Genomic DNA, 97,614 nt, shown 5'->3' with positions numbered 1-97,614 from the left:
ACTGGGGGGCCGGGCCCCCCCCCGCCTGGGGCGCGGGGGGTCCCCCCGGCCTGCGGCGGGGGGTACCCCCGGCCGAAGGCCGGGGGAGGAACTGCGCGACCAGCCATGGTGGCGCCGCAGTCGACCGACGGCCTGTTGCGCGCTTGTTCGGCCGCGGGTCGTCCGTGGTTGCTCGCGCCTCCCCGCGCCCCCGAGGGGGCTCGTCAGCGCAGGCCCGTCGACCGGTTGAGCGCGGCCTGGATCAGGCGGTCGATCAGCTCGGGGTAGGCGACGCCGGTGGCCTGCCACATCTGGGGGTACATCGAGATCGGCGTGAAGCCCGGCATCGTGTTGATCTCGTTGATGACGAAGCGGCCGTCCTCCGTGAGGAAGAAGTCGGCGCGGACCAGGCCCTCGCAGGAGGCGGCCTCGAAGGCGTCCACCGCGAGCCTCTGGACCTCGGCGGTCTCCTCGGGGGTGAGGGGGGCCGGGACGATGCCGGGGGTGGAGTCGATGTACTTGGCCTCGAAGTCGTAGTACGCGTGCTCCGAGGGCGGCGGGATCTCCGCCGGGACCGAGGCGCGCGGACCGTCCGCGAACTCCAGGACGCCGACCTCGATCTCGCGGCCGCGGACGGCCGCCTCGATCAGGATCTTCGGGTCGTGGGACTGGGCCCCGGCGATCGCCTCGTCCAGCCCGGACAGGTCGTCGACCTTGGTGATGCCGATCGACGAACCCGCGCGCGCGGGCTTCACGAAGAGCGGCCAGCCGTGTTCGCCGGCGAAGTCGACGATCCGCTTGCGGGCGGCGGACTCGTCCTGCTGCCACTCGCGGGGCCGGACCACCAGGTACGGGCCGACGGCGAGCCCGAAGGAGGCGAACACCCGCTTCATGTACTCCTTGTCCTGGCCGACGGCCGAGGCGAGTACGCCCGAGCCGACGTACGGGACGCCGGACAGCTCCAGGAGGCCCTGCAGGGTGCCGTCCTCGCCGTACGGGCCGTGCAGCACCGGGAAGACCACGTCGACCTCGCCGAGCGCCTTGGGCACGGAACCGGGCTCGCTGTAGACGACCTCGCGGCTGGCCGGGTCGACGGGGAGCACCACGCCGCCCTCGGTGGACTCGGCCAGGTCCCCGACCTCGGGGGTGCGGCGCTCGGTGATGGCCATGCGATCGGGCTCGTCGGCCGTGAGCACCCAGCGGCCTTCCCGGGTGATACCGATCGGCAGGACGTCGTACTTCGTCCGGTCGATGGAGTTCAGGACGGCTCCGGCGGTGACCGTGGAGATCCCGTGCTCGGAGCTGCGGCCGCCGAAGACGACGGCCACGCGCGGCTTGCGAGCGGGCTGCTCAGGGCTCTGGGGGAGGTTCTCGGTGCTCATATCGCGTTGAGAGTACCCGTTGGTAGGGCCCCGAGACAGCGTCGGCAAGGCGGGGTCGCTCAGCGTCGCTCGGGCTTCGCGCTGCGCGACATCAGCTCCTTGAGGGCGACCACCGGAGGCTTGCCTTCGTGCACGATGTCGACGACCGTCTCCGTGATCGGCATCTCCACGCCGTGCCTGCGGGCCAGATCGGCCACGGACTCGCAGGACTTGACGCCCTCGGCGGTCTGCTTGGTGACCGCGATGGTCTCCTCCAGGGTCATGCCCTTGCCGAGGTTGGTGCCGAAGGTGTGGTTGCGGGAGAGCGGGGAGGAGCAGGTGGCCACCAGGTCGCCGAGCCCGGCGAGCCCCGAGAAGGTCAGCGGGTCGGCGCCGAGGGCGGTGCCCAGCCGCGCGGTCTCCGCGAGACCGCGTGTGATGAGCGAACCCTTGGCGTTGTCGCCGAGGCCCATGCCGTCGGCGATGCCCACGGCGAGGCCGATGACGTTCTTGACCGCACCGCCCAGCTCGCAGCCGACCACGTCGGTCTCGGTGTACGGCCGGAAGTACGGCGTGTGGCAGGCCGCCTGCAGCCGCCGGGCGACCGTCTCGTCGGTGCAGGCGACCACGGCGGCGGCCGGCATGCGGGCCGCGATCTCCCGGGCGAGGTTGGGGCCCGTGACGACGGCGACACGGTCCGCACCGACCTTGGCGACGTCGTCGATGACCTCGCTCATCCGCATGGCGGTGCCGAGTTCGACCCCCTTCATGAGGGAGACGAGGACCGTCCCGGGCGCGAGCAGCGGTGCCCATTCGGCGAGGTTGGCCCGCATGGTCTGGGACGGCACCGAGAGGAACGTGAAGTCGGCGCCGGCTGCCGCCTCGGCGGGGTCGGTGGTGGCCCGCAGGTTCCCGGGGAGTTCCACACCCGGCAGGTAGTCGGGGTTGGTACGGCCGGAGTTGACGGCCTCCGCCACCTCCGGGCGCCGCGCCCACAGGGTGACCTCGCACCCCGCGTCGGCGAGCACCATCCCGAAGGCCGTACCCCACGAACCCGCACTGAAGACCGCCGCCTTGGCAGGCATGCTCACTTGCCGCTCTCCTCTTCCAGACCACTCTGCGCACGCGTGCGGCGTCGCTGCTCGATCCGCACCTGGCGTGGATCGTAGGGGGTCTCGGGAGCCTTCTCGCCGCGGATCTCCTCCAGTAGGCGGGTGACGGCCGCCATGATGACCTCGGTCGCCTCCTTGAGGACGTCCTGGGTCATCTCCCTGCCGTAGAAGCGCGTGAGGTCGACGGGCGGGCCGGCGAGGACGTGGTGCGTCTTTCGCGGCAGCAGATGCGGTTTCTTCGCGTACGGCGGGAGGAGTTCGTTGGCGCCCCACTGGGCGACCGGGATCACCGGGCACTTGGTCTGCAGGGCGACCCTGGCGGCACCGGTCTTGGCGGCCATGGGCCACTGGTCCGGGTCGCGGGTGATCGTTCCCTCGGGGTAGAAGGCGACGCACTCGCCGCGCTCCACGGCGTCGATCGCGGCCCGGAAGGCGCTGAGCGCGTCGGTGGACTCGCGGTAGACGGGGATCTGGCCGGTGCCCCGCATGGCGGCGCCGACGAATCCCTTCTTGAAAAGCCCGCTCTTCGCGAGGAATCGCGGAACACGGCCGGTGTTGTACTGATAGTGGGCGTAGGCGAAGGGATCGATGTGGGAATTGTGGTTCACCGCGGTGATAAAACCGCCCTCGGCCGGAATGTTCTCCATTCCGCGCCAGTCCCGCTTGATCAGAACCACCAGCGGAGGTTTGCAGAGCACCGCAGCGAAGCGGTACCAGAAGCCGATTCTCCGGCGGGGCACGCGGACACCTTCCTCTAGGACTTCTTCCCGGCCTGGGATCGGGAAGAAGTGTGGCCCCGGCCCGCCGGCCTGTCGAGAACACCGTACGCCTCGGTGTCGCGACCACCCCGTGGGCCCGGGTGACAATGAGGCAACAAGGGAGGGACGGTACGACCGTGCAGTGGACCCTGGTCATCCCGCTCAAGCCGCTGGCCCGTGCCAAGAGCAGGCTCGCGGACACCGCGGCGGACGGTGTGCGCCCGTCCCTGGCCCTCGCCTTCGCCCAGGACACGGTGGCGGCCGCCCTGGCCTGCGAGTCGGTGAAGGATGTGGCGGTCGTCACGGACGACACGCTGGCCGGGCGGGAGCTGTCGGCGCTGGGCGCGCGGATCGTCCCGGACACGCCGGCCGGCGGTTTGAACGCGGCACTGCGACACGGGGCCGCGGCCGTCCGGGCGTCGCGTCCGGAAAGCCCCGTGGCGGCCCTGAACGCCGATCTCCCGGCCGTTCGCCCACTGGAATTGGCCCGGGTCCTCGACGCGGCGGCGGAATTCCCGCGCGCTTTCCTCCCGGACGCCGCGGCAATCGGCACCACCCTGCTGGCGGCGGCCCCCGGCCAGGAATTGGCGCCCGCATTCGGCCCGGGTTCCCGGGCCCGGCACACCGCCTCGGGCGCCGCGGAACTGCGCCTGGTGGGCGTGGACTCGGTACGCCAGGACGTGGACACCGGCGCCGACCTGCGCGCGGCCCTCGCCCTGGGCGTGGGTCCCCGCACGGCCGCGGTGGCGGCCCGCCTGCTGATCCCGGACCAGTAGGCTGCGCTCATGCAGGCGACCGCATACACGTACGACCCCGAGACCCGCAGCGGTCAGGTGCTCCTCGACGACGGCACCCCGGTGCCCTTCGACGGCAAGGCCTTCGAGGCGGGCGGCCTGCGACTGCTCAGGCCTGGGCAACGGGTACGGATCGAGACCGAGGGGACCGGAGACGAGCTTCGGATCACCCTGGTGACGTTGCAGACGCTCTGAGATCGGAGACTCAGGGGCGCGGGGACCTGCGCGGCGGGCCCCCACCGGCCGGCCCCCGAATGTCAACGCGTCCTCCAAAACACACCGCGGGCCGGACTCCCCGAGGGAATCCGGCCCGTCGCGTGAGTGACCCAGCCCTGCCCTGAAGCGGGCCCCGGCTCAGCGAGCCGCGGCCTTCTTGGCGACAGCCTTCCGCGCCGTCGACTTCTTGGCCGGCGCCTTCTTCGCGGTGACCTTCTTCGCCGGCGCCTTCTTCGCGGCCGTCTTCTTCGCCGTCGCCGTGGTCTTCTTGGCGGTGGTCTTGGCCGTGGTCTTCTTCGCGGCCGCGGCGGTGGTCTTCTTCGCCGTCGTGGTCTTCTTCGCCGCGGCCGTGGTCTTCTTCGCCGCCGCCGTCGCCTTCTTGGCGGTGGTCTTCTTCGCCGCAGCCTTCTTGACCGTTGCCGAAGCGCCGCCGGACAGGCTGCCCTTGGGTGCCTTCTTGACCGCGACCTCACCGCCGCGCGGGAGCTTCTTGGAGCCGCTCACCAGGTCCTTGAAGCCCTGACCGGCACGGAAGCGCGGCACGGAGGTCTTCTTGACCCGAACCCGCTCGCCCGTCTGGGGGTTACGGGCGTAGCGGGCGGGGCGGTCCACCTTCTCGAAGGACCCGAAGCCGGTGACCGAGACCCGCTCACCCGCGACGACCGCGCGGACGATGGCGTCCAGGACATGGTCGACAGCCTCGGCGGCCTGCTGACGGCCGCCCATCTTGTCGGCAATCGCTTCTACGAGCTGCGCCTTGTTCACGTCTTCCCCTTCGGAGACATCGCCAGAACGAATGTGTTCAAGCTTTTTCGCACGTTAGGCAGATATATACCGCAAATCAAACACGAAACGGGCTTATCACCCTTGTGCCGCAACGGACTCGGCCGGTTCGTACGGTTCGGTCAGCGGTCCTCTTCGGGGATTCGACCCGCGTCGAGGTCCGCGTTGAACCGTTCGAGCCGCCGCGCCGCGTCGGCGACGTCGTGTTTGGCCGCGGCCGTAATGACCAGCAGCTTCCGGGCCAGCGCCATCCGTACGCCCTCCGGGACTTGCAGTGCGCGCACTTTTGTGTGCGCTTCCTTGAGTTGGTCCGCGACCGCCGCATAGAGCTGGAGTTGGCCGTCGTGTTCCATGCACAGATTGTGCCATCTGGGGCGAGTTGTCGCCTGCGCAGGGTGCAACTGGCGCCTCAAATGGCCTTCCGGGCACTTGCGGAAGCCGCGGGCACAGCACTCACGTACCCCGACAACATCCGCCCAACCGTGGGAAGTTGGCAAGACCTGCGACAACGCGAGCGCCCGTTCGGGTGCAGACATGGCTGTACCCCCAATCGTGGCGATCGGGGGTACAGGCGGGGTGTTCCGGTGGCTGAAACCAGCCGTATTCAGATGTGGCGGATCCCGCCGAAGCGGGTCCCGGGTCAGACCTGGAGCGTCCGCGGCTTGTACGACGGCCGCTTGGCCTCGTAGGCAGCGATGTCGGCCTCGTTCCGGAGGGTGATGGAGATGTCGTCCAGGCCGTTCAGCAGCCGCCAGCGGGAGTTCTCGTCCAGCTCGAAGGAGGCGGTGATGCCCTCGGCACGGACCTCGCGGCTCTCCAGGTCGACGGTGATCTCGGCCTGCGGGTCGTTCTCCGAGAGCTCCTGCAGCGCCTCCACGATCTTCTGGTCCAGGACCACCGTGAGCAGGCCGTTCTTCAGCGAGTTGCCCCGGAAGATGTCGGCGAAGCGGGAGGAGATCACGGCCTTGAAGCCGTAGTTCTGCAGCGCCCAGACGGCGTGCTCACGGGAGGAGCCGGTGCCGAAGTCGGGGCCGGCGACCAGCACCGTGGCCCCCTGTCGCTCGGGGCGGTTGAGGACGAAGTTCTCGTCCTTGCGCCAGGCCTCGAAGAGCCCGTCCTCGAAACCGTCCCGGGTCACCTTCTTGAGCCAGTGAGCAGGGATGATCTGGTCGGTGTCGACGTTGGAGCGGCGCAGCGGGACGGCCCGGCCGGTGTGCGTGGTGAATGCTTCCATGGCTGATCAGACTCCAGCGGGCGTACGAGCGTCGGACAGGTCGGCCGGGGAGGCCAGGTGGCCCAGGACGGCGGTCGCGGCCGCGACCTGCGGCGACACCAGGTGGGTACGGCCGCCCTTGCCCTGCCGCCCCTCGAAGTTGCGGTTGGAGGTGGACGCGGAGCGCTCGCCGGGGGCCAGCTGGTCGGGGTTCATGCCGAGGCACATCGAGCAGCCCGCGTGCCGCCATTCGGCGCCGGCGTCCTTGAAGACCACGTCGAGGCCCTCGGAGACGGCCTGCAGCCCGACCCGCGCGGAGCCGGGGACGACCAGCATCCGTACGCCGTCGGCGACTTTGCGGTCCTTGAGGATCTCGGCGGCGGCGCGCAGGTCCTCGATCCGGCCGTTGGTGCAGGAGCCTACGAAGACGGTGTCCACGTTGATCGAGCGCAGCGGCTGGCCGGCCTCCAACCCCATGTACTCCAGGGCCTTTTCGGCGGCGAAGCGCTCCGAGGCGTCTTCGTACGAAGCCGGGTCGGGGACGTCCGCCGAAAGCGGTGCGCCCTGCCCCGGGTTGGTGCCCCAGGTGACGAACGGGGAGAGCGCGGCGGCGTCGATGTACACCTCGGCGTCGAATTCGGCGTCCGCGTCCGTCCTCAGGGTCTTCCAGTACGCGACCGCCGCGTCCCAGTCCTCGCCCTCGGGGGCGTGGGCCCGGCCCTTGAGGTAGGCGAAGGTGGTCTCGTCGGGGGCGATCATGCCCGCGCGGGCGCCGGCCTCGATCGACATGTTGCAGATGGTCATGCGGGCCTCCATCGAGAGCTTCTCGATGGCGGAGCCGCGGTACTCCAGGATGTAGCCCTGGCCGCCGCCGGTACCGATCCTGGCGATGATCGCGAGGATCAGGTCCTTGGCGGTGACGCCCTCGGGCAGCTCGCCGTCGACCGTGATGGCCATGGTCTTCGGGCGGGCCAGCGGCAGCGTCTGGGTGGCCAGCACGTGCTCCACCTGGGAGGTGCCGATGCCGAAGGCGAGCGCGCCGAACGCGCCGTGCGTGGAGGTGTGCGAGTCGCCGCAGACCACGGTCGTGCCCGGCTGGGTCAGGCCCAGCTGGGGGCCGACGACGTGCACGACGCCCTGCTCGACGTCGCCCAGCGGGTGCAGGCGCACCCCGAACTCGGCGCAGTTCTTGCGCAGCGTCTCCAGCTGGGCACGGGAGACCGGGTCCGCGATGGGCTTGTCGATGTCGAGGGTCGGGGTGTTGTGGTCCTCGGTCGCGATGGTGAGGTCGAGGCGGCGCACCTGCCGGCCGTTCTGGCGCAGGCCGTCGAAGGCCTGCGGGCTGGTCACCTCGTGCAGCAGGTGCAGATCGATGAAGAGGAGGTCGGGCTCGCCCTCGGCGCGCCGGACGACGTGGTCGTCCCAGACCTTCTCCGCGAGTGTCCTACCCATCGCTTTCCCTCCGGCCGGCAAGCGTGCACCGGCCCAACTAGAGATCTTGAGGAGGCGGCTGCCCGTGTTCCGGGCCCCTGAAGTCGTGGTTCCGGGCGTCCGCCGCCGGGCCCGTTGGTCTGCGGGCCACTGTGTGATTCCAGGGTGGCGCGTTCCACGGAAAATTGAACTTGCGTTTCACAGAGTGAGACGTGAGTATCGTTTCATGGACAACAGTAGCGGCGTCGGGGTGCTGGACAAGGCGGCCCTTGTCCTGAGCGCCCTGGAGTCCGGTCCGGCCACCCTCGCGGGTCTGGTCGGGGCCACCGGACTGGCACGACCCACGGCCCACCGGCTGGCCGTGGCCCTGGAACACCACCGCATGGTGGCACGCGACATGCAAGGCCGTTTCATTCTCGGCCCGCGACTCGCGGAACTGGCCGCGGCGGCCGGCGAGGACCGCCTGCTCGCGACGGCGGGCCCGGTGCTGACGCACCTCCGTGACATCACCGGAGAGAGTGCGCAGCTGTATCGCCGCCAGGGCGACATGCGCATCTGCGTGGCCGCGGCGGAACGGCTGTCCGGCCTTCGGGACACGGTGCCGGTCGGCTCGACGCTGACGATGAAGGCCGGTTCCTCGGCGCAGATCCTGATGGCCTGGGAGGAGCCGGAGCGGCTGCACCGTGGTCTCCAGGGCGCCCGCTTCACGGCGACGGCCCTGTCGGGGGTGCGCCGCCGCGGCTGGGCGCAGTCCATCGGCGAGCGGGAGCCGGGCGTCGCGTCGGTGTCTGCGCCGGTGCGGGGCCCTTCGAACCGGGTGGTGGCCGCCGTCTCCGTCTCCGGCCCGATCGAGCGCCTGACCCGCCACCCGGGCCGCATGCACGCCCAGGCCGTGATCGACGCAGCGGGCCGCCTCTCCGAGGCGCTGCGCCGTTCCGGCTGACCTCACGCCGAGGAGAGGCCGGCCTCAACGCCGCGGCAGGCCTCTCCCGACGGGAGCGGACCCACCTGGGGGCGCTGGGGGTACCCCCGGCCGGAGGCTGGGGGAGGAACTGCGCGACCGCCCGCACGCTGCCCGCACCCGCTCAGTGAGCGAAGCCCCTACGGCGCAGAATGTGCCACCACAGGCCGTCAACCGTCCGCGACGCCGTCGTGGCTGGCCGCGCAGTTCCCCGCGTCCCTTACCGGGCGCTGTTGCCGGCGCCCCTGTGCGCGAACCGGTCCTTCGCGTAGCGACCCCGGCGCTCCACGGGAACCGTCCCGCTCGCCGCGCCCAGGCCGAACTCCGGCATGTCGAAGTAGATCGACTCGTACCCGCCCTCGGGGGCCACGTACGTCTCGTGCCACAGGCCGACATGGCCGCGCAGCTTCCCCTCGCGCTCCTTGCGGTTCACGATGCTCCACATCCCGTGGTGGACCATGTCCGGCGAACTCGCGTACGCGTACAGCTTCTCCTTCGACTCCCAGTACTGGACGACGTAGTACGTCCGCGGCGACGCCGTCAGCAGCACACGGCCGAGCAGCCCCCGGCCGGGGTCCCGCGCCAGCTCCTTCAGCATGCGGAACATCGACAGCATGACCGGGAGCCACTGGTGGACCGCCCGGAAGTGGTTGATGCGCATGCCGATGAGCAGAACCACCGCGTCGCCCTCGCGGGCAGCGGTCGTACGGCCCCGAATCGGTTTGGCGAACATGGGAACGGCACCCCCGGAGACCTATGGGATAGCGGCACTATCCTTGTGTCGATGCTTGGATAGTGGCACTTACCAAGGAGGCACGCAAGACATGCGGCTTGCCCGGTTGAGCGAGCGCAGCGGGGTGTCCGCCGCGACGATCAAGTACTACCTGCGCGAGGGACTGCTGCCGCCCGGCCGCCAGGTCAACGCCACGACCTCCGAGTACGACGAGGAGCACCTGCGGCGGCTGCGGCTGGTGCGGGCGATGATCCAGGTGGGCCGGGTCCCGGTGGCGACGGTCCGCGAGGTGCTCGGGCATGTCGACGACGACTCGCTGGGCCGCACGATCCGGGTGGGCGCCGCGTTGTGGGCGCTGCCGCAGCTGCCGGAGCCGGACGAGGACGACGAGTACGTGCGGGGCGCGCACCGGGAGGCCGACACCCTGCTGGACGTCCTCGGCTGGGACAACGCCAGGCAGCTGACGACGATCTCGCCGGCGTACCGGCAGCTGGTGGTCGCGCTGGCCGCGTTCCGCCGGCTCGGCTACGACTGGGACGCCGAACTCCTCGTGACACGCGCGAGGTTGATGCACCAGGCGGCCGTCGCCGATCTGGACTTCCTGGAGACGCAGCCGTCGGAGGCGGAGAAGGCGGAGGCCGCGGTGGCCAGCGCGGTACTGATCGAGCCGATGCTCCAGGCGCTGCACCGGCTGGCCCAGGAGGAGGAGTCGGCCCGCCGCTACGGCTTCGAGTAGGGCACCGTGACCACGCGCAGAAGGCCCCCCGCCGAAGCGGAGGGCCTTCCTCGTGTACCCCCGACCGGATTCGAACCGGCGCTACCGCCTTGAGAGGGCGGCGTGCTAGGCCGCTACACAACGGGGGCGTGGATCTTACGAGCGTTCACAACTGCACCGCCGCAGATCCGAGCTGGTCTACCTGGACTCGAACCAAGACTAACTGAACCAGAATCAGTCGTGCTGCCAATTACACCATAGACCAATGATGGTTTAGACCAGTTCGTACCCCCGACCGGATTCGAACCGGCGCTACCGCCTTGAGAGGGCGGCGTGCTAGGCCGCTACACAACGGGGGCCCTAGCGATCATCCGTGGAAGATCTCCGTACCCCCGACCGGATTCGAACCGGCGCTACTGCCTTGAGAGGGCAGCGTGCTAGGCCGCTACACAACGGGGGCTTTGCAGATGAGCTCTGCGAGCTGGCCTACCTGGACTCGAACCAAGACTAACTGAACCAGAATCAGTCGTGCTGCCAATTACACCATAGGCCACTGGAACGCAAGCCCCGGAGGGGATCTTGTTCTAGTTTTGCGCTTTCGGTTCCGGCCTTTCGGCCCGCTCCCCGGCGGCGCAGGAAGAACATTACCTGAAGGTGGACGGGGCTCCAAAACGGGTATCGGCGCGGAGGATCGCGGGCAGTTCGGCGAGGGAGGCGATCCGGTGCGGGCCGCCGGGAGTGTCGGCCCCGGCGGCCGGGCCGGTGGCCGGTCCGTGGCGGTCGATCCACACCGACAGCAGCCCGGCGTCGGCGGCACCGCGCCCGTCGATCTCCGGATGGTCTCCGACGTACGCCACCTCGTGGGGGGCGAGTTCCAGGGCCTCGCAGGCCGCCAGGAAGGCCCCGGCGGCGGGCTTGGACACGCCCAGTTCGGCGGCGCAGAGGACGGCCTCGAAGCGGTCGTGCACCCCGAGCGTGCGCAGCTTGCGGTCCTGGACGTGCAGGCTGGAGTTGGACAGCACGGCGTGCCGGTAGCCGGCCGCGAGGGCGTCCAGGGCGGGCAGGACGTCCGGGAAGAGGGCCCAGACGGACTCGTAGTGCGTCAGGTAGCGGCGGAACCAGCCGTCGGCCTGCGCGTCGGTCAGCTCCGCGCCGAGGAAGACCCGCACCCGGTCGCGGCGCTGGTCCTCGAAGGAGAGCTCGCCCGCCGAGAACCGCGCCCACTGCTGGTCGGTGATCTCCCGCCACCGCACCAGCGCCGCCTCCGCACTCCCCCACCCCGCGAGCAGCCCCTCCGCCGCCAGGTGCGCCCGCATCCCCTCGCGGTCGGCGCTCGTGTAGTCGAAGAGGGTGTCGTCGACGTCCCAGACCACGGCTCTGATGCTCATGGCTCCGACGGTAGCGCGGGCCGGCACCTGATCGACAAGACCGCAACCGTCCCGCCGGGACGTGCGTGAGGGGCGGCCCCCGGTGACTCCGGGTGCCGCCCCTCACGCAGGTCGGGAACGTCAGGCGCTCAGCTTCGCCAGTGCCGCGTCGATCCGTGCCAGGGTCTTCTCCTTGCCCAGGATCTCCAGGGACTCGAAGAGGGGCAGGCCGACCGTGCGGCCGGTGACGGCGACGCGGACCGGGGCCTGGGCCTTGCCGAGCTTGAGGCCGTGGGCCTCGCCGGCGGCCAGGACGGCCTCCTTCAGGGACTCGGGAGAGGACCAGTCGGCCGCCTCCAGCTTCTCGCGGGCCGTGCCGAGGAGCGCGTCGCTGCCCTCCTTCATCGCCTTGGCCCAGGACGCCTCGTCCTCGACCGGCTCCGCCAGGAACAGGAAGTCGACGTTCTCGGTGATCTCCGAGAGGACCTTCAGGCGGGTCTGGGCGTGCGGGGCGATCGCCTGCCACTTCGCCTCGTCGAAGTCCTCCGGCGCCCAGGGGGCGAAGGGGGCCTGCAGCCAGGGGGCGCAGCGCTCCGTGAAGTCCTTCACGTCGAGCATGCGGATGTGGTCGGCGTTGATCGCCTCGCACTTCTTCAGGTCGAAGCGGGCCGGGTTGGGGTTCACGTCGGAGACGTCGAAGGCCGCGACCATCTCCTGGACCGAGAAGATGTCCTGGTCCGCGGAGAGCGACCAACCCAGCAGGGAGAGGTAGTTGAGCAGGCCCTCGGGCAGGAAGCCGCGCTCCCGGTAGAGGTTGAGGGAGGACTGCGGGTCGCGCTTCGACAGCTTCTTGTTCCCCTCGCCCATGACGTAGGGAAGGTGGCCGAAGGCCGGGATCCGCTGGGCGAGGCCCAGCTCGATCAAGGCCTTGTAGAGGGCGATCTGGCGCGGGGTGGAGGAGAGCAGGTCCTCGCCGCGCAGGACGTGGGTGATCTCCATCAGGGCGTCGTCGACCGGGTTGACCAGCGTGTACAGCGGGGCGCCGTTGGCGCGGACGATGCCGTAGTCCGGGACGTTCTCCGGGGTGAAGGTCAGCTCGCCGCGGACCAGGTCGGTGAAGGTGATCGTCTCGTCGGGCATCCGGAAGCGGACGATGGGCGTACGGCCCTGGGCCTTGTACTCCGCCACCTGCTCCCCGGTCAGGTCGCGGCAGTGGCCGTCGTAGCCGGACGGCTTGCCGGCGGCGCGGGCGGCCTCGCGGCGGCTGTCCAGCTCCTCCTGGGAGCAGTAGCAGTGGTAGGCGTGGCCGGCGTCGAGGAGCTTGGCGGCGACGTCGGCGTAGATGTCCATGCGCTGCGACTGGCGGTACGGCGCGTGCGGGCCGCCGACCTCGGGGCCCTCGTCCCAGTCGAAGCCCAGCCAGCGCATCGCGTCGAGCAGCTGGGTGTAGGACTCCTCGGAGTCACGGGCCGCGTCGGTGTCCTCGATGCGGAAGACCAGCGTGCCCTGGTGGTGCCGGGCGAACGCCCAGTTGAACAAGGCGGTGCGGACCAGGCCCACGTGGGGGTTACCGGTGGGGGACGGACAGAAACGAACGCGAACGGGAGTGCCGGGTGCGCTAGCCACGCTTGACAACCTTGTTGGTGAGAGTGCCGATGCCTTCGATGGTGACGGCGACCTCGTCGCCGACGCTGAGGGGGCCGACCCCTGCCGGGGTGCCGGTGAGGATGACGTCGCCGGGGAGCAGCGTCATGGCCTCGGTGATGTTGACGATCAGGTCCGCGATGGAGTGGATCATCTCGCTCGTACGGCCGAGCTGGCGCTGTTCGCCGTTGACCGTGAGCTGGATCGTCAGGTCGGACGCGGTGGCCAGGTCCAGGTCCGTCTCCACCCAGGGGCCCAGCGGGCAGGAGGTGTCGAAGCCCTTGGCGCGGGCCCACTGCTTCTCGCGCTTCTGGACGTCGCGGGCGGTGACGTCGTTGGCGCAGGTGTAGCCGAGGATGACGTCGGCCACGCGCTCGCGCGGGACCTCGCGGCACATGCGGCCGATGACCACGGCCAGTTCGGCCTCGTGGTGGAGGTCCTGGGAGAAGGACGGGTACTGGATGTCGTCGCCGGGGCCGATCACCGAGGTGGACGGCTTGAAGAAGGCGAAGGGAACGTCCGGGACCTCGTTGCCCAGCTCCTTCGCGTGCTCCGCGTAGTTGCGGCCGTAGGCGACGACCTTGTTCGGGAGCACCGGCGGCAGCAGGCGGACCTTGCTCAGCGGGACCTTCGTACCGGAGAGCTCGAAGTCCGCGAACGGAATGCCCTTGATGATGTCGAGGACGAGTTCGTCCTGCTTGTCGCCCTGGACGGCGCCGAAGGCGACGTTCCCGTCGATGGAGAACCTGGCGATGCGCACGGGATCCTGGCGCCCCTCACTGAACCGGCTGGAGTCTGACGCCCCAGGCTAACGCGGTGAGGGGTGACCGCCGCGGAATAACCCGGTCACCGGGTGGGTGAGTGATCGACGGCCGGGTCCCGTACTACTCGGCGACCGAGGTCCCGGCCGGGATCTCCATGAGGATCGTGCGCCGGGGGTTGGCGGTCTGGGAGGGGAGATCGAGGGAGTGCTCGGGCAGCTCGGGGGTCTGCAGTTCCTCGGCGTCCTTGAGGTGGGCGAGGGTGGTGCGCCGGGGGTTGGCTATGTTGCGGAACATCATCGTCGTCTTCACGGTTGTACGAGACTCCGTCATGTGTGGGTTGGCAGAGACTTCCCTCTTGTAAAGCGCCAGGCTAAACATCGAATTCCCGGCCGAAGTCGTGAAGAGGCCTTGATCTGGGTGTGAGTTTGCTCACGACCCGAGGCTCAAAGCGGTCATATGCGACTCACAAGTCACCGCAACGAAACGGACATTGGCGAACTGAACCTGTCATTCCGCTCCTGATCATGGCGACTGGGACACGGTCCGCACACCGGCGACTGACAGGGATACGCCCTTTATGTACGCGATCGGCTTCCACATCTCGTAACGTGTCACTCACACGCTGTCACAGAGGTCACAGCTCGGTCCACGGCCCTTGTTGGAGATCCGGCACTGTGCTGGAATTCCACGGACCGCCGCAGGATCGAGCCGGCGCGCAGGGGGCGCAACGCAGCGCCGAGTGGCGGCGAGACAGGGGGAGCCAGCGCCGGTCACACTCACGACCAACAGGGTGCGTATTCAGGGCGCTCCCCGTTCAACGCCGACACCGTGTCCTTCCCTTCCCGGGAGGGCGCCTGGTCCAGAGGTTGCGACGCTAGTGCAGGGACGTTTCAAGAGGGATGGCAGCGCTTCGGCGGAGCCGGAGGCGCACGGCGGGACCGACCGCGGTTCCTCGCCCCAGCACGCCCAGAACCCGGCCGCGGCCGGCGGAGGCGGTGACGGCGGTGAGCGCTCCGGGCGCCCCGCCGCGTCTGCGTCTTCAGGGTCCTCGGGCCCCCAGCCGACCGCGGCTCCGACTCCGACGATCAAGCCCGCGCAGGGTCCCGGCAACGCGGGCTCGCGCATAGCCCTGCGCAACTGGCGTATCTCCACGCGCCTCGTGTCGCTGCTCGCCCTCCCCGTGGTGGCGGCGACGACGCTGGGCGCGGTGCGCATCAACGACTCGCTCGACGACATCCAGCAGCTCGACAACATGCAGCTGCTGACCGACATGACCACGCAGGCGACCGAGCTGGCCACCGCGCTCCAGACCGAGCGCGACAAGACCGCCGGTCCGCTGGCCCACGGCGGGTCGATCTCGAGCGTGGCGGTCAAGGGTTACGAGGACCAGACCGACCGCGCCCGCGAGAACTTCCTCAACGCCTCCGAGGAAATCGACACCGCGAGCAAGAACGGTCAGCTGCAGGGCGTCCGTGACAGCCTCGTCGGTCTGGCCGGACAGCTCGACGACCTGGCGAAGATCCGCAAGGACGCCTATCAGCAGAAGGAGAACTCGACCCAGACGGTCGAGGCCTACCACCGGCTGATCACCCAGCTGATCGACCTCTCCCAGGACATGGCGCAGGCCTCCAGCAACCCGGAGATGATCCAGCGCACCCGCGCCCTGGCGGCGTTCTCCACCGCCAAGGAGTACGCGTCGGTGCAGCGCGCCGTCATCGCCGCGGCCCTGCCCGCCAACGGCACCAGCGCCGGCGACCTCTCCGAGAACGACCGCCTGTACGGCGAGTCCGCCCAGGAGAGCGAGACCTCCGAGCTGACGATCTTCCGGAAGATCTACTCCGGCAACGCGGCCGACCTGCTCAGCCCGATCGACGGCAACAACCCGACGATCGAGGCCGCCGACACCTACGCCAAGCGTGCGCTCGGTGCCGAGAACGGTCTGAACGAGCTCAGCAAGCGCTCGTACCTCGACTGGGTCGACGACAGCTCGACCAAGATCGACCAGATGAAGAAGATCGAGCACACGCTGCTCGAGGACATGGAGCAGAAGGCGCGCGAGCTGCGGGCCTCCTCCGAGCAGTCGGCGATCATCTCCGGTGCGCTGATCCTGCTCGTCCTCGGCGTGTCGCTGGTCGGCGCCTTCATCGTGGCCCGGTCCATGATCCGCTCGCTGCGCCGCCTCCAGGAGACCGCCACCAAGGTCGCCCAGGACCGCCTGCCCGAGCTGGTCAAGCAGCTCTCCGAGTCCGACCCGCAGGACGTCGACACGTCCGTGGAGTCGGTCGGTGTGCACTCCCGGGACGAGATCGGCCAGGTGGCCGCGGCCTTCGACGACGTGCACCGCGAGGCGGTCCGCCTCGCCGCCGAGCAGGCCCTCCTGCGGGGCAACGTCAACGCGATGTTCACGAACCTCTCGCGCCGCTCCCAGGGCCTCATCCAGCGTCAGCTCTCGCTCATCTCCGAACTGGAGTCCCGCGAGGCCGACCCGGACCAGCTGTCCTCCCTCTTCAAGCTCGACCACCTCGCGACGCGTATGCGCCGTAACGGTGAGAACCTCCTGGTCCTCGCGGGTGAAGAGCCCGGCCGCCGCTGGACCCGCCCGGTCCCGCTGGTCGACGTGCTCCGCGCCGCCGCCTCCGAGGTGGAGCAGTACGAGCGCATCGAGCTGGCCGCGGTGCCGACCACCGAAGTGGCCGGCCGTGTGGTCAACGACCTCGTGCACCTCCTCGCAGAGCTGCTCGAGAACGCCACCTCGTTCTCCTCGCCGCAGACCAAGGTCAAGGTCACCGGTCACGCGCTGCCCGACGGCCGGGTGCTGATCGAGATCCACGACACCGGCATCGGCCTCTCCCCCGAGGACCTCGCCGCGATCAACGAGCGGCTCGCCTCGCCGCCCACCGTGGACGTCTCGGTCTCCCGCCGCATGGGCCTCTTCGTGGTCGGTCGTCTGTCGCAGCGGCACGGCATCCGCATCCAGCTGCGCCCGTCCGACTCCGGTGGCACGACCGCGCTGGTCATGCTCCCGGTCGACGTCGCCCAGGGCGGCAAGAAGCCCGCTCCCGGCAAGCCCGGCGCCCCGGCGCAGTCCGGTGGTCCGGCCGCCGCGCAGGCCGCGGCCGGTGCGGCCGCCGCCCGCCGCGGCAACGGCCAGGGTGGTGCCGGTGGTTCGCTCGGCGCGGGTGCTCCGGCCCCGGCGCTCGGCGGCGGTGCCGGCACGGCCGGCGGACGCGGCGGTGCCCTCGGCTCCGGCGCTCCCTCCGGCGGCGGGCTGCTCGGCGCCGGTGCGGCTCCGCGCGGCCAGGTCGGTGCCGGCCAGGGTCCCCGGGCCGCGCTGCCCGGCGCCGGCCCGAACGGCGGCCGTCCCGGTGCGCAGGGCGGCGGACGCGGCTCGCAGGGCCGGTCGAACGCGGGTGCCGGTGCCTTCGGCAACCAGGACGCGTTCGGCAACCCGCAGGACTCCTTCGGCGGCCAGGACGCATTCGGCAACCGCGCCCCGGTCCCGCCGCAGCGCTCCGCGAACTCCGCGGACCAGGGCCGTCAGCCCCAGCTGCCGCCGCGCGGCGGTCCGCGGGCCGAACTGCCCGGTGCCAATCCCCCGGCGGGCCGGCCCAGCTGGAGCGACGACAACGCCCAGCCGCCGCTGTCCCGTGCCTCGATGGACACCCCGCGCGGCCACGACGAGCAGGACCCGGCCCACACCGCGCCGATGCCCCGCATCGACGACCGGCAGGACCTCGGCGCGACCTCGCAGATGCCGGCGATCCCGCAGGCTCCGTCGACCGGCGAGTACCCGCGCCCGGACTTCAACGCGCCGAACGGCTCGCAGAACACGGGCTCGTTCCCGCGGCCGGGCACGACCGGCCCGCAGGACACCGGTTCGTTCCCACGGCCGAACGTCAACGGCCAGCAGGACACCGGCTCGTTCCCACGGCCGAACGTCAACGGCCAGCACGACACAGGCTCGTTCCCGCGCCCGAACGTCAACGGCCAGCAGGACTCCGGCCAGTTCGTACGCTCCGACGTCTTCGGCACACCGGCCGCCCCGCAGAACGGCGCCCGGAACACGGGTCAGTTCGCGGCCCCGCAGGCCTACGACAACGGCTCCACCGGCCAGTTCGCCACGCCGTCCTACGACGGCAGCTCCACCGGTCAGCACTCCCTGCCCGGTCGGCAGAACGGCTACCCGGGCAACGGCCAGAACGGCAACGGGCAGTACGGCAACGGCCAGTACGAGCGTCCGGGGACCAACGGCCGCGGCCTCGACTACGGTGCGCCGCAGCGCCCGCCCGTGCCGCCGGCCCACCAGGAGCCGGAGGCGCTGCCGCCGGCCACCGGTCCCGGTGACGGTCGTACCCCGCTGTACGACACGCTGGAGACCAACTGGTTCCACGGCGGCCAGCAGGAGCAGCAGTACCCGCAGGGCAACGGCAACGGCCAGGCGGCGGTTCCGCCGGTCCCGCCGGTGCCCGCCCAGCCGCCGGCCCCCGCGGCCGCGGCCCCCCAGCGTCCCGCCCAGGCAGCCTGGCGCACCTCCCCGAACGACGACCTCGTCCGGCAGGCGGAGCGTGTACGGCAGCCGGCGGCGGGCGGTGTCACCACCTCCGGTCTGCCGCGCCGGGTCCCCCGTGCGAACCTCGTACCGGGCACGGCACAGCAGCAACAGCACCAAGCGGGTCCGCAGGTCTCGCGTTCGCCTGATGACGTTCGCGGCCGGCTGACCAATCTCCGTCGGGGTATCGCACAGGGTCGGCAGGCCGGCACCGGCCCGCAGACCGGCACCTTCCCGAGCCCCACTCACCAGCAGGAGCGTTAGTTGAGTCCGATGAGCCAGGCGGCACAGAACCTCAACTGGTTGATCACCAACTTCGTGGACAACACCCCAGGGGTGTCCCACACCGTCGTCGTGTCCGCCGACGGCCTCCTTCTGGCGATGTCCGAAGGCTTCCCACGCGACCGCGCCGACCAGCTGGCGGCCGTCGCGTCCGGGCTCACCTCGCTGACGGCCGGGGCCTCCCGGATCTTCGAGGGCGGCAACGTGGCGCAGACGGTCGTCGAGATGGAACGCGGCTTCCTCTTCCTGATGTCCATCTCCGACGGCTCGTCCCTCGCGGTGCTGGCCCACCCGGAGTGCGACATCGGCCTCGTCGGCTACGAGATGGCGCTCCTGGTCGACCGCGCGGGCGCGGTCCTCACGCCCGACCTGCGCGCCGAACTGCAAGGCAGTCTGCTCCACTGACAGCCCGGATCCAACCCGCCTCACCAAATCACCGTCCGGCCGCCACAATCCCCCCACCGGCCACGTCCGACGGCTAGCCCGACCGACTTGCTGTCCCGCCCGGAGGAACGATGACCCCGCCCACCGCCTCTCATGATCCGTACGCGGAGCCGTACGGGGACGAGGGCGACCAGCCGCTGGTACGTCCTTACGCGATGACCGGCGGCCGGACCCGGCCGCGCTACCAGCTCGCCATCGAGGCGCTGATCAGCACGACGGCCGACCCGGCAGCGCTCATGGGGCTGCTCCCGGAGCACCAGCGCATCTGCCACCTGTGCCGCGAGGTGAAGTCGGTGGCCGAGGTCTCGGCGCTGCTCGCCATGCCGCTCGGTGTGGCCCGGATCCTGGTGGCCGACCTCGCCGAGGCCGGCCTGGTCGCCATCCACCAGCCGGGCGGCGACGAGAACAACGGCGGCGCTCCTGACGTGACGCTGCTCGAAAGGGTGCTCAGTGGACTTCGCAAGCTCTGACGGAGGGCGGGCCACCACCTCCGCGAAGATCGTGGTGGCGGGCGGCTTCGGCGTCGGCAAAACCACTTTCGTGGGAGCGGTCTCCGAGATCAACCCGCTGCGTACGGAGGCCGTGATGACGTCCGCCTCGGCGGGCATCGACGACCTGACGCACACCGGGGACAAGACCACCACCACGGTGGCGATGGACTTCGGCCGTATCACGCTCGACCAGGACCTGATCCTGTACCTGTTCGGCACCCCCGGGCAGGACCGCTTCTGGTTCATGTGGGACGACCTGGTACGCGGTGCGATCGGCGCGGTGGTGCTCGTGGACACCCGGCGTCTGGCCGACTGCTTCCCGGCCGTGGACTACTTCGAGAACAGTGGTCTGCCGTTCGTCATAGCCCTCAACGGCTTCGACGGACACCAGCCCTACACACCCGAAGAGGTGCGCGAGGCGCTGCAGATCGGACCGGACGCACCGATCATCACGACGGACGCCCGGCACCGCGCCGACGCGAAGAGTGCGCTGATCACGCTGGTCGAGCACGCCCTCATGGCGCGCCTGCGGTAGCACCGCCGCGGTACCCAAGTCCGTCGTCGTGTACGGCAGTTGTCGTACGGAAACCGGAGCCGGCTGTGGCCTTTGACACGGTCGGCTCCGGTGTTCATAACGTTTCGGCAGAGGAATCCAGTGGTATCGCCACGCGTCGCGATCGCGCGGTGCCGCTGCGCTCACAATGGCCCCGCCTTTTGGCGGGGCTCGCTCTTTATGACCGTTTTATCTGGGGCTTACATCCGTGCGCTCTGCCCCAATGGACTGTTTGGAAGTGCACCGGCCCCCGTGCTGGAATGCCTGAACTGCCCATTAGTCAAAGACGTACTGAGTAGTGGTCTATGACACACCGGGCTCTGAGAGACTGCGGCACGACGACAGGTGCCCGCCGCCGAGAGGTTGTTGGTCGAGTGAGGCGAAGCAAGAACGGTCCCGAGCCGTCGGCACGGGGCAACTTCACCCCGCCGCCGCGCGCTGCGGCGCCCACCCCTGTGCCAGCCGCGGAACCACCGGCCGCGCCCGCGAAGAGCGGCGGCCGTTTCTCCCCGCGGAACTGGCGCGTGCCGACCAGGCTGAACGCGATCCTGCTCATACCTGTGGTCGTCGGCCTGGTGATGGGCGGCTTCCAGGTGAAGAGCTCCATCGACACCTGGCAGGACGCCCGCGACGCGGAGAACACCGCGCGCCTGGTCCGCGCCGCCCTGACCTACGCCGACGCGCTCTACAACGAGCGGGACGTCAGCGCGGCACCGCTGCTCCTGGACAAGAACAAGGCTACGGTCACGCAGGCCCGCGCCGCGACCGACAAAGCCGCCGACGCCTTCGACGCGGCCGCGCAGAACATGCCGCAGAAGCCCGGCCTGGAGCGCCGCCTGAAGCTGTTCCGCGAGGCCGAGCCGCAGCTCACGAACCTACGTGCCGCCTCGTACACCAGCAAACTCCCCGGCGTGAAGACCGAGGAGGGCTACGTCGCGGTGGCCCACCCGCTGATGGAGTTCGCCAACGAACTCGGTCTGGGCACCGGAAACATCACCTCCTACGGCCGTACGGTCTACGCCATCTCGCTCACCAAGGCGGCCCTGTCGCTGGAGCGGTCGATCGGCATGCACCTGCTGGTCAAGCCCGGCCCGGACGCCGGCAACCTGGCCAGCCAGCGGGTCGCCCTCTCCTCGTACGCCTACCTGGAGGGCATCGCCGTCGAGGAGTACATCGGCGGTGGCACCGAGGCGGACGCGCAGAAGCTGACCGACCTCTCGAAGAAGATCAAGACGGACGGTGCGGCACTGGCCCAGCAGGCCAAGGCCAAGGACCCGAACTACGTGCCCCCGCCGTCCAAGGACAACGCGATGGTCAGCGCGCTGGCCACGCTGCCGGACACCAACGCGAGCACCCGCCAGGCGCTGGCCTCCCAGGGCGTCACCGCCGAGAACTGGTGGACGGTCAACACCCTCAAGTACAACGCCTACCGCACGATCGAGTCGGACATGGCCGACAAGGCGGTGAGCGAGGCCTCCGACATCGCGGACAACGCGAAGACGGACGCGTTCATCACGGGTGCCGCGGTCATGGTCGCGCTGCTCGCCGCGTTCATCCTGGCCGGCATGGTGGCCCGCCAGATGTCCCGCTCGATGCGCCAGCTGCGCAACGCCGCCTTCGGCATCGCCGAGCAGCGCCTGCCGATGCTGGTCGACCAGCTCTCGCGCACCGACCCGGGCCGGGTCGACACCCGGGTGGCGCCGATCCCGATCACCTCGACCGACGAGATCGGCGAAGTCGCCCGCGCGTTCGACCAGGTCCACCGCGAGGCCGTGCGGCTCGCCGCCGAGCAGGCCCTGCTGCGGGGCAACATCAACGCGATCTTCACCAACCTGTCGCGCCGCAACCAGTCGCTGATCGAGGGCCAGCTGACCCTGATCACCGACCTGGAGAACAACGAGGCCGACCCGGACCAGCTGGAGAACCTCTTCAAGCTGGACCACCTCGCGACCCGTATGCGCCGCAACGGCGAGAACCTCCTGGTCCTCGCGGGCGAGGAGCCCGGCCGCCGCTGGGACCAGCCGGTCCCGCTGGTCGACGTGCTGCGCGCCGCCTCCTCCGAGGTGGAGCAGTACGAGCGCATCGAGCTCTCCGGCGTCCCGGAGGCCGAGATCCACGGCCGCGCGGTCACCGACCTCGTGCACCTGCTCGCCGAGCTGCTGGAGAACGCCACCACGTTCTCCTCGCCGCAGACCAAGGTCCGGGTCACCGCGACCCGGCTCCCCGACGGCCGCATCATGATCGAGATCCACGACAAGGGCATCGGTCTCACCGCCGAGGACTTCGCGGACATCAACCACAAGCTGGCCAACCCGCCGACCGTGGACGCCGCGATCTCCCAGCGCATGGGCCTGTTCGTGGTCGGCCGGCTCTCCGACCGGCACGGCATCCGGGTCCAGCTGCGCCCCTCGGGCGAGCAGGCCGGCACCACCTCGCTGGTCATGCTGCCGGACGCGATCACGCACGGCGGTGGCGGCGAACAGCCCCTGGAGCGCGACGAGTTCACGGTCTCGCAGATCATCCCGGAGCAGCAGTTCCAGGCCGAGAACTTCGCCCAGCCGCAGCTCCAGCCGATGCGTACCGCGGCCGAGCTCGGCTTCGACGACAGCCGCTACATCGAGGTCCCCGACGACATCCGCGACCTCGACCCCGTGGGCCGCTCGCTGATGCGCGAGGAGCGCCGTGCGGCCCTGGAGGCCCAGGCGCAGCCTCCGCAGGCGGCACAGGCCCCGCAGGAGACCTCCGAGATCCCGGCGTACGCCGACGAGTTCGACACCGGCCGGGCGGACTACGACCCGAACGGTACGGGCTTCCAGGAGCAGCCCACGGGCTACGACGGGCAGCCTGCGTACCAGGAGCAGCCGCAGGGCACGTACGACGAGCAGTACTACGCGCCGAACGGCGGCCTGCCGCAGGGCGACCCGTTCTCCCCCGACGCGTTCTCCGTCAACGGCGGCTACCCGGAGCCGAGTTATCCGGAACCGGCCCAGGAGGAGCCCGCGGCCGCGCAGGCCACCGCCCCGGAGGCGTTCCCCGCCTTCGGCGAGCAGCCCTACCAGGACGACTGGCCGCAGCAGGACGGCTACCAGAACGGCTACCCGGCCCAGTACGCTCCACAGGCGGAATCGGCGCAGGCCGGTGACGTGGCCGAGCGGAACCACGTAGGCTTCGACCGTCCGGGAACGGCCCCCTCCAACGGCCACCGGCTGACCGACGCCGGGCTGCCCCGCCGGGGCTCCGCAGGCGGCGGTACGGGCGGCCCGAGCGGCGCGGGTTCCGTGCAGCAGGCTCCGGCCGCGGCTCCGGCGCAGGCCGCACCGGCGGCCCCGGCCACCGAGCCGGCCGGCGACAACTCCTGGCGTTCGCAGAACGACGAGCGCTGGCAGCAGGCCTCCGCGCTGCGCAAGCCCAAGGCGGGCGGAGTCACCTCCTCCGGTCTGCCCAGGCGGGTACCCAAGGCCAACCTGGTCGAGGGAGCCGCCGCGAGCACCCCCCAGGGAGGCCCACAGGTCTCCCGCGCCCCGGAGGACGTCCGGGGCAGGCTGAGCAACCTGCGTCGAGGCGTCCAGCGCGGACGCAGCGCAGGCAGTGAAACGAACGGCCAGGGCTTCGGTCCTGACAGCACCTACAACCAGGAGCGTTAGTGTGAGCCCGATGAGCCAGGCGGCACAGAACCTGAACTGGTTGATCACCAACTTCGTGGACAACACCCCGGGGGTGTCCCACACGGTGGTGGTCTCCGCCGACGGACTCCTTCTGGCGATGTCCGAAGGCTTCCCCCGCGACCGCGCCGACCAGCTCGCGGCCGTCGCCTCCGGTCTGACGTCTCTGACGGCAGGCGCCTCCCGCATCTTCGAGGGCGGCAGCGTGAATCAGACGGTTGTGGAGATGGAGCGGGGGTTCCTGTTCATCATGTCCATTTCCGATGGTTCCTCGCTCGCGGTCCTCGCCCACCCGGAGGCCGACATCGGTCTGGTTGGGTACGAGATGGCCCTTTTGGTGGACCGTGCGGGCACGGTTCTTACCCCGGATCTGCGTGCGGAACTCCAGGGAAGCCTTCTCAACTAATAGTCAGACGGTGCGGTTTCACGTCCCGGGGCCGTAAGGTTTCGGGACGCGGCTCCACAAGGATGGGTGCCCGGCACGGTCGGAGGAGGAGAGAAAGTGGCAACACCCCCAGGCGGTTCTAATAACGGCAACTGGTCGTACGGTCCTGCACAGGGCCAGGGCGACGGTTCCGGGAACCGGTACAACTTCCCCTCCACGCCCAGCCACCGGCAGCCGTACGCCCCGCAGGGCCCCGGCCCCTCGCCGTACGACCAGCCGCCCGCGCCGCGCATCCAGCCGGTGCAGCCGCAGCGCCGCCCCGAGCCGGCGCCGGCCTCGGGGTCCAGTAATCCCCTGGTGCGTCCGTACGCCATGACCGGTGGCCGGACCCGCCCGCGGTACCAGCTCGCCATCGAGGCGCTGGTGCACACCACCGCGCAGCCGCACCAGATGCAGGGCCAGTTGCCCGAGCATCAGCGGATCTGCAACCTCTGCCGGGAGATCAAGTCGGTGGCCGAAGTCTCGGCCCTGCTGTCGATCCCTCTCGGCGTGGCCAGGATCCTCGTCGCCGACTTGGCGGAGGCGGGCCTGGTCGCCATCCATCAGCCCGGCGGCGACGAGAACGCCGGTGGCCAGCCAGACGTGACACTGCTCGAAAGGGTGCTCAGTGGACTTCGCAAGCTCTAGCGGCGGTCCTTCCCGCTCCACCACCTCCGCGAAGATCGTGGTGGCGGGCGGCTTCGGCGTGGGCAAGACCACGTTCGTCGGCGCCGTCTCGGAGATCAACCCGCTGCGCACAGAGGCCGTGATGACGTCCGCGTCTGCCGGCATCGACGACCTCACCCACACCGGGGACAAGACGACCACGACGGTCGCCATGGATTTCGGCCGCATCACCCTGGACCAGGACCTGATCCTGTACCTGTTCGGCACCCCCGGGCAGGACCGCTTCTGGTTCATGTGGGACGACCTGGTGCGCGGCGCGATCGGCGCCATCGTCCTCGTGGACACCCGCCGTCTCGCCGACTGCTTCCCCGCGGTCGACTACTTCGAGAACTCGGGTCTCCCCTTCGTCATCGCCCTCAACGGCTTCGACGGCAACCAGCCGTACAACCCCGAAGAGGTCCGCGAGGCGCTCCAGATCGGCCCCGACACCCCGATCATCACGACCGACGCGCGGCACCGTGCCGACGCGAAGTCGGCGCTGATCACTCTCGTGGAGCACGCTCTGATGGCGCGGCTGCGGTAGTTCCGGCTACCGGGCTGCCACGGCCGGTCGCACGCCAGCCGCGGGTGAATGGTGGCTTGTCGCGCAGTTCCTCCCCCAGCCTTCGGCCGGGGGTACCCCCGGCGCCCCTGAAGGGGGCGCTTCTCTGGGCCCCTTCTGCGAAGGGGCCCGAACTTTTGCCGCAACGCCCCGTCTTTCTCCCTTCGCTTCCTCACCTTCTCCCCTGAGTGCCCCGACTCACACCCGCCGGCAGCTCAGTTCTTTTCCCGCCGCAACGGCGCTGAGCCCGACGGCGGTGTCCGGCGGCGCCGAACCGGCCCGGCAGCCCCTGGTGCACGCGGAAAAGGGCCCCTCTTCGCAGAGGGGCCCTTCTCCTGTGTACTTTCGGCCGGGCGGCGCAGCCTAGCCGTGCCAGCTGTGCGGGGCGCGGAAGCCGTTCTCGCGCTCCAGGCGGCGCCAGCCTGCCTTGGCGCGGCCGCGGTGGGTCTGCTCGGTGTCGGCGGTCGGCCGGGCGGCCGCGCGGGCCAGGAGGACCGCCGTTATGGCGGCGACTTCCTCCGGGTCGGCGTTGCCCTTCTCGACGCGGATGTCAGGCACGTTCATGGGTGTCAGTCTCCGTGAGAGAGGTTTCCGCAGGATTACTGCGGGGGGTTGCCGTGCTTACGGGACGGCAGGTCGGCGTGCTTGGTGTGCAGCATCGCCAGCGACTTGGCGAGCACCTCGCGGGTCTGGGCCGGGTCGATGACGTCGTCGACCAGGCCGCGCTCGGCCGCGTAGTAGGGGTGCATGAGCTCGGCCTTGTACTCCTTGACCATCTTCTGCCGCATGGCCTCGGGGTCCTCGGCGGAGGCGATCTGCCGGCGGAAGATCACGTTGGCGGCACCCTCGGCGCCCATGACCGCGATCTCGTTCGTCGGCCAGGCGTAGGTCAGGTCGGCACCGATCGACTGGGAGTCCATGACGATGTAGGCACCTCCGTACGCCTTGCGCAGGATCAGGGAGATCCGGGGCACGGTCGCGTTGCAGTAGGCGTAGAGGAGCTTCGCGCCGTGACGGATGATCCCGCCGTGCTCCTGGTCGACACCGGGAAGGAAACCCGGAACGTCCAGGAAAGTGACGATCGGAACATTGAAAGCGTCACACATCTGGACAAAGCGCGCAGCTTTTTCACTCGCCTCGATGTCCAGGACGCCCGCGAGGACCTGCGGTTGGTTGGCGATGATGCCGACCACCTGGCCGTCGATCCGGGCCAGCGCGCAGATGATGTTCCGCGCCCAGCGCTCGTGGACCTCCAGGTACTCGCCGTCGTCGACGATCTCCTCGATGACCTTGGTCATGTCGTACGGCCGGTTGCCGTCGGCCGGGACCAGGTCGAGGAGGACGTCGCTGCGCCGGTCGACCGGGTCGGTGGACTCGGCGCGCGGCGGGTTCTCGCGGTTGTTCTGCGGGAGGAGCGAGAGGAGGTAGCGGACCTCCGCGATGCAGGTCTCCTCGTCGTCGTAGGCGAAGTGGCAGACGCCGGAGGTCTCCGCGTGGACGTCGGCGCCGCCGAGCCCGTTCTGGGTGATCTCCTCGCCGGTGACCGCCTTGACGACGTCAGGGCCCGTGATGAACATCTGCGAGGTCTCGCGGACCATGAAGACGAAGTCGGTGAGGGCGGGGCTGTAGGCCGCGCCGCCCGCGCACGGGCCGAGCATCACGCTGATCTGCGGGATGACGCCGGAGGCCTTGGTGTTGCGCTGGAAGATGCCGCCGTAGCCGGCGAGGGCGGAGACGCCCTCCTGGATCCGGGCGCCGGCGCCGTCGTTCAGCGAGACCAGCGGGGCGCCGGCCGCGATGGCCATGTCCATGATCTTGTGGATCTTGGTGGCGTGGGCCTCGCCCAGCGCACCGCCGAAGATCCGGAAGTCGTGGGCGTAGACGAAGATCGTACGGCCCTCGACCGTACCCCAGCCGGTGATGACACCGTCGGTGTACGGCTTCTTGGCCTCCAGGCCGAAGCCGACCGCGCGGTGCCGGCGCAGCTGCTCGACCTCCTGGAAGGAACCCGGGTCCAGGAGCAGCTCGATGCGCTCCCGGGCCGTCAGCTTGCCCTTGGCGTGCTGCGCCTCGGTCGCCTTCTCGCCGGGGCCCGCCACGGCCGCCGCACGGATCTCGTGCAGTTCGGCGACCCGCCCGCGCGCGTCCGTCGGCTCACCGGTGGGCTCACCCGTCGTCTCTTCCAAAACGGTCATGTAGCGACCTTACGAAGGACACCAAGGAATGCGAGACGTCGACTCCGTACAGTCTCCGGCGCGTTTTCCTGGAAGCACTGAACAGAACCAGAACCCCATGCAGCCGTTCCGACTGCTCAGAGGGCTCCGCCGTTGTAGGGGTGCCACAAGGCCGGGGCCGAGACGCGTCTCACATTCATGGGCGGTCCGTACCACCCGCGGAGTAACACAGGCCTCCGGACGGCGGTTCACCCACACAGAGCCTAGCCCTTCCCCAGCGGGTCCCGTCACGACATCGGGTCACACGACGTTACGGTGAGTGAGGAACGCGACACGCAAGCCGATGATGTTGAAGGTTGAAGGGAATGGGTCTACGGTGTCTCTCGTTGAGTTCGTTGAACGTTAAACATCAAGGCCGCGGCTTCCTCACGCACCGCTTCACGCACCGCTTCGAAGTCGCGACCCGTCCCCCCTCAAGGAGCACCTCATGGGCATCTTCGGCCGCAAGAACGACGAGACCCCCGCCGCCGGCACGACCGCCGACACGGCCGCGCTGACCGGCGACTACACGATCGACCCGGCGCACAGCACGCTCGGCTTCGTGGCCCGCCACGCGATGGTCACCAACGTCAAGGGCAGCTTCCAGGAGTTCGAGGGCACCCTGCACCTGGACGGTACGGACCCGTCCAAGTCCACGGCCTCCCTCGACATCAAGATGGACAGCATCACCACCGGCAGCCCGGACCGCGACGGTCACCTGAAGTCGGCCGACTTCTTCAAGATCGACGAGTTCCCGACGATGACCTTCCGCTCCACCGAGGCGGAGGCCCTCGGCGGCGAGGACTACCGCATCACCGGCGACCTCACGATCCTCGGTGTCACCCGGCCGGTCACCATCGACCTGGAGTTCAACGGCGCAGCCAAGGACCCGTTCGGCAACGAGCGCGTCGGCTTCGAGGGCAAGGCCGAGATCAAGCGCTCCGACTGGGGCGTCACCTGGAACGCGGCACTCGAGACCGGTGGCGTCCTCGTCTCCGACAAGATCAAGCTGAACTTCGACATCTCGGCGATCAAGAACGCGTGAGCCCGCGGCGCCGGACCGCCGGCCCCGGCCCCGAGCACGCCCGCTGAGCGCCGCCCTCCACTCCCCTGAGGGCGGCGCTCGGCCATGTCCGGACGCCCGCGTGGTCCCACTGGTCGAACGTCGGGTAGCGGGCGGCGGGCGCCGGTCCGGAAGCGGCCGGTCAGGACGCGGCCACCTTGGCGAGGTTGTCCATCTCGTCCGTCCGCCCGGCGGCCAGCCGCCCGGTCCATTCCTCGTCGTGCATGGCGTCGGCCGTCATGGTCACGTGCGTTCCACCGTCGGGGGCCGGACGCATGGGGCTGCAGCCAGGGCAGCCGCTCCGGCGGCTCGCCGCTGCCGGACTCGATGCCGGGCACCGGCTCGTAGCGCCGGGGACGGCGGCCGGTGCGGCGCAGGTGGTCGATGCAGGTGTCGGTGGCGATCCGGTACAGCCAGGTCCGGGGCGCCGCTCGGCCCTCGAAACCGGCTCGGTCGCGCCAGGCCTTGAGCAGGGTCTCCTGCACCAGGTCCTCGGCGTCGTCGTAGGAGCCGACCATGCGGTAGCAGTGCAGGTGCAGCCATCTGTGGTGGGGTTCGACGCGTGCGGCGAAGCCGGTCTCGCCGAACGAATCCGGCGGCCGTTCCACGGTTTTCGTCACGGCGACCTGCGTGACGTTACGGTCCGCCAGCCGCCGCAGCCTGCGGACCGCCGCGGCCAGGGCCACGGCGTCCGAGCGGAAGGCGTCGGGCGGCTGCAGGGACTGGGTCCGCACCCGCCGCTCGATGTCCGAGGACGTCGGCCGCCGGCTGGTCGATCGCGGTGCGCCGACGGCGGTAGGCGCGCTGGCGGCAGGTCGCCGAGCAGTAGACGGACGTCCGGCCACGGCCGCCGTCCGGTAGCGGGGCGGCGCAGACCCGACAGCTCCGTCCGCTCATGGGCGGCTCCAGTCATTCGTCACGGGGACGCGGCGTCACGAAAGAGCTTGGGGTTGCGCACTCCCGAAGGCTCCTGGATCCCCCTGACCGCGAACTCGCACCACACCGCCTTCCCCGGCTCCCGCTCCCCCACCCCCCACTTGTCCGCGAGCAGGCTGACCAGCAGCAGGCCGCGGCCGTGTTCCGACTCCGGGGACATGTCGCCGTAGCGGAGTTCGCCCGGGCCACTGTCGTGGACCTCGACGCGCAGGACCCCGTCGGGGTGCAGGACCAGCCGGAGCCGGAAGCCACGGCCCGGGGGTACGCCGTGCAGCACGGCGTTGGTGGTCAGCTCGCTCACGCAGAGCAGTACGTCGTCGGCACGCGGGCCGATCTCCCAGCCGGCGAGGGCGTCGCGGGTGAAGTCCCTGGCCAGGCGTACGGATCTGCGGTCACGGCGGTAGAAGGCCTCGCGGGTGTGGGGGTGTTGGGGTTCCGGGTTCATGAGGCGAGTGTCACTGTGGGTGACTAGCATGGACGAGTGAGTCAGGTCGTAGTTCTGGCTTCTACGAGTCCGCTACGTACGGGCGCGCACGGGGGAAAGGGACACGCATGCAGGTGGCGAGGAAGCCCAAGAGGGTCGGTTCATGGCACGCGGTCGGAGCGCTCGTCGCCCACTACCGGAAACAGGCACGGCTCACCCAGGAACAGTTCGCCGAGCTTGCGAACCTGCATGTCGACACAGTGGGCTCCATCGAGCAGGGGCGGCTCGCCCTTCAGCCGGACCGGGCCGAGCAGTTCGACGAACTGCTGGGGACCGGCGAGGCGTTGGCCGTGCTGGTGGCGAGGATGCCGGTGCGCGAGCGGATTGTCCAGTTCGCGCAGGGGCTGGTCGACCATGAGCAGGAGGCGGTCAGCGTTCTCTCGTACCAGAGTCAGGTGGTTCCGGGGCTCCTGCAGACCAGGGACTACTGCCGTGCAGTCTTCGGCTACCGATATCCGGCGATCGGCAGCGAGACCGCCGAGCAGTGGGTGAACGCGCGCATGGAGCGGCAGTTGATCTGGCAGCGCGAACGGCCGCCCGTGGGGCACTTCGTCATCGAAGAGAGTGCCCTGCGGCGCATGGTCGGTGGTCCCGAAGTGATGCGCGAACAGATCCAACAGATTCTGCAGTACACCGAGCCGGTGCACATGAGCTTTCAGATCATGCCTGAGGCACGAACGCCGCACGCCTGTCTGGACGGCCCGATGGTGCTTCTGGAGACACCCGAGTTCGAGCGTCTGGTCTACCTGGAAGTGCAGCGCGCCAGCTTCCTGGTCGCGGACCCCGACGAGGTCAGCGACTACCACCTCCAATATGGAATGCTGCGGTCACAGGCCCTCTCTCCCGACGAGAGCGTGTGTCTATTGAACGGACTGCTTGGAGGGTCATGAAGACCGCAGCACTGACATGGTTCAAGTCCAGCTACAGCGGCAGCCAGGGCGGCGACTGCGTCGAGGTCGCCGCCACGCCCGCCACCGTCCACGTCCGTGACTCCAAGACGCCCGGCGGGCCGATACTCACCGTCTCCCCTTCCATCTGGAGCGAGTTCCTCGACCGCGTCACCCGCGGCTGAGCAGAGCGACCGGGTCTTCATCACCTCGTAGGAGAACGTACCGGGGCGTCCTCGCGCCTTCGTCGTGCTCTGCGCCTGACTGCGTGCGCGGGGCATCGACCGGATGCCGCTCGCGGCAGACGAACTCCGGTGGGCCCTCTGACGGTTCGGTCCGCACCCGGAGCAGCCGACGTCCGTGGTCAACGGCCTGCGGTCTGGTCTGAGCAGCCTGACGCCTCCGGCGGGCCTAGCCGGAAACGCGGTGTCGCTGGAGGAAACCCCGCGTCTAGGCTGGGGCGCATGCATCAGCCCAGGAGGCGCGACCGGCGACCGGGGCGCCCTGTGCCGTCGGCGCCGGTTCGGCGCCGGGCGTTCCGGCTCCCGGCCGCGGGCGCCGACGTGGTGCTGGTCGGCTACTTCTCCGCGAAACAGAAGGACTTCGAAACGGTCATGGCGTCGGCCGCGGCCGAGCTGGCGGCGCACGGCGCTCGGGTCGTCGCGCGGATCGTGCAACGGCGAGGCGTCTCGGACGGCGGGGTCCGGAAGATGGGTCTGCCCTTCTCCTCGCGGACTCTGCTCAGCGACGGGAAGGTGCGCGAGGTGGCTCAGGTGTGCGACCGGGCCGCCGCCGACGCGGTGGTCTTCGTCGCCGAGTTGACCGAGCACCAGCGGCGCGTGCTGACGGAGACCCTCGGCCGACCCGTGGTGAGTCTCTCCGAGGCCTTCGCGGCGGTGGACCGCCGGCACCCCTAGGTCAGCGCCGGCCGTGTCGCGGCGGGCTCGCGGCGTTTCGGTACCGGTAGCAGCCACCAGGCCGACGCCACCGACAGGACCGCGCCCACCGCGATGCCCTCCAGGCGGGTCGGCAGCAGGGACCCCGCGTGCTGGCCGAAGTAGCCGAGCAGGAGGGAGAGGGTGCAGGTCATGCCGGCGGCCCAGTAGGCGTAGTTGAGGGGGCGCAGCCACAGGGCGATCGCGAGGGTCGTGAACATCAGGGCCACGGCGGTGTGGCCGGTGATGTCCGCCGCCGCCACGCCCGTCGCCAGCAGGGTGCCCGCGCAGGCTCCGGCCAGGCGCTCGATCCCCTTGCGCAGGACGTCCGTCCGGCCGCGGTTGCCGCTCGCGGCGACGTAGGCGGTCAGTACGACCCAGGGCCAGTGGTCGTCGAAGAACAGGTGGCCGAGGGCGAAGGCGGTGGCGATCCCGGCGGCCATCTGGAGTGCCATGCGGGTGCTGGGGCGGGGGTGCAGGCGGGAGCGGCGCGAGGGCGTGTCGGGGGCCGGGGCCGGGGGCCAGGGGGCGAATCGGTCGCCGAGGGACTGCACCAGCCAGACCGAGCCGCACGCCAGCGCCCCGATCAGCGCCGACCAGCCCCAGGTCACCAGCCCGCTCTGGGCCCTTGCCGGCAGCGCGGGCCCGGGGACCACGAGCAGGGCCACCAGGGGGAGGGCGATCAGGGTGCCCGCCTTGGTGGCGGCCGGGCCGAAGCGGCGGATCCAGATCGCCAGTGCCATCCCGGCCGTGTAGACGGCGGCGCCCGCCGCGTAGTGGGAGGCGAGCAGGCGGCCGACGAAGATCGAGGCGGCGGCCGTCACGGGCAGCAGCACCAGTGACGTCAGCCGTCGGCGGGTGTCGGCGGTGCGCTGGGTCGAGGAGAGGGTCAGGGTGAGGGCGACCGCGAGCACCAGCACGTCGGTGTGCAGCCCGGCCATCCCCTCCAGCGCCAGCGCGACTCCCCAGGAGAGCAGCACGGCCGTCATCGTCAGCCCGGCTTCGTACGCGTTGCGTATGAGTTTGGCGGTCACGGAGCCGATAATACGGTTACTGTCTCATGGTAGTAGTAAGCAGTCGCGTACTATTTTCCGTCATGGAGCATCTCGCCGAGGCCGCCCGTATCCGCCGTGCCGTCCTGCGGTTCAACCGCCGGCTGCGGCAGGAACGCGGGGACGGGAGCCTCAGTCCCAATCAGCTCTCGGTGCTCGGCCATCTGTACCGGCACGGGCCGTCCACGCCCGGCGAGGTCGCCGCGGCCGAGCGGCAGCGGCCGCAGTCGCTGACCCGGGTCTTCGCGGAACTGGAGGCGGAGGGGCTGATCGGGCGGGCGCCGGACCCGTCGGACCGGCGGCAGTCCGTGCTGAGCCTGACCACGGCGGGGCGGCGGGCGCTGGAGGACGACATGGCACAGCGCGACGCCTGGCTGGCCGGTGCGCTCGGGTCGCTGGGCGAGACCGAGCGCGGGGTCCTGCTGCTCGCGGCCGGCGTGCTGGAGCGGCTGAAGGACGTCCAGTAGGTCAGAAACCGCCGCCGAAGTCCCCGCTGTCGCCGCCCCCGCCCCCGAAGTCCCCGCCGCCACCGAAGGAGCCGAAGTCCCCGGGGTCGAAGTCCGCGCCCGACACGTCGCCGCCCTGGTAACCACCGGAGTCGAAGCCGCCGAAGTCGCCGTACCCGGTGCCGTAGTCGGCCGCGTAGGCGGGGGCGGACATCCAGCCGCCCAGGGCGGTGCCGATGAGGAGGCCGGGGAGGATACCGCCGCCGAAGTAGCCGCCCGCCCAGGGGCCGTAGGCCGGGCCCGCGTCCCAGTAGGGGCGGCGGCCGTGGTCGGTGTCGACCTCGCGGACCGCCGGGTCGTGGCCGTCGGCGAGGCGGGCGGCGTCGGCCGCGCAGACCGGGACCTCGCGGGGCGCGCCGCCGGGCGGGGTCCAGGTGGCGTCGGTGACCGAGGGGCCGTGCCGGGGGTCGAAGAAGCAGGGCGGGCGGCGCTCCGGGAGCGGGCGGCCCTCGCGGCGGGCGGCCAGCAGGGCGAGCGAGAAGCGGCCGTCCTCCAGGGCCTGGGTGACCGCGCGGACCTCCTCCGGTCTGCGGGCGCCGGCCATCGCGGACTTCGCCTGGTCGTAGGCGTTCAGCGCGTGCTCGTAGTCGGTGCGCATCGCGTCGTCGGCGCCCGGCTCGGCCGGGTGGAAGTCGAGCCGGTCGAGTTCCTCGCCGAACGCCGTGATGTCCTCGTCCACGACCACCCGGAGCCGCTCCAGGGCGGCCCGCTGCTCCTCCTCGCGGCGCCGGCGATTGCGGCGGACCAGCGCGTACGCGCCCGCGCCGCCGGCCACGACCACGGCGCCGAGCGCGATCAGCGCCGTACTGGAGACCCCTGAACCGCCCGTGCTGCCGCCGCCCCAGGACACGGGGGCCTTGCCGCCCATGTTCGCCAGGGCGCGGTCGGTGAAGTCGGTCAGCTGGGTCCTGGCGCTCTCGCCCTGGACGCTGGTGACCAGGTTCTGCACGGCCGTCCGGGGCAGGACCGAGGAGTCGGCGCGGGCGTCGAAGCGGTCGCCGAGACGGACCGCGTAGAGGCCGGTGACGCCGGTGGCGGTCCGCAGGTTCGTGAAGAGGTCCTTGGTGGGGTAGTCGGCCGGCAGCACGGCGACGAACAGGGGCTTGTCCGCGTCCCTGATCTGCCGGGCGAGGGTGTCGGCGTCGGCCGTGGACAGCTGGGCGGCGGCTGCCGGATCGACGTACACCGGGTTCTTCCGCAGGGCGTCGGCGACCGCCGAGACGCCGGTGGCCGCGCTCGCCCGCGGGGCGGGCGCGGCCAGCGCGACCAGCGCCAGCGCGAGCGCCAGGAACAGCAGCCCCGGGAGGCTTCGGGTGGTCCGTCGCACCGCGTTCATGCTTCGAAACTACCCCGAAGCCTCCTGGGGAGCGCTGTCCTCCTACGCTGCCCGGTAGGCCTGCGTCAGCTTCTCCACCGCCGCCGCGTACCTGCCGGTCAGCAGCAGGTGGTCCGCGTCGGCGAAGGGCTTCGAGACGGCCGCGGTGACCGACTGCCCGATCTTCGCCTGGACCAGCAGCCGGGCCTGGGTGACCGCCTTCCGGCCGGCCCGGTCGGAGCCCGCCCGTTCGGCCGCCCTCGCCGCCGCGCCGAGCGCCTTCAGGGTGGCCTCACCGCCCTTGGGTGCCTTGGTCAGCGTGGTCAGACCCCAGCCGTAGGGGTACTGCGGGTCGTACGACGCGTCGCCGACGTTGATCGGCAGCTGCGCCTCGGACTTCGGCCAGGTGACCGGGAGCTGACCGGTGAAGGCCTTCTTGCCGTAGAGCACGTCGGCCACGCCGTCGCCCTCCGTGCCCGGCAGCCAGGACGCCACCAGGGCGTCGATCTCGCCGAGCCGGTCCCCGATGAGCTGCGGGCGCCCGGAGACGACCAGCACCGCGCACTTCATGGCCGCGCACACCTTGTCCACGGCGGCCTGGTCGGCGGCCGACAGCACGAGGTCGTTGCCGTTGCCGACGTCTCCGACACCCTCGGCGTACGGGGTCTCACCGACCACGACCACACCCACGTCGTAGCCGCTCGTCGGCGCGGAGGCGTCCTCGGAGTAGGTGACGTCTCCCCCGGCGTTCCTCATGCCCTGGAGGATGGTGGTGCCGGTGGTGTGGGTGCCGGACTGGCCCTGCCAGGTGATGGTCCAGCCACCGGTCTGGTTGCCGAGGTCGTCGGCGTTGGACCCGGCGACGTACACCTTCTGCGACTTCTTCAGGGGCAGCACGTCGCCGTCGTTCTTCAGCAGCACCTGCGACTCGGCGGCCGCCTGCCGGGCGACGGCCCGGTGCCCGACGGAGCCGATCTTCGAGGCGTTGCCCGTCTCGGCGTACGGGTGCTCGAAGAGGCCCAGCTTGAACTTCTGGGTGAGGATGCGGGACACCGCGTCGTCGATGCGCCGCTCGCTGACGCTGCCCGCCTTCACCTGGTCGATCAGGGTCTTCGTGAAGTCCTGGTAGCTGTACGGCACCATCATCATGTCGACGCCCGCGTTGACGGCCGTGCCGACGTGGGAGGCGTAGTCACCCGGGAGCTGGTCGATGGCGTTCCAGTCGCTGATCACGAAGCCCTGGAAGCCCATCCGGCCCTTGAGCACCCCGGTGATCATGTCGGCGCGGGCGTGCATCTTCACCGGGCCCCGGCCGTCGCCGACGATCTCCAGCGAGGAGTACGACGGCATGACCGTGCCGACGCCCCGGTCCACGGCCGTCTGGAACGGCGCCAGGTGGATGGCCTCCAGCTGCTGCCGGGTGACCGTGGTGACGCCCTGGTCGATGGTGTACGTGCCGGTCGTGGACGAGCCGTAGGCGGTGCCGCCGTCGCCGACGAAGTGCTTGGCGGTGGCCAGGACCTTGTCGTCGTCCTTCAGGTCCCGTCCGTCGGCGCGCCCCTGGAGGCCCTGGATGACGGTCTCCATGGACTTCACGAGGGCCGGGTCCTCGCCGAAGGACTCGTAGGAACGGCCCCAGCGTTCGTCACGGCTGACGCAGAGGCAGGGGGCGAAGTCCCAGGAGACGCCGGTGGCCCGGACCTCGGAGGCGGTCACCGCACCGGCCTGCTCGGCGAGCCCGGGGTCGCGGGTGGCGCCGATGCCGATGTTGTGCGGGAAGATGGTGGCGCCGGCCAGGTTGTTGTGGCCGTGGACGGCGTCGGCGCCGTAGATGAGCGGGATCTGGAACCGGGTGGCCTGCGCCCGGAGCTGGAAGTCGTCGATCATCTGTGCCCAGGCCGCGGCCGTGTTGGGCGTGGGGGTCGAGCCGCCGCCGGAGAGCAGCGAGCCGAGGTCGTACGCGGCGACGTCACCACCGGTGCCCACGGCACCCCGCTCGGCCTGGGTCATCTGGCCGACCTTCTCCTCCAGGGACATCCGGGACAGGAGATCGGCGACCCGCTTCTTCACGGGCAGCTTGCTGTCGAGGTACGGCAGTCCGTGCGCGTCGATGACGACCTGCGGAGTCTCCGCGGGGGCCTTGGCGCCGGTGACCGTGAGTTTCAGCGGGATGGTCTCGGCCGACTCGGCCGACCGGTCCTTCAGCGTCGGCACCTTGATGGTCTGCGTGGTCCCGGAGGCCGTACCCGCCGGGAAGGTGACCGTGCCGGAGACCGCCTTGTAGTCCTTGCCGGCCTCGGCGGTCCCGCCCTGCGTCGTGTACGCGACGGTGACCGGGTCGTCGATCGGGGCCGAGCCGGTGGTGGCGACGGTGACCTTCACGCTCGCCGTGGAGCCCTCCTTCACCGGGTAGACGGCCGCGTCCGTGGTGACCGACGCGCGCAGCGACTGGTCCGCCTTGCCGTACAACTCCACGTCGTCCATGGCGAACCGGCCCTTGACCCCGACGGGGAGGGTGACCGCGTAGCCCCACATCTGGGTCAGGCCGAGGACGTGGTCGATGCCGCCGACCGGCTGGTAGTCGGTCCGGTAGACGAAGTCGGTGAACGGGATCTCGATCTGCTTCCAGCCGGTGAAGTCGTCGGTGAAGGACGTCGTCCACAGCTCGGAGGCCTCGCCGTTGGCGCCGCCGTCCTTGATCTCGAAGGCGGTCTTCTTGCCGTTGTCCTGGCCGTCCCACCAGAAGCGGATGCCCTTGTGGGCGGACCAGTCGTGGGCGGGCTCGGTCGCGGCGAAGTCGTGGGTGAAGCCGCCGTAGCCGCTGATGTCGTAGGTCCCGGAGAGGACCTTGGCACCCTCGGGGGCGTCGGCGCGGTCGGCGAACTGGAGGGCGGGCGGGTCGTCGCTGTCGCCTCCCCAGGTGAAGATGCCCTCGGCGGGCTGGGAGGCGAAGGGGACCTCACCCTCGAAGCGGTCGACGGGGGTGGGCGCGGGGTCGTCGGCGGCGCTGGCGGCGGACAGCGGGATCAGGGCTGCGAGCAGTGCGGTGGAGACGAGCAGGGCGGCTCTTGGCATGGACCTTCCCTCGACTCTCTGGTTCACTCGGGGCTCTCACAGTTCACTCATGGCTTAGATCACGTCGTGAGTTAACTAACGGCTCGCACCCCCGTCAAGACGTCCCGTCAGGAAGGGCGATGTGCCCATGAGAAGAACCCCCCACACCCTGCGTCTGCTGCTGGCCGGGCTGCTCACCGCGGCCGGCTTCAGCGCCGTCGTGCCGCCGGCGCACGCGGCCGGTGAGCAGGTCACCGCGTACCTCACCACCACCGACGACTCCGCCGGGCGCCATGTCACCCGCGGGCTCCAGGCGCAGACGCCGTTCGCCTTCTCCGCGGGGACCGGGGGCGGCGGCACGAACATCACGGTCGACGAGAACACCCGGTACCAGACCTTCACCGGCGGCGGCGCGTCCTTCACGGACACCGCGGCCTGGCTGATGAACAGCAGCGGGGCGCTGTCCCAGGCCACCCGGGACGCCACCATGCAGAAGCTGTTCTCGCCGACGAACGGCATCGGTCTTTCGTTCCTGCGCAATCCGATGGGCGCCTCGGACCTGGCACGGTACGGGTACACCTACGACGACGTGCCCGCCGGACAGACCGACCCGAACCTCAACAGCTTCTCGATCGCGCACGACCTCGCGGACGTCGTGCCGCTCACCAGGCAGGCGCTGCAGCTGAATCCCTCCCTGACTGTCATGGCCTCGCCATGGACGGCACCGGCGTGGATGAAGGACAGCGGCTCGCTCAACGGGGGCTGGCTCAAGTCGGAGGACTACGCCGCCTACGCGGCGTACTTCGTGAAGTACATACAGGCGTACCAGGCACAGGGCGTCAAGGTCTCCTACGTGACCCCGCAGAACGAGCCCACCTGCTGTTCCGGCTACCCGTCGATGAGCTGGAACGCCTCCGGGCTGCAGTATTTCCTCGAGAACGACCTGCTGCCGCAGCTCCAGTCGGCCGGCCTGTCCACCAAGGTCCTCGCGCACGACTGGAACTGGGACGTGTACGACTCCTACGCGGCTGCCCTCGTCAACGACGCGACGATCCGCAACCACCCGAACTTCGGCGGGATCGCCTGGCACGGCTACGGCGGTGACGTCTCCGAGCAGACCACCGTGCACAACCAGTACCCGACGCTGGACGCCTTCGGCACCGAGCACTCCGGCGGCACCTGGGTCGCCAACCAGCAGAAGGAGGACATGTCCAACATCATCGACTACACCCGCAACTGGGCGAAGTCGGTGACCAAGTGGTCGCTGGCCGTGGACCAGAACATGGGCCCGCACAACGGCGGTTGCGGCACCTGCACCGGCCTGGTCACCGTGCACAACGGGGACGGCGCGAGCGGGACGGTCGACTACACCGTCGAGTACTACGACATGGGCCACCTGACCAAGTTCGTCCGGCCCGGCGCGCAGCGGATCGCCTCCACCGCGTCCACCACCGTGCCGAACGTGGCCTGGCGCAACCCCGACGGCTCGAAGGCGCTGATCGCCTACAACGACTCGTCGAGCGCGCAGACGGTGACCATCGACTGGGGCTCGCAGCACGCCACCTACTCGCTCCCCGGCAAGACCTCGGCCACCTTCACCTGGTCCGGCACCCAGTCGGGCGGCGGCGGCCAGACCGGCGCGTTCGTGGGGCTGGCGAACAAGTGCCTCGACGTGGCGGGCGGTTCGACCGCGAACGGCACCGCCGTCCAGCTCTACGACTGCAACGGCTCCACCGCGCAGCAGTGGACCGTGGGAACCGACGGGACCGTCCAGGCGCTCGGCAAGTGTCTGGACGTGACGTCCGGTTCGACGGCGGACGGGGCGAAGGTGCAGTTGTACGACTGCAACGGGACCGGTGCTCAACAGTGGTCGTACAACTCGTCCACCGGTGATGTCGTGAACACGGCGGCGAACAAGTGCCTGGACGTCACCGACAACTCGTCGGCGAACGGGGCCCGGGCGCAGATCTGGTCCTGCACGGGCGCCGCCAACCAGAAGTGGCACCTGCAGTAGGCGAACCCACCCAGGGGGCTCCGCCCCCTGGACCCCCAGGCCTTCGCCCACCCACCACCCGACTCGGTCGGGAGAGAGGTGAGGCCCACCCGGCGCCGGCCGAACCGGCGCCGGGCGGTCCGCCCGGCGTCCGGCACGGCGGGCGCAAGCAACCGGCCGCGGGTACACGGCAGGCACGTGCACCCGGCCGCCGGCACCACGGGCGCAAGCAACCGGCCGCCGGCACGGCGGGCGCGAGCAACCGGCCGCCGGCACCACGGGGGCGAGCAACCGGCCGCCGGCACCACGGGGCGGCAGCAGGCTCCGGCTTCCGTCTACTCGGCGGGCTCCACGCCCGCGCGCAGCAGGCCGTACGTGTACGCGTCCTCCAGGGCCTGCCAGGAGGCGGCGATGACGTTCTCCGCCACGCCGACCGTCGACCACTCGCCGGTGCCGTCGGAGGTGGAGATCAGGACCCTGGTCGTGGACTGGGTGCCGTGCTTGCCCTCCAGGATGCGGACCTTGTAGTCGACGAGGTCCAGCTTGGCGAGCTGCGGGTAGATCTTCTCGAGGCCCACGCGCAGGGCGCGGTCGAGGGCGTTGACCGGGCCGTTGCCCTCGGCGGTGGCGACGATGCGCTCGCTCTTGGCCCAGAGCTTGACGGTGGCCTCGTTGGCGTGGGTGCCGTCGGGGCGGTCCTCGACGATGGCCCGCCAGGACTCGACGCGGAAGTAGGTGCGGGGTTTGCCCTCGACCTCGGCGCGCAGGAGCAGTTCGAAGGAGGCGTCGGCGGCTTCGTAGGTGTAGCCCTGCAGCTCGCGTTCCTTGACGCGCTCCACCACCCGGCCGACCAGTTCGCGGTCGCCGCCGAGGTCGACGCCGAGTTCCTTGCCCTTGAGCTCCACCGAGGCGCGGCCGGCCATGTCGGAGACCAGCATGCGCATGGTGTTGCCGACCAGGGCCGGGTCGGTGTGCTGGTAGAGGTCGGGGTCGACCTTGATCGCGGAGGCGTGCAGCCCCGCCTTGTGGGCGAAGGCGGAGACCCCCACGTAGGGCTGGTGGGTGGAGGGGGTGAGGTTGACGACCTCGGCGATGGCGTGCGAGATCCGGGTCATCTCGCGGAGCCGGCCCTCGGGCAGCACCTGCTTGCCGTACTTGAGCTCCAGGGCGGCGACCACCGGGAACAGGTTGGCGTTGCCGACCCGCTCGCCGTAACCGTTCGCCGTGCACTGGACGTGGGTGGCGCCCGCGTCGACCGCGGCAAGGGTGTTGGCGACCGCGCAGCCGGTGTCGTCCTGGGCGTGGATGCCGAGCCGGGCGCCGGTGTCCGCGAGGACGGTGGAGACGACGGCGTTGACCTGGGCGGGGAGCATGCCGCCGTTGGTGTCGCAGAGCACGACCACGTCGGCGCCGGCCTCGGCGGCGGCCCGTACGACGGCCTTCGCGTACTCGGGGTTGGCGCGGTAGCCGTCGAAGAAGTGCTCGCAGTCGACGAAGACCCGGCGGCCCTGGTCCTTGAGGAAGGACACCGTGTCGCGGACCATCTCCAGGTTCTCGTCGAGGGTGGTGCGCAGGGCCAGCTCGACGTGCCGGTCGTGGGACTTGGCGACCAGTGTGATCACCGGGGCGCCGGAGTCCAGCAGCGCCTTGACCTGGGGGTCGTCGGCGGCCTTGGCGTTCGCCCGGCGGGTGGCGCCGAAGGCGACCAGCTGGGCACTCCTGAAGTCGATCTCCTGCTGGGCGCGGGCGAAGAACTCGGTGTCCCGCGGGTTGGCGCCCGGCCAGCCGCCCTCGATGAAGCCCACGCCGAAGTCGTCCAGGTGCCGGGCGATGGCCAGCTTGTCCGCGACGGTGAGGTTGATGCCCTCGCGCTGCGCGCCGTCGCGCAGCGTGGTGTCGAAGACGTGGAACGAGTCGTCCAGCTCGTTGGTTGCCGTCTCGGTCATGGTCTCAAGGCTCCTGATGTCGAATCTCGGTCGTACCGGAATGACCGGCTCCACCGTCCCTCCATGGTCCCTCGCGCCCGTCCTCCGGCTGAAGGTGGGCCGGAAAACGAAAAAACCCCTCGCGGGTGCGAGAGGTCTGCGCGCGGGTCGAGGACGACGATGGCCACCCGTACCTGGTCGTACGTGGTGGTCACTGCGGACCGGCGCGCCTGCTGCCAATAATCATGGCGAACGAGAGCACGGAGGCAGTCTGGCACAGACCGCCCCCGTGCTCACCGTCCGTCTCATGATGCGAACAGTGTGCAGTCCGTCACGCGTCCGTGAGGAGCTCCGCCGCCAGGAAGTCGCGCACATGGCCGAGCACCTGCGCCCGGTCCGTGCCGCGCAGGCCGATCGCCACGTGGATGGAGAAGCCGTCGAGCAGGGCGCGCAGCCGGGCGGCGAACCGGTCGGGGTCGACGGGCCGGAACTCGCCGCGCGAGATGCCCTCGGCGACCAGCGCGACCAGGTCGCGGTGCCAGGCGCCCTCGATGGCGGCCTGCCGGTCGCGGGCCGCCTCGTCGGCGTTCTGCGAGCGGTTCCAGACCTCCAGCCAGAGCGTCCAGTGCGGGTCCCGGTGCCCGTCGGGGACGTACAGGTCGACGTAGGCGTCGAGGCGCTCGCGGGCTGTGCCGCGCCGGGTGAGCAGCCGGCCGCGCTCGGCGCCGAGCCGGCCCTCGCTCCACTCCAGGGTCTGGAGCAGCAGTTCGTCCTTGGAGTGGAAGTAGTAGAGGAGATGGCCGCTGCTCATCCCGACCTCACGGCCGAGCGCGGCCATGGTGAGCTTCTCCAGGCCCCGTCCGGCGATCATCGTCATGGCGGCGGCGAGCACGTCCTCGCGGGGCGGGGCCTGTCTGCGCCCACCGGCCATCTTCGGCTCCTCGAACTGCTACTGGATCTTCGGCTGCTGCTGGGTGATGCAGTGGATACCGCCACCCCCCGCGAAGATCGTACGGGCGTCCACCAGCGTCACCGTCCGCTCGGGGAAGAGGCGGCGGAAGATCCCGGCGGCCATCTCGTCGCGCGGGTCGTCGAAGCCGCACAGCACGACCCCGCCGTTGCAGAGGTAGTGGTTGATGTAGGAGTAGTCGGCCCAGTGGCCGTCGGCCTCCAGGACGGTCGGGGCGGGCACCTCGACGACCTCCAGGCTGCGGCCGCGGGCGTCGGTCTGGGACCGCAGCAGGCCGACGACCTCCTTGCTCACCTCGTGGTCGGGGTGCGCGGGGTCCGGCTGGGAGTGCGCGACGACGACTCCCGGGCGGGCGAAGGCGGCGACGATGTCGACGTGGCCGAGGGTGCCGAAGCCGTACGGGGGGTAGTCGCCGGTGAGGCCACGGGGCAGCCATATCGCCTTGCGGGTGCCGAGCATGCCGTGGATCTCGGCCTCGACCTCCGCCTTCGTCCAGCCCGGGTTGCGCTCGGGGCCCAACTGCACGGTCTCGGTCAGCAGGACGGTCCCCTCGCCGTCGACGTGGATCGCGCCGCCCTCGTTGACCAGCCGCGAGGCGTACGTCTTCGCGCCCGCGAGGTCCGCGACATGCGCGGCGATCTTCGCGTCGTGCTCCCAGCGGGCCCAGTGCTGGGCGCCCCAGCCGTTGAACGTCCAGTCCACGGCGGCCAGTTCACGCCCGTTGGTCAGGAAGGTGGGGCCGATGTCCCGCATCCAGGCGTCGTCGAGGTCCCGCTCGACGGTGTCGATGCCGGGCCCGAGCAGCGTCTGTGCCGCCGCCGACTGGCCGGGGCCGCACACGACGGTCACCGGTTCGAAGCGCAGGACCGCACGGGCCACCGACGCCCAGGCCGTCCGGGCGGCGATGAGGTCGTCGGCGTCGTCGAAGGTGGGGTTGGGGCCCGGCCACGCCATCCAGGTGCGCTCGTGCGGGGTCCACTCGGCGGGCATCCGGAAGCCGTCGGAGGCAGCAGTCATCGGTGATCCTCAGAGGAAGTACAGGCGGTTGAGGGAGACGGAGTCGGCGGGCTCGGAGCGCAGCGGCTCACCGTCGAGGGTGACCAGGCCGGTGCGCTGGTCGACGTCGACCGCCCCGGTACGGGAGTTGCGCCGCAGGTCGGCCGGGCCGATGCCGCGGGTGCCGCGCACGGCGACCCGGCGCCGCCGGGTGGGCATGGTGTCGTGGCCCTGGTCGAGGGCGGCCTGCGCCACGAACGCGACGGAGATGTCGGCCGGGGTGGCGCCGTGCGCCCCGAACTGGGGGCCGAGGACGAGGGGTTCGCAGGTGTCGGTGGCCGCGTTCGGGTCACCGGTGACGCCGAACGCCGGGAAGCCCGCCTTGAGGACGAGCTGCGGCTTGGCCCCGAAGTACTCGGGCGACCACAGCACGATGTCCGCCAGCTTGCCGACCTCGATCGAGCCGACCTCGTGCGCGAGGCCGTGGGCGATGGCCGGGTTGATAGTCAGCTTCGCCATGTACCGGAGCACGCGCTCGTTGTCGTGGCCGTCGTCCGGGGCGCCCAGCTCGGCCTTCATCTTGCCGGCCATGGCGAAGGTACGGCGGACGGTCTCCCCGGCCCGGCCCATGCCCTGCGCGTCGGACGAGGTGATGCCGATCGCGCCCAGGTCGTGCAGCACGTCCTCGGCGCCCATGGTCCCGGCGCGGATGCGGTCGCGGGCCATGGCGGCGTCACCGGGCAGGTCGGTCTTGAGGTCGTGGACGGAGACGATCATCCCGTAGTGCTCGGCGACCGCGTCCCGGCCGAAGGGCAGGGTGGGGTTGGTGGAGGAGCCGATGACGTTGGGGACGCCGGCCATCTTCAGGACGTTGGGCACGTGTCCGCCGCCGCAGCCCTCGATGTGGAAGGCGTGGATGGTGCGGCCCTCCAGCACCCGGAGGGTGTCCTCGACCGACAGGCACTCGTTCAGCCCGTCGCTGTGCAGGGCGACCTGGACGTCATGCTCCTCGGCGACCCGCAGGGCCGTGTCCAGCGCCCGGGTGTGGGCGCCCATGTCCTCGTGCACCTTGAAGCCGGAGGCGCCGCCCTCGGCGAGGGCCTCGACCAGCGGAGCCGCGTGCGAGGACGAACCCCGGCCGAGGAAGCCGATATTGACCGGCCAGGCGTCGAAGGCGTTGAAGGCGTGCTTCAGCGCCCAGGGCGAGTTGACGCCGACACCCCACACCGGACCGAACTCCTGCCCGATGATCGTCGTGACACCGGAGGCCAGCGAGGCCTCCATGATGCGCGGCGACAGCAGGTGGACGTGGGTGTCGACGGCCCCGGCGGTGGCGATCAGCCCCTCCCCGGACACGATGGACGTCCCGGTGCCGACCACGACGTCCACCCCGTCGAGGGTGTCGGGGTTCCCGGCCCGCCCGATCGAGGAGATCCGCCCCTCGCGGATTCCGATGGAGACCTTCCGGATCCCGAGCACGGCGTCGATCACGACCACGTTGCTGATCACGACGTCGCAGGTCTCGCGCACGGCGGCGGCCTTAAGGTGCAGCCCGTCCCGGGCCGTCTTGCCGAAGCCGGCCAGGAACTCGTCGCCGTAGCGCTGGGAGTCGTCCTCGACGCGGATCACGAGCCCCGAGTCCCCGAGGCGGACCCGGTCGCCGGAGCGCGGGCCGTGGGTGGCCGCGTACTCGTGCGGGGTGAGGCGGCGGGCCTCGGCGGGGTGGCCTCCGGGACGGCTCATCGATCGGCCTCCTCTGTCTCTCGTACCCCCAGGTATCCGCAGGCGGCGGCGCGGCGCAGCGCCTCCTCGCGGGCGCCGGGCGCGTCCAGCGGCCCGTCGACCAGACCGGCGAAGCCGATGGCGACCCGGGAACCGCCGATCGGCACGAGACCGACCTCCAGCGAGTCCCCCGGCCCGAACCGCACGGACGACCCGGCGGGCACGGCGAGCCGCAGGCCGTAGGCGGCGGCGCGGTCGAAGTCGAGGCGCGGGTTGGCCTCGAAGAAGTGGAAGTGCGAGGTGACGGAGACGGGGACGGCGGCGGTGTTGGTCACGGTCAGCCGCAGCACCGCCTCCGGGTCGGCGTGCTCGGGCCCCGGCAGCAGCGCGCCGGGCGCGTCCTCCCCCAGTCCCCCGCCGCCGATCGGGTCGGTGACCACGGCGAGCCTGGACCCGTCGTCGAAGACGGCCTCGACGTGCACCTCGGTGACGATGTCGGCGACGCCGGGCAGCACGTCGGCCGGGCCGAGGACGGAGCGGGCCGCCTCGATGGCCTCGGCGAGCCGCCGGCCGTCCCGGGCGGCCTCGCAGACGGTGTCCGCGATCAGCGCGGTGGCCTCCGGCACGTTGAGCCTGAGGCCCCGCGCGCGGCGGGCACGGGCCAGCTCGGCGGCTCCGAAGAGCAGCAGCCGGTCCCGTTCCGTGGGGGTCAGTCGCACGCCCGGCACCTCCTTCGCTTCCTCATATCCAGCTCCACTTAGAACAACACTCTAAATGCCGGATGACGAGAAGGGAACCATTGACATCACACGCAGGGTCGCCCACATTGAACGTCGCTCTAACTTGTGGACGGCCGTCGAAGGGGACCAGCCATGCCGATAGAACAGCGCGGAGTCGACACGATCCCGGACGGGGAACGCACCAGCGGCCCGAAGGACCTGGTCTCGATCCTGCTCGGCTCCAACCTCTGCCTCGGCGTGATCATCTTCGGCTGGCTGCCGCCGTCCTTCGGGCTCGGCTGGTGGGCGTCGGTGAGCGCGATCGTGGCGGGCACGCTGATCGGCACGGTGTTCACGGCCCCGCTGGCCCTGGTCTCCCTGCGCACCGCCACCAACCTCTCGACCTCCTCGGGCGCCCAGTTCGGGGTGCGCGGGCGGCTGGTCGGTTCGGTGGTGGGCCTGCTGCTGGCCCTCGGCTACACCGCGCTGACCGTGTGGATCGGCGGCGACGTGATGGTGAGCGTGCTGGGACGGCTATTCGGACTGCCGGCGGACGGCGCGGCGTACGCCGTCGTCTACACGGTGCTCGCGGCGGCGACGGTGGCGGGCGCGGTCTACGGCTACCGGGTGCTGCTCGCCATGTCGAAGGTCCTCGCCGTCGGCATGACGGCCCTGCTGCTCCTCGGGGTCCTCGCCTACGCCCCGCACTTCACCACCTCCGCGCTGCCGGAGGCGGGCGGCTACCTGCTGGGCGGCTTCTGGCCGACCTGGTGTCTCGCGGCCGTGGCGGCGGGCCTGTCCGGACCGGTCGCCTTCATCACCCTCCTCGGCGACTACACCCGCTACATCTCCCCGGCCCGCCACACCTCCCGCCGGGTCCTGCACGCGACCTGGCTCGGCCTGATCCTGGGCCTGCTGGTGCCGCAGCTCTTCGGCACGTTCACCGCGTACGCGGCCCGGGCGGCGGCGGACTACGCGGGCCCGCTGGTGTCGGCCTCCCCCGCCTGGTACCTGGTCCCGCTCCTGCTCTCCGCCTCCGCGGGCTCTGTCGGCAACGCGGGCCTCATGCTCTACTCCATGGGCCTCGACCTCGACGCGATCCTCCCCCGCGCGTCCCGGGCCCGCGCCACCTACACGGTCGCCATCGTCGCCACGGCCTGCGTCTTCGCCGGCCACTACGCCTGGAACGCCCAGTCCGCGATGACCTCCTTCGTCCTCCTGCTCACCGCCATCGGCACCCCGTGGGCGGTCATCACCCTGATCGGCTTCGCCCGCTGCCGGGGCGTGTACGACGCGGACGCCCTGCAGGTCTTCAACCGCCGTTCCCGGGGCGGGATCTACTGGTACCGCGCCGGCTGGAACATCCGCGCCACGGCGTCCTGGGCCCTGGGCGCGGGCGTCGGCCTGCTCGCGGTCTCCCTGCCGTCGTACGAGGGTCCACTGCTGTCCCTGACGGGCGGGGTGGACTGCAGCTTCCTGCTGTCGGGGCTGGTGGGCGGCACGGTCTATCTGCTGCTGGAGCTCGGGAACAGCGGCGGCCCGGCCCAGCTGTCCTCGGCCCGTCCGGAGTCCGAGGACGAAGACCGGTCCGCACCACCCCTCAGCCCGTCCGGCGTTTGAGGACGACGCCGTTCAGGCCGAAGGGGGTCTGGGGGCGCAGCCCCAGAAGGACCGTCACCCCGGCTCCAGCCCCGGCAGGAACCGGCTCGCCCCGAACGCCGGCTTCAGGTCGGTCCACCACGTCGCCCCCTCGTCGTACGCGGCGAAGAACGGCCGGTCGACCAGGCCCGGATCACGGGCCTGGATCAGGTGCAGGACGAAGACCCGCTCACCGGCCACCTCGGCGACGCCGTCCACGCAGACCTTGCCCGGCATCGCCGACATGACCGGCCCGCGGACCGTACGGGCGAGGCCCGACACCCGGGCGTAGGCGTCGCGGAAGACGGCGTGCCCGCGGGTCAGCGGGACGCCGAAGTAGCCCTGGGGACCGGTGTCCCGCTCCACGAACTGGTAGTACGGCACCGCCCCCAGCGTGGTCGTCTCCTCCCACAGCTCGGCCCAGGCCTCCGCGCTGTCGTTGATCCCGGCCACCAGCGGGCCCTGGCAGCGGATCACGGCCCCGGTGTCCCGGACCCGCCGCATCGCCTCCCGTACGACGGGCGGGCGCAGCTCCTGCGGATGCGTGAAATGGGCCATCAGGGCGAGGTGACGGCCGCTCGCCACCACCTCCTCGAAGAGCCGCAGCAGGTCGTCGGCGTCGCGGTCGGTGGTGAACCGGTACGGCCAGAAGGCGAGGGACTTGGTGCCGATGCGGATCGAGCGGACCGTGTCGATCGCGAGGAGCGGCTCGACGTAGCGGCGCAGTACCGCCGTGCTCATCACCAGCGGGTCGCCGCCGGTGACCAGGATGCTGGCGACCTCGGGGTGGGCCCGCAGATACGCGTCGGTCGCGGCGATGTCGTCGGTGGCGATGCGCAGGTCGGCCTCGCCGACGAACTGCGGCCAGCGGAAGCAGTAGGTGCAGTAGGCGTGGCAGGTCTGGCCCTGGCGCGGGAAGACCAGCACCGTCTCCGGGTACTTGTGCTGCAGGCCGGTCAGCCGCCGCCCCTCGTGCACGGGGACGTTGGCGTCGAGCTGGCCGGAGGGGTGCGGGTTGAGCCGCATCCGGATCTCGTGCGCGGCGCGCTGGATCTCGCCGCGCGGGGCGTCCCCGGCCAGCAGGTCGGCCATCCGGCGGACGTCGGGTGCGGGCAGCATCCCGGACTGCGGGAAGGTCAGCCGGAAGACCGGGTCCTCGGGCACGGCCGACCAGTCGATCAGCTCGTCGACGACGTAGGCGTTCGTGCGGAACGGCAGGACCGAGGAGACCGCCCGCAGCGCCAGCCGCTGATCGTCCGTCAGGGAGACCCGCCGGAGCAGACCGTCCAGGTCACGGGGCGTGAAGGCGCGGAAACGGTGGTGGTGCGCTGAGCTCATGTGTGGCGGGGCCCTCTGTTCAATCCGTGACCAGGACCGTGGACGGCCGCAACTCCACGAAGGCGGCCGCCTGCGCATCGTACTTCTCCCCGAAGTGGTGGATGAGCCGCCGATGCAGCTCGCTCTCGTCGTCCACGACGATGACGTCGTGTGCGCCGGACCCGGTCAGCGCCTCGCTGTAGGCGCTGAGTTGGTCGAGGCGGCGGCGGGCCAGGTAGGTGACGAGGTCGGGGGCGGCGACGTACAGGCGGTCGTCGAGGAAGACGAAGTGGCAGACGAACTCGCGTCGCCCGTCCGTGGCGTCGACGAGGGTGACGGGCAGGCGGGTGAAGCGTTCCATCGGCTTGCCCTGCTGCCACAGTTCGTCGAATCGCTGTTCGACGAAGGTGCCGAGCGGGGAGCGGACCGCGACCTCCAGCTGGACGCCCTCGCCGGAGAGCCGGCCGACGGTCAGGAAGGAGACCAGGCAGCGCTCGTCCCAGCGGTAGAGGGTGACACCCGGCGAGGTGGAGCACAGCCGTACCTCCAGGAGCTGCCGGGAGGCGGTGTCGAGGCGGCGGGCGAACCCGTCCAGGGTGCGCAGGTTGCGCATGATGTCGCGGCGGATGTCGGCGCTCTGCTCGCCCAGTTCGCGGCCGCGCAGGATGACGGCGAGCGAGTCGGGGTCCAGGAGCAGGATCTGCACCCGGGCGCCGCTCGCGGTGGCCGATCTGACCCCCCGGAACAGGCGCTCGGAGAACTGCGGTCCGAACAGGTTGGAGAAGGTGTCCAGGACCTTCACGTTGGAGGTGGAGCCGTGCACCTGGGCGGCGAACCACTCGTAGTCCAGCCGGGTGTGCTCGCGGACCCGGCCCTCCTGGGCCCGGGATATCAGCGGGCCGATGACGAACACGGTGACGACCACGCCGACGATGTCGGTGCCGAGGTTGAGGGCGAGGTTCTGCCCGTAGTTGTCCATCGTCGAGGCCCGCCACAGCAGCAGGCCCGCGACGGCGGTGAGCAGGGCGAGCACGGTGAGGCTCTGCGGACGGCGCGGGGTGCGTAACGTGCGCACCAGCCAGCGCAGCCGAGGCATCGGCGACCGTCCGCTCACGCGTGCTCCCTCCCCCGTGTGGACTCAGGAGATACCCGTACGGGGGAGGTGATACGCGTCGAACGGACAGCCGGAGATCGGTCAGCCGAGCTGGTGCATCCAGCCGTGCTTGTCCTCGGTCTTGCCGCGCTGGATGTCGAGGAGGGCCTCGCGGAGCCTGAGGGTGACCTCGCCGGGCTCGCCGCCCGACTGCTGCCACTCGGCGGTCGCGCGCTTGACCGTGCCGACGGGGGTGATCACGGCGGCGGTGCCGCAGGCGAAGACCTCGGTGAGGGTGCCGTTCTCGGAGTCGCGCTGCCACTGTTCGACGGAGACCCGGGCCTCCTCGGACTCGTAGCCGAGGTCGCGGGCGACGGTGAGGAGGGAGTCGCGGGTGACGCCTTCGAGGATCGAGCCGGTGAGGGTCGGGGTGACGATCTTGTCGCCGTACACGAAGTACAGGTTCATGCCGCCGAGCTCCTCGACCCACTTGTGCTCGACCGCGTCGAGGTAGCAGACCTGGTCGCAGCCCTGGGCGGCGGCCTCGGCCTGGGCGAGCAGGGAGGCCGCGTAGTTGCCGCCGGTCTTGGCGTCGCCCATGCCGCCGGGGACGGCGCGGACGCGGTCCTCGGAGGCCCAGATGGAGACCGGCTTCACGCCGCCGGGGAAGTAGGCGCCCGCCGGGGAGGCGATGACCAGGAAGAGGTACTCGTTGGCCGGCTTGACGCCCAGGCCGACCTCGGTGGCGATCATGAAGGGGCGCAGGTAGAGGGATTCCTCGCCGCCGTGCGCCGGGACCCATGCCTTGTCCTGCTGGACGAGCAGGTCGCAGGCCTCGATGAAGGTCTCCACCGGCAGCTCGGGCATGGCGAGCCGGCGCGCGGAACGCTGGAAGCGCTTGGCGTTCTGGTCGGGGCGGAAGGTGGCCACCGAGCCGTCGGGGCGGCGGTAGGCCTTCAGGCCCTCGAAGATCTCCTGGGCGTAGTGCAGGACGTTGGTCGCCGGGTCGAGGGGGATCGGCGCGTACGGGACGAGCTGGCCGTCGTGCCAGCCGCGGCCCTCGGTCCACTTGATCATCACCATGTGGTCGGTGAAGTGGCGGCCGAATCCGGGGCTGGCCAGGATCGCCTCGCGCTCCGCGGCGGACAGCGGGTGCGCGGACGGCTTGAGCTCGATCGTGGGCGTCGTCATGAGTAGGTGTCCTTCACCGGTTGTAGTGATGGGCCGCGCTCACACCCTTGTCCTAGGACGTCCGAGCATTCCCTCATGGCGCGGCTCCGCGTTCGATTATCTCGCGGGGGCCGGGATGGAAGGAATCGGGGTGAATGCGGACCCGGGGTTGATGGTGGCACCCGGCGGCAGGCATGGGGAAGCCGCCGGGCGCTGGTGCGACCCGGCGGCTTCGAAGTGTCTTCGAGGGGCTCGGCGGGTCAGCCGGCTACTCGTACGGCGAGCGCGTCGCCGATCTCCGAGGTGGAGCGGGCGGGCTTGCCCTGGCGTTCGGTGAGGTCGGCGGTGACGGCCTCGTCGATGCGGGCGGCCTCGGCCTCGTAGCCGAGGTGGCGCAGCAGGAGCGCGACGGACAGGACCGTGGCGGTGGGGTCGGCCTTGCCCTGGCCGGCGATGTCGGGCGCGGAGCCGTGGACCGGCTCGAACATGGACGGGAACGCACCGCTCGGGTTGATGTTCCCGCTCGCCGCGACGCCGATGCCACCGGAGACGGCCGCGGCGAGGTCGGTGATGATGTCGCCGAAGAGGTTGTCGGTGACGATGACGTCGAAGCGGCCGGGGTCGGTGACCAGGTAGATGGTCGCCGCGTCGACGTGGATGTAGTCCGTGGTGACGTCGGGGAACTCCGCGGCCACCTGGTTGAAGATGTTCGTCCACAGGTGCCCGGCGAAGGTCAGCACGTTGTTCTTGTGGACCAGCGTGAGCTTCTTGCGCGGGCGGGCCTGGGCGCGGGCGAAGGCGTCCCGGACGACACGCTCGACACCGAAGGCCGTGTTGACCGACACCTCGGTGGCGACCTCGTGCTCGGTGCCCTTGCGGATGGTGCCGCCGTTGCCGGTGTACGGGCCCTCGGTGCCTTCGCGGACCACGACGAAGTCGATCTGCGGCTCGCCGGCCAGCGGGGTGGCGACACCCGGGAGCAGCTTCGACGGGCGCAGGTTGACGTGGTGGTCGAAGGCGAACCGGAGCTTGAGCAGGAAGCCGCGCTCCAGGACGCCGGAGGGCACGCTCGGGTCGCCGATGGCGCCCAGCAGGATGGCGTCGTGCTGCTTCAGCGCGCCGAGGTCGGCGTCGGTGAGGGTCTCACCGGTGGCGTGGTAACGCTTGGCGCCGAAGTCGTACTCCTTGGTCTCCAGCTTCACGTCCTCGGGGAGGACGGCGGAGAGGACCTTGAGGCCTTCGGCCACGACTTCCTGCCCGATGCCGTCACCGGGGATCACTGCGAGATCGATGCTGCGAGACATGTCGGCACCCTACTCCGCGTCCCATGGGATGACACACACCGTCCGGCATGCGGACACGGCGGGTCGTTCCGTCGCCGGGCTTTCACCCGTACGCGTAGCCGGTGTTGACCTGTGCTGGGCACGTTTCCGGCATGGACATCCCCGGCACCGTGGACCTGCTGATCAACGGGCACAGCCACGTCCACGAGCGCACCGACGCGGTGCGGGGCGGCGGGGTCGGCCGCGCGGTCCCGGTCGGCGGCTCGACCGATCCGGCGCGGGACGGGATCGTGCGGTACGCCGGCTTCGCCTTCCTCAGGGTCAAGGCGGAGGCGGGTACGGCCCCGAGGCTGAAGGTGTCGGCGCCGGCGCAGAGCGGTGCGCGGATCGACCACTTCGAGATACACCGGGGCGGCTGATCCGCGGGGTACGGCGCGGCCGTCCCGGCCGCGCCGTACCCCATGCGGGCGCGGCTCCCGTTGAGGGGTTGCTACACGTGTTACCGGCGGTGCGTCAACGGTGCGCCGACGGCTCAGTGGCCGGTCTCGCCGCCGTTGTCGCGGCGGTCGAGGGCGCGCTGGAGGGCGGCGGCGGCGTTCTTGCGCTCGGACTCGCTGGTGCGGGACACGTGGCGGACCCGGCGGCGGGCGGTCGTCTCGGCCATGGGAATCGACTCCTTCGGCATACGGGGAGTACGGCAGGGGGGATACGAGACGCCGGAAGGGGCGGGGAGCGGTGCCGCAGGGGTTGCCTGCACGGGGCCCGGCTCACGACCGCCATTCGCTTGATCGAGCGAGACGTTCGGCTCCTACAAAAGTAAGGGAGCGGCCCGCTTCTGTCTGCACAATTACTCGGACTTCCTACTATCTGAGACGGTGAGGCCGGCCACCCGCCCGTGAGCTGGGGTTTTGACGGTTGGGGCGGTTGGGGCGAACGGGTTACATGACGTCGCCGTCGCGCCAGTCGAAGATCAGCTCGTGGGCGGGGTCGAGGAGACCGGCGAGGGCGGGCCACACGAACACGTCGCCCTCCTCCCCCGCGAGCCGCACGATCCCCCGGTCCGGGGACAGGGCGCAGATCCTGCCGGGCCAGCGCTGCCAGCCCCGGACCGTGTACAGCCGGGCACCGTCGTCGCTGGCGCCGAGCGCGCCGAGGTCGTACGCCCGCTCGACGATCCGCTCCAGCGCCGCCATCACCCGCCCGCCGTGTCCCCGGCGCCGGGCGCCGGGCCGTACGCCCACCGCCTCGACGTAGCCGACGCGCAGCCAGCGGCCGCGGTGCCGGGCGCGGCGCATGACGACCGAGCCGTGGGCGGCCAGCCCGGTCTCGTCGTGGACGAGGGCGTGCAGGCCGCCCAGCCCGTGCTCCCAGTCGCTGTCGGCGAAGTCCCCGCCGAACGCCTCGTACAGGAGGGCGCGCACGGCGCGCAGGTCGGCGGGGCCGAGGTCGGCGGTGTGGGCGATGGTGAGAGACATGGCCCAAGTGTCGTACGGACTACCAGGCGACGGGGCCGTTGCGGTCGATGAAGCGGCCCGTTCCCGCGCCGGACGGCTCGGTGGCGAGGCGGACGATCGCGTCGGTGCCCTCGGTGACGGTCTGCGGCCCGCTGTGGGCGTTGAGGTCGGTCGCCGTGTAACCCGGGTCGACGGCGTCGACGCGGATGTCCTTGAGGGCCTTGGCGTACTGGGTGGTGAGCATGGTCAGGGCCGACTTGGAGGCGGTGTAGAGGGGCGAGACGACGGAGGACTCGACGCGGGCCGGGTCGTGGGTGAGCGCGAACGACCCCATCCCGCTGCTGACGTTGACGACGACCGGGTCCGGTGAGCGGCGCAGCAGCGGAAGGAAGGCGGTGGTGGTGCGGATGACACCGAAGACGTTGACGTCGAAGACGGCGAGGGCGTCCGCGCCGGTCAGCTCCGCCGGGTCGCCGTGCGGGCCGGCGACGCCGGCGTTGTTGATCAGCACGTCGATCCGGCCCTCGTGCTCGGCGACGTCGGCGGCCGCGGCGGAAACCGAGGCGTCGTCGGTGACGTCGATCCGGACGAACCGCGCGCCGAGCGCCTCGGCCGCCGCCGCGCCCTGCTCGGGGTCGCGGGCACCGACGAGCACGGTGTGGCCGAGTCCGGCGAGGCGGCGGGCGGTCTCGCGGCCGAGGCCCTTGTTGGCCCCGGTGATGAAGGTGATGGTCATGGACCGATGGTCGGCCCGCCGCGGTGCCCCTGCCAGAGACGCTTCGACCGTAGGAACGGCGGTACCAGGATCACGGACGAGGAGGACGGAGGAGGAGGGCGGAGCACGGAGGAGGACGCAGGAGGCAGGATGGAGGGCATGGCGAGGAAAGAGGCGGCCGGTCTGGGCCCGACGATCCGTGCCTGGCGGGAGCGGCTGTCACCGGCGGCCGTGGGAGTGCCTGCGACCGGCCGCACCCGCCGGGCGACCGGGCTGCGCCGCGAGGAACTGGCCGAGCTGGCCGGGGTGTCGGTCGACTACGTCGTACGGCTGGAGCAGGGCCGGGCCACGGCGCCGTCCGGGCAGGTGGTCGCCGCCCTGTGCCGTGCCCTGCGGCTGACGGCCGCCGAGCGCGAGCACCTCTACCGGATGGCCGGGCTGGTCCCGCCGGACGGCGGCCCGGTCCCCGACCGCCTCCCGCCGGGTGTGCTCCGCGTGCTGGACCGGCTCGGCGGTGTGGCGGTCGGCGTGTTCACCGCGCACTGGCAGCTGCTGTGGTGGAACCCCGGCTGGGCCGGGCTGCTCGGCGATCCGGCGGCCACCCCGCCCGAGCTGCGCAACCTCGCCCGCGAGCGGTTCCCGGTCGGCGCCGAGGAGGCCCGTCTCTCCTCCTGGCCGGTACGGGTGGCGAACGCCGACGGCTCCGACCTCGCGATCGTGGCCGACCTGCGCCGCGCCACCGGCCGCTTCCCGCAGGACGCCCGGCTGGCGGAGCTGGTGCGTGAACTGGCCGGGGGCAACGAGCGGTTCGCCCGGCTCTGGGCGGGCGGCACGGTCGCCGCCCACCGCACGGACCGCAAGACGGTCGAGCATCCGGGGGTGGGTCCGGTGGAGGTGGACTGCGACGTCCTGACGGACGGCGACTCGGAGCTGAAGATCGTGATCCTCTCGGCGGCGCCGGACACCGAGGGGGCGGCCCGGCTGCGCACGCTGCTGTAGCCGGGCGGGACATGGGAACGGCCCGGGAAGCCTGCTCGTGGGTCAGGCTTCCCGGGCCGTTGTTCGGGGGGCTGGGGTCAGCCCATGTGCGGGTACGCGTAGTCGGTCGGGGCGACCAGCGTCTCCTTGATCGCGCGGGTCAGCGTCCAGCGCAGCAGGTTCTGCGGGGCGCCGGCCTTGTCGTTGGTGCCGGAGGAGCGGCCGCCGCCGAAGGGCTGCTGGCCGACGACGGCGCCGGTCGACTTGTCGTTGATGTAGAAGTTGCCGGCCGCGTAGCGCAGCTTCGCCATCGTGTACGCCGCCGCCGCGCGGTCGTTGGCGATGACCGAGCCGGTGAGCGCGTAGTCGGACACCGACTCCATCTGGGTCAGCATCTCGTCGTACTGGTCGTCCTCGTAGACGTGCACGGCGAGGAACGGGCCGAAGTACTCGGTGCGGAAGACCTCGTTCTCCGGGTCGCTGCACACGACGACCGTCGGGCGGACGAAGTAGCCCACCGAGTCGTCGTAGGAGCCGCCCGCGACGATCTCGCAGGTCGGGTCGGTCTTCGCGTGGTCGATCGCGGCCTTGTTCTTGGCGAACGCGCGGTCGTCGATGACGGCGCCGATGAAGTTCGACAGGTCGGTGACGTCGCCCATGGTCAGGTAGTCGACCTCGGCGGCGAACTCCTCGCGGAAACCGTCGTTCCAGATGGACGCGGGGATGTAGGCGCGGGAGGTCGCCGAGCACTTCTGGCCCTGGTACTCGAAGGCGCCGCGGGTGAGCGCCGTCTTGAGGACGGCCCGGTCGGCGCTCGGGTGGGCGACGAGGAAGTCCTTGCCGCCCGTCTCGCCCACCAGACGCGGGTACGAGCGGTACTTCTCGATGTTGTTGCCGACCGTCTTCCACAGGTACTGGAAGGTCTTGGTCGAGCCGGTGAAGTGGATGCCGGCCAGGTCGCGGTGCTCGAGGGCGACCTTGGACACCTCGATGCCGTCGCCGGTGACGAGGTTGATGACACCCTTGGGCAGGCCCGCCTCCTCCAGCAGCTGCATCAGCAGCACGGCGGCGTGGGTCTGGGTCGGGGACGGCTTCCACACGACCACGTTGCCCATGAGGGCCGGGGCGGTCGGCAGGTTGCCGGCGATCGCGCTGAAGTTGAACGGCGTGATCGCGTAGACGAAGCCCTCCAGCGGGCGGTGGTCGAGGCGGTTCCAGACGCCCGGGGAGTTGGCCGGGGGCTGCTCGGCCAGGATCTGGCGGGCGTAGTGGACGTTGAACCGCCAGAAGTCGACCAGCTCGCAGGGCGAGTCGATCTCGGCCTGCTGGGCGGTCTTGGACTGGCCGAGCATGGTGGAGGCGGCGATCGTCTCGCGCCAGGGGCCGGCGAGCAGCTCGGCGGCGCGCAGGATGATCGCGGCGCGGTCGTCGAAGGACATCGCGCGCCAGGCGGGCGCGGCGGCGAGGGCCGCGTCGATCGCGTCCTGGGCGTCCTGCTGGGTGGCGTGCCGGCCGGTGCCGATGACGGCCTTGTGGTTGTGCGGCTGCACGACCTGGAAGGGCTCGCCGCCGCCGAGCCGCCGCTCGCCAGCGATGGTCATCGGCAGCTCGATCGGGTTCTCGGCGAGCTCCTTGAGCTTCGCCTCCAGGCGGGTGCGCTCGGCGGAGCCGGGGGCGTAGCCGTGCACCGGCTCGTTGACGGGGGCGGGGACCTGGGTCACAGCGTCCATGGGATCCGTAACTCCTTGTACGTGAGCGGGTGGTGAGGCTTGTCGCGGCTTGTCGGGGGCCCGGTGGGGCTCAGCCCTTGCTGACCATCGAGCGGAGGAAGAAGCGCAGGTTGGCCGGCTTCTCCGCGAGCCGGCGCATGAAGTAGCCGTACCAGTCGGTGCCGTACGCGGTGTACACGCGCATCCGGTGGCCCTCGGCGGCCAGCCGCAGGTGCTCGTCGCCGCGGATGCCGTACAGCATCTGGAACTCGTACTCGTCGGGCTTGCGCCCGGCGCGCCGGGCGAGTTCCTGGGCTATGGAGATCAGGCGCGGGTCGTGGGAGCCGACCATCGGGTACCCCTCGCCCTCCATCAGAGTCCGCAGGACCCGCACGTACGCCTTGTCGATCTCGTGCTTCTGCTGGTAGGCGACCTCGGCGGGCTCCTTGTAGGCACCCTTGACCAGCCGGACCCGGCTGCCGGCGTCGGCGAGGCGGCGGGCGTCGGCCTCGGTGCGGAAGAGGTAGGCCTGGATGACGCAGCCGGTCTGCGGGAAGTCCTTCCGCAGCTCCTCGTGGATCGCGAACATCGAGTCGAGGGTGGTGTGGTCCTCGGCGTCGAGCGTGACGGTCGTACCGATGGCCGCGGCGGCCTCGACGACCGGACGGACGTTGGCGAGGGCCAGCTCGTGGCCGCCGGGGAGGGCCTGGCCGAACATGGACAGCTTGACCGACATCTCGACGCGCTCGCCGAGACCGAGGTCCTTCAGCCGCTCGACGAGCCTGAGGTAGGCGTCCCGGGCCGCGGTGGCCTGCTCGGGGGTGGTGATGTCCTCGCCGACGACGTCCATCGTCAGCTCCAGGCCGCGGCCGGTGAGCTCCTCGATGATCGGGACGATGTCGGTGACCGACTCTCCGGGGATGAAGCGGTCGACGACCTGCTTCGTCACCGGGGCCGCCGAGATCAGACGTCGCATCCGGTCGCTGCGCGACGCGGCGAGAATCACGGGACCCAGCACGGGGCACCTCCACAACACATGCCAGACAGCCGCGATCCGACGATTTGGATACGGCACGGGGAACCACCGTGAAAGTTAAGGATCCCTCCGATCGTGGGCCATCGACAGCTGTCACGCATCCGTGCCGCGGATCTCAGACAGATGTATGAAGGCGGCCGTGAATTGCGGGAGAATGCCCGGGTGACGTCGGAATTCAAGGGTGACTACCAGGAGCTGGTCGACGAGATCTCGGAACTGCTGGGCGTCCCCGCGACCCTGGAGAACCGCGACTTCGAGCTGATCGCCTTCGGGGCGTACGACAGCGAGGGCGATCTCGATCCGTCGGCACTGGACCCGGTGCGCACCCGCTCGATCCTGACCCGGCGGTCGACGACGGCGGTCCGCACCTGGTTCGAGGGCTTCGGCATCACCCGGGCCACCGGGCCGGTGCGGATCCCGCCGACCCCGGAGGCCGGTGTGTACCGGGGGCGGATCTGCCTTCCGGTACGCCATCGGGGTGTCGTCCTCGGCTACGTCTGGCTGCTCGACTCCGATCCGGGCCCGACCGACGCCCAGCTGGCCGCCGCCATGGGGGTGGCCGGGCGGATCGGCGCGCTGCTCGCGGACGAGGCGCAGGCGGGGGCCGGGCTCGGCAGGGAGCTGCGGGCGGTACTGGTCGCGGAGGGGGGCTGGCAGCGGGACATGGCGGTGGCCGAGCTCCGTACCGCTCTGGGCGCCCGCGCGGACGCGCCGCACACCCTGGTCTGCGTCGCCCCCTGGCCGTCGGCCGACCCGGACGACGCCCCGTCCCCGCGCACGGTCCCGCACGCCACCGCGCTGTGCGCCCTGCCGTGGGGCGCGACCGGCCACAGCCTCGCCGTGCTGGTCCGGCTGCGCAGCACGGACACGGCCACGCCCGCCCTGACGGCCGCCGGCCGCCTGCTCAAGGAGGCGGAGGAGGTCCGGTCGGCGACCGCCCGTGGCGCGGGGGCACGGACGGCGGCGGCCGTCGCCGCGGGGCTCGCCGGGCCGGTCCCGGCGGCGCCGGGCCGTGCCGCCGGGGTGGGCGGGGCCCGGACCGGGCTGGCCGGGCTGGGCGCGGTCTGGCAGGAGGCCGCCGCGGCCGCCCGGGCGGCGCTGGCGGAGCCGCGGCTGGGGCCGGTCGCCCAGTGGGCGGAGATCGGACCGTACCGTCTGCTGACCGCGCTGCCGCCGCAGGCCTCGCAGGACCCGGCCGTGGCCCCGCTCCTCACGCCGGCCCACCACGAACTGGCCCGCACCGCCGAGGTCTACCTCGACCTGGCGGGCCAGGCCGGCCGGACGGCCACCGTGCTCGGCATCCACCGTCAGACGCTGTACTACCGCCTGTCCCGCGTCGAACAGCTCACCGGTCTCGACCTGGACGACGGCGAGGACCGCCTGTTGCTGCACATGGCGTTGAAGGCGGCCCGGCTCGCCTGAGGTGCGCGCTCTCGGCGCGTTGCGCGGAGAGCGACCGGCGTATGCTCCGCGTGTTCACATCAAGGATGCCGGCGGGGGCGGACATGGGTGATTCGGGTCCGGGCATACGGCGGGGCGCGGCGGTCGGACCACCTGCGGCGGTGGCGGGCGGGGCGCGCGGACGGCTCGGGCCGGGCCGCCGGGCGGCCGCGCTGGGGATCGGGGCGCTCGCCCTCGCGGGGTGCGCCGCGGGAGCCGTCTGGCTCTTCCGGGACGACCTGCCCCACCCGCTCGGCGACGAACGGGCCTGTGCGGGAAGCGAGCAGCGGCTGCCGGCCCGGATCGTGATCCACGGCACGCCGATCCCCGCCGACGCCTCCGACGTCCACTACTTCACCCGGAACGGCCGCGCCGTGCTGTCCTTCCGGAGCGGCCTGCTCGCGGACTTCCTGCGCGGCGCGGGCATCGCGTCGGCGGACGCGGACCTGTTCGACGAGCGCCACGGCGGCGTCGGCGTGGCCGGCGAGCCGTACAGGCTCCCGGACGGCCTGTGCGGGGCCGCCCCGCAGAGCCCTGTCTGGTACTACGACTCCGTCGACGGCGTCCGGGTCACCGTCGAGCGCTCACCGCTGTACGCCGACGCGCTCCGGTTCCCGGCCCGCGCCGTGGTGACGTACCCGCTCGGCTGACCCGGCGCACCGGCGCGTCAACTCCGGTTCGCGGCCTCGACGATCAGGCGCAGCCCCTCGGCGAGCGTGTCGCCGTCGGGCGCGGTCTTCGGGTCGAAGGTCCACTGCGAGATGAGGCCGGACATCAGGGTCATGTAGAAGCGGCCCAGGGTGTCGGCGGTCTCGTCGGAGACCTCCTCCTCCGGCACGCCCATCAGCAGTGAGGTCAGCCCTCGGCCGCCCTCACGCTGGGCGCGCGCCAACTGGTCGCGCACCTCCGGCATCCGGTCGCCCATCGTCACGATCTCCACGCCGAGCCGCCACATGGAGCCGGGCCCGCGCATGCTGTCGACGATGTTCGACCACACCTCCCGGAACCGTTCGAGGGAGCCGGGCGCCCCGGTCAGCCCCCCGTCGCCGCCCTCGAAGGACATCTCCTCCACCAGCGCGATGTAGGCCTGGGCGAGCAGCGCGTCCTTGGAGCCGTAGTGGTAGCCGATCGAGGCGAGGTTGGTGCCCGACTCCCTGACGATGTCGCGCGCCGTCGTCCGCGCGAACCCCTTCTCCAGCAGGCAGCGCTTGGCGCCTTCCAGCAGATCCTCACGGTGTCCCATGCCGGCCACCCTACCCGGGTTCCATACACGTGTCCTATACGCATGACCTATACAAGCGTTCTAGACAACCGTTTAATACGCTCGTACATTCCTTGGCATGACGAACCCGACGAGCACGACGACCGCACCACCGACCGCCAACTCCCGGGCCGGGCGCCGCGAATGGACCGCGCTCGGCGTACTGATGCTTCCGCTGCTCCTGGTCTCGATGGACGTCTCGGTCCTCTACTTCGCCCTCCCGGCGATCGGCGCGGACCTGGCGCCGAGCGGCACCCAGCAGCTGTGGATCCTGGACATCTACGGCTTCGTCCTGGCCGGCCTGCTGATGACGATGGGCGCGCTGGGCGACCGCATCGGCCGCCGGCGCCTGCTGTTGTTCGGCGCCGCTGCCTTCGGCGGCGCCTCGCTGCTGGCCGCGTACGCGGACAGCGCCGCGACCCTGATCGCCGCCCGCGCGGTGCTCGGCATCGGCGGCGCGACCCTGATGCCGTCGACGATGGCGCTGCTGCGCACGATGTTCACCGACCCGGGCCAGCGCGCGAAGGCGATCGGCCTGTGGTCGGGAGTGATGACCGGCGGGATCGCGCTCGGCTCGGTGATGAGCGGGATCCTGGTCGAGCACTTCTGGTGGGGCTCGGTCTTCCTGGTCAACCTCCCGGCGATGGCCCTGCTCCTGCTCGTCGGCCCGTTCCTGCTCCCGGAGTCGCGCAACCCCTCCCCCGGCCGCTTCGACTGGCCGAGCGTCCCGCTCTCGATGGCCGCCGTGTTCCCCGTGGTCTACGGCGTCAAGGAGATCCCCTCCGAGGGCTGGCACCCGCTGTACGTCGTCTCGGTCACCGTCGGACTGCTCTTCGCCGCCCTCTTCGTCCACCGCCAGCGCACCACCGGCTCCCCGCTGATCCCGCCGGCCCTGCCGGCGGGCCGGGGCTTCACCCCGGCGCTGGTGCTGAACCTGGTCGCCTCGCTCGCGATGATGGGCTCGGCGATCTACACCACGCAGTACCTGCAGTCGGTCCTCGGGATGAGCCCGCTCACGGCGGCGCTGTGGAGTCTGCTGCCCTCGGTGTTCATCGGGGCCGCGGGGCCGCTCACGGCACAGCTGGTGCAGCGCGGCGCCGACCGCGGGTACGTGGTCGCGGGCGGTTTCGCGGCCATGGCGGCCGGGTTCGTGCTGCTCGCCCTGATCGGCACCGACTCGCTGTGGCTGGTGCTGACCGGGGCCGGCGTCCTCGCCTGCGGGATGGTCGCGATCGTCTCCCAGCTGACCGACCTTGCGATGACCGCGGCTCCGGTGGAACAGGCCGGGACGGCGTCCTCCCTCCTGGAGACGGCCGCGGAGTTCGGCGGCGCGCTCGGCATGGCCGTACTGGGCTCGATCGGTACGGCGGTCTACCGCCACGAGATGCCGGCGACGGCTCCCGCCGGGGCCCGCGAGACGCTGGGCGGCGCCCTGGCGACGGCGGCCCGGCTGCCGGGGTCCGCGGGAGAGGCCCTGACCCGGAGCGCCCGGGAGGCGTTCACCAGCGGGATGCAGGGTGCGGCGATCGCGGGCGCGGTACTGCTGGCGCTGGCGGCGGTGGGGGCGGCGGTGACGCTGCGCAAGTAGGGGGACGTGAAACGCCGGACGGGCTGACCGAGTCAGCCCGTCCGGCGTCTGCGGACGAACGGGTCCAGCCCTCCAGCCGAGCGAGTCAGGCGGGTGGGCGGGCAGGAAGATCAGACGAGGTTCACCGAACGGGCCGACGTGGCCCCGATCTCCGCCTCGACCTCGGCCAGCACGCCGGAGGCCACCGTGTCGTCGACGGTGAGCACGGCCAGCGCCTCGCCCCCCGCCGCCGCACGGGCGACCTGCATACCGGCGATGTTGATCCCGGCCTCCCCGAGGATCCGGCCCACCGTGCCGACGACACCCGGCCGGTCCTCGTACCGCAGCACCAGCAGGTGGTCGGCGATCGCGAGGTCGACGTCGTAGTCGCCGACCGCGACGATCTTCTGGAGGTTCTTCGGGCCGGACAGCGTGCCGGAGACCGAGACCTCTTCGCCACTGCCGAGGGTGCCGCGCACCGTGACGACGTTGCGGTGGTCGGCCGACTCCGAGCTGGTCGTCAGCCGCACCTCGACACCGCGCTCCTGCGCGAACAGCGGCGCGTTGACGTACGACACCGTCTCGGCGACGACGTCCTCGAAGACGCCCTTGAGCGCGGACAGCTCCAGCACCTTCACGTCGTGCTGGGTGATCTCGCCGTAGACCTCGACGTCGAGGCGGACCGCGACCTCACCGGCGAGCGCGGTGAAGATGCGGCCGAGGCGCTCGGCGAGGGGCAGACCCGGCTTGACGTCCTCGGCGATGACACCGCCCTGGACGTTGACCGCGTCCGGGACCAGCTCACCGGCGAGGGCGAGCCGGACGGACCTGGCGACGGCGATGCCCGCCTTCTCCTGGGCCTCGTCGGTGGAGGCGCCGAGGTGCGGGGTGCAGACCACCTGGTCGAGCTCGAAGAGCGGGGAGTCGGTGCACGGCTCCTTGCTGTAGACGTCGAGGCCGGCGCCGGCGACCCGGCCCTCCTTGAGCGCCGCGTACAGCGCCTCCTCGTCGACGATGCCACCGCGCGCGGCGTTGACGATCCGCACCGACGGCTTGACCTTGCGCAGCGCCTCGTCGCCGATCAGGCCGACCGTCTCGGGGGTCTTCGGAAGGTGCACGGTGATGAAGTCGGCGACCTCCAGCAGCTCGTCCAGGGACAGCACCTTGACGCCCATCTGGGCGGCGCGGGCGGGCTGGATGTAGGGGTCGTAGGCGACGACCTTCATGCCGAAGGCCGACATGCGCTGGGCGACCAGGGCGCCGATGCGGCCGAGGCCGACCACACCGAGGGTCTTCTCGGCGAGCTCGACACCGGTGTACTTGCTGCGCTTCCACTCGCCGTTCTTCAGCGCGGCGTTGGCCTGCGGAATGTGCCGGGCGCTGGAGATGAGCAGACCGCAGGCCAGCTCGGCGGCGGTCACGATGTTGGAGGTCGGGGCGTTGACGACCATCACGCCGGCCTTGGTGGCGGCGGAGACGTCCACGTTGTCCAGGCCGACGCCGGCTCGTGCGACGACCTTCAGCTTCTTCGCCGCGGCGATGGCCTCGGCGTCGACCTTCGTGGCGGAGCGGATCAGGATCGCGTCCACGTCGGCGATGGCGGGGAGCAGTTCGGCTCGGTCTGCTCCGTTGGTGTGCCGGATCTCGAAGTCCGGGCCCAGCGCGTCGACGGTGGCGGGCGACAGCTCTTCAGCGATGAGTACGACAGGTTTCGAGCTCACGTGAGTCCTCACATGTCCAATGCGGACGGCCGTCCCGACGGCCGCAGGCGGTGGAGGTTGGCTAGCCGCGTGGAGACGCACGACGCTGTGGGCCTGACGCGTATGTAGTACGGCAGTGTAGTGGCGTGACGGAGGTCGTCCTGCGCCTCTGCGGAAGGATCACCCGTCCGAGCTTCGACGGGACGGACAACAGGGCCGGGGCGGCTGCCCCGGCCCTGTCACCGGGGCTCACGCGTCTTCGTTCACCCAGGACATCAGCTTGCGCAGCTGCTTGCCGGTGGTCTCCAGGAGGTGCTCGGAGTCCTGCTTCTTGTACTCGTTGTACTTCTTCAGACCGCCGTGGTACTCGTCCATCCAGTTGCGGGCGAAGGTGCCGTCCTGGATCTCGGCGAGGACCTGCTTCATCTCGGCCTTGGTGGCGTCGGTGATGATCCGCGGGCCGGTGACGTAGTCGCCCCACTCGGCGGTCTCGGAGACCGACCAGCGCATCTTCTCCAGGCCGCCCTCGTACATCAGGTCGACGATGAGCTTCAGCTCGTGCAGGCACTCGAAGTAGGCGATCTCCGGCTGGTAACCGGCCTCGACCAGGGTCTCGAAACCGGCCTTGACCAGGGCGGAGGTGCCACCGCAGAGGACGGCCTGCTCACCGAACAGGTCGGTCTCGGTCTCCTCGGTGAAGGTCGTCTTGATGACGCCGGCGCGGGTGCCGCCGATGCCCTTCGCGTACGACAGGGCGAGCGCGAAGCCGCCTCCCGTGGCGTCCTGCTCGACAGCCACGATGCAGGGCACGCCGCGGCCCTCCTCGTACTGACGGCGCACCAGGTGGCCCGGGCCCTTCGGGGCGACCATGCAGACGTCGACGCCGGCCGGGGGCTTGATGAAGCCGTAGCGGATGTTCAGGCCGTGGCCGAAGAACAGGGCGTCGCCGTCGTTCAGGTTCGGGGCGATGGACTCCTCGTAGACCTGGGCCTGGATCGGGTCCGGGACGAGGATCATGATCACGTCGGCCTCGGCGGCGGCCTCGGCGGGGGTCACCACGCGCAGGCCCTGCTCCTCGGCCTTCGCCTTGGACTTGGAGCCCTCGTGCAGACCGACACGCACGTCGACACCCGAGTCGCGCAGCGACAGCGCGTGGGCGTGACCCTGGCTGCCGTAACCGATGACCGCGACCTTGCGGCCCTGGATGATGGACAGGTCGGCGTCGGCGTCGTAGAACAGCTCGGCCACTTTGGGTTCTCTCCTTGGTGTGCAGGTGTTGCGTCCCACCGTATGACGGTGGGCGGACGGGAAGTTTCGGGGTCTCGGCATACGGGCGGCCGACGCGCCGGGAAGCGCGGTCGGCGGCCCGTATCAAGCCTTACGCAGATCGGTCGAGGGCGCGCAGCGACCGGTCGGTGATCGAACGGGCCCCGCGTCCGATCGCGATGGTGCCGGACTGCACCAGTTCCTTGATGCCGAACGGCTCCAGCATCTTGAGCATCGCGGTCAGCTTCTCGCTGCTGCCGGTGGCCTCGACGGTGACGGCCTCCGGGGAGACGTCGACGGTCTTGGCCCGGAACAGCTGGACGATCTCGACGATCTGGGAGCGCGTCTCGTTGTCGGCGCGCACCTTCACCAGAACGAGTTCGCGCTGGACGGCCGAACCCGGCTCCAGTTCGACGATCTTGAGCACCTCGACGAGCTTGTTGAGCTGCTTGGTGACCTGCTCCAGCGGCAGCGCCTCGACACTCACCACGATCGTGATGCGGGAGATGTCGGCGTGCTCGGTGACCCCGACGGCGAGCGAGTCGATGTTGAAGCCGCGGCGGGAGAACAGGGCCGCGATCCGGGCCAGGATGCCCGGCTTGTTCTCCACCAGGACGGAGAGCGTGTGCTTGGACATGGTTTCTGCGTCTCTCTCTCAGCGTCTCTGGCTCAGTCGTCTTCGTTGTCGCCGAAGTCCGGGCGGACGTCCCGGGCGGCCAGGATCTCGTCGTTGGAGGTGCCGGCGGCGACCATCGGCCACACCATGGCGTCCTCGTGGACGATGAAGTCGACGACGACGGGGCGGTCGTTGATGGAGTTCGCCTCTTCGATGACCTTGTCGAGGTCGTCCGGGGACTCGCACCGGATGGAGTAGCAGCCCATGGCCTCCGACAGCTTGACGAAGTCGGGGACCCGGGTGCCGCGGGCGTCCGGGTTGACGTCGTCGGGCCCGGAGTGCAGCACCGTGTTGGAGTACCGCTGGTTGTAGAAGAGGGTCTGCCACTGGCGGACCATCCCGAGGGCGCCGTTGTTGATGATGGCGACCTTGATCGGGATGTTGTTCAGGGCGCAGGTGGTCAGTTCCTGGTTGGTCATCTGGAAGCAGCCGTCGCCGTCGATCGCCCAGACGGTCCGGCCCGGCTGGCCGGCCTTGGCGCCCATGGCGGCCGGGACCGCGTAGCCCATGGTTCCGGCGCCGCCGGAGTTCAGCCAGGTGGCGGGCTGCTCGTACTGCACGTAGTGCGCGGCCCACATCTGGTGCTGGCCGACGCCCGCCGCGAAGATCGTGTCCTCGGGGGCGAGCTGCCCGATGCGCTCGATGACCTGCTGCGGCGAGAGCGACCCGTTGTCCGGCAGGTCGTAGCCCAGCGGGTAGGTCTCGCGCCAGCGGTTGAGGTCCTTCCACCAGGCGGTGTAGTCGCCCCGGTGGCCCTCGCCGTGCTCCTTCTGCACCGCCTGGACCAGGTCGGCGATGACCTCGCGGGCGTCACCGACGATCGGCACGTCGGCGGCGCGGTTCTTGCCGATCTCCGCGGGGTCGATGTCGGCGTGGACGATCTTCGCGTACGGGGCGAAGCTGTCCAGCTTGCCGGTGACGCGGTCGTCGAAGCGGGCTCCGAGGGCGACGATCAGGTCGGCCTTCTGCAGCGCGGTGACGGCGGTGACCGCACCGTGCATGCCCGGCATTCCCACGTGCAGCGGGTGGCTGTCGGGGAACGCGCCGAGCGCCATCAGGGTGGTGGTGACGGGCGCTCCGGTGAGCTCGGCGAGGACCTTGAGCTCGGCGGTGGCGTGCGACTTGATGACGCCGCCACCGACGTAGAGGACGGGCCGCTTGGCGGAGGTGATCAGCTTGGCGGCCTCGCGGATCTGCTTGGCGTGCGGCTTGGTCACCGGACGGTAGCCGGGCAGGTCCATGACCGGCGGCCAGGAGAAGGTGGTCTTCGCCTGGAGGGCGTCCTTGGCGATGTCGACGAGAACGGGACCGGGGCGGCCGGTGGAGGCGATGTGGAAGGCCTGGGCGATGACCCGGGGGATGTCCTCGGCCTTGGTGACGAGGAAGTTGTGCTTGGTGATCGGCATGGTGATACCGACGATGTCCGCCTCCTGGAAGGCGTCCGTGCCGATCGAGGAGGACGCGACCTGCCCGGTGATCGCCACGAGCGGCACCGAGTCCATGTGCGCGTCCGCGATCGGCGTCACCAGGTTCGTCGCACCCGGGCCGCTCGTCGCCATGCAGACACCGACCTTGCCGGTGGCCTGCGCGTAGCCGGTGGCCGCGTGGCCTGCGCCCTGCTCGTGCCGGCACAGGACGTGGCGCACCCGGGTGGAGTCCATCAGCGGGTCGTAGGCCGGCAGGATCGCGCCACCGGGGATGCCGAATACCGTGTCAGCGCCGACCTCCTCAAGCGAGCGGATGAGGGACTTCGCACCCGAGACGTGCTCGACGGTCGGGGTGTGCTGTCCTCCGGAACGGGGCCGCGGCTGCGGATGGTGGGCCCCGGTGGCCTGCTCGGTCATCGGCATTCTCTTCTCGATGCTGAGGGTTTTTGCGAGGTTCGTACGGATTTTCGCTGCCGTACGTCTGGTGCTGGTGCAACAAAAAACCCCTCGTGCCAAAAGGCAAGCGAGGGGAGCGCGCCGGTGTGGTCGCTGGGAATTCCGGATCGTCCTCCGGTGGGTCCCAGCTCAGCCGACGCGCTGTCCAAGTACGAGAATTCGGGTGCGCATGGAACTGACCCTCCCTCTGAGGCGCACCACGTGTCAAGTGGGTGGGACGGGAGTCTCATTATGTGAGCGTAGGCCACTTCCGCCTCCGAGTACGGCGGGTACACCGGCGGGCACACCACCGGTGTACACCCCCGGGCCGCTCCCCGCGAACGCCGGCTCGGCCGTCGCGTGCGGAACCGGATAGCGACCGGATCCGAGCGCCCGGCGCAGCCGGTACTCGTCCACCGGGCCGGAGAACGCCATACCCATCCCGTGCGTGCACCCCATCGCGCGGAGCGCCGTGACCTGCTCGGGCAGGTCCACGCCCTCGGCCACGGACTGCAGGCCCAGATCGCCGGCGATCCGCAGCAGCCCGCTGGTGATCTTGTGCAGGCGGGCCGACTCGACGACCCCCTCGACCAGGCTGCGGTCGAGCTTGAGCACGTCGACGGGGAGCTTGCGCAAGGCCGTGATCGCCGCGTAGCCGCTGCCGAAGCCGTCCAGCGCGATGCGGACCCCGTGCCGGCTGAGCGCGGTCAGCCGGCGCTCCAGTTCGTCCAGCGGGACCCTCGGGTCGGTGTCGGAGAGCTCCAGGAGCAGCGCCCCCGAGGGCAGCCCGTGCCGGGTGAGCAGGGCCTCCACCGAACCGAGCGGCGAGGACCGGTCGAGCAGCCGCCGGGCGGACGTCCGGACGGCGACCGGCACCACGAGACCGCTCGCGGCCCGCTCGGCGGCCTGCTCGACCGCCTCCTGGAGGATCCAGCGGTCCAGTTCGGCCGTCTTGTCGCTGTCCTCGGCGACCCGCAGGAACTCGGCCGGCGTGAACAGCACCCCCTGTGAGGAGCGCCACCGCGCCTGCGCGGAGACCGATTCGATCCCGCCGTCCTCCAGGCACACCACGGGCTGGTGCAGCAGCGCGAACTCGCCGTCGTGCAGGGCGGCCCGCAGCCGGGTGGCCAGCTCCGCCTTGCGGACGACGTCCTGCTGCATCTGCGGCTTGTACAGCTTGACGCGGCCTTTCCCGGCCGACTTGGCGCGGTACATCGCCAGGTCGGCGTTGCGCAGCAACTCACCCGCGCCGAGACCCGGTTCGGCGAAGGCGACACCGATGGACGCGTTGACACGGACATCGTTGCCGTCAATGGCGTACGGCTGGGAGAGGGTCACCCTGAGGCGGTCGGCGAGCTCCAGGATGTGCCGCTCCCGGGCACTGCGGTCACGGGTGCCGTCGCCGACGATCAGGGCCGCGAACTCGTCGCCGCCCAGCCGGGACGCGGTGTCGCCCTGACGGACCGCGTCCTGGAGTCTGCGCGCGGCCTGGACGAGCAGTTCGTCCCCGGCCTGGTGCCCGATCGTGTCGTTGACGGCCTTGAACCCGTCCAGGTCGATGAAGAGCACCGCCGTGTTCCGCAGGGCCGGGCCCCGGTCGGAGGAGCGGCGGCCGGACAGGGCCTGCTGCACACGCCGGGTGAACAGGGCGCGGTTGGGCAGGTCGGTGAGCGGGTCGTGCTCGGCGTTGTGCTGGAGCTGCGCCTGCAGGCGCACTCTTTCGGTCACGTCCCGGCTGTTGAAGATGAGGCCGCCGTGGTGGCGGTTGACGGTGGACTCGACGTTGAGCCAGCCGCCCTCGCCGGACCGGAACCGGCACTCGATGCGGGTGGTGGGTTCCTCCGCGGAGCTGGCGGCGAGGAAGCGGCGCACCTCGTGCACCACGCAGCCCAGGTCCTCCGGGTGGATGAGGTTGGCCAGTTCCGAACCCACCAGGTCCTCGGCGGACCGGCCGTAGACCCCGGCGGCGGCCGGGGAGACGTACCGGAGCATGCCGCTCGGCGCGGCGATCATGATGACGTCGCTGGAGCCCTGCACCAGGGAGCGGAAGTGGTTCTCCTGCTGCGCCAGTTCCTGGGTGAGGGTGATGTTGTCGAGCAGCATGATGCCCTGGCGCACGACGAGCGCGAGGACCACGCAGCCGGCGGTGATCAGGACGACGTGGTCCGGGCTGCGGCCGTCGAGGACGTTGTAGAGGATGCCCAGGGTGCACACGGCGGCGGCCAGGTACGGGGTGAGCGCGGCCAGGGAGCCGGTGATCGGCCGTCCGGCCGGGTACCGGCTGTGATCGCCTCCCGGGGCGGGCGCCGGCGGCTGCTTGGCCGCCGGGGCACGGCCGCCGGGCACGTGCTCGTGGACCACGCGCGTGTGCCCCTCGGGATCCTGGGCGCCGTGCGGCCGGGGTGCGGCCCAGGGGGCGTACGCGAGCAGCAGCGAGCCGGCGAACCAGCCCGCGTCCAGCAGCTGGCCGGAGCGGTAACTGCTGTGCAGCAGCGGCGAGGTGAACAGGGCGTCGCACATCACGGTGAGGGCGAGGGCGCCGATCGCGGTGTTCACCGCGGTGCGGTTGCCCGGCGAGCGCCGGAAGTGCAGCGCGAGCACCATGCTGACCAGGGCGATGTCCAGCAGCGGGTAGGCCAGCGAGAGTGCGGTGTGCGCGACGCTGGGCCCGTCGAACCGGGCGGCCTGGGCGAGCGCGAGGCTCCACGACAGGGTGAGCAGTGAGCCGCCGATCAGCCAGGCGTCCAGCGCCAGGCAGATCCATCCGGCCTTGGACACCGGCCGCTTGGCCAGCACCAGCAGGCCGACGATGGCGGGCGGCGCGAAGCACAGGAAGAACAGGTCGGCGTAGCTGGGGCTGGGCACGGGCCGCTGGAGCACGACCTCGTACCATCCCCAGACCGCGTTGCCGAGGGCCGCCATCGCCGAGGAGAGGGCGAACAGCAGCCAGGCAGGTCGAAAGCGGACCCGCGGGGAGCGGGCGTAGAAGAAGCACGACACGGCGGCGGTGCCGGCGGCCGCGGTCAGACCGAAGTCGCCCATGAACAGGGCGATCTGGTTCGAGCCCCAGTCGAGCGCGGAACCGACGGCGTATCCCGCGCAGATCAGGGCCAGGACGAGTTGGCGGACCACGCCGGTCCCGCCGCCGGTGGCCGGCGGCCGGGGGTGCGGCTTCCCTGCCGGAGGCTGTGCCCGCAGCGCTCCTGGGAGGGTGGTCGTCACAGGCGTCGGCGTAGTCACCGGACCCTCCCGGTCCGCGTCGCTCCCGGGTCCCGCGGGCCCCGGTGCGCTGGGTGAGGGTGCCTCCTGCGGCCGCTGTGCCTGCGGTGGTGGTGATGGCTGGTGTGGTGGCCGCGTCTGCGCGCAGCTGTGCGCCAGGGTCGCCGCCGGCGGCTCCGCCGCGTCGGATCGTTCGTCCATAGGCCGTGCATCGCCCGTCGCCCCCCTCACAAATCTGAAATGTCCATCCCCGGCGCCGTACGGTGCGCGGCGCAGCCCCCTCCCGGACGATACACCAGTATCGTCACTCAGGGACATAGCTTCTCTACGCTCCGTGACGACCAGCGACTATGCACGTACCCACCGCGCCCGGAAGGTTGCGGACCGTACCGGAAGCGGATTGCACGCGTATTGCCGTGATGGTCAGTTGTCGGTGGATCCCGTCGTCAAAATCACGTTCCGCAACGGCTCCCGGTTCACGAAGCGGTTCAACTGTTCGGTGACCAGGCGCTTGGCGCGCGGCAGGAAGGCCGAGGTGGGGCCGCCGACATGAGGAGTGATCAGCACGCCGGGCGCCTGCCACAAGGGGTGCCCGGCCGGCAGCGGTTCGGGGTCGGTGACGTCGAGGGCGGCGGTGAGGCGGCCGGCCTCCAGCTCGGCGAGGAGGGCCTTGGTGTCCACGACGGGACCGCGCGCGACGTTCACGAGCAGTGCGCCGTCCTTCATCCGTGCGAGGAACTCCGCGTTGACCAGGTCACGCGTGGTGTCCGTGAGAGGCGTGGAGAGGATGACGACGTCGGCTTGCGGAAGCAGATTCGGCAGTTCGGTGAGCGGATGCACGGGACCGCGCGCCGAGGCGCGCCCGGAGCGCGCGACGCGCGCCACCCGCGCAATCTCGAAAGGCACGAGCCGGTCCTCGATGGCCGAACCGATGGCGCCGTACCCGACGATGAGGACGGACTTGTCCGCGAGGGCCTGGTGGAAGCCGCTCTGCCAGTGTTCCTGCTGCTGGGCCCGTACGAATCCCGGGATGCCGCGCAGGGACGCCAGCGTGAGCGTGAGCGCGAGTTCGGCGGTGCTCGCCTCGTGCACGCCACGGGCGTTGCAGAGTTGCACCCCGGGGACGATCAGGTCGAGGGCCGCGGTCATGTCGTCGACACCCGCGGTGAGGGTCTGGATGAGCCGGACGTTGCGCATGCCCGCCAGCGGGCCCACCTTGACGGGCTGCCGCTTCATGTAGGGGACGACGTACACGGCGCAGTCGGCGGGGTCACCGGGAAAGTCCTGGTCGCCGTTCCAGAAGAGGTAGTCGAGGCCGTCGGGCAGGTCCGTGAACTCGTCGGGCGGGATGGGGAGCCATGCGTCCTGGGTCATGGTCAGGAGGCTATGTCAGGGGTGCGGCGGCGGGCGGGTTAGGTTGGGGGACCAAGAAGGAGGTTCACGGGCTGGTGGAGCGCAGGACGATCGGTGCGGGGGCGCTCGCGGTGGGGGCCGTCGGACTCGGGTGCATGCCGATGAGCTGGGCGTACAGCGGGTCGCGGCAGCGGGGTGAGGAGTCGCTGAGAGCGGTGCACCGGGCGCTGGACCTGGGCGTGACACTCCTTGACACGGCCGACATGTACGGTCCGTTCACCAACGAGCTGCTGCTGGGGCGGGTACTCAGGGAGCGGCGTGCGGAGGCCTTCGTGTCGACGAAGGTGGGGCTGCTGGTGGGCGACCAGCACATCGTGGCCAACGGACGGCCCGGCTATGTGAAGCGGGCCTGCGACGCGTCGCTGCGGCGGCTGCAGACCGATGTCATAGACCTCTACCAGTTGCACCGCGCCGACCCCGAGGTTCCGGTCGAGGAGACCTGGGGCGCGATGGCGGAGTTGGTGCAGGCGGGAAAGGTGCGGGCGCTGGGGTTGTGCGCCGTGGGGGCGCGTGGGGGGCGCAGGTCCGGCGCGCGGCTGCATGACGCGACCCTGCGGCAGCTTCAGCGGGTGCAGCAGGTGTTTCCGGTGAGCGCGGTCGAGGCGGAGCTGTCGGTGTGGTCGCCGGAGGCGCTGGAGTCGCTGCTGCCGTGGTGTGCGGCGCGGGGGGTGGGGTTCCTCGCGGCGATGCCGCTGGGCAACGGCTTCCTGAGCGGGACGCTCACGCCGGGTGAGGGGTTCGAGCCGGACGATCTGCGGGCGCGGCACCCCCGCTTCACGGCGGAGATGATGGCGGCGAACCAGCCGATCGTGGCGGGTCTGCGGAGGGTTGCGGGCCGGCAGGAGGGCGAGGGCGTCACCGCCGCTCAGGTGGCGCTGGCGTGGGTGCTGGCGCAGGGGGCGCATGTGGTGCCGGTGCCGGGGACGAAGCGGGAGGGGTGGGTGGCCGAGAACGCCGGTGCGGTGGAGGTCTCGCTGACGGCGGAGGATCTGGCGGAGCTGGGCCGGCTGCCTGCGGCGCAGGGCTCCTGGGACTGAGCGCTCGCCGAAAGGGCGGCGGTCTGCGGGTGGTCGGGGGCCGCGGTTGGGGGCCACCTTCTGCCGGTGGTTGGGAGCGGCGGTCTGCCGGTGGTTGGGTGCGGCACCGTCGTGGCTGGTCGCGCAGTTCCTCCCCCAGCCTTCGGCCGGGGGTGCCCCCAGCGCCCCTGACGGGGCGCTGTCAGCAGGGGTTCGTTGTACTAACGTCGGTCGGAGGGGCCTGGGCCGTTTCGGAGGGACTGTGATCGTGCGACGTCGAGCTGTGCCCGCTGTGTTGGTCGCGGCCGGACTCCTGCTGGTGGCGGGGTGTTCCGCCGGGGGCGGTGGCGGGGGCCTGCCCACGCCGTCCTTCGCCGGGGGTTCGTCGGCGAGCGGCTCCGGGGCCTCCGCGTCGGCCCGTGCGTCGGACTCGGCGGCGCCCGCCAAGGGGTCGGTCGAGGTGGTGCGTACCGTCGCCGAGGGGCTGAAGTCACCGTGGGGGCTGGCGCCGTTGCCGGACGGGGCCGGGCTGCTGGTGTCCGACCGGGACGACGGGACGATCAGCAAGGTCGACGAGAAGACCGGGAAGATCACGGAACTGGGGATCGTCTCCGGGGTGTCCGCGGCCGGCGAGGGGGGCCTGCTGGGGATCGCGCTCTCCCCCGGCTTCGCCTCCGACCACATGATCTACGCGTACTTCACGTCGGCCTCCGACAACCGCATCGTCCGCGTGCTCTGGGACCCGAGCAAGCCGGCCAAGGAGCAGCTGGGCGCCCCCGACACGATCTTCAAGGGGATTCCGAAGGGGTTCATCCACAACGGCGGGCGGATCGCCTTCGGCCCGGACGGCATGCTGTACGCGGGGACCGGGGAGAGCGGGCAGCGGGGGCTCGCGCAGGACAGGAAGTCGCTCGGCGGCAAGATCCTGCGGCTGACACCGGAGGGCGACCCCGCCCCCGGCAACCCGTTCCCGGACTCTCCCGTCTACACCTACGGGCACCGCAACGTGCAGGGCCTCGCCTGGGACGACAGGCAGCGGCTGTTCGCCTCGGAGTTCGGGCAGGACACCTGGGACGAGCTGAACGCGATCAAGCCGGGCGGCGACTACGGCTGGCCGAACGCGGAGGGCAGGTCGTCGGACCCGAAGTACGTCAGTCCGATCGCCCAGTGGCACACCGACGACGCCTCCCCGAGCGGCATCGCCTACGTCGACGGCGTCATCTGGATGGCGGGGCTGAAGGGGCAGCGGCTGTGGCGCATCCCCCTGGACGGCACGACCGCGGCCGCGGCCCCGCAGGCCTTCCTCACCGGCGAGTACGGCCGCCTGCGCACGGTCGTGGCGGCCGGCGGCGACAGGCTGTGGCTGGTGACCAGCAACACCGACGGACGGGGCAAGCCCGAGCCGGGCGACGACCGGATCCTGGAGCTGCGGGTGCGCTAGCCGGCGGGGTCGGCGCAGCTCACCCCTCGCCGTCCTCGGGGTCCGCCGCGTGCTCGTCCCCGGACCCGGCCGCAGAGCCCGGCGCGGACTCCGCCGTCGGGTCCTCCTGCGGAAGCCGTATGACGACCTTGCCGGACGCGAGGTCTATCGGCCCGCGTCCTGGATCCGTGTCCCCCACGTCCTCCCGGGTCAGCTCCAGCCGCTTCTGCTCCTCGTGGGTGTGTTTGCGGCCGGGTGCGAACAGCTCCTCGAACATGTTGAACACGGTGCCTCCTCTGCCGTCCCCTTACCTGGTCGGGTCGAGGGCCTCGGCGGGGAACATCCCCAGTCTGTGGGCCACCGCCGCTGCCTCGCCCCTCCCTGCAACGCCCAGCTTGCCCAGAATGTTCGAGACGTGGACGCTCGCGGTCTTCGGGGAGATGAAGAGCTCCTGCGCTATCTGGCGGTTGGTACGGCCGGCCGAGACCAGGCGCAGGACGTCGCGCTCCCGGCTGGTGAGGCCGAGACTCTCGGCGGGGTCGAGGATCGGGCGGGCGGCGCGGGCGGCGAGGGTGAGGCGGGCGCGCTGGGCGAGGAGGGCGACGGCCTCCGCGAGCGGGCGGGCCCCGAGGTGGTCGGCGACGCTCCCGGCCAGCCGGAGGAGTTCCGTCGCGCGGTCGCGTTCGTCGTCGCCGGTGGCCTCTTCGAGCAGGGCCTGGGCGAGGCGGCGGCGGACCCGGGCGAGGTCGTAGGGGCGGTCCAGGCGCTCGAAGTCGGTGACCACGTCCGACCAGACCGCGGCGGTGCCGGTGCCCCGGGCGCGCTGCAGCTCGGCGCGGGTCCAGCGCTCGTACGCCTGCCACAGGGGTGCGCCGGTGGCGAGCTTGCGGGCGGTCCCGGCGAGCCGGTCGAGCGTCTCGGCGCGGCATTCGGCCCCCGCGGGCAGGGCGCGGGCGTCGGCCTCGGCGGTGGCGGCGGCCAGCAGCAGGGGCCATCCGTAGCGGTGGGTGCCGGGCGGGAAGCCGGCCGCCAGGGCGCGGTCCAGCTCGGCGCGGGCGTCGAGCAGCCTGCCCTCCGCGGCGGCGACCCCGATCGCGATCCGGGCGACCGGCAGCTGTGCCTGGGGCATCGGGTCGTGGGTGCCGTAGTGGGCGCGCGCGATGGCGAGCCGGCGGGCGGCCTCCGCCGTGTCGCCCCGGGCGAGGGCGATATGGGCGAGGTGCAGGGCGCCGGCGCCCCGGGGCTTGGCGCTGGCCGCGGAGCCGAGGGCGCCCGCGGCGGCCTCGGCCGCCTCGTCCCAGCGGCCGATCGCGTACAGCGACTCGGAGAGGTTGCCCCAGACCCATGCCTCGGCGTCGAGCAGGCCGTATCTGCGGGTGAAGGCGATGCCCTCGCGCTGGATCGGCACCGCCTCGCGGGAGCGGCCGACCGACTCCAGCTCGGAGGGGAGGTTCGTGTAGGCGCGGCCCGCGACATGGGCGACGCCTTCCTGGAGCGCGGCGTCCTTGACCCGCTCCAGCTCCGCCAGTCCGTTGTCGACGTCGCCGGCGTCGACCATGAGGGTGCCCAGGGTGACGCGCGCGTTGAGCTCGATCTCGCGGGCGCCCACCATCCGCGCGTACTCCACGGCCCGTTCGGCGGCGGCGAAGGCCTCGGGGCCCGGCTCGTGCAGCATGGACCAGGCGGCGGCGTTGGCCAGCACGTCGGCGTGCACCTCGGACGGCGGCAGGCCACGCACCAGGTCCTGGGCGGTGCCGAGTTCCTGCCGACCGTCGCCGCGGGCGAGTCCCTGGACCAGCCGGGAGCGCTGTACCCAGAACCAGGCGGCGCGCTGCGGGTCGTGCTCGTCCTGGAGGATCCGCAGCGCCTTCTTGGTGATCTTCAGGGCGCGTTCACGCTCCCCGCAGAAACGGCCGGCGACGGCCGCCTCCGCCATCAGGTCGAGATAGCGCAGCGGTGTGGTGGCGGGATCGCAGCCACAGGGAGGGTAGACATCGGTGTAGTCGACGGGGCGCAGGGCCGCGCGGACCTCCTCGGGGGCGGTGTCCCACAGCTCCATCGCCCGCTCCAGGAGCCGCAGTTGTTCGCTGTAGGCGTGCCGGCGGCGGGCCACGACGGAGGCGTCGAGGGCGGCGGGCAGGGCCTTGGCCGCGTCGTGGGCCTGGTACCAGTAGCTGGCCAGGCGGGTCACGCGCGCGTCGGCCGGCACCAGCTGGGGGTCGGCCTCCAGGGCCTCGGCGTAGCGGCGGTTGAGCCGGGAGCGCTCACCGGGCAGCAGGTCGTCGGCGACGGCCTCGCGGACCAGGGAGTGCCGGAAGCGGTAGCCGTCGCCGGCCGGGGTGGCGGTGAGGAGGTTGGCGCCGACCGCGGCCCGCAGCGCCTCGATCAGGTCGTCCTCGGCGAGCTGGGCGACGGCGGCCAGCAGCCGGTACTCGACGGTGGAGCCGCCCTCGGCGACGATCCGGGCGACCCGCTGGGCGCTCTCGGGCAGCGCCTCGACCCGGACCAGGAGCAGGTCGCGCAGCGAGTCGGTGAGCCCGGTGCAGCAGCGCTCGGCGCCGGCCACCGCGAGTTCCTCGACGAAGAAGGCGTTGCCGTCGGAGCGTTCGAAGATGTCGTCGACCTGGGCGGGGTCGGGCTCGGCGGCGAGGATGCCGGCGATCTGGCGGCCGACCTCCTCGCGGGTGAACCGGGCGAGTTCGAGGCGGCGGACGGTGCGCAGCCGGTCGAGTTCGGCGAGCAGGGGGCGCAGCGGGTGGCGGCGGTGGATGTCGTCGGAGCGGTAGGTGGCGAGGACGACGAGCCGGCCGGTGCGCAGGGTGCGCAGCAGGTAGGCGAGGAGGTGGCGGGTGGAGGCGTCGGACCAGTGCAGGTCCTCCAGGGCGACGACCACCGTGCGCTCGGCGGCGACCCGCTCCAGGAGGCGCGCGGTCAGCTCGAAGAGGCGGGCCATGCCCTGTTCGTCGTGGCGGCCGGAGGTGGCCTCGCCGAGCTCGGGCAGCAGCCGGGCCAGCTCGTCCTCCTGGCCGGCGGCGGCCTCGGCGAGCTCGTCGGGCAGGGCGGCCCGCAGCGCCCGGAGCGCGGTGGAGAAGGGGGCGAAGGGCAGCCCGTCGGCGCCGATCTCCACGCAGCCGCCCAGGGCGACGACCGCGCCCTGGCGGCAGGCGGCGGTGGCGAACTCCTCGACCAGCCGGGTCTTGCCGACGCCGGCCTCGCCGCCGAGCAGCAGCGCCTGCGGCTCGGCGGCCCCGGCACGCTCCAGCGCGTCGTTCAGTGCGTCCAACTCGTCGTTGCGGCCTACGAACACGGGACTCACGGACCTGGTTTCCACAGGCCAGAGCATCGCATGGGGCCCGGAGCCCACGGCAGCGGTTTTCCACAGCACCGGTGCGCATGTCGTACCGGTGGACGGCAACGGGGGAAGCCGGTGGCCGACCCCCGTGCGGCCACCGGCTTCCCCGTTCCCGTTCTCCGGGCGGTCTGCGCCGCCCGGCCGTCCCGTGTTCACGCGGCGCGTGGGAGCCGGCGCCGGCCGCGGCGGTCGGTATGCGCCTCCTGCGCCACGGGGGCGTCTCCCGTCGCCGCGGTGTGCCCGGCCGCCCGGGCGTCGCGGCGGGCGGCACGCCGGGAGCGGACGGCCTCGCGCACGAGACGGGCGTCCTCGGCCTGCCGACGCAGTTCGGCGGACCGGATCCGGTGCAGTTCGTACTCGAACATGGTGGTGTCCCTTGTGAGATCGGGTGGTCGGGCTTCGCTTTCCGCGATGCCTCCACCTTCGTCTCCCAGGGGGGTGCGCCACATCGGGAGAGTTCCGCATCTTCGCGGGGCGGCCGGACCCCGGACACGCGTAAGGGGCCTCAGACCGTCCGTAAGGTGCTTACGGACGCCCTAAGGCCCCTTCCGTCCTGGGCCGTCGCGGCCGCCGGCTCAGCCGGTCGACGGCAGTCCGAGGACTGCGTCGGAGTACTTGAGGACGGCGAGCAGCAGGCCGATGACACCGAGCGCGACACCCGCCCAGGCGACCGACTTGATCCACGGCGCCTGCGGCTTGCCGGGGGCCCCGAAGGCGGGCCGGGCCAGCACCACGACGCCGGTGAGCAGCGCGGCCAGTGCGAACAGGCCGGCCCACAGCGCGGTGGTCGCCCACGCATCGCCGTACACCTCCTTGACCTGCTTGGCGACGGTCGCGGTCGACGACGTCTGGAGCTGGCCGACGAGGCTCTCGCGGGCGGCGGCCACCGTCCCGATCCAGCCACCCGTGAGGGAGACCAGGCCGAGCGCGGCGGAGACGACGGCGGCGGCGCCCTGGCCGACCCCGGACGGGCCCTCGGCCTCGGCCGGCTCCGCGGCGAACTCGGCGTCGTCCTCCAGGTCCTCGGCGTCCTCGGCGTCCTCGGCGTCCTCGGCGTCCTCGGCGTCCGCGGCGCTCTCCGCCTTCGGCGCCTTCTCCGCGTCGAGGTCGGTGTCCGCGCCGTCGGCGGCCGCCGCCTCCGGCTCGGTCCCGGCCTCGGTGGCGGACTCCGTCCCGTCGCCGGCGGTCTTGGTGGCGCTCACCTTCTCCTCGTCGGTCGTGGCCTCGGCACCCGTCGTGGCACCGGTCTCGTCAGCTGTCTTGGTTCCCATGTCCGGCACCGTACGGATCCTGTCTGAGAGGCGTCTTAATGATCGTTCGCTGCGGCACGCACGCGCGCTTCACGCCATTCCGGGGCGAGGATCGACCACACCTCCAGGTCGTGCCGTACGCCACCATAGGGGTGCGCCTGACGGTGTACGCCATCGCGGGTCATCCCCAGCCGCCGGGCCACGTTCAGGCTGGGCTCGTTGTCCGAGGCGGCGACCCACTCGATCCGGTGGATGCCGCGCTGGTCGACCGCGAAGTCGAGCAGTACCCGCATCGCGCGGGTGACGAGTCCGCGCCCGGTGCCGGCCGGCTCCAGCCAGCAGCCGACCTCGGCGTTCCCGCGTTCGGCGTCGAAGTTCAGGAAGAGCACCCCGCCGACCAGCGTGCCCTCCAGCCACAGGCCGTGCAGGGAGCCGGTGTCGGCGGCGCGCATGTCGGCGTACCGCTGGAGCATGGCCCGCGCGGCGGGCACGTCCTTCTCCTTGGAGCCGAAGGAGATGAACCGTCCGATGAACTCCCGCCCGCGGTCCAGGTGCGCCAGGAACTCCTCGGCGTGCCAGGGCTCCAGTGGGCGCAGTTCGGCGTCGTCACCCAGGGATATCGCGTACATCGTTCTTCTCCAGTTCCACCGCGTCCTCGGCCGGCACCGCCGAGCCTCTCATGGACGGCGCGGTGGCCGGGCCGCCCGGTGCCGGTCCGGTGCGTCAGTCGAACTGGTCGCCGAGAGCCATGATCATGACCCCGAGGATCATCAGCCAGAGGGCCCAGCGGGTACGGCCGCGGGCCCCCAACACCGCCGCGAACACGCACACGGCGGATCCCGAGCCGTAGGCGGCCGGCACCAGGGCGGCCACTGCGCCGCCCACTCTCATCAGCGCGGCGGTGAGCCCCATCAGGGCCAGCAGCGCCCCGGTCACGGTCGCGGTCCAGCGGGCCCGGCGGGCGTCCTCGTAGAGGTCTTCGTCCTCGTCGTCCGCGGCCTCCGCCCCCGGTGTTCCGGATGTTCCAGATGTTCCGGATGTCCCGGTGTCGGACTCGGACTCGGCGTGTGCGGTCATGGCGGGCGAGCGTACTGCCCGCACCCGGGGAAATCGGCTGCGCAGCAACGGGACAACTGCTAGCTTCCGCTGGTCAGCCTCCATCGGCCCCTCGCCGACGACCGAAGCGGGTGCATTGTTTGACGGTTCGAATGAGCTCCTACGCATCGCCTTCCACTACGAAGATCACAAGGAGCCCGTTCAGCCATGTCCGACGCCGTCTCTCCCGCACCGTCGAAGGACGCATCCCTCACTGACCGCCTGACCCTCCCCCGCTATCCGCTCAGCAGCACCTACGACCCCCGCTGGGCCGTCGAGAACCAGATGGGCCCGCACGCCCTGTGGCTGCTGGAATGGCTGGCCCCCGCCCTCGGTCTGGACGCCCTGCCCCCCTGCGCGCGCGTGCTCGACCTGGGCTGCGGCCGAGCGATGACCTCGATCTTCCTGGCCAGGGAGTTCCACGCGCAGGTCACCGCCGCCGACCTGTGGATCGGGCCCGACGACAACGCCGGGCGGATCGCCGAGGCCGGGTTCGCCGACCGTGTGCAGCCGGTGCACGTGGAAGCCCACGACCTGCCCTTCGCCGAGGGCAGCTTCGACGCGATCGTCTCGGTCGACGCGTACCAGTACTTCGGCACCGCCGACCTCTACCTGCCCACGCTCACCCGGCTGCTCAAGCCCGGCGGCAGGATCGGGATCGTCGTGCCCGCGGTGCGCGAGGAACTCGACGGCACCGAGCCGCCCGAGCACCTGAAGGCGCACTGGGACCCCGGCTTCTGGGCGTTCCACTCCCCCGGCTGGTGGCACCGGCACTGGACCCGCAGCGGGGCCGTGCAGGTCGAGGCCGCCGACTGGCTGGAGGACGGCTGGCGCGACTGGCTGCTGTGGAGCGAGGTGTGCGCCGCGGAGAGCCCGTACCCGGAGATGGCCCGGATGGCCCGGGAGTCGGTGGAGCTGGTGACGGCGGACCGGGGGCGGCTGCTCGGCTTCGCCCGGATCGTGGGCCGCCGCCTGTGACACGGGTACGGCCCCGGAGGCGCTGCCTCCGGGGCCGTACCAGGTCGTGGCGCCTGCTCAGCCCTCGCTGACGCCCAGCTTCTCCAGGATCAGCTCCTTGACGCGGGCCGCGTCGGCCTGGCCGCGGGTCGCCTTCATGACCGCGCCGACCAGGGCACCGGCCGCGGCCACCTTGCCGCCGCGGATCTTGTCGGCGACGCCCGGGTTGCCGGCGATGGCCTCCTCGACGGCGGCGGTCAGCGCGCCGTCGTCGGAGACGACCTTCAGGCCCCGCTTGTCGACGACCTCGTCCGGGGTGCCCTCGCCCGCGAGGACGCCCTCGATGACCTGGCGGGCCAGCTTGTCGTTCAGGTCACCCTTCGAGACCAGCTCGGTGACCCGGGCGACCTGCGCCGGGGTGATCGCCAGCTCGTCGAGCGAGGTGCCCGACTCGTTGGCGCTGCGCGCCAGTTCGCCCATCCACCACTTGCGGGCGGAGGCCGCGTCGGCCCCGGCGTCGATGGTGGCGACGATCAGGTCGAGCGCGGCGGCGTTGATGATCGCCTGCATCTCCACCGCGGAGACGCCCCACTCGGCGAGCAGCCGGTTGCGGCGGGCCAGCGGCATCTCCGGCAGCGCGGCGCGGATCTCCTCGACCCACTCGCGCGAGGGCGCCACGGGGACCAGGTCGGGCTCCGGGAAGTACCGGTAGTCCTCGGCCTCCTCCTTCACGCGGCCCGAGGTCGTCGACCCGGTGTCCTCGTGGAAGTGCCGGGTCTCCTGGATGATCGTGCCGCCGGAGGACAGCACGGCCGCGTGCCGCATGATCTCGAAGCGGGCCGCGCGCTCCACGGACCGCAGCGAGTTCACGTTCTTGGTCTCGGAGCGGGTGCCGAACTTCGCGGTGCCGTTGGGTCGCAGCGACAGGTTCACGTCGCAGCGCATCTGGCCCATCTCCATGCGGGCCTCGGAGACACCGAGCGCCCGGATGACCTCGCGCAGCTCACGGACGTACGCCCGCGCGACCTCGGGAGCGCGCTCGCCCGCGCCCTCGATCGGCTTGGTGACGATCTCGATGAGCGGGATACCGGCGCGGTTGTAGTCGAGCAGGGAGTGGGACGCGCCGTGGATACGGCCGGTGGCGCCGCCGACGTGCGTCGACTTGCCGGTGTCCTCCTCCATGTGGGCGCGCTCGATCTCCACGCGGAAGGATTCCCCGTCCTCCAGCTGTACGTCGAGGTAACCGTTGAAGGCGATCGGCTCGTCGTACTGGGAGGTCTGGAAGTTCTTCGGCATGTCCGGATAGAAGTAGTTCTTCCGGGCGAAGCGGCACCACTCGGCAATCTCGCAGTTCAGCGCGAGGCCGATCTTGATCGCGGACTCGACGCCGGTCGCGTTGACGACCGGGAGCGCGCCGGGCAGGCCGAGGCAGGTCGGGCAGGTCTGCGAGTTGGGCTCGGCGCCCAGCTCGGTCGAACAGCCGCAGAACATCTTGGTCCTGGTGCCGAGTTCGACATGGACCTCAAGGCCCATGACGGGGTCGTAGGACGCCAGCGCGTCCTCGTACGACACCAGGTCGGTCGTGGTGGTCACGGTGAAACTTCCCTCTCAGCCCAGCAGGACGTCGTCGTCGCCCAGCCGCTTCAGCTCGCGGTACAGCAGGGCGAAACCGGTGACGATCGCGACGGCGGACACGGTGGCGTCGATGAGCCGGAGCGTGTCGTGCTCGGCGCGGGCCTTCTTGATCTGCTTGGCGACACCGACCGCGCCGAAGGCGGTGGTGGCCATGGACAGGTACGTACCGGACTTCGACTTCTTGAAGCCCTTGGCCTTCGACAGTGCGTTGCTCACAGCGACGGTGCCTCCTCCAGGAGCGGGTGCCCCCACCTTTCCACGAAGGCGGCCTCGACGGCGGCGCCGACCTTGTAAAGGCGGTCGTCCTTCAGCGCCGGGGCGATGATCTGCAGACCCACCGGGAGGTTGTCCTCCGGGGCGAGACCGCAGGGCAGCGACATCGCCGCGTTGCCCGCGAGGTTCGTCGGGATGGTGCACAGGTCGGCCAGGTACATGGCCATCGGGTCGTCGGCGCGCTCGCCGATCGCGAAGGCGGTGGTCGGCGTCGTGGGCGACACGATGACGTCCACCTGCTCGAAGGCCTTCTCGAAGTCCCGCGTGATGAGCGTGCGGACCTTCTGGGCGGAGCCGTAGTACGCGTCGTAGTACCCGCTGCTCAGCGCGTAGGTGCCGAGCATGATGCGGCGCTTGACCTCGGGACCGAAGCCCGCCTCACGGGTGAGCGAGGTGACCTCTTCGGCGGAGTGGCCGCCGTCGTCGCCGGTCCGCAGGCCGTAGCGCAGGCCGTCGAAGCGGGCGAGGTTGCTCGAACACTCGCTGGGCGCGATCAGGTAGTACGCCGACAGCGCGAGGTCGAAGGACGGGCAGTCCAGCTCGACGATCTCGGCGCCCAGCTCCTTCAGCAGCGCGACGGACTCGTCGAACCGCTGGATGACGCCGGCCTGGTAGCCCTCGCCGCGGAACTGCTTGACGACGCCGACGCGCATGCCGGCCACGCTGCCGTTGCGGGCGGCCTCGACGACCGGCGGCACGGGCGCGTCGATGGAGGTCGAGTCCATCGGGTCGTGTCCGGCGATGACCTCGTGGAGGAGAGCCGCGTCCAGGACCGTACGGGCACAGGGGCCGCCCTGGTCCAGGGAGCTGGAGAAGGCGACCATGCCGTACCGGGACACCGCGCCGTACGTCGGCTTGACGCCGACCGTGCCGGTGACGGCGGCCGGCTGGCGGATGGACCCGCCGGTGTCGGTGCCGATGGCGAGCGGCGCCTGGAAGGAGGCGAGGGCCGCGGACGAACCGCCACCGGAGCCGCCGGGGATCTTGGTGAGGTCCCAGGGGTTGCCGGTGGGCCCGTACGCGCTGTTCTCGGTGCTGGACCCCATGGCGAACTCGTCCATGTTGGTCTTGCCGAGGATGATCACGTCGGCGGCCTTCAGCCGCTTGGTGAGCGTGGCGTCGTACGGCGGGATCCAGCCTTCGAGGATCTTCGAGCCGACGGTGGTCGGCACGCCCTCGGTGGTGAAGATGTCCTTGAGCGCGAGCGGGACGCCGGCGAGCGGGCCGAGCTTCTCGCCCCGGGCCTTCTTCGCGTCGACGGCACGGGCCTGCGCCAGGGCGCCCTCGCGGTCGACGTGCAGGAAGGCGTGCACCTTCTCGTCGACGGCGTCGATCCGGGCCAGGTGGGCCTCGGTGACCTCGACGGCCGTGAGCTCGCCGGCGGCGATCTTCGCGGCGATCTCGGCGGCGCCGAGCTTGATGATGTCCGTCATGGCTGTCTAGTCCTCCCCCAGGATCTGCGGCACCTTGAAACGCTGCTGCTCCTGGGCCGGGGCGCCGGAGAGCGCCTGCACGGGGGTGAGCGAGGGACGGACCTCGTCCGCGCGCATGACGTTCGTCAGCGGCAGCGGGTGCGAGGTCGGCGGTACGTCTTGGTCGGCGACCTCGCTGACGCGGGCGACCGCGCCGATGATGTCGTCCAGCTGGCCGGCGAAGTGTTCGAGTTCTTCGGGCTTCAGCTCCAGACGCGCCAGCCGGGCGAGGTGGGCGACCTCCTCGCGCGTGATGCCAGGCATGCAGCGTTCCTCTGGGGTGAGTGTGTGTGGTTTGGAGCCAATCCTATGGGGCCGGGCCGGGTAGCCGTTAAACGGTTTCAGTGCCGGGTGTCCCAGGCCTCGCTCCGCAGGTAGTGGTTGTCGTACAGCTCCTGCACCGCAAGGAGGCTCTCCAGGGTGGCCTCACCCAGTCGCAGGCGCTGCAGGTGGCGGAAGTACTCGAAGCGCTCCACGCCGGGTGTGATGACGATCAGGATGTCGGCGGTGCTGCCCGGAACGGCGGCGAAGGCGTGCGGCCTGCCGGGCGGTACGACGACCAGGTCACCGCGTTCGGCGGTGAGGACGTCGTCGCCGGAGAGGACGTCGGCGGCGCCGTCGAGCAGGTAGAACAGCTCGGCGGAGTTGCGGTGCAGGTGCGGCACGGCACCGTCGGCGCCCTCGCCGAGGGTGACGCGCACGGTGGACAGGGCGCCGCCGGTGGCGCTGCTGTCGGCGAGCAGCCGGACGCCGACCGGGTCACCGCCGACGACCTCGGCGTCGGCCTCGCGCACGATCACGGATTCATCGAACTTCGGTACGAACAATGACATTTCCGACCCCCTGGTGATGACGACGTGTCGCCCGGTCAGACGAGGAACAGCAGAGCGGCGCCGATCAGCACGACGATCGCGGTGGCGAAGTGGATCCCGTAGGCGACCGCCTTCGTGCCGCCGTGCCGCAGCACCACCAGCGTGTCGCAGAGCGGCACGAGTGCCACGCAGAGCATGAACCAGGCCTCGGCACGGGCGCCGGCGAAGGCGAGCAGGGCAAGGCCCATGACACCGAAGGTGCCGTCCTTGATGCCCTTGACCGTCAGGTAGGCGCCGGCATCCCCCTCCGGGTCGGCGGGGACGCCGTATCCGGCGGCGGCGGGCCCCGGCTGGAACAGGAACCGGTAGCCGAGGAACAGGCAGAACAGGTCGAGCAGGACGGCGAGCGTGTAGGCGGTGACGGTCATGGTGGCCCCCTGTTGATGTTTTTCTAGCAGCGCTAGGACTGATAGCGAAGCTAGCAGAGCATCGACAGATTGGCTAGCACTGCTAGAATCCGGAGCATGTCGATTCAGAACCGCCGGGAACGCGAACGGGCAGAGCGCGAGCAGCTGATCGTCACGGCAGCGCGGGAACTCGCCGAGACGGAGGGCTGGGACGCGGTGACGACACGTCGCCTGGCCGCCGAGATCGAGTACAGCCAGCCGGTCCTCTACAGCCACTTCAAGGGCAAGGACGCGATCATGGCGGCGGTGGCCGTCCAGGGCTTCGCGGAGATGGCGGCGGAGCTGCGGACGGCCCGTACGGCGGCGAAGGGCACCCGGGAGTCACTGGCGGCGGTGGCGCGGGCCTACACGTCGTTCGGCCGCCGGCGCCCCGCGCTGTACGACGCGATGTTCACCCACCGGGTGGACCTCCCGTTCGCGACCCAGGAGGCGCCCGAGGCCCTGTGGGCGGCATTCGGAGAGCTGGTGCGGGCGGTCGAGCCGATCGCGGTGGGCGACGACGACCCCGGCATCCTGACGGAGACGTTCTGGGCGGGCCTGCACGGCATGGTCACACTGATGCGCAGCGGCCGCCTTCCGGAGGAGGCCCACGAGACGAGACTGGCGCTGCTGGTGGGGCACTTCAGCACCCCATGACCTCTTGGCGCCCCGAGGTTCGCGCCCCCCGAAGGGGGCGGGGAACCGCGCGGGCAACCACAACGCACCCGCAGCCGCCGACGCGACCGCATCCCCACGGCAGACGCTCACCTCTTGGGAAACGGTGTACGGGTGGGTGGGAAACTACTCGGCCGCCGGCAACACGGCCCGCGGCCGCTGCCACCCCCGCGCCCCCCGCGCCAGCAGCCATGCCGTCGTCTCCTCCGGCGGCATCGCCGCGGCCACCAGCCACCCCTGCACGGCGTCACACCCCAGGTCCCGCAGCCGCTCCCACGTCTCGTCGTCCTCCACGCCCTCCGCGACCACCAGCAGCCCCAGCGAATGCGCGAGGTCGACCGTGCAGCGCACGATCTCCGCGTCCTCGTTGTCGACCGCCAGCCGGGCCACGAAGGACCGGTCGATCTTCAGCTCGCTCACCGGCAGCCGCCGCAGGTGCACGAGCGACGAGTACCCGGTGCCGAAGTCGTCGAGCGACATCTTCACGCCGTGCCCGTTCAGCCCCGCCAGGGTGTCGGCGGCCCGCTGCGGGTCCTCCAGCAGCACGTGCTCGGTTATCTCCAGCTGCAGCGCCCCGGCCGGCACCCCGTGCCGCGCCAGCCGCGCCGCCACCAGGCCGGCGAACCCCGGCGTGTGGACGTCGCGCGGCGAGACGTTGACCGCCACCGGCACCCGCAGCCCCTGCGCCCGCCACTCGGCGACCTGCCCGAGCGCGGTCTCCAGCACGTACTCCGTCAGATGGGGCATCAGCCCGGAGGACTCGGCGATCGCTATGAACTCGTCCGGCGGCACCTTCCCGCGCTCCGGGTGGACCCACCGCACCAGCGCCTCGAGACCGGCCACCTGGCCGTCGAAGCGCACCTTCGGCTGGTAGTGCAGCTGCACCTCGTGGGCGTCCAGGGCGCGCCGCAGATCTCCCAGCAGGCCCAGCCGGTCGGGGGTGTTGGAGTCCCGCTTGGACTCGTACACCTCGACGCCGGTACGGTCCCGCTTGGCCTGGTACATCGCCACGTCCGCGCGGCGCAGCAGGCCCTCCGCGTCGAGCGCGTGGTCGGGGAAGACGGCGACCCCGGCGCTGGCCTCCAGGACGAGGGTGAGGCCGTCGAGGTCGAGCGGCGAGGAGAGGGCCGTGACCAGGCCGCGCGCCACCCGGGTGGCCGAGGTCGTGGAGTCGGCGACCGGGAGTAAGACCGCGAACTCGTCGCCGCCGAGCCGGGCCACCTCCGCACCGCGCGGCAGCGCGGCCCGCAGCCGGTCGGCTATCTGCAGGAGCAGCCGGTCACCGGCGAGATGACCGAGCGTGTCGTTGACCGAACGGAACCGGTCGAGGTCGATCAGCATGAGGGCGGAGCGGGCACCGATGCGCTCGGCGTCGTCGAGGGCGGTCCAGATCCGTTCCAGCAGCCACTGCCGGTTGGGCAGCCCGGTCAGCGGGTCGCGCAGCTGTTCCTCGGCGCGGGCCCGGGCTATCCACAGGGTGGAGTCCAGGGCGACCAGCGGGATGGCGAACAGCGGCAGCAGCAGCGGCTGGGCGACGGCGACCACGCAGATCAGCGGGGCGATGCCGAGCAGCGCGACGGCGACCAGGCCCTGCCGCATCAGGGCGGTGCGGGCGACGGTGGGCAGGCCGCCACCGCGGGGTGCGTGCAGGTACCAGAGCAGGGCGCGGGTGACGGCGAGGTAGGCGACCGCGACGAGTACGACCTCGGGAGCGGTGGCCACGCTCCAACTGCCTGGGTTCCAGGGCGACTCGACGGTCGGGACACGTCCGCACACGAGGAGCACCAGCGCGCCGGCGCCGATGCCGAGGATGTCCACGGCGCCGTGCAGGACGCCCTGCCGCCAGCGGTGACGCCTGGCTATGCCGACCAGGACGACGACGGTGAGGCTGACCATGCCGGCCGGCACCCAGCCGTACAGCAGGAGGACGGCGAGGGTGAGGGCGGCGCCGGAGCCGGTGCCGCCCCACCAGCGGGCGCGGCCGAGCAGGACGAGGTGGCCGACGATGATGCCGGTCAGCACGGCCAGCGACCAGCCGACCGTGCCGGACGGGAAGAGGGCGTGACCGTCGGAGAACGCGCGGTAGAACCCCGCACCGAGGACGAACGCGGCGGCCGCGACGGTACCGGCGGGCAGCGCGGGCCAGGACAGATGCCGTTCGTGTTCGGTGCCGACCAGACCGGGCGGCGGCTCGACGGCGGCCAGTGGCAGCGGGTCCCGGGCGTCCGCCGCGGCGCTCGCCGCCGGCATCCCCGGGGTACCGGGCATGCCGGGACGCCGGCCGCCCCGCACCGTCCACCGGCTCCCCCGCCACGCGCACGCCCGGCGGCGCAGCGGCAGCCGCGCGCCCGTGGCGGCGCTCTCGGTCGGTTCCATTCCCGTCCCTCTCACAGCCGGCGGTGCCCACGCCATGCGGTCCGTGCCCTGCCGGAGCACGGGAATGCTCCGACCGAGCTGGGCACGGCAGGTGCACGTCTCAACAGTAGGCCGCAGAAGGCTTCCACGGGCACCGGTCGTAGACGGTTGCCCGATTGCACCCCGGTCACCCGTATGCATCTGATATGCGCCGAACGGGTGGCCTTCAACCGCTACTCCTCGGTCGGAAGGGCGACTTCGGCCGCGGCGTCCGGTCCCTGCTCCAAAAGGACGACAAATCCGTCCTCGTTCAGAACGGGAACCTTCAGCTGCATCGCCTTGTCGTACTTGGATCCGGGGTTGTCACCGACGACCACGAACGCGGTCTTCTTCGACACCGAGCCGGTCACCTTGGCCCCGCGGCTCTGCAGCGCGTCCTTGGCGCCGTCCCGGGTGTAGTGCTCCAGGGTTCCGGTCACGACGACGGTGAGGCCCTCCAGCGGACGCGGTCCCTCGTCCTCTCCGGTGGACTCGTCCTCCAGCGGGACTCCAGCGGCCTTCCACTTTCGGATGATCTCGCGGTGCCACTCCTCGGCGAACCACTCCTTGAGAGCGGTCGCGATGATGCCGCCGACGCCGTCGATGTTCGACAGCTCCTCCTCGGTGGCCTGCTCGATGCGGTCGATGGAGCGGAACTCGCGGGCCAGCGCCTGCGCGGCGACCGGCCCGACGTGCCGGATGGACAGGCCGTTGAGGAAGCGGGCGAGCGGGCGGGTCTTCGCCTCCTCGATCTTCTGGAGCAGCGCGAGGGTGTTCTTCTTGGGCTCGCCCTTCTGGTTGGCGAAGACCGTGACGACCTTCTCCTCGCCCGTCTTCGGGTCGCGCTTGGGCAGCCCGCTGTCCTGGTCGAGGACGTACGCCTTGATGGGCAGCAGCTTCTCGACGGTGAGGTCGAACAGGTCGCCCTCGTCGACCAGCGGCGGGTCGGCGGGCTCCAGCGGCCGGGTGAGCGCGGCCGCCGCGACCCCGCCGAAGTGCTCGATGTCCAGGCACTCACGGCCCGCGAGATAGGACACCCGCTCTCTCAGCTGGGCGGGGCAGGCACGGGCGTTGGGGCAGCGGAGGTCGATGTCGCCCTCCTTCATCGGCCGCAGCGGCGTCCCGCACTCCGGGCACTCGGCCGGCATCACGAACTCCCGCTCGCTGCCGTCGCGCAGGTCGACGACCGGGCCGAGGATCTCCGGAATGACGTCACCGGCCTTGCGCAGCACCACGGTGTCGCCGATCAGCACGCCCTTGGCCTTGACGACCTCCTGGTTGTGCAGGGTGGCGAACTCCACCTCACTGCCGGCCACGGTGACCGGCTCGACCTGCGCGTACGGCGTGACGCGCCCGGTGCGGCCGACGCCCACCTTGATGTCGATCAGCTTGGTGTTGACCTCCTCCGGCGCGTACTTGTACGCGATCGCCCACCGGGGGGCGCGGGCCGTCGAGCCGAGGCGCCCCTGGAGCCGGATCTCGTCCAGCTTCACGACGACGCCGTCGATCTCGTGCTCGACGGAGTGCCGGTTCTCGCCGTAGTAGGCGATGAACTCCCGTACGCCGTCGAGGTCGTCGACCACCCTGTTGTGCGGGGAGGTGGGCAGGCCCCAGGTCTTGAGCAGCTCGTAGGCCTCGGAGAGCCGGTTCAGGCCCTCGAAACCGGCCAGGGCGCCGATGCCGTGGACGACCATGTGCAGCGGGCGGGAGGCGGTGACCCGCGGGTCCTTCTGGCGCAGCGAACCGGCCGCAGCGTTGCGCGGGTTGGCGAACGGCTTGTCCCCGGCCGCGACCAGGCGTTCGTTGAGCTCGGCGAACTTCTCCATCGGGAAGTAGACCTCGCCGCGGATCTCGACCAGGTCGGGGACCCGCTCGCCGTCCAGCCGGTCGGGGATCTCCGCGATCGTACGGACGTTGGGCGTGATGTCCTCGCCGGCCCGGCCGTCGCCGCGGGTCGCCGCGCGGGTGAGGCGGCCGTGCTCGTAGGTGAGGTTGACGGCGAGACCGTCGACCTTCAGCTCGCACAGGAAGTGGTACTCCTGTGCGCCCAGTTCCTTGTGGATCCGCTCGGCCCAGGCCGCGAGGTCGTCGTCGTTGAACGTGTTGTCCAGCGACAGCATCCGCTCGCGGTGCTCGACCGCCGTGAACTCCGTCTCGTACGCCCCGGCGACCTTCTGGGTCGGCGAGTCGGGGGTGCGCAGCTCGGGGTGCTCGTCCTCCAGCGCCTCCAGGCTCTTGAGGAGCTTGTCGAACTCCGCGTCGCTGATGACCGGAGCGTCCTTCACGTAGTACCGGAAGCGGTGCTCCTCGATCTGCTCAGCGAGCCGCGCGTGCTTCTCCCGTGCCTCGGCGGGCACTGCCGTCTCCGCCTGCTGCCTGTCGCCGGCCACCGTGTTCCTCCCGTTACTCTGGGTTGTCCGCGAGTGATCTCGCCGCCCGGACGCAGTGGGCGAGTGCCTCCCGGGCGTACGCGGGGGAAGCGCCCGCCAGCCCGCACGCCGGGGTGACCGTGACGGACTCCGCGAGAAGCCCCGGCCGCAGCCCCAGCCTGCGCCACAGCGTCCTGACACCCATGACGCTACCGGCAGGGTCTGACAATGCCGTGTCCGTGCCCGGCACGACACCGGCGAAGAGCCGGGTGCCCGCCTCCACCGCCTCGCCGATCACGTCGTCGTCACGTTCGGTGAGGAGTGAGAAGTCGAAGGAGACGGCGGCGGCCCCGGCGCGGCGCAGCAGCGCGAAGGGGACGTCCGGGGCGCACGAGTGGACGACGACCGGGCCGTCGGCGTGCACGCCGAGCACGTCGCGCAGGGTGGACTCGACGAGCTGGCGGTCCACCGCGCGGTGGGTGCGGTAGCCGGAGGCGGTCTTCACGTGGCCGCGCAGTACGGCGGTGAGGGACGGCTCGTCGAGCTGGAGGACCAGGCGGGCGCCGGGGATGCGGCGCCGCAGTTCCGCGAGGTGCAGCCGCAGGCCCTCGGCGAGGGAGGCGGCGAGGTCGCGGCTGGCGCCGGGGTCGGAGAGGGCGGACTCGCCGTTGCGCAGCTCCAGGGCGGCGGCCAGCGTCCAGGGCCCGACCGCCTGCACCTTCAGCGGGCCCGCGTACTCCTGGGTGAACTCCTCCAGCGCGTCCAGGTCCTGGCCCAGCCAGGACCTGGCCCGCCGGGTGTCGCGGCCCGGCCGGTCGCCGATCCGCCAGCCGCTGGGCTCCACGCGCGCGTACAGCTCGACGAGCAGGCCCGCAGTGCGGCCGATCATGTCGGCGCCGGGGCCGCGGGCGGGCAGCTCGGGCAGGAAGGGGAAGTCCTCGAAGCTGCCGGTCGCGGTCTTGGCGGCCTCCCGGGCGTCGGTGCCGGGGAGCGAGCCGACGCCTGTGGCGGGGCCGAAGTCGGAGAGTGCGTTCACGTGAGGAGCCTAAGCGGGGTGCGCGGTGCGGCGTGCCGGGGTGCGGTCGCGGATCTTGGTGCGCAGGGCCTCGGCCTCCGGCAGGCCCAGTTCGTCGAAGAGGTCCAGGGCCCGGCTCCAGGCGTCGAGCGCGGGACCGGGCGCGCCGGCCGCCTCGTGGGTGTCGCCGAGATAGGAGAGGCCGACGGCCTCGCTGCGGCGGTCGCCCGTCTTGCGGAAGAGGGCGAGGGCGCGGTCGTAGCACTCCACGGCCGTGGCGTGCCGGCCCAGGTGCCGGTGGATGTAGCCGAGGCTGTCCCAGGTGTGCGCCTGGCCGCTCAGGTCGCCCGTCGCCTGGACGAGCGGCAGCGCCTGCCGGCAGTGCTCCAGCGCCTCGCGCAGCTCGCCGAGTTCGGCCAGGTACCAGCCGATGTCGTTGAGGGCGACCGCCTGGCCGCCGCGGTCGTGCGCGAGCCGGAAGTGCTCAAGGGAGCGGCGCGCGTACTGCAGTGCCTCCCGGGTCGCGCCGTGTGCCCAGGCCATCTTGGCCAGGTTCTGGCAGGTGCGTGCCTGGCCGGGGTGGTTGTCCAGGCGCCGGAAGAGGCCGAGGGCGCGGGTGAGGTGGTGCCGGGCGCCCAGCGCGTCCCGCAGCTGGAAGCGGGCCAGGCCCAGGCCGCGGTGGGCGGCCGCCTGACCGGCCAGGTCGTCGTGGTGCCCGGCCGCGCGCAGGGCGGCGGTGTGGACGTCGGTGAGGGCCTGCCAGTTGCCCTGGCGTTCGAGGAACGTCGTCAGGGTCGCGGCCAGCTGCCAGGTGTGGGCGTCCAGGCCCGGGGCCGGGCGCTCGACGGCCGACAGCAGCACGGGCTGTTCGGCGATCAGCCAGGCCAGCGCCTCGTCGCAGTCGGCCAGCGGGCGCGGCAGCGCGCCGGGTTCGGCCGGTGCGAGGGACATCGGGTGGTGGCGGCGGGTCAGCAGGGCGTCGGCCGCGTACGCGGTGTGCAGGTAGTGGTCGCGGACCCGGCGGCTCGCGGCCCGTACCGCGCGCGCGTCGTCGTGCTCGGCGGCCAGTTCGACGGCGTGCGCGCGCAGCAGGTCGTGGCAGGTGTAGCGGCCCGGGGTGGTCTCGGTCAGCAGGTGGGCCGCGGTCAGTTCGGCCACCTGGGCCCGGACCCGGCCCACGCCCGTGCCCGCCAGCGCGGCCAGCGAGGTCAGGTCGGCGTCGGGGCCGGGATGCAGGCCGAGGAACCGGAAGAGCCGGGCGGCCGCCGGGCCGAGGGTGCGGTACGACCAGTCGAAGACCGTCCGGACCGCGGTGGCCGGGTCGCCGGTGTCCAGGGGGTCCAGGATCCGCTCGGCGGTGCGCAGTTCCTCGGCGGAGCCGGCGAGGGGCGCGTCGGGACGGGCGGCGGCGCGGGCGGCGACGACCGCGAGGGCGAGCGGCAGCCCGGCGCACCGGACGACGATCTCGTCGACCGCGGCGGCCTCGGCGGCCACCCGGGCGGCGCCCAGCCGGGCGGCGAGCAGTTCGCGGCTCTCCTCGGCACCGAGCAGGCCGAGGGCGAGCAGCCGGGCGCCCTCCGCGGCGGCGAGTCCGGTCAGCGGGGCGCGGCTGGTCACCAGGGCCAGGCAGCCCGCCGCACCGGGCAGCAGCGGCCGTACCTGGTCGGCGTTCCTGGCGTTGTCGAGGACCACCAGGACCCGGCGGCCGGACAGCAGGCTGCGGTACAGGCCGACCTGGGCGTCGGGCGACTCCGGCACCCGGGCGGCGGGCACCCCGAGCGCCTCCAGGAACCCGCGCAGGGCGCGGTCCGCGGGCAGCGGCGCGCCGCTGGGGTCGTAGCCGCGCAGGTTCACGTACAACTGCCCGTCGGGGAAGGCCGGGCGCGCCTGCCGGGCCCAGTGGACGGCGAGTGCGGTCTTGCCGACGCCGCCCATGCCCGACAGGGCGGACACGCCGGCCGCGGCCGGCTGTCGTCCGAGGTCCGCCAGCAGCCCGTCCAGGAGGGCGAGTTCGTCGACGCGACCGGTGAAACCGGCTGCGCTCGGCGGGAGTTGGGCGGGCGCGGTGTACGGGGTGCCGGCGCGGGTCCCGGGGGCGGTCCGGGGTCCGACCGGGGCGGCGGGCGGTGGTTGCGGCGCGCGGTGCCCGGCCGCGTCCCGGCCGGCGGGAGGGGCGGGGGCCGGCCGTACGGCCGCGGGGGGCGCCGGGTGCGCGCCGCCGGGGGCGGTGGGGTGGTCCCGGAGAATCCGCTGGTGCAGTTCCCAGAGCCGACGGCCGGGTTCCGTGCCGAGCTCCTCCACCAGGCGGCTGCGGGTCTGGGCGTAGCAGCGCAGCGCCTCGCCGCTGTCGCCGGCCGCGTGCAGGGCCCGCATGAGGGCCTCCGCCAGGGGTTCCGTCAGCGGGTACTCGCCGAGCAGGTCCGTCAACCGGCCGACCACGGCGGCCGGGTCGCCGCTGTCGATCTCGATGTCCGCGAGCCGTACGGCGGCGTCCACGCGCTGCCGCCGCCAGGTCTCGCGCATCCGGGCGGGCCAGGTCCCGGGCAGTCCCGCGAACGGCTCGCCGCGCCACAGGGCGAGGGCCTCGCGCAGGTGAGCGGCACGGGTGCGGGCGGGCAGCGTGTCGTCGCGGGCGGTCGCGGCCAGGCGCTGGAAGCGGTGCAGGTCGACACGGTCGGGGTCGAGGTCGAGCTGGTAGCCGCCGGCGCGCCGCAGCACCGGTAATCGTCCCGCGCCGCTGTCGTCGAGGCGCTCGGCCAGCCGCCGGATGCGGGCGACGTGCGCGTACAGGGCGCGGCGGGCACCCTCGGGCGGATCGGCGCCCCAGACCCGGTCGACGAGCGCCTCCACCGGGACGGGCCGGCCGACGTCCACGGCCAACGCGGCCAGTACCGCCCGGCGTTGGGGCGGCCCGAGATCGACCGGCGCCTCGCGCACGAGCACTTCCACCGGTCCCGACAGACACAACCGCAGCATTGCGCCCACCCCCCGTCCGCCCCGATTTCACAGTCTCCTCACATCGGTGGGCTGGGCGACAACCTTTCGGCAAAGAATCGGCCCATGCGCGCAACCCACCCTGGTCCGGGCGGTGCCGTGCCGGTTCGTCGGCGTGTCGCGCCCGCCACCGCACCCCGTCCGGTACCGGACGGGGCCCACACGTGACCACGGGGGTAGACACGTGCACCGATCGGAGACGGCGGCCACGGCCGCCCCGGAACCGCCACGGAACGGGCCGCCACGGAACGGGCCGCCACGGACGGTGTCCCCGGCCGGCCCCGGCGGGCCGCTGTCCGGTGCGGCCGGGCGCGGGGTCCTGGAAGGGGCCTTCGCGTTGCTGCACGCCGTGCAGGAGGAGCAGGACGCCGGGGTGACCGCGCTGGCCGAGGTGTGCGGCCTGCCCAAGACGACCGCGTACCGGCTGCTGGACCAACTGGCGGAGCTGGGCGCCGTGGAACGCAGTGCGGGCCGTTACCGCATCGGGCCGGGCATGTTCCGGCTGGGCCACGGCTGGCAGCCGTACCCGGGGCTGCGGCCGGCCGCCCGGCGGCCGCTGCGGCGGCTGGCGGCCGTCACCGGGGCGACGGCGGCCCTCGCCGTGCTGCACCGCGGTCAGACGCTGGTGCTGGACTGGACGCCGCCCGCGGACGCGGCGTGCCCGCTGCCCGACGACCGGCCGGTCTGGCCCTGGTACACGGCGGCCGGGAAGGTCCTGGCCGCCTGGTCCCGACCCGGTCCGGCACCCGGCCCGCCGCGCCGGGCCTGGCCGGACGAGGCCGCGCGGATCCGCGCGGCCGGGGCCGCCTACGACCGCGAGGAGGTGCTGGCGGGGGTGTGCTGCGCCGCCGTCCCGGTGACCGCGGCGGACGGGGTCCCGGTGGCGGCGCTGTGCGTGCTGACCGCCCCCGGCCACCACCTGGAGCGCCTGGCCGACACGGCCCGCCGTGCGGCGTCGGCCGTCACGGCCGGGCTCGGCCGCCGCTGACCCGCGCCGGGCGTCCCGTCCGCCGGGCCCGTTCCGCTCAGCGGCACGGCGGACGACAGGCCGTGGCCCGCCGCGCAGTCTGGGTCCGGCATCGCGGACCGGCTCCGCGGCCCCGCCACCGCCCAGGAAGGACACCCATGACGCCGTCGCCGCAACGCCCCGCACCAGGTGACGAACTGGCGCTGCTGAAGGCGGAGTTCGAGGCCAGGTCCGGGGCCGGCTCCGGGGCCGGGGCCAGGGCCGGGTCCGAGGCCAAGGCCGGGTCCGGGGCCGGGTCCGGGGCCGGGGCCAGATCCGGGGCCAAGGCCGGGTCCGGGGCCGGGTCCGGGGCCGGGGCCAGGGCCGGGTCCGGGGCCAGATCCGGGGCCGAGGCCGAGGCCGGGTCCGAGGCCAAAGCCGGGTCCAGGGCCCGGTCCGAGG

General features: G+C 71.5%; 83 protein-coding genes, 5 tRNA genes and 3 pseudogenes. 30 read left to right on the top strand and 61 right to left on the bottom strand.

What is annotated here, in order from left to right; genetic code table 11:
• Positions 1–203: 203 nt before the first annotated feature.
• From AB0472_RS34135 to AB0472_RS34125, 3 genes are read right to left on the bottom strand one after another with little or no spacing between them, the layout of a single operon-like run.
• Positions 204–1,361: a D-alanine--D-alanine ligase family protein gene (locus AB0472_RS34135; RefSeq protein ID WP_366362279.1), complete on the bottom strand. Its 1,158-nt coding sequence runs from the start codon at positions 1,359–1,361 to the stop codon at positions 204–206.
• Between the two features lie 59 nt (positions 1,362–1,420).
• On the bottom strand, positions 1,421–2,431 hold the full coding sequence (locus AB0472_RS34130; protein ID WP_366362277.1) for an NAD(P)H-dependent glycerol-3-phosphate dehydrogenase: 1,011 nt from the start codon (positions 2,429–2,431) through the stop codon (positions 1,421–1,423).
• On the bottom strand, positions 2,428–3,192 hold the full coding sequence (locus AB0472_RS34125) for a 1-acyl-sn-glycerol-3-phosphate acyltransferase (protein WP_366362275.1): 765 nt from the start codon (positions 3,190–3,192) through the stop codon (positions 2,428–2,430). The genes AB0472_RS34130 and AB0472_RS34125 overlap by 4 nt, the downstream gene beginning before the upstream one ends.
• A gap of 155 nt (positions 3,193–3,347) precedes the next feature.
• On the opposite strand from AB0472_RS34125, the gene cofC reads away from it, so the two are divergent.
• Positions 3,348–3,986: a 2-phospho-L-lactate guanylyltransferase gene (cofC, locus tag AB0472_RS34120; protein ID WP_366362273.1), complete on the top strand. Its 639-nt coding sequence runs from the start codon at positions 3,348–3,350 to the stop codon at positions 3,984–3,986.
• A gap of 9 nt (positions 3,987–3,995) precedes the next feature.
• A complete protein-coding gene (locus tag AB0472_RS34115) occupies positions 3,996–4,199 on the top strand; it encodes a hypothetical protein (protein ID WP_366362271.1) in 204 nt (67 codons plus the stop codon).
• Positions 4,200–4,358: 159 nt separating this feature from the next.
• On the opposite strand, the gene AB0472_RS34110 is transcribed toward AB0472_RS34115, so the two are convergent.
• The 4 genes from AB0472_RS34110 to leuC form a co-directional block, all read right to left on the bottom strand.
• Positions 4,359–4,985 (bottom strand): HU family DNA-binding protein, encoded by a 627-nt coding sequence (locus tag AB0472_RS34110; RefSeq protein ID WP_366362269.1) that lies wholly within the window; start codon positions 4,983–4,985, stop codon positions 4,359–4,361.
• A gap of 140 nt (positions 4,986–5,125) precedes the next feature.
• The gene (locus AB0472_RS34105; protein WP_366362267.1) at positions 5,126–5,356 is read right to left on the bottom strand and encodes a hypothetical protein; all 231 of its coding nucleotides are present in this window, start codon (positions 5,354–5,356) and stop codon (positions 5,126–5,128) included.
• Positions 5,357–5,643: 287 nt separating this feature from the next.
• Positions 5,644–6,237 (bottom strand): 3-isopropylmalate dehydratase small subunit, encoded by a 594-nt coding sequence (gene leuD / locus AB0472_RS34100; protein WP_366362265.1) that lies wholly within the window; start codon positions 6,235–6,237, stop codon positions 5,644–5,646.
• A 6-nt stretch (positions 6,238–6,243) separates the two neighbouring features.
• Positions 6,244–7,668 (bottom strand): 3-isopropylmalate dehydratase large subunit, encoded by a 1,425-nt coding sequence (leuC, locus tag AB0472_RS34095; protein WP_366362263.1) that lies wholly within the window; start codon positions 7,666–7,668, stop codon positions 6,244–6,246.
• A gap of 205 nt (positions 7,669–7,873) precedes the next feature.
• On the opposite strand from leuC, the gene ndgR reads away from it, so the two are divergent.
• Complete coding sequence (gene ndgR / locus AB0472_RS34090; RefSeq protein ID WP_046590279.1) at positions 7,874–8,590, top strand: IclR family transcriptional regulator NdgR; 717 nt, start codon at positions 7,874–7,876, stop codon at positions 8,588–8,590.
• A 238-nt stretch (positions 8,591–8,828) separates the two neighbouring features.
• On the opposite strand, the gene AB0472_RS34085 is transcribed toward ndgR, so the two are convergent.
• On the bottom strand, positions 8,829–9,341 hold the full coding sequence (locus AB0472_RS34085) for a DUF4188 domain-containing protein (protein ID WP_366362261.1): 513 nt from the start codon (positions 9,339–9,341) through the stop codon (positions 8,829–8,831).
• A gap of 91 nt (positions 9,342–9,432) precedes the next feature.
• On the opposite strand from AB0472_RS34085, the gene AB0472_RS34080 reads away from it, so the two are divergent.
• Entirely contained in the window at positions 9,433–10,077 is a 645-nt protein-coding gene (locus AB0472_RS34080; protein WP_366362259.1) for a MerR family transcriptional regulator, read from the top strand.
• 55 nt (positions 10,078–10,132) lie between these two features.
• Here the strand turns inward: AB0472_RS34080 and AB0472_RS34075 are convergent.
• From AB0472_RS34075 to AB0472_RS34035, 9 genes are all read right to left on the bottom strand, one after another.
• A tRNA-Glu gene (locus AB0472_RS34075) sits at positions 10,133–10,205 on the bottom strand.
• Between the two features lie 44 nt (positions 10,206–10,249).
• Positions 10,250–10,321, bottom strand: a tRNA-Gln gene (locus AB0472_RS34070).
• Between the two features lie 21 nt (positions 10,322–10,342).
• A tRNA-Glu gene (locus AB0472_RS34065) sits at positions 10,343–10,415 on the bottom strand.
• 28 nt (positions 10,416–10,443) lie between these two features.
• A tRNA-Glu gene (locus AB0472_RS34060) sits at positions 10,444–10,516 on the bottom strand.
• 21 nt (positions 10,517–10,537) lie between these two features.
• Positions 10,538–10,609: transfer RNA gene (locus tag AB0472_RS34055), tRNA-Gln, on the bottom strand.
• 91 nt (positions 10,610–10,700) lie between these two features.
• Complete coding sequence (locus AB0472_RS34050; protein WP_366362257.1) at positions 10,701–11,444, bottom strand: HAD family hydrolase; 744 nt, start codon at positions 11,442–11,444, stop codon at positions 10,701–10,703.
• Between the two features lie 120 nt (positions 11,445–11,564).
• Positions 11,565–13,049 carry a glutamate--tRNA ligase gene (gltX, locus tag AB0472_RS34045; protein ID WP_366362255.1) on the bottom strand — a complete coding sequence of 495 codons (1,485 nt, stop codon included), beginning with the start codon at positions 13,047–13,049 and terminating at the stop codon, positions 11,565–11,567.
• Complete coding sequence (locus AB0472_RS34040; RefSeq protein WP_366362253.1) at positions 13,042–13,827, bottom strand: fumarylacetoacetate hydrolase family protein; 786 nt, start codon at positions 13,825–13,827, stop codon at positions 13,042–13,044. Before AB0472_RS34040 ends, gltX begins: the two co-directional genes overlap by 8 nt.
• 124 nt (positions 13,828–13,951) lie before the next feature.
• Entirely contained in the window at positions 13,952–14,140 is a 189-nt protein-coding gene (locus AB0472_RS34035) for a hypothetical protein (RefSeq protein WP_093498891.1), read from the bottom strand.
• A 568-nt stretch (positions 14,141–14,708) separates the two neighbouring features.
• On the opposite strand from AB0472_RS34035, the gene AB0472_RS34030 reads away from it, so the two are divergent.
• The 8 genes from AB0472_RS34030 (at position 14,709) to AB0472_RS33995 (ending at position 25,446) form a co-directional block, all read left to right on the top strand.
• Positions 14,709–18,644 (top strand): nitrate- and nitrite sensing domain-containing protein, encoded by a 3,936-nt coding sequence (locus AB0472_RS34030; RefSeq protein ID WP_366362251.1) that lies wholly within the window; start codon positions 14,709–14,711, stop codon positions 18,642–18,644.
• Between the two features lie 9 nt (positions 18,645–18,653).
• Entirely contained in the window at positions 18,654–19,067 is a 414-nt protein-coding gene (locus tag AB0472_RS34025; protein WP_030382516.1) for a roadblock/LC7 domain-containing protein, read from the top strand.
• Between the two features lie 110 nt (positions 19,068–19,177).
• Positions 19,178–19,576, top strand: a complete 399-nt coding sequence (locus AB0472_RS34020) for a DUF742 domain-containing protein (RefSeq protein ID WP_019058642.1) — start codon at positions 19,178–19,180, stop codon at positions 19,574–19,576.
• Positions 19,557–20,132 (top strand): ATP/GTP-binding protein, encoded by a 576-nt coding sequence (locus AB0472_RS34015; protein WP_046729249.1) that lies wholly within the window; start codon positions 19,557–19,559, stop codon positions 20,130–20,132. Before AB0472_RS34020 ends, AB0472_RS34015 begins: the two co-directional genes overlap by 20 nt.
• Before the next feature lie 392 nt (positions 20,133–20,524).
• Positions 20,525–23,794 carry a nitrate- and nitrite sensing domain-containing protein gene (locus AB0472_RS34010; RefSeq protein ID WP_366362249.1) on the top strand — a complete coding sequence of 1,090 codons (3,270 nt, stop codon included), beginning with the start codon at positions 20,525–20,527 and terminating at the stop codon, positions 23,792–23,794.
• A 10-nt stretch (positions 23,795–23,804) separates the two neighbouring features.
• Positions 23,805–24,218 (top strand): roadblock/LC7 domain-containing protein, encoded by a 414-nt coding sequence (locus tag AB0472_RS34005; protein WP_033321188.1) that lies wholly within the window; start codon positions 23,805–23,807, stop codon positions 24,216–24,218.
• Positions 24,219–24,314: 96 nt separating this feature from the next.
• Positions 24,315–24,884 carry a DUF742 domain-containing protein gene (locus AB0472_RS34000; RefSeq protein WP_351707153.1) on the top strand — a complete coding sequence of 190 codons (570 nt, stop codon included), beginning with the start codon at positions 24,315–24,317 and terminating at the stop codon, positions 24,882–24,884.
• Complete coding sequence (locus AB0472_RS33995; RefSeq protein WP_046729246.1) at positions 24,865–25,446, top strand: ATP/GTP-binding protein; 582 nt, start codon at positions 24,865–24,867, stop codon at positions 25,444–25,446. The genes AB0472_RS34000 and AB0472_RS33995 overlap by 20 nt, the downstream gene beginning before the upstream one ends.
• Positions 25,447–25,827: 381 nt before the next feature.
• Here the strand turns inward: AB0472_RS33995 and AB0472_RS33990 are convergent, their stop codons facing one another.
• Together AB0472_RS33990 and AB0472_RS33985 are read right to left on the bottom strand one after the other, a co-directional pair.
• Positions 25,828–26,028: an acyl-CoA carboxylase subunit epsilon gene (locus tag AB0472_RS33990; RefSeq protein WP_046729245.1), complete on the bottom strand. Its 201-nt coding sequence runs from the start codon at positions 26,026–26,028 to the stop codon at positions 25,828–25,830.
• A 35-nt stretch (positions 26,029–26,063) separates the two neighbouring features.
• Positions 26,064–27,659 carry an acyl-CoA carboxylase subunit beta gene (locus AB0472_RS33985; RefSeq protein ID WP_366362246.1) on the bottom strand — a complete coding sequence of 532 codons (1,596 nt, stop codon included), beginning with the start codon at positions 27,657–27,659 and terminating at the stop codon, positions 26,064–26,066.
• A gap of 466 nt (positions 27,660–28,125) precedes the next feature.
• Here AB0472_RS33985 and AB0472_RS33980 point away from each other — a divergent pair, with 466 nt between their 5' ends.
• Positions 28,126–28,722 (top strand): YceI family protein, encoded by a 597-nt coding sequence (locus AB0472_RS33980; RefSeq protein ID WP_366362245.1) that lies wholly within the window; start codon positions 28,126–28,128, stop codon positions 28,720–28,722.
• A gap of 371 nt (positions 28,723–29,093) precedes the next feature.
• On the opposite strand, the pseudogene AB0472_RS33975 reads toward AB0472_RS33980, so the two are convergent.
• Positions 29,094–29,348 (bottom strand): annotated as a pseudogene (locus AB0472_RS33975) (sigma-70 family RNA polymerase sigma factor); the annotation flags it as partial.
• 308 nt (positions 29,349–29,656) lie between these two features.
• A complete protein-coding gene (locus AB0472_RS33970; protein ID WP_366362243.1) occupies positions 29,657–30,121 on the bottom strand; it encodes an ATP-binding protein in 465 nt (154 codons plus the stop codon).
• Between the two features lie 107 nt (positions 30,122–30,228).
• Between AB0472_RS33970 and AB0472_RS33965 the strand changes: the two genes are divergently transcribed.
• The 3 genes from AB0472_RS33965 (at position 30,229) to AB0472_RS33955 (ending at position 31,964) form a co-directional block, all read left to right on the top strand.
• Complete coding sequence (locus tag AB0472_RS33965) at positions 30,229–31,050, top strand: helix-turn-helix transcriptional regulator (RefSeq protein ID WP_366362241.1); 822 nt, start codon at positions 30,229–30,231, stop codon at positions 31,048–31,050.
• Positions 31,047–31,232: a DUF397 domain-containing protein gene (locus AB0472_RS33960; RefSeq protein ID WP_366362240.1), complete on the top strand. Its 186-nt coding sequence runs from the start codon at positions 31,047–31,049 to the stop codon at positions 31,230–31,232. Before AB0472_RS33965 ends, AB0472_RS33960 begins: the two co-directional genes overlap by 4 nt.
• A gap of 279 nt (positions 31,233–31,511) precedes the next feature.
• Positions 31,512–31,964, top strand: a complete 453-nt coding sequence (locus tag AB0472_RS33955) for a hypothetical protein (RefSeq protein WP_366362238.1) — start codon at positions 31,512–31,514, stop codon at positions 31,962–31,964.
• Here AB0472_RS33955 and AB0472_RS33950 read toward each other — a convergent pair.
• The gene (locus AB0472_RS33950; RefSeq protein WP_366362236.1) at positions 31,961–33,016 is read right to left on the bottom strand and encodes an FUSC family protein; all 1,056 of its coding nucleotides are present in this window, start codon (positions 33,014–33,016) and stop codon (positions 31,961–31,963) included. The two genes, AB0472_RS33955 and AB0472_RS33950, sit on opposite strands and share 4 nt — an antisense overlap.
• Before the next feature lie 62 nt (positions 33,017–33,078).
• Between AB0472_RS33950 and AB0472_RS33945 the strand changes: the two genes are divergently transcribed.
• Positions 33,079–33,501 carry a MarR family transcriptional regulator gene (locus AB0472_RS33945; protein ID WP_366362234.1) on the top strand — a complete coding sequence of 141 codons (423 nt, stop codon included), beginning with the start codon at positions 33,079–33,081 and terminating at the stop codon, positions 33,499–33,501.
• A gap of 1 nt (position 33,502) precedes the next feature.
• Here the strand turns inward: AB0472_RS33945 and AB0472_RS33940 are convergent, their stop codons facing one another.
• Positions 33,503–34,876 carry a hypothetical protein gene (locus tag AB0472_RS33940; RefSeq protein ID WP_366362232.1) on the bottom strand — a complete coding sequence of 458 codons (1,374 nt, stop codon included), beginning with the start codon at positions 34,874–34,876 and terminating at the stop codon, positions 33,503–33,505.
• A 42-nt stretch (positions 34,877–34,918) separates the two neighbouring features.
• Entirely contained in the window at positions 34,919–37,930 is a 3,012-nt protein-coding gene (locus AB0472_RS33935) for a glycoside hydrolase family 3 N-terminal domain-containing protein (RefSeq protein WP_366362231.1), read from the bottom strand.
• A gap of 127 nt (positions 37,931–38,057) precedes the next feature.
• On the opposite strand from AB0472_RS33935, the gene AB0472_RS33930 reads away from it, so the two are divergent.
• The gene (locus tag AB0472_RS33930; RefSeq protein ID WP_366362229.1) at positions 38,058–39,923 is read left to right on the top strand and encodes a ricin-type beta-trefoil lectin domain protein; all 1,866 of its coding nucleotides are present in this window, start codon (positions 38,058–38,060) and stop codon (positions 39,921–39,923) included.
• Positions 39,924–40,237: 314 nt separating this feature from the next.
• Here AB0472_RS33930 and cimA read toward each other — a convergent pair whose 3' ends face one another.
• From cimA to ureA, 5 genes are all read right to left on the bottom strand, one after another.
• Complete coding sequence (cimA, locus tag AB0472_RS33925) at positions 40,238–41,848, bottom strand: citramalate synthase (protein ID WP_366362228.1); 1,611 nt, start codon at positions 41,846–41,848, stop codon at positions 40,238–40,240.
• A 310-nt stretch (positions 41,849–42,158) separates the two neighbouring features.
• Entirely contained in the window at positions 42,159–42,758 is a 600-nt protein-coding gene (locus AB0472_RS33920; RefSeq protein ID WP_366362226.1) for a TetR/AcrR family transcriptional regulator, read from the bottom strand.
• An 18-nt stretch (positions 42,759–42,776) separates the two neighbouring features.
• On the bottom strand, positions 42,777–43,814 hold the full coding sequence (locus AB0472_RS33915; protein ID WP_366362225.1) for an agmatine deiminase family protein: 1,038 nt from the start codon (positions 43,812–43,814) through the stop codon (positions 42,777–42,779).
• 9 nt (positions 43,815–43,823) lie between these two features.
• Positions 43,824–45,536, bottom strand: a complete 1,713-nt coding sequence (locus tag AB0472_RS33910; protein WP_366362223.1) for an urease subunit alpha — start codon at positions 45,534–45,536, stop codon at positions 43,824–43,826.
• The gene (gene ureA, locus AB0472_RS33905; RefSeq protein WP_366362221.1) at positions 45,533–46,234 is read right to left on the bottom strand and encodes an urease subunit gamma; all 702 of its coding nucleotides are present in this window, start codon (positions 46,232–46,234) and stop codon (positions 45,533–45,535) included. Before ureA ends, AB0472_RS33910 begins: the two co-directional genes overlap by 4 nt.
• Positions 46,235–46,387: 153 nt before the next feature.
• Here ureA and AB0472_RS33900 point away from each other — a divergent pair, with 153 nt between their 5' ends.
• Positions 46,388–47,854: a cytosine permease gene (locus tag AB0472_RS33900; RefSeq protein WP_366362219.1), complete on the top strand. Its 1,467-nt coding sequence runs from the start codon at positions 46,388–46,390 to the stop codon at positions 47,852–47,854.
• 54 nt (positions 47,855–47,908) lie between these two features.
• Here the strand turns inward: AB0472_RS33900 and AB0472_RS33895 are convergent, their stop codons facing one another.
• The 4 genes from AB0472_RS33895 to AB0472_RS33880 form a co-directional block, all read right to left on the bottom strand.
• Complete coding sequence (locus AB0472_RS33895; RefSeq protein WP_366362218.1) at positions 47,909–49,210, bottom strand: lysine 2,3-aminomutase; 1,302 nt, start codon at positions 49,208–49,210, stop codon at positions 47,909–47,911.
• A gap of 19 nt (positions 49,211–49,229) precedes the next feature.
• Positions 49,230–50,303, bottom strand: coding sequence for a hypothetical protein (locus AB0472_RS33890; protein ID WP_366362216.1), 1,074 nt, complete (start codon positions 50,301–50,303; stop codon positions 49,230–49,232).
• 81 nt (positions 50,304–50,384) lie between these two features.
• On the bottom strand, positions 50,385–51,473 hold the full coding sequence (locus tag AB0472_RS33885; RefSeq protein WP_366362215.1) for a branched-chain amino acid aminotransferase: 1,089 nt from the start codon (positions 51,471–51,473) through the stop codon (positions 50,385–50,387).
• A 239-nt stretch (positions 51,474–51,712) separates the two neighbouring features.
• On the bottom strand, positions 51,713–52,756 hold the full coding sequence (locus tag AB0472_RS33880; RefSeq protein ID WP_366362213.1) for a 3-isopropylmalate dehydrogenase: 1,044 nt from the start codon (positions 52,754–52,756) through the stop codon (positions 51,713–51,715).
• Positions 52,757–52,905: 149 nt separating this feature from the next.
• Between AB0472_RS33880 and AB0472_RS33875 the strand changes: the two are divergent.
• Positions 52,906–53,154 (top strand): annotated as a pseudogene (locus AB0472_RS33875) (phosphoesterase); the annotation flags it as partial.
• Between the two features lie 113 nt (positions 53,155–53,267).
• On the opposite strand, the gene AB0472_RS33870 reads toward AB0472_RS33875, so the two are convergent.
• The 3 genes from AB0472_RS33870 to AB0472_RS33860 form a co-directional block, all read right to left on the bottom strand.
• Positions 53,268–53,399 (bottom strand): hypothetical protein, encoded by a 132-nt coding sequence (locus AB0472_RS33870; RefSeq protein ID WP_366362211.1) that lies wholly within the window; start codon positions 53,397–53,399, stop codon positions 53,268–53,270.
• Positions 53,400–53,673: 274 nt separating this feature from the next.
• The gene (locus tag AB0472_RS33865; RefSeq protein WP_366362210.1) at positions 53,674–54,210 is read right to left on the bottom strand and encodes a GNAT family N-acetyltransferase; all 537 of its coding nucleotides are present in this window, start codon (positions 54,208–54,210) and stop codon (positions 53,674–53,676) included.
• Between the two features lie 19 nt (positions 54,211–54,229).
• Positions 54,230–54,925, bottom strand: a complete 696-nt coding sequence (locus AB0472_RS33860) for an SDR family NAD(P)-dependent oxidoreductase (protein ID WP_366362208.1) — start codon at positions 54,923–54,925, stop codon at positions 54,230–54,232.
• 129 nt (positions 54,926–55,054) lie between these two features.
• Between AB0472_RS33860 and AB0472_RS33855 the strand changes: the two genes are divergently transcribed.
• On the top strand, positions 55,055–55,903 hold the full coding sequence (locus AB0472_RS33855; protein WP_366362206.1) for a helix-turn-helix transcriptional regulator: 849 nt from the start codon (positions 55,055–55,057) through the stop codon (positions 55,901–55,903).
• 77 nt (positions 55,904–55,980) lie between these two features.
• Here the strand turns inward: AB0472_RS33855 and pruA are convergent, their stop codons facing one another.
• A complete protein-coding gene (pruA, locus tag AB0472_RS33850; RefSeq protein ID WP_366362205.1) occupies positions 55,981–57,612 on the bottom strand; it encodes an L-glutamate gamma-semialdehyde dehydrogenase in 1,632 nt (543 codons plus the stop codon).
• Positions 57,613–57,682: 70 nt separating this feature from the next.
• A complete protein-coding gene (locus tag AB0472_RS33845) occupies positions 57,683–58,609 on the bottom strand; it encodes a proline dehydrogenase family protein (protein WP_366362204.1) in 927 nt (308 codons plus the stop codon).
• A gap of 141 nt (positions 58,610–58,750) precedes the next feature.
• Here AB0472_RS33845 and AB0472_RS33840 point away from each other — a divergent pair, with 141 nt between their 5' ends.
• Together AB0472_RS33840 and AB0472_RS33835 are read left to right on the top strand one after the other, a co-directional pair.
• The gene (locus AB0472_RS33840) at positions 58,751–60,049 is read left to right on the top strand and encodes a helix-turn-helix domain-containing protein (protein WP_366362202.1); all 1,299 of its coding nucleotides are present in this window, start codon (positions 58,751–58,753) and stop codon (positions 60,047–60,049) included.
• An 83-nt stretch (positions 60,050–60,132) separates the two neighbouring features.
• Positions 60,133–60,717, top strand: coding sequence for a hypothetical protein (locus tag AB0472_RS33835; protein WP_366362200.1), 585 nt, complete (start codon positions 60,133–60,135; stop codon positions 60,715–60,717).
• A gap of 17 nt (positions 60,718–60,734) precedes the next feature.
• On the opposite strand, the gene AB0472_RS33830 is transcribed toward AB0472_RS33835, so the two are convergent.
• Complete coding sequence (locus AB0472_RS33830) at positions 60,735–61,310, bottom strand: TetR/AcrR family transcriptional regulator (protein ID WP_366362199.1); 576 nt, start codon at positions 61,308–61,310, stop codon at positions 60,735–60,737.
• Positions 61,311–61,407: 97 nt separating this feature from the next.
• Here AB0472_RS33830 and AB0472_RS33825 point away from each other — a divergent pair, with 97 nt between their 5' ends.
• On the top strand, positions 61,408–62,916 hold the full coding sequence (locus tag AB0472_RS33825) for an MFS transporter (RefSeq protein ID WP_366362197.1): 1,509 nt from the start codon (positions 61,408–61,410) through the stop codon (positions 62,914–62,916).
• A 110-nt stretch (positions 62,917–63,026) separates the two neighbouring features.
• Here the strand turns inward: AB0472_RS33825 and serA are convergent, their stop codons facing one another.
• From serA to AB0472_RS33795, 6 genes are all read right to left on the bottom strand, one after another.
• Positions 63,027–64,616, bottom strand: a complete 1,590-nt coding sequence (gene serA / locus AB0472_RS33820; RefSeq protein WP_366362195.1) for a phosphoglycerate dehydrogenase — start codon at positions 64,614–64,616, stop codon at positions 63,027–63,029.
• A 228-nt stretch (positions 64,617–64,844) separates the two neighbouring features.
• The gene (gene ilvC / locus AB0472_RS33815) at positions 64,845–65,843 is read right to left on the bottom strand and encodes a ketol-acid reductoisomerase (RefSeq protein WP_181801142.1); all 999 of its coding nucleotides are present in this window, start codon (positions 65,841–65,843) and stop codon (positions 64,845–64,847) included.
• Between the two features lie 130 nt (positions 65,844–65,973).
• The gene (gene ilvN / locus AB0472_RS33810; protein ID WP_093498923.1) at positions 65,974–66,498 is read right to left on the bottom strand and encodes an acetolactate synthase small subunit; all 525 of its coding nucleotides are present in this window, start codon (positions 66,496–66,498) and stop codon (positions 65,974–65,976) included.
• A gap of 32 nt (positions 66,499–66,530) precedes the next feature.
• The gene (locus tag AB0472_RS33805; protein WP_366362192.1) at positions 66,531–68,381 is read right to left on the bottom strand and encodes an acetolactate synthase large subunit; all 1,851 of its coding nucleotides are present in this window, start codon (positions 68,379–68,381) and stop codon (positions 66,531–66,533) included.
• A gap of 243 nt (positions 68,382–68,624) precedes the next feature.
• On the bottom strand, positions 68,625–71,639 hold the full coding sequence (locus tag AB0472_RS33800) for an EAL domain-containing protein (RefSeq protein WP_366362190.1): 3,015 nt from the start codon (positions 71,637–71,639) through the stop codon (positions 68,625–68,627).
• A 402-nt stretch (positions 71,640–72,041) separates the two neighbouring features.
• A complete protein-coding gene (locus tag AB0472_RS33795; RefSeq protein WP_366362188.1) occupies positions 72,042–72,992 on the bottom strand; it encodes a 2-hydroxyacid dehydrogenase in 951 nt (316 codons plus the stop codon).
• 74 nt (positions 72,993–73,066) lie between these two features.
• Between AB0472_RS33795 and AB0472_RS33790 the strand changes: the two genes are divergently transcribed.
• Positions 73,067–74,068, top strand: coding sequence for an aldo/keto reductase (locus tag AB0472_RS33790; protein ID WP_366362186.1), 1,002 nt, complete (start codon positions 73,067–73,069; stop codon positions 74,066–74,068).
• 241 nt (positions 74,069–74,309) lie between these two features.
• Positions 74,310–75,488 carry a PQQ-dependent sugar dehydrogenase gene (locus tag AB0472_RS33785; RefSeq protein ID WP_366362184.1) on the top strand — a complete coding sequence of 393 codons (1,179 nt, stop codon included), beginning with the start codon at positions 74,310–74,312 and terminating at the stop codon, positions 75,486–75,488.
• A 19-nt stretch (positions 75,489–75,507) separates the two neighbouring features.
• Here AB0472_RS33785 and AB0472_RS33780 read toward each other — a convergent pair whose 3' ends face one another.
• From AB0472_RS33780 to AB0472_RS33755, 6 genes are all read right to left on the bottom strand, one after another.
• Positions 75,508–75,753 carry a DUF6191 domain-containing protein gene (locus AB0472_RS33780; protein WP_366362182.1) on the bottom strand — a complete coding sequence of 82 codons (246 nt, stop codon included), beginning with the start codon at positions 75,751–75,753 and terminating at the stop codon, positions 75,508–75,510.
• 21 nt (positions 75,754–75,774) lie between these two features.
• Positions 75,775–78,810, bottom strand: a complete 3,036-nt coding sequence (locus AB0472_RS33775; RefSeq protein ID WP_366362180.1) for an AAA family ATPase — start codon at positions 78,808–78,810, stop codon at positions 75,775–75,777.
• A gap of 161 nt (positions 78,811–78,971) precedes the next feature.
• On the bottom strand, positions 78,972–79,184 hold the full coding sequence (locus tag AB0472_RS33770; protein WP_366362178.1) for a hypothetical protein: 213 nt from the start codon (positions 79,182–79,184) through the stop codon (positions 78,972–78,974).
• A 210-nt stretch (positions 79,185–79,394) separates the two neighbouring features.
• Entirely contained in the window at positions 79,395–80,090 is a 696-nt protein-coding gene (locus AB0472_RS33765) for a hypothetical protein (RefSeq protein WP_366362176.1), read from the bottom strand.
• 35 nt (positions 80,091–80,125) lie between these two features.
• Positions 80,126–80,698, bottom strand: coding sequence for a GNAT family protein (locus AB0472_RS33760; RefSeq protein WP_366362174.1), 573 nt, complete (start codon positions 80,696–80,698; stop codon positions 80,126–80,128).
• A gap of 94 nt (positions 80,699–80,792) precedes the next feature.
• Positions 80,793–81,146, bottom strand: coding sequence for a hypothetical protein (locus AB0472_RS33755; protein WP_366362173.1), 354 nt, complete (start codon positions 81,144–81,146; stop codon positions 80,793–80,795).
• Positions 81,147–81,332: 186 nt separating this feature from the next.
• On the opposite strand from AB0472_RS33755, the gene AB0472_RS33750 reads away from it, so the two are divergent.
• Positions 81,333–82,142, top strand: coding sequence for a methyltransferase domain-containing protein (locus AB0472_RS33750; RefSeq protein WP_366362172.1), 810 nt, complete (start codon positions 81,333–81,335; stop codon positions 82,140–82,142).
• Positions 82,143–82,199: 57 nt separating this feature from the next.
• Here AB0472_RS33750 and gatB read toward each other — a convergent pair whose 3' ends face one another.
• From gatB to AB0472_RS33720, 6 genes are all read right to left on the bottom strand, one after another.
• Complete coding sequence (gene gatB / locus AB0472_RS33745) at positions 82,200–83,714, bottom strand: Asp-tRNA(Asn)/Glu-tRNA(Gln) amidotransferase subunit GatB (RefSeq protein ID WP_366362170.1); 1,515 nt, start codon at positions 83,712–83,714, stop codon at positions 82,200–82,202.
• Positions 83,715–83,729: 15 nt separating this feature from the next.
• The gene (locus AB0472_RS33740) at positions 83,730–83,972 is read right to left on the bottom strand and encodes a hypothetical protein (RefSeq protein ID WP_089098594.1); all 243 of its coding nucleotides are present in this window, start codon (positions 83,970–83,972) and stop codon (positions 83,730–83,732) included.
• Complete coding sequence (gatA, locus tag AB0472_RS33735) at positions 83,969–85,462, bottom strand: Asp-tRNA(Asn)/Glu-tRNA(Gln) amidotransferase subunit GatA (RefSeq protein WP_366362168.1); 1,494 nt, start codon at positions 85,460–85,462, stop codon at positions 83,969–83,971. Before gatA ends, AB0472_RS33740 begins: the two co-directional genes overlap by 4 nt.
• Before the next feature lie 6 nt (positions 85,463–85,468).
• Positions 85,469–85,765 (bottom strand): Asp-tRNA(Asn)/Glu-tRNA(Gln) amidotransferase subunit GatC, encoded by a 297-nt coding sequence (gatC, locus tag AB0472_RS33730; RefSeq protein ID WP_293990396.1) that lies wholly within the window; start codon positions 85,763–85,765, stop codon positions 85,469–85,471.
• Positions 85,766–85,842: 77 nt separating this feature from the next.
• Positions 85,843–86,334, bottom strand: a complete 492-nt coding sequence (locus AB0472_RS33725) for a cupin domain-containing protein (protein ID WP_366362166.1) — start codon at positions 86,332–86,334, stop codon at positions 85,843–85,845.
• Between the two features lie 35 nt (positions 86,335–86,369).
• Positions 86,370–86,741 (bottom strand): DUF4267 domain-containing protein, encoded by a 372-nt coding sequence (locus AB0472_RS33720; RefSeq protein WP_366362164.1) that lies wholly within the window; start codon positions 86,739–86,741, stop codon positions 86,370–86,372.
• Between the two features lie 96 nt (positions 86,742–86,837).
• On the opposite strand from AB0472_RS33720, the gene AB0472_RS33715 reads away from it, so the two are divergent.
• Positions 86,838–87,416: a TetR/AcrR family transcriptional regulator gene (locus AB0472_RS33715; RefSeq protein WP_366362162.1), complete on the top strand. Its 579-nt coding sequence runs from the start codon at positions 86,838–86,840 to the stop codon at positions 87,414–87,416.
• Between the two features lie 144 nt (positions 87,417–87,560).
• Here the strand turns inward: AB0472_RS33715 and AB0472_RS33710 are convergent, their stop codons facing one another.
• The 4 genes from AB0472_RS33710 to AB0472_RS33695 form a co-directional block, all read right to left on the bottom strand.
• The gene (locus tag AB0472_RS33710; protein WP_366362160.1) at positions 87,561–89,810 is read right to left on the bottom strand and encodes a bifunctional diguanylate cyclase/phosphodiesterase; all 2,250 of its coding nucleotides are present in this window, start codon (positions 89,808–89,810) and stop codon (positions 87,561–87,563) included.
• Positions 89,811–90,022: 212 nt separating this feature from the next.
• Positions 90,023–92,218 (bottom strand): NAD-dependent DNA ligase LigA, encoded by a 2,196-nt coding sequence (ligA, locus tag AB0472_RS33705; RefSeq protein WP_366362158.1) that lies wholly within the window; start codon positions 92,216–92,218, stop codon positions 90,023–90,025.
• A 13-nt stretch (positions 92,219–92,231) separates the two neighbouring features.
• Positions 92,232–93,233 carry a methionine synthase gene (locus AB0472_RS33700; RefSeq protein WP_366362156.1) on the bottom strand — a complete coding sequence of 334 codons (1,002 nt, stop codon included), beginning with the start codon at positions 93,231–93,233 and terminating at the stop codon, positions 92,232–92,234.
• 9 nt (positions 93,234–93,242) lie between these two features.
• On the bottom strand, positions 93,243–96,149 hold the full coding sequence (locus AB0472_RS33695; RefSeq protein WP_366362154.1) for a BTAD domain-containing putative transcriptional regulator: 2,907 nt from the start codon (positions 96,147–96,149) through the stop codon (positions 93,243–93,245).
• A gap of 322 nt (positions 96,150–96,471) precedes the next feature.
• On the opposite strand from AB0472_RS33695, the gene AB0472_RS33690 reads away from it, so the two are divergent.
• Positions 96,472–97,194 carry a helix-turn-helix domain-containing protein gene (locus tag AB0472_RS33690; RefSeq protein WP_366362152.1) on the top strand — a complete coding sequence of 241 codons (723 nt, stop codon included), beginning with the start codon at positions 96,472–96,474 and terminating at the stop codon, positions 97,192–97,194.
• Between the two features lie 137 nt (positions 97,195–97,331).
• Positions 97,332–97,614: pseudogene (locus AB0472_RS33685) on the top strand (hypothetical protein); the annotation flags it as partial.

This window comes from Streptomyces sp. NPDC086777, assembly GCF_040702065.1.
In the GTDB taxonomy this organism is placed as follows: domain Bacteria; phylum Actinomycetota; class Actinomycetes; order Streptomycetales; family Streptomycetaceae; genus Streptomyces.
Note: the sequence above shows the minus strand (reverse complement) of the source record. Positions and strands in the feature narration are given on the sequence as shown.

Coding starts and splice junctions, on each gene's coding strand:
- AB0472_RS34135 (WP_366362279.1), bottom strand. CDS start 1,361: ATGAGCACCGAGAACCTCCCCCAGAGCCCTGAGCAGCCCGCTCGCAAG.
- AB0472_RS34115 (WP_366362271.1), top strand. CDS start 3,996: ATGCAGGCGACCGCATACACGTACGACCCCGAGACCCGCAGCGGTCAG.
- AB0472_RS34105 (WP_366362267.1), bottom strand. CDS start 5,356: ATGGAACACGACGGCCAACTCCAGCTCTATGCGGCGGTCGCGGACCAA.
- leuD (WP_366362265.1), bottom strand. CDS start 6,237: ATGGAAGCATTCACCACGCACACCGGCCGGGCCGTCCCGCTGCGCCGC.
- leuC (WP_366362263.1), bottom strand. CDS start 7,668: ATGGGTAGGACACTCGCGGAGAAGGTCTGGGACGACCACGTCGTCCGG.
- ndgR (WP_046590279.1), top strand. CDS start 7,874: ATGGACAACAGTAGCGGCGTCGGGGTGCTGGACAAGGCGGCCCTTGTC.
- AB0472_RS34085 (WP_366362261.1), bottom strand. CDS start 9,341: ATGTTCGCCAAACCGATTCGGGGCCGTACGACCGCTGCCCGCGAGGGC.
- AB0472_RS34080 (WP_366362259.1), top strand. CDS start 9,433: ATGCGGCTTGCCCGGTTGAGCGAGCGCAGCGGGGTGTCCGCCGCGACG.
- AB0472_RS34050 (WP_366362257.1), bottom strand. CDS start 11,444: ATGAGCATCAGAGCCGTGGTCTGGGACGTCGACGACACCCTCTTCGAC.
- AB0472_RS34025 (WP_030382516.1), top strand. CDS start 18,654: ATGAGCCAGGCGGCACAGAACCTCAACTGGTTGATCACCAACTTCGTG.
- AB0472_RS34020 (WP_019058642.1), top strand. CDS start 19,178: ATGACCCCGCCCACCGCCTCTCATGATCCGTACGCGGAGCCGTACGGG.
- AB0472_RS34005 (WP_033321188.1), top strand. CDS start 23,805: ATGAGCCAGGCGGCACAGAACCTGAACTGGTTGATCACCAACTTCGTG.
- AB0472_RS33990 (WP_046729245.1), bottom strand. CDS start 26,028: ATGAACGTGCCTGACATCCGCGTCGAGAAGGGCAACGCCGACCCGGAG.
- AB0472_RS33985 (WP_366362246.1), bottom strand. CDS start 27,659: ATGACCGTTTTGGAAGAGACGACGGGTGAGCCCACCGGTGAGCCGACG.
- AB0472_RS33980 (WP_366362245.1), top strand. CDS start 28,126: ATGGGCATCTTCGGCCGCAAGAACGACGAGACCCCCGCCGCCGGCACG.
- AB0472_RS33970 (WP_366362243.1), bottom strand. CDS start 30,121: ATGAACCCGGAACCCCAACACCCCCACACCCGCGAGGCCTTCTACCGC.
- AB0472_RS33965 (WP_366362241.1), top strand. CDS start 30,229: ATGCAGGTGGCGAGGAAGCCCAAGAGGGTCGGTTCATGGCACGCGGTC.
- AB0472_RS33960 (WP_366362240.1), top strand. CDS start 31,047: ATGAAGACCGCAGCACTGACATGGTTCAAGTCCAGCTACAGCGGCAGC.
- AB0472_RS33955 (WP_366362238.1), top strand. CDS start 31,512: ATGCATCAGCCCAGGAGGCGCGACCGGCGACCGGGGCGCCCTGTGCCG.
- AB0472_RS33945 (WP_366362234.1), top strand. CDS start 33,079: ATGGAGCATCTCGCCGAGGCCGCCCGTATCCGCCGTGCCGTCCTGCGG.
- AB0472_RS33940 (WP_366362232.1), bottom strand. CDS start 34,876: ATGAACGCGGTGCGACGGACCACCCGAAGCCTCCCGGGGCTGCTGTTC.
- AB0472_RS33935 (WP_366362231.1), bottom strand. CDS start 37,930: ATGCCAAGAGCCGCCCTGCTCGTCTCCACCGCACTGCTCGCAGCCCTG.
- AB0472_RS33930 (WP_366362229.1), top strand. CDS start 38,058: ATGAGAAGAACCCCCCACACCCTGCGTCTGCTGCTGGCCGGGCTGCTC.
- cimA (WP_366362228.1), bottom strand. CDS start 41,848: ATGACCGAGACGGCAACCAACGAGCTGGACGACTCGTTCCACGTCTTC.
- AB0472_RS33920 (WP_366362226.1), bottom strand. CDS start 42,758: ATGGCCGGTGGGCGCAGACAGGCCCCGCCCCGCGAGGACGTGCTCGCC.
- AB0472_RS33915 (WP_366362225.1), bottom strand. CDS start 43,814: ATGACTGCTGCCTCCGACGGCTTCCGGATGCCCGCCGAGTGGACCCCG.
- AB0472_RS33910 (WP_366362223.1), bottom strand. CDS start 45,536: ATGAGCCGTCCCGGAGGCCACCCCGCCGAGGCCCGCCGCCTCACCCCG.
- AB0472_RS33900 (WP_366362219.1), top strand. CDS start 46,388: ATGCCGATAGAACAGCGCGGAGTCGACACGATCCCGGACGGGGAACGC.
- AB0472_RS33895 (WP_366362218.1), bottom strand. CDS start 49,210: ATGAGCTCAGCGCACCACCACCGTTTCCGCGCCTTCACGCCCCGTGAC.
- AB0472_RS33885 (WP_366362215.1), bottom strand. CDS start 51,473: ATGACGACGCCCACGATCGAGCTCAAGCCGTCCGCGCACCCGCTGTCC.
- AB0472_RS33880 (WP_366362213.1), bottom strand. CDS start 52,756: ATGTCTCGCAGCATCGATCTCGCAGTGATCCCCGGTGACGGCATCGGG.
- AB0472_RS33870 (WP_366362211.1), bottom strand. CDS start 53,399: ATGGCCGAGACGACCGCCCGCCGCCGGGTCCGCCACGTGTCCCGCACC.
- AB0472_RS33865 (WP_366362210.1), bottom strand. CDS start 54,210: ATGTCTCTCACCATCGCCCACACCGCCGACCTCGGCCCCGCCGACCTG.
- AB0472_RS33860 (WP_366362208.1), bottom strand. CDS start 54,925: ATGACCATCACCTTCATCACCGGGGCCAACAAGGGCCTCGGCCGCGAG.
- AB0472_RS33855 (WP_366362206.1), top strand. CDS start 55,055: ATGGAGGGCATGGCGAGGAAAGAGGCGGCCGGTCTGGGCCCGACGATC.
- pruA (WP_366362205.1), bottom strand. CDS start 57,612: ATGGACGCTGTGACCCAGGTCCCCGCCCCCGTCAACGAGCCGGTGCAC.
- AB0472_RS33840 (WP_366362202.1), top strand. CDS start 58,751: ATGTATGAAGGCGGCCGTGAATTGCGGGAGAATGCCCGGGTGACGTCG.
- AB0472_RS33835 (WP_366362200.1), top strand. CDS start 60,133: ATGGGTGATTCGGGTCCGGGCATACGGCGGGGCGCGGCGGTCGGACCA.
- AB0472_RS33830 (WP_366362199.1), bottom strand. CDS start 61,310: ATGGGACACCGTGAGGATCTGCTGGAAGGCGCCAAGCGCTGCCTGCTG.
- AB0472_RS33825 (WP_366362197.1), top strand. CDS start 61,408: ATGACGAACCCGACGAGCACGACGACCGCACCACCGACCGCCAACTCC.
- ilvN (WP_093498923.1), bottom strand. CDS start 66,498: ATGTCCAAGCACACGCTCTCCGTCCTGGTGGAGAACAAGCCGGGCATC.
- AB0472_RS33805 (WP_366362192.1), bottom strand. CDS start 68,381: ATGACCGAGCAGGCCACCGGGGCCCACCATCCGCAGCCGCGGCCCCGT.
- AB0472_RS33795 (WP_366362188.1), bottom strand. CDS start 72,992: ATGACCCAGGACGCATGGCTCCCCATCCCGCCCGACGAGTTCACGGAC.
- AB0472_RS33775 (WP_366362180.1), bottom strand. CDS start 78,810: ATGCTCTGGCCTGTGGAAACCAGGTCCGTGAGTCCCGTGTTCGTAGGC.
- AB0472_RS33770 (WP_366362178.1), bottom strand. CDS start 79,184: ATGTTCGAGTACGAACTGCACCGGATCCGGTCCGCCGAACTGCGTCGG.
- AB0472_RS33765 (WP_366362176.1), bottom strand. CDS start 80,090: ATGGGAACCAAGACAGCTGACGAGACCGGTGCCACGACGGGTGCCGAG.
- AB0472_RS33760 (WP_366362174.1), bottom strand. CDS start 80,698: ATGTACGCGATATCCCTGGGTGACGACGCCGAACTGCGCCCACTGGAG.
- AB0472_RS33755 (WP_366362173.1), bottom strand. CDS start 81,146: ATGACCGCACACGCCGAGTCCGAGTCCGACACCGGGACATCCGGAACA.
- AB0472_RS33750 (WP_366362172.1), top strand. CDS start 81,333: ATGTCCGACGCCGTCTCTCCCGCACCGTCGAAGGACGCATCCCTCACT.
- gatA (WP_366362168.1), bottom strand. CDS start 85,462: ATGACGGACATCATCAAGCTCGGCGCCGCCGAGATCGCCGCGAAGATC.
- gatC (WP_293990396.1), bottom strand. CDS start 85,765: ATGCCTGGCATCACGCGCGAGGAGGTCGCCCACCTCGCCCGGCTGGCG.
- AB0472_RS33725 (WP_366362166.1), bottom strand. CDS start 86,334: ATGTCATTGTTCGTACCGAAGTTCGATGAATCCGTGATCGTGCGCGAG.
- AB0472_RS33720 (WP_366362164.1), bottom strand. CDS start 86,741: ATGACCGTCACCGCCTACACGCTCGCCGTCCTGCTCGACCTGTTCTGC.
- AB0472_RS33715 (WP_366362162.1), top strand. CDS start 86,838: ATGTCGATTCAGAACCGCCGGGAACGCGAACGGGCAGAGCGCGAGCAG.
- AB0472_RS33710 (WP_366362160.1), bottom strand. CDS start 89,810: ATGGAACCGACCGAGAGCGCCGCCACGGGCGCGCGGCTGCCGCTGCGC.